The 112,294-nt window shown below is 71.8% G+C and carries 110 protein-coding genes (2 of these 110 only partly in view); 58 read left to right on the forward strand and 52 right to left on the reverse strand.

The window, feature by feature from the left end; genetic code table 11:
• Both AB0877_RS22245 and AB0877_RS22250 read left to right on the forward strand, forming a co-directional pair.
• Positions 1-150: the end of a TMEM175 family protein gene (locus AB0877_RS22245; RefSeq protein ID WP_366611136.1), read on the forward strand. It extends 501 nt beyond the left edge of the window; 150 of the gene's 651 nt are visible here — the last part of the coding sequence; the start codon falls outside the window, past its left edge; its stop codon occupies positions 148-150.
• A gap of 14 nt (positions 151-164) precedes the next feature.
• Positions 165-623, forward strand: a complete 459-nt coding sequence (locus AB0877_RS22250) for a DUF5990 family protein (protein ID WP_366611137.1) — start codon at positions 165-167, stop codon at positions 621-623.
• Here AB0877_RS22250 and AB0877_RS22255 read toward each other — a convergent pair.
• Both AB0877_RS22255 and AB0877_RS22260 read right to left on the reverse strand, forming a co-directional pair.
• Positions 620-1,711, reverse strand: coding sequence for a winged helix DNA-binding domain-containing protein (locus tag AB0877_RS22255; RefSeq protein ID WP_366611139.1), 1,092 nt, complete (start codon positions 1,709-1,711; stop codon positions 620-622). The genes AB0877_RS22250 and AB0877_RS22255 overlap by 4 nt on opposite strands.
• A 9-nt stretch (positions 1,712-1,720) precedes the next feature.
• The gene (locus AB0877_RS22260; RefSeq protein ID WP_366611140.1) at positions 1,721-2,908 is read right to left on the reverse strand and encodes a DUF418 domain-containing protein; all 1,188 of its coding nucleotides are present in this window, start codon (positions 2,906-2,908) and stop codon (positions 1,721-1,723) included.
• A 186-nt stretch (positions 2,909-3,094) separates the two neighbouring features.
• Between AB0877_RS22260 and AB0877_RS22265 the strand changes: the two genes are divergently transcribed.
• On the forward strand, positions 3,095-3,748 hold the full coding sequence (locus AB0877_RS22265; protein ID WP_366611141.1) for a hypothetical protein: 654 nt from the start codon (positions 3,095-3,097) through the stop codon (positions 3,746-3,748).
• 5 nt (positions 3,749-3,753) lie between these two features.
• Here AB0877_RS22265 and AB0877_RS22270 read toward each other — a convergent pair whose 3' ends face one another.
• Positions 3,754-4,464 (reverse strand): carbonic anhydrase, encoded by a 711-nt coding sequence (locus AB0877_RS22270; RefSeq protein WP_366611142.1) that lies wholly within the window; start codon positions 4,462-4,464, stop codon positions 3,754-3,756.
• 173 nt (positions 4,465-4,637) lie between these two features.
• On the opposite strand from AB0877_RS22270, the gene AB0877_RS22275 reads away from it, so the two are divergent.
• On the forward strand, positions 4,638-5,141 hold the full coding sequence (locus tag AB0877_RS22275; RefSeq protein WP_366611144.1) for a hypothetical protein: 504 nt from the start codon (positions 4,638-4,640) through the stop codon (positions 5,139-5,141).
• Positions 5,142-5,223: 82 nt separating this feature from the next.
• On the opposite strand, the gene AB0877_RS22280 is transcribed toward AB0877_RS22275, so the two are convergent.
• Positions 5,224-6,732: a DUF1996 domain-containing protein gene (locus AB0877_RS22280; RefSeq protein WP_366611146.1), complete on the reverse strand. Its 1,509-nt coding sequence runs from the start codon at positions 6,730-6,732 to the stop codon at positions 5,224-5,226.
• Between the two features lie 248 nt (positions 6,733-6,980).
• Positions 6,981-7,991, reverse strand: coding sequence for a saccharopine dehydrogenase NADP-binding domain-containing protein (locus tag AB0877_RS22285; protein WP_366611147.1), 1,011 nt, complete (start codon positions 7,989-7,991; stop codon positions 6,981-6,983).
• A 94-nt stretch (positions 7,992-8,085) separates the two neighbouring features.
• On the opposite strand from AB0877_RS22285, the gene AB0877_RS22290 reads away from it, so the two are divergent.
• The gene (locus tag AB0877_RS22290) at positions 8,086-9,039 is read left to right on the forward strand and encodes a helix-turn-helix domain-containing protein (RefSeq protein WP_366611148.1); all 954 of its coding nucleotides are present in this window, start codon (positions 8,086-8,088) and stop codon (positions 9,037-9,039) included.
• 37 nt (positions 9,040-9,076) lie between these two features.
• Here the strand turns inward: AB0877_RS22290 and AB0877_RS22295 are convergent, their stop codons facing one another.
• The 3 genes from AB0877_RS22295 to AB0877_RS22305 form a co-directional block, all read right to left on the reverse strand.
• The gene (locus AB0877_RS22295) at positions 9,077-11,134 is read right to left on the reverse strand and encodes a glycogen debranching N-terminal domain-containing protein (protein WP_366611324.1); all 2,058 of its coding nucleotides are present in this window, start codon (positions 11,132-11,134) and stop codon (positions 9,077-9,079) included.
• Between the two features lie 12 nt (positions 11,135-11,146).
• A complete protein-coding gene (locus tag AB0877_RS22300) occupies positions 11,147-11,509 on the reverse strand; it encodes an SCP2 sterol-binding domain-containing protein (RefSeq protein WP_366611149.1) in 363 nt (120 codons plus the stop codon).
• Between the two features lie 171 nt (positions 11,510-11,680).
• On the reverse strand, positions 11,681-12,691 hold the full coding sequence (locus AB0877_RS22305) for a carboxypeptidase regulatory-like domain-containing protein (RefSeq protein WP_366611150.1): 1,011 nt from the start codon (positions 12,689-12,691) through the stop codon (positions 11,681-11,683).
• Positions 12,692-12,930: 239 nt separating this feature from the next.
• Here AB0877_RS22305 and AB0877_RS22310 point away from each other — a divergent pair, with 239 nt between their 5' ends.
• The 3 genes from AB0877_RS22310 to AB0877_RS22320 all read left to right on the forward strand — a co-directional run bounded on the left by AB0877_RS22310 (position 12,931) and on the right by AB0877_RS22320 (position 16,018).
• Positions 12,931-13,881 carry an SRPBCC family protein gene (locus AB0877_RS22310; protein WP_366611152.1) on the forward strand — a complete coding sequence of 317 codons (951 nt, stop codon included), beginning with the start codon at positions 12,931-12,933 and terminating at the stop codon, positions 13,879-13,881.
• A 29-nt stretch (positions 13,882-13,910) separates the two neighbouring features.
• Positions 13,911-15,083, forward strand: coding sequence for a zinc-dependent alcohol dehydrogenase (locus tag AB0877_RS22315; RefSeq protein ID WP_366611153.1), 1,173 nt, complete (start codon positions 13,911-13,913; stop codon positions 15,081-15,083).
• A 347-nt stretch (positions 15,084-15,430) separates the two neighbouring features.
• Positions 15,431-16,018 carry a GNAT family protein gene (locus tag AB0877_RS22320; protein WP_366611154.1) on the forward strand — a complete coding sequence of 196 codons (588 nt, stop codon included), beginning with the start codon at positions 15,431-15,433 and terminating at the stop codon, positions 16,016-16,018.
• Between the two features lie 3 nt (positions 16,019-16,021).
• Here the strand turns inward: AB0877_RS22320 and AB0877_RS22325 are convergent, their stop codons facing one another.
• Entirely contained in the window at positions 16,022-17,131 is a 1,110-nt protein-coding gene (locus AB0877_RS22325; protein WP_366611156.1) for an LD-carboxypeptidase, read from the reverse strand.
• A 252-nt stretch (positions 17,132-17,383) separates the two neighbouring features.
• Here AB0877_RS22325 and AB0877_RS22330 point away from each other — a divergent pair, with 252 nt between their 5' ends.
• Positions 17,384-17,770: a DUF2267 domain-containing protein gene (locus AB0877_RS22330; protein WP_366611157.1), complete on the forward strand. Its 387-nt coding sequence runs from the start codon at positions 17,384-17,386 to the stop codon at positions 17,768-17,770.
• Between the two features lie 34 nt (positions 17,771-17,804).
• On the opposite strand, the gene AB0877_RS22335 is transcribed toward AB0877_RS22330, so the two are convergent.
• Complete coding sequence (locus tag AB0877_RS22335; RefSeq protein ID WP_366611158.1) at positions 17,805-19,283, reverse strand: glutamate--cysteine ligase; 1,479 nt, start codon at positions 19,281-19,283, stop codon at positions 17,805-17,807.
• Positions 19,284-19,436: 153 nt separating this feature from the next.
• Between AB0877_RS22335 and AB0877_RS22340 the strand changes: the two genes are divergently transcribed.
• Complete coding sequence (locus tag AB0877_RS22340) at positions 19,437-19,775, forward strand: DUF3817 domain-containing protein (RefSeq protein ID WP_355008027.1); 339 nt, start codon at positions 19,437-19,439, stop codon at positions 19,773-19,775.
• Positions 19,776-19,823: 48 nt separating this feature from the next.
• On the opposite strand, the gene AB0877_RS22345 is transcribed toward AB0877_RS22340, so the two are convergent.
• Positions 19,824-20,372: a hypothetical protein gene (locus AB0877_RS22345; RefSeq protein WP_357273836.1), complete on the reverse strand. Its 549-nt coding sequence runs from the start codon at positions 20,370-20,372 to the stop codon at positions 19,824-19,826.
• A 142-nt stretch (positions 20,373-20,514) separates the two neighbouring features.
• On the opposite strand from AB0877_RS22345, the gene AB0877_RS22350 reads away from it, so the two are divergent.
• Genes AB0877_RS22350 through AB0877_RS22360 form a run of 3 tightly spaced genes read left to right on the forward strand, consistent with a single transcriptional unit; the run spans position 20,515 to position 24,536 of the window.
• Positions 20,515-21,639 (forward strand): Vms1/Ankzf1 family peptidyl-tRNA hydrolase, encoded by a 1,125-nt coding sequence (locus tag AB0877_RS22350; RefSeq protein WP_366611160.1) that lies wholly within the window; start codon positions 20,515-20,517, stop codon positions 21,637-21,639.
• Complete coding sequence (locus AB0877_RS22355; protein WP_366611161.1) at positions 21,632-23,386, forward strand: thiamine pyrophosphate-binding protein; 1,755 nt, start codon at positions 21,632-21,634, stop codon at positions 23,384-23,386. The genes AB0877_RS22350 and AB0877_RS22355 overlap by 8 nt, the downstream gene beginning before the upstream one ends.
• Before the next feature lie 49 nt (positions 23,387-23,435).
• Entirely contained in the window at positions 23,436-24,536 is a 1,101-nt protein-coding gene (locus tag AB0877_RS22360; protein WP_366611162.1) for an iron-containing redox enzyme family protein, read from the forward strand.
• Between the two features lie 1,158 nt (positions 24,537-25,694).
• On the opposite strand, the gene AB0877_RS22365 is transcribed toward AB0877_RS22360, so the two are convergent.
• Positions 25,695-25,925 carry a CDGSH iron-sulfur domain-containing protein gene (locus AB0877_RS22365; protein ID WP_357351444.1) on the reverse strand — a complete coding sequence of 77 codons (231 nt, stop codon included), beginning with the start codon at positions 25,923-25,925 and terminating at the stop codon, positions 25,695-25,697.
• A gap of 145 nt (positions 25,926-26,070) precedes the next feature.
• Between AB0877_RS22365 and AB0877_RS22370 the strand changes: the two genes are divergently transcribed.
• Positions 26,071-27,513 (forward strand): hypothetical protein, encoded by a 1,443-nt coding sequence (locus tag AB0877_RS22370; protein WP_366611164.1) that lies wholly within the window; start codon positions 26,071-26,073, stop codon positions 27,511-27,513.
• A 222-nt stretch (positions 27,514-27,735) separates the two neighbouring features.
• Entirely contained in the window at positions 27,736-28,884 is a 1,149-nt protein-coding gene (locus tag AB0877_RS22375) for a SigB/SigF/SigG family RNA polymerase sigma factor (protein ID WP_366611166.1), read from the forward strand.
• Positions 28,885-28,953: 69 nt separating this feature from the next.
• Here AB0877_RS22375 and ctaD read toward each other — a convergent pair whose 3' ends face one another.
• The 5 genes from ctaD to AB0877_RS22400 all read right to left on the reverse strand — a co-directional run bounded on the left by ctaD (position 28,954) and on the right by AB0877_RS22400 (position 34,634).
• Positions 28,954-30,945 carry a cytochrome c oxidase subunit I gene (gene ctaD, locus AB0877_RS22380; protein WP_366611168.1) on the reverse strand — a complete coding sequence of 664 codons (1,992 nt, stop codon included), beginning with the start codon at positions 30,943-30,945 and terminating at the stop codon, positions 28,954-28,956.
• Positions 30,946-31,070: 125 nt separating this feature from the next.
• Positions 31,071-31,799, reverse strand: coding sequence for an ATP-binding protein (locus AB0877_RS22385; protein ID WP_366611169.1), 729 nt, complete (start codon positions 31,797-31,799; stop codon positions 31,071-31,073).
• A 112-nt stretch (positions 31,800-31,911) separates the two neighbouring features.
• The gene (locus tag AB0877_RS22390; RefSeq protein ID WP_366611170.1) at positions 31,912-32,370 is read right to left on the reverse strand and encodes a DUF4383 domain-containing protein; all 459 of its coding nucleotides are present in this window, start codon (positions 32,368-32,370) and stop codon (positions 31,912-31,914) included.
• Positions 32,371-32,454: 84 nt separating this feature from the next.
• The gene (locus tag AB0877_RS22395) at positions 32,455-33,594 is read right to left on the reverse strand and encodes a glycosyltransferase (protein WP_366611325.1); all 1,140 of its coding nucleotides are present in this window, start codon (positions 33,592-33,594) and stop codon (positions 32,455-32,457) included.
• 23 nt (positions 33,595-33,617) lie between these two features.
• On the reverse strand, positions 33,618-34,634 hold the full coding sequence (locus AB0877_RS22400) for a glucosyl-3-phosphoglycerate synthase (protein WP_366611171.1): 1,017 nt from the start codon (positions 34,632-34,634) through the stop codon (positions 33,618-33,620).
• A gap of 195 nt (positions 34,635-34,829) precedes the next feature.
• On the opposite strand from AB0877_RS22400, the gene AB0877_RS22405 reads away from it, so the two are divergent.
• From AB0877_RS22405 to AB0877_RS22435, 7 genes are all read left to right on the forward strand, one after another.
• On the forward strand, positions 34,830-35,840 hold the full coding sequence (locus AB0877_RS22405) for a Gfo/Idh/MocA family oxidoreductase (protein WP_366611173.1): 1,011 nt from the start codon (positions 34,830-34,832) through the stop codon (positions 35,838-35,840).
• The gene (locus AB0877_RS22410) at positions 35,833-36,921 is read left to right on the forward strand and encodes a zinc-binding alcohol dehydrogenase (protein ID WP_366611174.1); all 1,089 of its coding nucleotides are present in this window, start codon (positions 35,833-35,835) and stop codon (positions 36,919-36,921) included. Before AB0877_RS22405 ends, AB0877_RS22410 begins: the two co-directional genes overlap by 8 nt.
• 41 nt (positions 36,922-36,962) lie before the next feature.
• Positions 36,963-38,771: an ABC transporter ATP-binding protein gene (locus AB0877_RS22415; RefSeq protein ID WP_366611175.1), complete on the forward strand. Its 1,809-nt coding sequence runs from the start codon at positions 36,963-36,965 to the stop codon at positions 38,769-38,771.
• 76 nt (positions 38,772-38,847) lie between these two features.
• Positions 38,848-41,139 (forward strand): accessory Sec system translocase SecA2, encoded by a 2,292-nt coding sequence (gene secA2, locus AB0877_RS22420; protein WP_366611177.1) that lies wholly within the window; start codon positions 38,848-38,850, stop codon positions 41,137-41,139.
• A 180-nt stretch (positions 41,140-41,319) separates the two neighbouring features.
• Positions 41,320-42,060, forward strand: a complete 741-nt coding sequence (locus AB0877_RS22425) for a GAF and ANTAR domain-containing protein (protein WP_366611178.1) — start codon at positions 41,320-41,322, stop codon at positions 42,058-42,060.
• A gap of 239 nt (positions 42,061-42,299) precedes the next feature.
• The gene (locus AB0877_RS22430; protein ID WP_366611179.1) at positions 42,300-42,791 is read left to right on the forward strand and encodes a DUF2231 domain-containing protein; all 492 of its coding nucleotides are present in this window, start codon (positions 42,300-42,302) and stop codon (positions 42,789-42,791) included.
• A 92-nt stretch (positions 42,792-42,883) separates the two neighbouring features.
• Positions 42,884-43,642: a class I SAM-dependent methyltransferase gene (locus tag AB0877_RS22435; protein ID WP_366611181.1), complete on the forward strand. Its 759-nt coding sequence runs from the start codon at positions 42,884-42,886 to the stop codon at positions 43,640-43,642.
• Positions 43,643-43,979: 337 nt separating this feature from the next.
• Here the strand turns inward: AB0877_RS22435 and AB0877_RS22440 are convergent, their stop codons facing one another.
• Both AB0877_RS22440 and AB0877_RS22445 read right to left on the reverse strand, forming a co-directional pair.
• Positions 43,980-44,930, reverse strand: coding sequence for a DUF3500 domain-containing protein (locus AB0877_RS22440; protein WP_366611182.1), 951 nt, complete (start codon positions 44,928-44,930; stop codon positions 43,980-43,982).
• A gap of 31 nt (positions 44,931-44,961) precedes the next feature.
• Entirely contained in the window at positions 44,962-45,354 is a 393-nt protein-coding gene (locus AB0877_RS22445) for an ankyrin repeat domain-containing protein (RefSeq protein WP_366611183.1), read from the reverse strand.
• A gap of 64 nt (positions 45,355-45,418) precedes the next feature.
• Here AB0877_RS22445 and AB0877_RS22450 point away from each other — a divergent pair, with 64 nt between their 5' ends.
• The 10 genes from AB0877_RS22450 (at position 45,419) to AB0877_RS22495 (ending at position 51,241) form a co-directional block, all read left to right on the forward strand.
• Positions 45,419-45,796, forward strand: coding sequence for a signal peptidase I (locus AB0877_RS22450; RefSeq protein WP_366611184.1), 378 nt, complete (start codon positions 45,419-45,421; stop codon positions 45,794-45,796).
• A gap of 112 nt (positions 45,797-45,908) precedes the next feature.
• Positions 45,909-46,364 (forward strand): cysteine dioxygenase family protein, encoded by a 456-nt coding sequence (locus AB0877_RS22455; RefSeq protein WP_366611186.1) that lies wholly within the window; start codon positions 45,909-45,911, stop codon positions 46,362-46,364.
• Positions 46,365-46,405: 41 nt separating this feature from the next.
• Entirely contained in the window at positions 46,406-46,894 is a 489-nt protein-coding gene (locus tag AB0877_RS22460) for a rhodanese-like domain-containing protein (protein WP_366611188.1), read from the forward strand.
• 50 nt (positions 46,895-46,944) lie between these two features.
• Positions 46,945-47,478: a winged helix-turn-helix domain-containing protein gene (locus AB0877_RS22465; protein ID WP_366611189.1), complete on the forward strand. Its 534-nt coding sequence runs from the start codon at positions 46,945-46,947 to the stop codon at positions 47,476-47,478.
• A gap of 247 nt (positions 47,479-47,725) precedes the next feature.
• Complete coding sequence (locus tag AB0877_RS22470; RefSeq protein WP_355007887.1) at positions 47,726-48,331, forward strand: winged helix-turn-helix domain-containing protein; 606 nt, start codon at positions 47,726-47,728, stop codon at positions 48,329-48,331.
• 41 nt (positions 48,332-48,372) lie between these two features.
• Positions 48,373-49,035: a uridine kinase gene (locus AB0877_RS22475; protein ID WP_366611190.1), complete on the forward strand. Its 663-nt coding sequence runs from the start codon at positions 48,373-48,375 to the stop codon at positions 49,033-49,035.
• Positions 49,036-49,199: 164 nt separating this feature from the next.
• Positions 49,200-49,598: a TraR/DksA C4-type zinc finger protein gene (locus AB0877_RS22480; RefSeq protein ID WP_124823205.1), complete on the forward strand. Its 399-nt coding sequence runs from the start codon at positions 49,200-49,202 to the stop codon at positions 49,596-49,598.
• A gap of 48 nt (positions 49,599-49,646) precedes the next feature.
• Positions 49,647-50,519, forward strand: coding sequence for a DUF72 domain-containing protein (locus tag AB0877_RS22485; RefSeq protein ID WP_366611192.1), 873 nt, complete (start codon positions 49,647-49,649; stop codon positions 50,517-50,519).
• Positions 50,520-50,631: 112 nt separating this feature from the next.
• A complete protein-coding gene (locus AB0877_RS22490; RefSeq protein ID WP_366611194.1) occupies positions 50,632-50,820 on the forward strand; it encodes a hypothetical protein in 189 nt (62 codons plus the stop codon).
• Complete coding sequence (locus AB0877_RS22495; RefSeq protein ID WP_366611195.1) at positions 50,813-51,241, forward strand: DUF2267 domain-containing protein; 429 nt, start codon at positions 50,813-50,815, stop codon at positions 51,239-51,241. The genes AB0877_RS22490 and AB0877_RS22495 overlap by 8 nt, the downstream gene beginning before the upstream one ends.
• 44 nt (positions 51,242-51,285) lie before the next feature.
• Here the strand turns inward: AB0877_RS22495 and AB0877_RS22500 are convergent, their stop codons facing one another.
• Entirely contained in the window at positions 51,286-52,047 is a 762-nt protein-coding gene (locus AB0877_RS22500) for a DUF72 domain-containing protein (protein WP_366611197.1), read from the reverse strand.
• Between the two features lie 157 nt (positions 52,048-52,204).
• Between AB0877_RS22500 and AB0877_RS22505 the strand changes: the two genes are divergently transcribed.
• The 3 genes from AB0877_RS22505 (at position 52,205) to fxsT (ending at position 56,127) form a co-directional block, all read left to right on the forward strand.
• Entirely contained in the window at positions 52,205-52,510 is a 306-nt protein-coding gene (locus tag AB0877_RS22505; protein ID WP_091408405.1) for a hypothetical protein, read from the forward strand.
• Positions 52,511-52,519: 9 nt separating this feature from the next.
• Positions 52,520-53,797 (forward strand): cupin domain-containing protein, encoded by a 1,278-nt coding sequence (locus tag AB0877_RS22510; protein ID WP_366611199.1) that lies wholly within the window; start codon positions 52,520-52,522, stop codon positions 53,795-53,797.
• Between the two features lie 143 nt (positions 53,798-53,940).
• Entirely contained in the window at positions 53,941-56,127 is a 2,187-nt protein-coding gene (gene fxsT, locus AB0877_RS22515) for an FxSxx-COOH system tetratricopeptide repeat protein (protein WP_366611201.1), read from the forward strand.
• A 92-nt stretch (positions 56,128-56,219) separates the two neighbouring features.
• On the opposite strand, the gene AB0877_RS22520 is transcribed toward fxsT, so the two are convergent.
• The 5 genes from AB0877_RS22520 to AB0877_RS22540 all read right to left on the reverse strand — a co-directional run bounded on the left by AB0877_RS22520 (position 56,220) and on the right by AB0877_RS22540 (position 61,453).
• On the reverse strand, positions 56,220-56,882 hold the full coding sequence (locus tag AB0877_RS22520; RefSeq protein ID WP_366611202.1) for a hypothetical protein: 663 nt from the start codon (positions 56,880-56,882) through the stop codon (positions 56,220-56,222).
• A complete protein-coding gene (locus AB0877_RS22525; RefSeq protein WP_366611203.1) occupies positions 56,879-59,554 on the reverse strand; it encodes an FtsK/SpoIIIE domain-containing protein in 2,676 nt (891 codons plus the stop codon). Before AB0877_RS22525 ends, AB0877_RS22520 begins: the two co-directional genes overlap by 4 nt.
• Entirely contained in the window at positions 59,547-60,641 is a 1,095-nt protein-coding gene (locus AB0877_RS22530; RefSeq protein ID WP_366611205.1) for a hypothetical protein, read from the reverse strand. Before AB0877_RS22530 ends, AB0877_RS22525 begins: the two co-directional genes overlap by 8 nt.
• Positions 60,642-60,647: 6 nt before the next feature.
• Positions 60,648-60,908 carry a hypothetical protein gene (locus AB0877_RS22535; protein WP_030332749.1) on the reverse strand — a complete coding sequence of 87 codons (261 nt, stop codon included), beginning with the start codon at positions 60,906-60,908 and terminating at the stop codon, positions 60,648-60,650.
• A gap of 152 nt (positions 60,909-61,060) precedes the next feature.
• Positions 61,061-61,453 carry a hypothetical protein gene (locus tag AB0877_RS22540; protein ID WP_366611207.1) on the reverse strand — a complete coding sequence of 131 codons (393 nt, stop codon included), beginning with the start codon at positions 61,451-61,453 and terminating at the stop codon, positions 61,061-61,063.
• A gap of 140 nt (positions 61,454-61,593) precedes the next feature.
• Between AB0877_RS22540 and AB0877_RS22545 the strand changes: the two genes are divergently transcribed.
• From AB0877_RS22545 to AB0877_RS22555, 3 genes are read left to right on the forward strand one after another with little or no spacing between them, the layout of a single operon-like run.
• Complete coding sequence (locus AB0877_RS22545; RefSeq protein WP_366611209.1) at positions 61,594-64,152, forward strand: ATP-dependent Clp protease ATP-binding subunit; 2,559 nt, start codon at positions 61,594-61,596, stop codon at positions 64,150-64,152.
• A complete protein-coding gene (locus AB0877_RS22550) occupies positions 64,149-64,364 on the forward strand; it encodes a hypothetical protein (protein WP_366611211.1) in 216 nt (71 codons plus the stop codon). Before AB0877_RS22545 ends, AB0877_RS22550 begins: the two co-directional genes overlap by 4 nt.
• Entirely contained in the window at positions 64,364-64,714 is a 351-nt protein-coding gene (locus tag AB0877_RS22555; RefSeq protein ID WP_088948043.1) for a DUF3140 domain-containing protein, read from the forward strand. The genes AB0877_RS22550 and AB0877_RS22555 overlap by 1 nt, the downstream gene beginning before the upstream one ends.
• Before the next feature lie 57 nt (positions 64,715-64,771).
• Here the strand turns inward: AB0877_RS22555 and AB0877_RS22560 are convergent, their stop codons facing one another.
• The 3 genes from AB0877_RS22560 to AB0877_RS22570 form a co-directional block, all read right to left on the reverse strand.
• Positions 64,772-65,017 (reverse strand): hypothetical protein, encoded by a 246-nt coding sequence (locus AB0877_RS22560; RefSeq protein WP_366611213.1) that lies wholly within the window; start codon positions 65,015-65,017, stop codon positions 64,772-64,774.
• Positions 65,018-65,077: 60 nt separating this feature from the next.
• The gene (locus AB0877_RS22565; RefSeq protein WP_366611215.1) at positions 65,078-66,058 is read right to left on the reverse strand and encodes a LysR family transcriptional regulator; all 981 of its coding nucleotides are present in this window, start codon (positions 66,056-66,058) and stop codon (positions 65,078-65,080) included.
• A gap of 84 nt (positions 66,059-66,142) precedes the next feature.
• Positions 66,143-66,754, reverse strand: coding sequence for a hemerythrin domain-containing protein (locus tag AB0877_RS22570; protein ID WP_366611217.1), 612 nt, complete (start codon positions 66,752-66,754; stop codon positions 66,143-66,145).
• Between the two features lie 148 nt (positions 66,755-66,902).
• Between AB0877_RS22570 and AB0877_RS22575 the strand changes: the two genes are divergently transcribed.
• Together AB0877_RS22575 and AB0877_RS22580 are read left to right on the forward strand one after the other, a co-directional pair.
• Positions 66,903-68,231, forward strand: coding sequence for a M20/M25/M40 family metallo-hydrolase (locus AB0877_RS22575; protein ID WP_366611219.1), 1,329 nt, complete (start codon positions 66,903-66,905; stop codon positions 68,229-68,231).
• Positions 68,232-68,289: 58 nt separating this feature from the next.
• Positions 68,290-68,952: a hypothetical protein gene (locus AB0877_RS22580; protein ID WP_091408864.1), complete on the forward strand. Its 663-nt coding sequence runs from the start codon at positions 68,290-68,292 to the stop codon at positions 68,950-68,952.
• A gap of 51 nt (positions 68,953-69,003) precedes the next feature.
• Here the strand turns inward: AB0877_RS22580 and AB0877_RS22585 are convergent, their stop codons facing one another.
• On the reverse strand, positions 69,004-69,195 hold the full coding sequence (locus AB0877_RS22585; protein WP_013734349.1) for a DUF5703 family protein: 192 nt from the start codon (positions 69,193-69,195) through the stop codon (positions 69,004-69,006).
• A gap of 727 nt (positions 69,196-69,922) precedes the next feature.
• Here AB0877_RS22585 and AB0877_RS22590 point away from each other — a divergent pair.
• Positions 69,923-70,828 carry a hypothetical protein gene (locus AB0877_RS22590; RefSeq protein ID WP_366611221.1) on the forward strand — a complete coding sequence of 302 codons (906 nt, stop codon included), beginning with the start codon at positions 69,923-69,925 and terminating at the stop codon, positions 70,826-70,828.
• Between the two features lie 110 nt (positions 70,829-70,938).
• Here the strand turns inward: AB0877_RS22590 and AB0877_RS22595 are convergent, their stop codons facing one another.
• Positions 70,939-71,910, reverse strand: coding sequence for an aldo/keto reductase (locus AB0877_RS22595; RefSeq protein ID WP_112587412.1), 972 nt, complete (start codon positions 71,908-71,910; stop codon positions 70,939-70,941).
• Between the two features lie 186 nt (positions 71,911-72,096).
• On the opposite strand from AB0877_RS22595, the gene AB0877_RS22600 reads away from it, so the two are divergent.
• The 6 genes from AB0877_RS22600 (at position 72,097) to mshC (ending at position 77,796) form a co-directional block, all read left to right on the forward strand.
• Positions 72,097-73,149 carry an LLM class F420-dependent oxidoreductase gene (locus AB0877_RS22600; RefSeq protein WP_030332780.1) on the forward strand — a complete coding sequence of 351 codons (1,053 nt, stop codon included), beginning with the start codon at positions 72,097-72,099 and terminating at the stop codon, positions 73,147-73,149.
• Positions 73,146-73,982 (forward strand): undecaprenyl-diphosphate phosphatase, encoded by an 837-nt coding sequence (locus AB0877_RS22605; RefSeq protein WP_366611222.1) that lies wholly within the window; start codon positions 73,146-73,148, stop codon positions 73,980-73,982. The genes AB0877_RS22600 and AB0877_RS22605 overlap by 4 nt, the downstream gene beginning before the upstream one ends.
• Before the next feature lie 238 nt (positions 73,983-74,220).
• A complete protein-coding gene (locus tag AB0877_RS22610) occupies positions 74,221-74,934 on the forward strand; it encodes an MSMEG_4193 family putative phosphomutase (RefSeq protein ID WP_366611223.1) in 714 nt (237 codons plus the stop codon).
• Positions 74,935-75,091: 157 nt separating this feature from the next.
• The gene (locus AB0877_RS22615; RefSeq protein ID WP_366611225.1) at positions 75,092-75,676 is read left to right on the forward strand and encodes a DUF3090 domain-containing protein; all 585 of its coding nucleotides are present in this window, start codon (positions 75,092-75,094) and stop codon (positions 75,674-75,676) included.
• Positions 75,673-76,491, forward strand: a complete 819-nt coding sequence (locus AB0877_RS22620) for an SCO1664 family protein (protein ID WP_366611227.1) — start codon at positions 75,673-75,675, stop codon at positions 76,489-76,491. The genes AB0877_RS22615 and AB0877_RS22620 overlap by 4 nt, the downstream gene beginning before the upstream one ends.
• 66 nt (positions 76,492-76,557) lie before the next feature.
• Positions 76,558-77,796: a cysteine--1-D-myo-inosityl 2-amino-2-deoxy-alpha-D-glucopyranoside ligase gene (mshC, locus tag AB0877_RS22625; protein WP_366611228.1), complete on the forward strand. Its 1,239-nt coding sequence runs from the start codon at positions 76,558-76,560 to the stop codon at positions 77,794-77,796.
• A gap of 177 nt (positions 77,797-77,973) precedes the next feature.
• Here the strand turns inward: mshC and AB0877_RS22630 are convergent, their stop codons facing one another.
• The 3 genes from AB0877_RS22630 to AB0877_RS22640 all read right to left on the reverse strand — a co-directional run bounded on the left by AB0877_RS22630 (position 77,974) and on the right by AB0877_RS22640 (position 81,311).
• The gene (locus AB0877_RS22630) at positions 77,974-79,179 is read right to left on the reverse strand and encodes an acetylhydrolase (protein ID WP_366611229.1); all 1,206 of its coding nucleotides are present in this window, start codon (positions 79,177-79,179) and stop codon (positions 77,974-77,976) included.
• 327 nt (positions 79,180-79,506) lie between these two features.
• Positions 79,507-80,298 carry a GntR family transcriptional regulator gene (locus AB0877_RS22635; protein ID WP_366611327.1) on the reverse strand — a complete coding sequence of 264 codons (792 nt, stop codon included), beginning with the start codon at positions 80,296-80,298 and terminating at the stop codon, positions 79,507-79,509.
• A gap of 143 nt (positions 80,299-80,441) precedes the next feature.
• On the reverse strand, positions 80,442-81,311 hold the full coding sequence (locus tag AB0877_RS22640) for a PAC2 family protein (RefSeq protein ID WP_030332815.1): 870 nt from the start codon (positions 81,309-81,311) through the stop codon (positions 80,442-80,444).
• A gap of 261 nt (positions 81,312-81,572) precedes the next feature.
• Between AB0877_RS22640 and metH the strand changes: the two genes are divergently transcribed.
• On the forward strand, positions 81,573-85,088 hold the full coding sequence (metH, locus tag AB0877_RS22645) for a methionine synthase (protein ID WP_366611230.1): 3,516 nt from the start codon (positions 81,573-81,575) through the stop codon (positions 85,086-85,088).
• Positions 85,089-85,358: 270 nt separating this feature from the next.
• On the opposite strand, the gene AB0877_RS22650 is transcribed toward metH, so the two are convergent.
• The 4 genes from AB0877_RS22650 to AB0877_RS22665 form a co-directional block, all read right to left on the reverse strand.
• Complete coding sequence (locus AB0877_RS22650; RefSeq protein ID WP_366611232.1) at positions 85,359-85,658, reverse strand: hypothetical protein; 300 nt, start codon at positions 85,656-85,658, stop codon at positions 85,359-85,361.
• Between the two features lie 203 nt (positions 85,659-85,861).
• Positions 85,862-87,037 (reverse strand): helix-turn-helix transcriptional regulator, encoded by a 1,176-nt coding sequence (locus tag AB0877_RS22655; protein ID WP_366611233.1) that lies wholly within the window; start codon positions 87,035-87,037, stop codon positions 85,862-85,864.
• Positions 87,038-87,158: 121 nt separating this feature from the next.
• Positions 87,159-87,692 (reverse strand): SUKH-4 family immunity protein, encoded by a 534-nt coding sequence (locus AB0877_RS22660; protein ID WP_366611235.1) that lies wholly within the window; start codon positions 87,690-87,692, stop codon positions 87,159-87,161.
• A gap of 387 nt (positions 87,693-88,079) precedes the next feature.
• Entirely contained in the window at positions 88,080-88,472 is a 393-nt protein-coding gene (locus tag AB0877_RS22665) for a VOC family protein (protein WP_366611236.1), read from the reverse strand.
• A gap of 615 nt (positions 88,473-89,087) precedes the next feature.
• Here AB0877_RS22665 and AB0877_RS22670 point away from each other — a divergent pair.
• On the forward strand, positions 89,088-89,840 hold the full coding sequence (locus tag AB0877_RS22670; RefSeq protein WP_366611237.1) for an MBL fold metallo-hydrolase: 753 nt from the start codon (positions 89,088-89,090) through the stop codon (positions 89,838-89,840).
• A 5-nt stretch (positions 89,841-89,845) separates the two neighbouring features.
• On the opposite strand, the gene AB0877_RS22675 is transcribed toward AB0877_RS22670, so the two are convergent.
• Positions 89,846-90,742 carry an aminoglycoside phosphotransferase family protein gene (locus AB0877_RS22675; RefSeq protein WP_366611238.1) on the reverse strand — a complete coding sequence of 299 codons (897 nt, stop codon included), beginning with the start codon at positions 90,740-90,742 and terminating at the stop codon, positions 89,846-89,848.
• 138 nt (positions 90,743-90,880) lie between these two features.
• On the opposite strand from AB0877_RS22675, the gene AB0877_RS22680 reads away from it, so the two are divergent.
• Positions 90,881-91,321 (forward strand): VOC family protein, encoded by a 441-nt coding sequence (locus AB0877_RS22680; protein ID WP_366611239.1) that lies wholly within the window; start codon positions 90,881-90,883, stop codon positions 91,319-91,321.
• Positions 91,322-91,335: 14 nt separating this feature from the next.
• Here the strand turns inward: AB0877_RS22680 and AB0877_RS22685 are convergent, their stop codons facing one another.
• Positions 91,336-92,055, reverse strand: a complete 720-nt coding sequence (locus tag AB0877_RS22685) for an SDR family oxidoreductase (protein ID WP_366611241.1) — start codon at positions 92,053-92,055, stop codon at positions 91,336-91,338.
• Positions 92,056-92,171: 116 nt separating this feature from the next.
• Between AB0877_RS22685 and AB0877_RS22690 the strand changes: the two genes are divergently transcribed.
• On the forward strand, positions 92,172-93,140 hold the full coding sequence (locus tag AB0877_RS22690) for a LysR substrate-binding domain-containing protein (protein ID WP_366611243.1): 969 nt from the start codon (positions 92,172-92,174) through the stop codon (positions 93,138-93,140).
• Here AB0877_RS22690 and AB0877_RS22695 read toward each other — a convergent pair.
• Together AB0877_RS22695 and AB0877_RS22700 are read right to left on the reverse strand one after the other, a co-directional pair.
• Entirely contained in the window at positions 93,108-94,025 is a 918-nt protein-coding gene (locus AB0877_RS22695; RefSeq protein ID WP_366611245.1) for an NAD(P)-dependent oxidoreductase, read from the reverse strand. The two genes, AB0877_RS22690 and AB0877_RS22695, sit on opposite strands and share 33 nt — an antisense overlap.
• A gap of 58 nt (positions 94,026-94,083) precedes the next feature.
• The gene (locus AB0877_RS22700) at positions 94,084-95,112 is read right to left on the reverse strand and encodes a hypothetical protein (RefSeq protein WP_366611246.1); all 1,029 of its coding nucleotides are present in this window, start codon (positions 95,110-95,112) and stop codon (positions 94,084-94,086) included.
• A gap of 171 nt (positions 95,113-95,283) precedes the next feature.
• Here AB0877_RS22700 and AB0877_RS22705 point away from each other — a divergent pair, with 171 nt between their 5' ends.
• Both AB0877_RS22705 and AB0877_RS22710 read left to right on the forward strand, forming a co-directional pair.
• Entirely contained in the window at positions 95,284-95,868 is a 585-nt protein-coding gene (locus tag AB0877_RS22705) for a hypothetical protein (RefSeq protein ID WP_366611248.1), read from the forward strand.
• A gap of 29 nt (positions 95,869-95,897) precedes the next feature.
• The gene (locus AB0877_RS22710) at positions 95,898-96,842 is read left to right on the forward strand and encodes an acyltransferase domain-containing protein (RefSeq protein ID WP_366611249.1); all 945 of its coding nucleotides are present in this window, start codon (positions 95,898-95,900) and stop codon (positions 96,840-96,842) included.
• Here AB0877_RS22710 and AB0877_RS22715 read toward each other — a convergent pair.
• Entirely contained in the window at positions 96,839-97,225 is a 387-nt protein-coding gene (locus tag AB0877_RS22715) for a nuclear transport factor 2 family protein (protein WP_366611250.1), read from the reverse strand. The two genes, AB0877_RS22710 and AB0877_RS22715, sit on opposite strands and share 4 nt — an antisense overlap.
• A 68-nt stretch (positions 97,226-97,293) precedes the next feature.
• Between AB0877_RS22715 and AB0877_RS22720 the strand changes: the two genes are divergently transcribed.
• Positions 97,294-98,073 (forward strand): helix-turn-helix transcriptional regulator, encoded by a 780-nt coding sequence (locus AB0877_RS22720; RefSeq protein ID WP_366611252.1) that lies wholly within the window; start codon positions 97,294-97,296, stop codon positions 98,071-98,073.
• Positions 98,074-98,125: 52 nt separating this feature from the next.
• On the opposite strand, the gene AB0877_RS22725 is transcribed toward AB0877_RS22720, so the two are convergent.
• From AB0877_RS22725 to AB0877_RS22740, 4 genes are all read right to left on the reverse strand, one after another.
• Positions 98,126-100,963, reverse strand: a complete 2,838-nt coding sequence (locus AB0877_RS22725; RefSeq protein ID WP_366611254.1) for a PQQ-dependent sugar dehydrogenase — start codon at positions 100,961-100,963, stop codon at positions 98,126-98,128.
• A gap of 87 nt (positions 100,964-101,050) precedes the next feature.
• Positions 101,051-102,238 (reverse strand): ThuA domain-containing protein, encoded by a 1,188-nt coding sequence (locus AB0877_RS22730; protein WP_366611256.1) that lies wholly within the window; start codon positions 102,236-102,238, stop codon positions 101,051-101,053.
• Between the two features lie 462 nt (positions 102,239-102,700).
• Positions 102,701-103,519 carry a type II CAAX endopeptidase family protein gene (locus tag AB0877_RS22735; RefSeq protein WP_366611257.1) on the reverse strand — a complete coding sequence of 273 codons (819 nt, stop codon included), beginning with the start codon at positions 103,517-103,519 and terminating at the stop codon, positions 102,701-102,703.
• Positions 103,520-103,556: 37 nt separating this feature from the next.
• Entirely contained in the window at positions 103,557-104,300 is a 744-nt protein-coding gene (locus tag AB0877_RS22740; RefSeq protein WP_366611259.1) for a class I SAM-dependent methyltransferase, read from the reverse strand.
• A gap of 62 nt (positions 104,301-104,362) precedes the next feature.
• On the opposite strand from AB0877_RS22740, the gene mug reads away from it, so the two are divergent.
• Positions 104,363-104,932, forward strand: a complete 570-nt coding sequence (mug, locus tag AB0877_RS22745) for a G/U mismatch-specific DNA glycosylase (RefSeq protein ID WP_366611260.1) — start codon at positions 104,363-104,365, stop codon at positions 104,930-104,932.
• Here the strand turns inward: mug and AB0877_RS22750 are convergent.
• Positions 104,929-105,432: an SRPBCC family protein gene (locus AB0877_RS22750; protein ID WP_366611261.1), complete on the reverse strand. Its 504-nt coding sequence runs from the start codon at positions 105,430-105,432 to the stop codon at positions 104,929-104,931. The two genes, mug and AB0877_RS22750, sit on opposite strands and share 4 nt — an antisense overlap.
• Positions 105,429-105,791, reverse strand: a complete 363-nt coding sequence (locus AB0877_RS22755; RefSeq protein ID WP_357186605.1) for a metalloregulator ArsR/SmtB family transcription factor — start codon at positions 105,789-105,791, stop codon at positions 105,429-105,431. Before AB0877_RS22755 ends, AB0877_RS22750 begins: the two co-directional genes overlap by 4 nt.
• A gap of 112 nt (positions 105,792-105,903) precedes the next feature.
• Between AB0877_RS22755 and AB0877_RS22760 the strand changes: the two genes are divergently transcribed.
• Positions 105,904-107,004, forward strand: coding sequence for a calcium:proton antiporter (locus AB0877_RS22760; protein ID WP_112673580.1), 1,101 nt, complete (start codon positions 105,904-105,906; stop codon positions 107,002-107,004).
• 78 nt (positions 107,005-107,082) lie between these two features.
• Here the strand turns inward: AB0877_RS22760 and AB0877_RS22765 are convergent, their stop codons facing one another.
• The 3 genes from AB0877_RS22765 to AB0877_RS22775 form a co-directional block, all read right to left on the reverse strand.
• The gene (locus AB0877_RS22765; RefSeq protein ID WP_366611263.1) at positions 107,083-108,339 is read right to left on the reverse strand and encodes a DUF6596 domain-containing protein; all 1,257 of its coding nucleotides are present in this window, start codon (positions 108,337-108,339) and stop codon (positions 107,083-107,085) included.
• Between the two features lie 4 nt (positions 108,340-108,343).
• On the reverse strand, positions 108,344-108,736 hold the full coding sequence (locus AB0877_RS22770; RefSeq protein WP_366611328.1) for a YciI family protein: 393 nt from the start codon (positions 108,734-108,736) through the stop codon (positions 108,344-108,346).
• Positions 108,737-108,914: 178 nt separating this feature from the next.
• Positions 108,915-109,124, reverse strand: coding sequence for a hypothetical protein (locus tag AB0877_RS22775; protein WP_366611264.1), 210 nt, complete (start codon positions 109,122-109,124; stop codon positions 108,915-108,917).
• 246 nt (positions 109,125-109,370) lie between these two features.
• On the opposite strand from AB0877_RS22775, the gene AB0877_RS22780 reads away from it, so the two are divergent.
• Positions 109,371-110,114 (forward strand): neutral zinc metallopeptidase, encoded by a 744-nt coding sequence (locus AB0877_RS22780; protein ID WP_366611265.1) that lies wholly within the window; start codon positions 109,371-109,373, stop codon positions 110,112-110,114.
• 121 nt (positions 110,115-110,235) lie between these two features.
• Entirely contained in the window at positions 110,236-110,886 is a 651-nt protein-coding gene (locus AB0877_RS22785) for an HAD family phosphatase (RefSeq protein ID WP_366611329.1), read from the forward strand.
• Positions 110,887-110,938: 52 nt separating this feature from the next.
• On the opposite strand, the gene AB0877_RS22790 is transcribed toward AB0877_RS22785, so the two are convergent.
• Positions 110,939-112,294, reverse strand: partial view of an FtsX-like permease family protein gene (locus AB0877_RS22790; protein WP_366611267.1) — the 3' portion only. It continues 1,200 nt past the right edge of the window; the window shows 1,356 of its 2,556 coding nt (coding positions 1,201-2,556); the start codon falls outside the window, past its right edge — the gene reads right to left on this strand; its stop codon occupies positions 110,939-110,941.

Below are 112,294 nucleotides of genomic sequence, written 5' to 3' on the forward strand. Positions count from 1 at the left end.
GCCCTGGTCTGGATCGGCTCCGGCATCCTCGTCGGCGCGTTCGTGCCGATCGCCGGCGTCGCCATCATCGCCGGGTTCCTGCCCGCCTACTACCTGCCCATCCGGGGCGAGTACGGCGAGAACGACACCGCCGGGCAGCCGGCCGGCTAACTAGAGTCGGTGCCATGCGGATCCGGATCGACGGCAGCGATCTGCCAGGTCGGCGTCCCGGTGCGGAGGCCGACGCGCTGCGGCGGGGCAACGTACACGTCGGGGTGCAGCGCAAGGCCGAGGTGGTCGACCAGGTGCCGGCCGACGCGGCCAGCGCCACCTGGTCCTTCGAGGTGTCCAGCCGCGAGGTCGACGGTGCGCTCGACGTCGGTGGCCCCTGGGTGCACGGCCGCCCCGGGGCGCGGTTTCTCTATCTGAGCTGGGGCGCGGTGACCCCGGACGGCTTCGCCATGTTCCGCCGAGCGAAGCTGATGTTCACCGACGTGCCGACCGAGCTGCTGCGCGCCGCCCACGAGGGCGACGTAACGCTGGTCGCGCGGGTCGGGTTGACCGACGCCGCCGGTGAACCTGTCTGCGCTCGGGTGCACCCGCCCGCCATCTCGTGGACGGTGCAACGAGTAGCCGGCGCCTAACTGCCGAAGTCGACGCCACTGAGGGAGACGGAGCGGTACGCGGCGAGGCGTTCGGCCTGCACGGTGATGGCCTGACGCGTGGCCTCCGACAACCGCTGCCACGGCTGGACGGCGACGGTGAACGTCCTGCCGGACTTGCGGGGCCGCCAGGTGCCCACCAGTTCGCCGTCGACCAGGACGGCGCCGGGGCGACCCAACACCGGCCACAGCTCCTTGGCGTGGGCGGCGTCCGGCACCAGCGTTGCCCGGTCCTTGGCCTGAAGGAACAGGTCGTACGGGCCGAGCAGTCGGGTGACAGTGCCGTCGGCGGACTCCAGCGCCTCCTGATCGGCAGCCAGTAATGAGCGCACCTCGCGGTCGACCGTCACCTCGATCACATCGGCGGGCCAGTGCGCCTTCACGTCCTTGACGGGGGAGTCGAGGTAGTCGGCGACCTGTTTCGGAGTGGCCGGACCGAGCAGGCGAAGGTAGGCGCGGATGAGGTCGAAACGGTCACCCGCGGCGGCTGCCTTCCGGAACCCGGTGATGCGCCGCAGGACCGGGGGTGAGGTGTCGAGCTGCAACTCCACTCCGGCCCGCACCGCGGCGAGCCGGAACGGCATCTCGTAGAGGTGCGTGGCGTCGCACGCCCGGCAGAACCGCAGATAGGGCTCGGGCAGCAGGGCGGCCAGGCGACCGGAGACGTCCCCCTTGACCGTCGGCGTGCTGACGATGGCACGCATCCGGTCGGCGACCTCGTCCAGGGCCGCGAGGGTGTCGATGCCGGCGGCCCTCAACGGTTTCGCGGCGTCGTAGACGCGCTTGCCCGCGTCGGCCGAGGAGAAGGGTTCGACCGCCGCGGCCACCTTCGCAACGTCGGCCCGGCGGTACAGGTGGGGAGCGCCCCGCACCGTCCACAGCAGGACCAGGTCGGTGTCGGACACCGCGGTCACGTCGACCCCGCGTACCGCCAGCGCCCACCTCGCGCCGTCCGGACCGGTGTTCTGCACCCCGAGGTCCAGGACCGCGGTGTCGGCGAGCGTGCCCTCGTCGCGGTCGAGTTGCTGGGCCCGGACCCGGAAGTTCAACACCTGGTGGCGATCGACCATGTCAGGACCCTAGTTGGGTCGGCGCGCCCGGTGGGTCCAGGCGCGCAGCGCCCATTCGACGGGGCCGTACCGGAACCGTCGCAGCCACCACGAGCTGACCACCAGCTGTCCCGCGAAGATCACCAGTGCGATCAGCAGTGTCTGGGCCGGCGAGGTGCGGCCGACCAGGCCCCACCCGACGCCGGTGAAGACGAGCACGCACACCAGCGACTGGGCCAGGTAGTTGGTCAGTGCCATCCGCCCGGCCGGCGCGAACGCGTCCGCGAGGCGGGGCCGCCGCGTGAACAGGCGCAGCAGGGTCGCGGCGTAGGCGGCGGCCAGGAACGGCGCGGTGACGATGCTGACCATCAGTCCGGTGAGGTTCGCCGTAGACCCACCGACCGCGAACACGACGGCGCCGGCCAGACCGACCGGGTACCCCACTTTCTCGCACCGGCGCAGCAGGTCCTGGTGGGCGGGCACGGTGGCGAGGAACCGGTGCTTGCCGGCGGCGAGGCCGACGAGGAACGCCGCGAACGCCAGCGGGCCCTGAACGGCGAGGCCGCCGAGCATCGCCGGCATCGACCGAAGGTGCTCCAGGACGACGTCGTCGAAGCCGCCGCCCAGAGCCAGCGTGGACCGCGCCCCGGCGGTGAGCGCGGCGGCCTCGTCCGGAACCAGGGTCGCGCCGAGGACCGCGGCGACCCCGACCACCACGGCGATGCCGCCGATGATGGTCGCCGCCACGATCAGCGCGGTACGGGGCTCGATCCGCCGGACCGCGAGCAGCACGAGACCGAGCAGCGCGTACGTGGTGAGGATGTCGCCGTGGAACAGCAGCACCGCGTGCAGCACGCCGAGAACGAACAACCCGGAGAGCCGGCGCAGGAACGCCGGGCGGAACGCCGTTCCGCGTCGAGCCGCGGAGTCCAGTTGCAGGGTGAAGCTGTAACCGAACAGGAAGGCGAACAGCAGGTAGGCCTTCATCGCGAAGAACAGCTCCACCGCCCCGGCGACCAGCACGTCCACCGCGCCGTGCGTCGGGTCGTCGACCAGGTGGAAGTCGTAGCCGGAGCTGAAGAACGCGATGTTCACCAGCAGGATGAGCAGCAGCGCGCATCCGCGCAGCGCGTCCACGACGGTGATGCGGGCGCGGGTGTCCCCGGGCGAGGGCTGTGGGTTGCCGTCGCCCGGTCGGTCGAGCCGGGTCACATTCATGGTGTCCAGCCTCCGGAGCGCGACCTGCTGCCGGACAGTGCTTTCGTCACACGCGCCGTCGTGACGGAAAGACGCCGTCCCTACGGCGGGGGAGACGTGTCCCTCCGCGCGGCGATCCGCTCGCCGCCCCATTCGGCGACGGTGATCTCGGATGTGCCGACGCCCGCCAGCGAAGGAGACGACGCCGTGACCCGAACACCACAGACGAGCGCCCTGCCCGCCCCGCCACCGCCCTGGGCCCGCCGAGCCGGGCACGTGGCGTGGATGGCCCCCGTACTGGGGTTCATCCCGCTGCACGTGCCATGGATCCTCGGAATTCCGCTGTTCGCCCACCCCGGTCCGTTCCGCGAGTGGTACCACGGTCGCGGACCCGGGGTGGGCGACCACCCGGTCGACGGATTCCTGGGCCTGCCGGCCGGCGCGTTCTACCTGGGCCTGCTGTGCGTCCTCGCCGGGCTCGGCGGCGTACTGGCGCTGGGACTCATCAAGGACTGGGGTGTGGTCTTCCCCCGGTGGGTGCCGTGGCTGCGCGGACGTCGGGTGCCACAGTGGTTGCCGCTGACGCCGACGGTGCTGGGATCCGCCCTGATGATCGGCTACTCGGCGACCCTGCCCTGGCAGTTCACGGCGGACCTGAGAGAGCCCAGCGCGCAGGACATCTTCACCCCGACCGGCGTCCTGATCGGTCTCCCGCTCCTGTTGGCCTGGACGATCGCGTTGCCGCTGGCCGGATGGTCCTACTACCGCCGTACCCGTCGGCCGCGACGCGACCGGCGGCGCTGGTCGGCGGCAGTTGATGACCGACCAGCGTCGCCGTCCGGGTTGCCCCGGATCAGGTGACGGCCTCACGCCACCAGGGAAACCCGCCCGTTGTCCAGGTCGTAGCGGGCGCCCACCACCCGCAGCGCGCCCTCGTGCACCTTCTCGGCGATGATCGTGCTGCGTGCGCTGAGCGCCCGCACCTGGGCGGCGATGTTGGCGCGCACCCCGTTCTCCACGGGGTCGCCGGGCTGGTCCAGCACCGGCTCGACGACCGGGCGCAGGGCGTCCACGATGGTGCCGATGTGCCCGGGCGCCGTGCCTCCGGTGTGGATGGCGTCGATGGTGGCGGTGATCGCGCCGCAGCGTTCGTGACCGAGGACGACGATCAGCAGGCTGCCGAACTCCTCCACGGCGAACTCGACGCTGCCGAGCAGCAGGTCGTCGACGATGTTGCCGGCCACCCGGTTGTCGAACAGGTCACCCAGCCCCTGGTCGAAGAGCACCTCGGGGGCCACCCGGGAGTCCGCGCAGCCGACGGTGATGGCGAACGGGTGCTGGCCGGCGGCGAGCCGGTGCAGGTCGGACAGGCTCTGGTGTGGGTGCCGGCCGTGGCCGGAGGTGAAGCGCCGGTTGCCGGCCTGGAGCCGACGCAGCGCCTCCGCCGGCGTGTCGATCGGGCTGTCGGCCGGGGCGGCGGAGGCGGTGGACGGGCTGGCTACGGCCGCGCCGAGCGCCACGGCGGCGGCGCCACCGGCGGTCAGCAGCGAACGGCGGGACAGGTGCGAACGTGCCACGGTCATCTCCCTGAGGTGAGGCAAACTCGCCTCTTCCTACCAGCTCTCGTCCACATTGGTGGTTACCGACCGGTGGCCGGCGGGCGATGGTGACATCGCCTCTGACAGCACGCGGAGTGGCGGAACGCCGAGCGAATTGATCATCGTCTGGACTTCAGCTATCGTCCGCGTCCGTGAAATCTTCGCGTCTTGCCTCCGCCATGTTGATCCTTGCCGTTTCGACGACCCTCGCCGCCTGCGGCGACGCCGACAAGGCGACGACCGCCGGATCCACCACGCCCGCTCCCACCTCCGCAGCCCCGTCCGCGGTCGCCACCTCCGCTGCCGCCACGGCCTCGTCACCCGCGGCGGGCGCCGCGAGCGACAAGGAACTCTGCGAGTCGGCCAAGAAGGTCAGCGAGGAGATGAAGGCCGAGCTGGTGAAGGTCGCCATGACCGGCGAGGCGTCGGCGGCGGATTACCAGAAGATCCTGAACGACCTGGACAAGAAGATCGCCGCGGTCGCCGCGACCGGCGACGGCAAGGTGGCCACGGCCCTGCGGGCGTTCGGCGCGGAGGCGGCCAAGGCCGCGGCCGCGGCGGACCCGGCGACCGCCGCCGAGAACCCGGCCTTCGAGAAGGCCGGCAAGGACATCTCCGCCGCGTGCAAGGCGGCGGGTTTCACGCTGGTTATCTGACCGTCGTGACCCGGTCGCACCGGGTGCGGTGAACGACGGCCCCCACGCCTGAGCGTGGGGGCCGTCGCGGCGCAGGCGACGGTCAGCCGCCGGCGAATGTCGTGTCGATGCCGCACTTGGCGTTCTGGTTGAGGCAGGACTTCACCAGGTCGCCGAGACGCTCCGGCTCCCAGGCGTTCATGAAGTCGCCGTGCATGGACGACGGCTTGCCGGAGGAGAGGCTGAGACCGTCACCACCCAGCGACTCGTAGTTGACCATGAAGGAGAGGTCCGGCACGGCCACCGGGTACTTCCCGGTGCAGACGCCGTTCACCGGGTCGCCCATGTGCGACTTGTGATCGGGTGAGTCGATGTTCTTGCCGTCCCAGCAGTCCTTGAACACGAGCTGGAAGATCAGGTTGCCACCGGGGGCGCACTTCGGCCAGTTGCCGTCCGCGCTGCGGCCGACCTCGGCGCTGCCCGCGCACCAGAACTGGTTGCTACCGGCGTTCTTCGGAGTGTCCACCTGCCGCTTGGCGTCGCCCTCGACCACCACCAGACCCGGCGGGAAGGGCTTGACGGTCGACGGGTCCTTGACCCGCGAGCCGTAGTAGATGCGCATGCTCTTGATCGGCACGGCCTTGCCGTCCTTGCGCAGCTCCGGGACCCAGTAGGCGCTCTTGTCCCCGGGGGCGTTGCAGGTGTTCGCCGCGTCGAACAGTTTGTCCGTCGTGGTGAAGGCGTCGATCTTCGGGCCGAAGAAGGTGTGCATGTGCGAGGCGCCGGCGAGACCAGGCAGGACGATCGGATCGTCCGGGGCCGAGTTCGCGACGCCGCAGTCGGTGTGGAATTCCGGCACCCGGGTGGTGCCCGGCGGCACCGTCTTCGGCTTGATGGCGTTGAAGGCGGCCAGTTCCCGGCTCCACTTCGCCTGGTCGACGGGCACCCAGCCACCGGCCGGCGGGCTCGGCGGGACGGACGTCGACGGGGACGCGGACGCGGTGGCACTTGGCGTGGCCGAAGGGGCGGCCGAGGTGCTCGCCGTGGCCGACGCGCTGGGCGACGTGCCCTTCGCGGGGCCGAACGTGAACCAGTTCAGGTTGACGAAGTCCGACGTCGAGGCGCTCTTCATGACCGCGAAGACGGTCTGCGCGCCGGACGGCACGGCTGACGCCTTCGCGGTGACGGTCGTCCACTTCTGCCAACCGCCGGTCTGGGCGATCGGGAAGCCGGCCAGCAGCGGGCCGTCCTGCGCGCCGAGGCGCAACTCGACGGTGCCGCCGGCGGTGTTGTGCGAGGCGACCCGGGCCGTCAGGTCGACGCCGGTCACCGACACACCGTCGTAGCGCAGCCAGTCGCCGCTGGCCAGCCAGCCGACGTTGCGGCCGCCGTCGGCGTCGCCGGTGCCCTCGGTCTGCGCACCGGACTGTGCCGCGTAGGACTCTGCCTGCACCCGGCCGGGCACGGCGACCTCTTCGGCCTGGGCGCCGGCGATGTAGATGCCGCTGCCGGCAAGCGCGGCGACGACAGCGGAGGCGAGCGTGACGCGGGCGAGGCGGCGGCGCTTTCGCGCCCGGTCCGGCGGTGCGACGTGCGCGGGGGGAGTCCGCATTACCAGTGGTTTCCTTCGATTCGACGGTGAAGCTCTGTCGGAAGGAGTATGTGCACGTCAGAGGCCTGCTTCAACTCGCGGGGAAAGAATTAAGGAGGCCGGTAGACAAGAGCCCTGGCCGCCGGCGCGAAGGCTGCGGATGACAATTTTTCGCTTGTCCAGCCTTAAGTTTCCTTTAAGTCCTGCCGCCTGGTTACGGTGCGATGATTACGAATTTCGAGTAACGAATTGTGGGCGAATTCTCGATCTCAGCCGCTGACCGCTTCGACACGGATGGCCGACGACAGCGCGCGCAGGAAGTCGGGCGCGTCGAACATCTCGCCGGCGGGGGCGACGCCGCTGGTCCGCGTCCGACCATCGAGGACGCGGCCAACCGCTTCCACGGCCAGGGGCGCGCTGACGGCGTAGATGTCCCGGCCACTGGCCACGACCCGGCGGCGCTCGTCGCCGCGACGCACGATGACGTCAACCGTGAACGTCTGCGCGGACCGGCCCTGCCCGTCGACCGAGACCGGTGCCGCCGCGGCGGTCAGGTCGCTGGCGGCGTCGACGGTCATGTAGGTGCGGACCTCGGGAACGACCAGGTGACGGGGGATGGTGACGACGTCGGCCATGCTGAACTCCCCGAGGACGCTGCGGCGACCCAACGGCGCGGGGAAGTCCCAGTCCATCCTCGGCAGGTCCCCGCCGGATTGGTACTCCAACCGGCTGCCGGTGTAGCGGACCCGGCGGCCGGCGCGGCGCTCGCGGGAGACGACGCCCGCGGCGACCGTCCCGGCCGTCGGGTGCCAGCTACTCAGTCCGTACGCGACGTGCGCCTCGTCGGCCGACGTCCAGTCGCCCATCGCCGTCGTCGCGAGCAGGTCACCGAGCCCGCCGAAGAAGGCCATCGCCGGGACCACCGCGACGCCGGCGGCCCGGGCGGGTTCGGTGAAGTGGGTGAACGTGTCGAGGTTGGCCTCGATCTCGGCCGCCACGTCCACGTACGGGATCCCGCCGCGCAGCGCGGCCTCGATCACAGCGGCGGCGGTCGAGGCGAACGGGCCCGCGCAGTTGATGACCGCGTCCACGCCGGCCAGCGCCGCGTCGAGCGAGGCCGGATCGTCGACCGACGCCACCCGGTAGTCGAGCCCGAACACCGCCAGCCGGCGCGGGTCACGGCCCACCGGCAGTGCACCGAACCCGCGCACACGCAGCTCCGTCATCACGAACCGTCCGGTGTGCCCGTACGCCCCGAACACCGCCACGCGGTAACCCATCGCTGCCCCCTTGAAAGATCGACTGGGCCCAGCCTCCCGCAGCGTCCAGCGACCGACCAGTGTCGGGAACGCCAACCCTCGTACACTTTCGGACATGGCCCTTGTCGCGATCGCCGCCACCGACGGGATGCTCCACTTCGAGCTGGCCCTTGCCTGCGAGGTCTTCGCCCACGACCCCTCCGGCCGGGCCGATCCCTGGTACGACGTGGCTATCTGCGGTCCCGGCCCCGTCCGGGTCGGCCGCTTCCTGCTGGCGCCCGACGACGGGTTGGAACGCCTCGCCCGCGCCGACACCGTGATCATCCCGTCGGTCGAGGACATCGACGCGGACGTGCCCACCGACCTGCTCGACGCGGTCCGCGCGGCCCACCTGGCGGGCGCCCGGATGGTCTCGCTGTGCACCGGCGCGTTCGTGCTGGCCGCCGCCGGGGTGCTCGACGGGCAGCGGGCCACCACCCACTGGGCCCACACCCAGGCCCTGGCCGCCCGCTATCCCCGGGTCCGCGTCGACCCGGACGTGCTCTACGTCGACAACGGCACCGTGCTCGCCTCCGCCGGGAAGGCCGCCGCGATCGACCTGTGCCTACACCTGATCCGCCGCGACCACGGGTCGATCGTCGCCAACGCCGTCGCCCGCCGCCTCGTCGTGCCACCGCACCGCGCCGGTGGTCAGGCCCAGTACGTCACCACCCCGGTACCCGCCCGTGACGACCACCCCTTGGCCGCCCTGCTGCCCTGGGCCCTGGCCCGCCTGAACCGGCCGCTGACCGTCGAGGACCTGGCCCGGCAGGCGAACATGAGCTCACGCAACCTGGCCCGCCACTTCCGGTCGGCCACCGGCACCACCCCACTGCTGTGGCTGTCGACGCAGCGGATCCGCCGTGCCCAGGAGTTGCTGGAGAACACCGACGACAGCATCGAGGCCGTCGCCGAGGCGGCCGGTGTGGGCACCGCCGCGACGCTGCGTCGACACTTCCACCGCACCGTCGGCGTGCCCCCGGACGCGTACCGGCGCACCTTCCGGGCCACCAGGTCCGCCGACGGCTGAGTCCTGACCGGCGACGCGCGCACGGCGTCGCTCCTCGTCAGCTGACCGGGCCGCCGCCGCTGTCCGGGCGTTGGCGGGCGAACGCGTCGCGCCTGCCCCAACGCCCGGGGATGTCCAGCAGCGCGATCCGCCCGAACGCGGACGGCAGCGCCGGGTCCACGGCCAGGTGGTCGTCGTGCGGGTTGATGCCGAGCATCGTCCGGACCAGCAGCATGGTGGCACCGCTGGACCAGGCCTGCGGACTGCCGGCGGTCGGGTACCGGATCGGGAACCGGGTGGTGTCCCGGTCGAACCCGCCGAACGCCTCGGGCAGACGGCCCTCGAAGTAGGTGGCGGCGGAGAGAATGCCCTCGGCGATGCGGGCCGCCTCGTTGCCGAACCCGTAGCGACGCAGACCCCAGGCAATGAACGAGTTGTCGAACGGCCAGACCGTGCCGTTGTGGTAGCCGAGCGGGTTGTAGCGGCGCTGCCCCTCGGCGAACGTTCGCACCCCCCAACCGGAGAAGAGCGCCGGCCCCATCAGGTGCTCGACCACCCGCTCGGCCCGCTCCGGCGGCACGATGCCGCTCCACAACAGGTGCCCGATGTTGGACGACAGGCCATCCACAGGAGTGCCGTCGTGGTCGAGCGCGAGAGCATAGAAGCCGCGGTCCTCAATCCAGAAGTCCCGGTTGAACCGGTCGAAGAGAGCCGCCGCCTCGCTCTCCAGCCGCTCGGCGTACGCGGGGTCGCCCCAGAAGGTACGGGCCAGTCGGGCCCCCCGGATCTTCGCGTCGTAGGCGTACCCCTGGATTTCGCAGGTGGCCCTCGGAAAGCCCGGCAGCCGACCGTCAGCGTAGGAGATGCTGTCCCAGGAGTCCTTCCAACACTGGTTGTCCAGGCCGGTGGCGCGGTTGCGTCGCTGGTACCAGACGTAGCCGGTGGAGGTGAGGTCCGCGTACAGGTCGATCCAGGCCAGCGCCGCGCGGGCCTCCTGCTCCAGCTCCATCACCAGCGCGGTGTCGCCGCTCCACCGCTCGTACTCGTCGAGCAGCACCACGAACAGCGGCGTGGCGTCCACGGTGCCGTAGTAGGGCGAGTGCGGCTGTTCCTCGAACGCGGCCGACTCCCCGTACCGCAACTCGTGCAGGATCCGGCCCGGGTCCTCCTCCAGCACGTCGTCGGTCCGGACACCCTGCAGCGACGCGAGGATACGCAGCGTCGGTGGGGTCAGCGACGGGGTGACGGGCAGGGTCTGCAGGCAGGTCAACAGGCTGTCGCGGCCGAACAGGGTCATGAACCAGGGCAACCCGGCCGCGGGTACGCTCGCGCCGCTGAGCGAGAGCGGGGCGAAGCGCACCGCCGCCAGGTCCACCAGGCTGCGGTGGTACACCTGCTGCAGGCCGACGCTCTCGGTGTCCAGGGTCGGGGCCGCCGCGACCCAGGCCCGTACGCTGGCAGGCAGGGTGGATTCGTCCGGCCGTTGGGCGCGCAGGGCGGCGCGCAGGTCGACGCCGTCCGGACGCAACGCCAGCATGACGGCCTGCAACCGGGTCGACCACTGCTGCCCGGGGCGCAGCCGGACCGTGAACCGGAGGCCGCCCGGGTCGAACTGCGCGGGCTCGCTCGCCGACACCACGACCTCACGTCGGTAGGTGCCGCGCCGGTAGCCCAGGCGCAACTCGTTCGGGCCGACGTGCGTGTAGTGCGCGCCGCTCTTGGTCCCGGAGTCGAACTTGATCTCGAAGATGTCGGCGAAGTCGGCGGCCACCTCCAGACGTACGTCGAGCGTCATGTCCCGCTCGCCGTAATTGAAGATCGTCAGCGACTCGGTGAGGTCCGGGCCGATGCGCCGGCGCCGAATGGCCGACACGTCGGCCTCCACGTAGTCCACCGCCGCGCCCGGAACCGCGAAGAACGTGACCTCGAAGTACTGGCTGTCGTCCACCGACAACGCTGTCATGCACTCGCCGTTGACGGTGAGCCTCCACCGGGACAGGAAGCGTGTGTCAGCGGCGAAGAGGCCGACCGGGGTGCTCGGGGACGACTCCACGTCGCCGCTGGCGTCGGACACCATGAAGGTGTTCCCGTCGATGCACGCCACGGTGCCAGCGATGTCCCTCATCGGTCACGTCCCACTGTCGGGATCCTCGCGCTGAAGCCGCGCGGGCTCTCGCGGAAACAGCCGCCCGAGGCGCAACGCCAGGGCGAGATCGCCGTCGACCATGATCTCGCCCCGGGTGAGCGCCGCGAGCCCGTTCACCTCGCCCCGTGCCATCGCCTCCGCGAGCTGCGCGGACACCCGGATCACGGTGGTGGCGGGGGCGCCGCTTCGGGTCACCCGCATCCGGCCATGATCGATGTCCAGCAGCCACTGCTCCAGGTTGTCGTCGTCGCCGATGTCGAATCGCACGCTGCCAGAGACCTTGCTGAACCGTGGATCCTGGCCAGCGACCGTCAACCGCTGGAAGAAGGCGCTGGTCTCCGACATCCCACCTCCTCGGACGCTGGTCAGAGCGGATGGCGGCTACCCGCTCCCGCGCACTCCTAACGCCAGGTGGCGCCGCCCTTTTCAGGAGGCGAGCGAGACGTGGGTCCAGCTGGTCGCGTCGGCGGTGAGCTCGGAGATCGGATCGGTTCCGGCGGCCGGCCAGAATCCGGGTCAGTCGAGGTTGAAGTCCACCACGACCGGCGCCCGGCGGACCCGCACGGCGGTCGCGGCGCCGAAGCCGGCCGCGTCGCGGTGCCAGACCGGCGGGGCGTACGCGCAGTCGCAGCGCAGCTTCACCCGCTGACCGGGGAGCAGCCGCAGGGCGTACCCGTAGCCGACATCGGCCACCCCCGCGAGGTCCCCGGTGGCCGCGTCGAACGCGAGCACCTGCGCGTAGGTGAGCAGCTCGTCGACCAGCACCGCCCCGGTCAGCGGTGTCCCGGCGGGCAGCGTCTGGTTCAGGGTTGCGGTCTGCCCGGCGCGGACCCGCACCGTCCGCGCCTGCGCCCGGGTGCCCGCCCCACCGGACCACACGGTGGCCAGCCCGTTCGCGGCGAACTGCACCGGCCAGTGGTACGGGCCGAGGCCGGTGATCGTGTAACGGCCCTCCTCGTCGGTCATGGGCCCGTGGTCGTCGTTCTTCGGGTCCGTCACGTAGGGCACGACCATCACCCGCGCGCGCGGCACCGGCGCGCCGGTCGCCGCGTCCGTCACCACCCCGACGACGGTGCCCGCCGGGTCGAGTCGGACGGTCGGCGCGTTGGCCACCGCACCGGGGCGGACCTGGACCACGTACGCCCGCTCGCGCTCGCCGGTGCCGCCGTGCCGGCCGACCCACTGCCAGCCGTACCCCGGTGGGTAGATGGCGTGCACCAGCAGCCGGTACCCGCCGGGGGCGACCTCGCTGGTCACCAGGACGCCCTGGTCGTCGGAGCAACCCCCGCCCCGGCCGAGCTGGTCCTCACCGAGGGCGACCGCTGCCAGGGCCGCGGCGTCCACCGGGACGAGCGCGGCGCAGACCCGGGGGACCGGCGCGCCGGTCGCCGCGTCCCGCACCACGGTGCGGACGGCGCCGGAGGACACCGACCCGGGGGTACGCGCGTAGGCCGGCGCGGCGGCCTCCACGACGAGCAGCGCGACGGCGACGGTGGCGGTCAGGTGGCGCAGGAGTGTGCGGCTCACGGGCGTGGTCCCTCCGGTGTCGTGGCGGTGGTGAGCAGACGCTAACGGTCGGTATCTGATCCATTTCGGTCAATGTCGCGATCCTGACTGAGGTGGCCAGACAACTCGCTCGGGCCGGGTGAATGCCGCGTTATGCCCGAACATGGCGCAGACGGGACGGGTACCGCATAGCGTCACGGGGGCGGAACCACCGCCGTCAGGCCGCACCAGCGGCGAGGCCCACCGGAAAGGGACCGGACATGAGTCGTGTCGACACTGTGCTCCTGCCGGAGCTGGACGGGCCGGTGCCGGCGACGCTGCCGAGCGCGCTCGGCCTGCTGAGCCTGGCCCTGGGAGTCGGCGCGCTCGTCGCCCCCGGACCCGTCGCGCGACTGACCGGTGTGGACGACTCCCCGGCCGCGCGGCCCGTGCTGGCCGCCATCGGCCTGCGGGAGTTGGGCAGCGCCGCGGGCCTGCTCAGCGGCCGCCGTCCGGCCGGCTGGGCCTGGAGCCGGGTGGTCGGCGACGCCATGGACCTCACACTGCTCGGGCGAGCCCTCACCGACCGCAGCGGTGAACGCCGCCGCCGCGTCGCGCTGACCACTCTCGCCATCGCCGGTATCACCGCCGTCGACGGGCTCGCCGCCATCCGCGTCGGCCAGGCGCGACGGGCCCGCGCGCGGGTGATCCGGATGGAGATCGCCGTGACGGTGAACCGGTCGCCCGCCGAGGCGTACCGGTTCTGGCGGGACATGGAGAACCTGCCCCGGTTCATGGCACACCTGGAGTCCGTCCGCGCCGACGACCTGCGCCGTTCGCACTGGATCGCCCGTGGTCCGGCCGGGCACCGCGTCGAGTGGGACGCCGAGATCATCGACGACCAGCCGAACAAGTCGATCACCTGGCGGTCGCTGCCGGGGACCCGGGTGCCCAACGCCGGCCGGGTCCGGTTCGTGCCCGCGCCCGGCGACCGGGGGACCGAGGTACGGGTGGAGCTGCGCTACGCGCCACCGGCCGGCGCGCTCGGCCGAGCGGTGGCGAAACTCTTCGGCGAGGAACCCGAGCAGCAGGTTCGCGACGACCTGCGCCGGTTCAAGCAGGTGCTGGAGACCGGCGAGGTGGTCCGCTCCGAGGGCAGCCCCAACGGCATCTCCGTACGCCAACAGGCCATGCAGCGACCCGCCCAGCCGCTGCCCGCGTCCCGCCGCTGACCGCCCGAGCTCACCGAAAGGGACCGCTGATGAAGGCCACCGCCTGGATGGGCACCGACAGCGTCAAGGTCATCGACGTACCCGACCCGAAGATCATGAACGCGCGGGACGCGATCGTCCGAATCAGCACCACCGCGATCTGCGGCTCCGACCTGCACCTGTACCACGGCTACATCCCCGCCATGCGCAAGGGCGACATCCTCGGCCACGAGTTCATGGGCGAGGTGGTCGAGGTGGGCCCGCAGGTCCGCAACCTCGCCCCCGGCGACCGGGTGGTGGTGCCCTTCCCGATCGCCTGCGGGCACTGCTCGTCCTGCCAGCGCGGCCTCTACTCGGTCTGCGAGAACTCCAACCCGAACGCCGGCATCGCCGAGAAGATCATGGGGCACTCGCCGGCCGGCATCTTCGGCTACTCGCACCTGCTCGGCGGCTACGCCGGTGGCCAGGCCGAGTACGCCCGGGTGCCGTTCGCCGACGTCGGCCCGGTCAAGGTGCCCGACGAGATCAGCGACGACCAGGCGGTCATGCTGGCCGACGTGTTCCCGACCGGCTACATGGGCGCCGAGATGTGCGACATCAAACCCGGGCAGGTCATCGCCGTCTGGGGCGCCGGGCCGGTCGGGTTGCTCGCCGCGGCCAGCGCCCGGCTGCTCGGCGCGGAGCGGGTGATCGTCATCGACCGGTTCCCGTACCGGCTGCGCCTGGCCGAGGAGCACATCGACGCCGAGACGATCAACTACGAGGACGTCGACGTCCTGGACACCCTCAACGAGATGACCGCCGGCCGGGGCCCCGACGCGTGTATCGACGCGGTGGGCCTGGAGGGCCACCACGGCAACGCCGCCATGTACGCCTACGACCGGGCCAAGCAGGCCGCGCGCGTCGAGACGGAACGACCGTTCGCACTCCGGCAGGCGATCCTCTCCTGCCGCTCCGGCGGGGTGGTCTCGGTCGTCGGCGCGTACGGCGGTTTCGTCGACAAGTTCCCGATGGGCGCGTTCATGAACCGCTCGCTGATCATGCGCACCGGGCAGTGTCACGTCCAGCGCTACACCGGGCCGCTTCTGGAGCGTATCCAGCGTGGCGAGATCGACCCGAGCTTCATCGTCAGCCACCGGATGTCGCTGCGTGACGCACCGAAGGGCTACAAGATCTTCCAGAAGAAGCAGGACGACTGCACGAAGGTGCTGCTCAAGGTCTGACCGGCGGCCAGGTCCGCCGGCGGGGGAGTTTTTCGCGCGCTGTCCTTTGGAGCTGATGTCGCAAGCGATTCAGCCCGGCTGGCTCGGCTGCCTCTGCCGGAGAGTCCGGCGGCTGGGCCGAGGTGGGGTGGGGCTGGGCCGAGATGCGGCCGGGGGGCTGGGCTAGGGGTGATGTCGTCAACGATTCAGCTCCAAAGGAGCCGACCAAGCCTCGGCTACCAACGCCTCGGCTACCAACGCCTCGGCTACCAACGCCTCGGCTACCAACGCCTCGGCTACCAACGCCGGTCGCTCTGCGCGCCCGGCGCAGCACCCGCACTCGGCTCTGCGCAAGCTAGCGTGTCGCCATGGAACGTGGCGATATGTCGATGTCTGTCTCGGCCGGTCTCACTGTCCGGCTGCGGCCGGTTGCCGAGCCGGACCTGGCGATGTTCCGGCGGTTCCGCACCGAGCCCGGCCTGATCGGCCTTGACTGGGCCGGCTTCCTCGACGCCGGGGCGCCGGCACGGCGGTTCGCCGTCGACGGCTACCTCGGCGAGGACGATGGACGGCTCGTCGTGGAGGTCGAGCAGGAGCAGGAGCAGGAGCAGGCCGCCGCCGGCATCGTCAGCTACACCGCCGGGCGTTACGCCGGACGGGCGTCGTACTGGGAGATCGGCATCGTCCTGCTGCCGCAGTGGCGGGGGAGAGGCATCGGCTGGCGCGCCCAGGCGTTGCTCTGCGACTACCTCTTTCACCACAGCCCGGCCCAGCGCATCCAGGCCGGCACGCACCCGGAGAACGCCGCCGAGCAACGAGCGTTGGAGAAGGCCGGCTTCCAGCTCGAGGGCGTCGTGCGGGCCAGCGAGTTTCGGGCCGGTCAGTGGCGCGACGGCTACCTGTACAGCCGGTTGCGCGACGACCCGTCCCCCTGGGACCCGACCCCGCAGGTCTGAGCGTTAGGCCTGGCGTGGGCGGACCCCAGGCTCCACCGTCAGGGTCCCCGCGGCGGCGTCGATCGTCGCGCGCGAGCCCAGCGGAACGGTGAGCTGCCCGTTGCCGTGCCCCAGCCGTAGCCCGCCCAGGACCGGCACGCCGAGGTCGTACAGGCGGTCCTTGAGCACCGCTGCCGCGTCCCACTCGCCGGGTTCGCCGACACTGTTGGTGATCTGGCCGATGACCACACCGGCTACCCTGCGCAGCACGCCCACCCGACGCAGCTCGGTCAGCATGCTGTCGATGCTGTACGGAGCCTCGTCCACGTCCTCGAAGAAGAGGATCGCGCCGTCGAACCTCGGAGAGTCCTCCGCGCCGAGCGAGGTGGAGATCAGTGTCAGGCAACCGCCGAGCAGCGGCCCCGATGCCCGCCCCGGCACCACAACGGAGGCGGCTGTCTCGGCCGGGTCCCGGGAGATGGTGACCGGTGCGGTGGTCATCACCGCTTTGCGGAGCGCCTCGGCCGACTCGGGGCCGGTGCGGGCGTCACTCCAGTTGACCATGGGGCCGTAGAAGGTGACCAGGCCCGTCTCGCGCCAGAGCTTGCCGTGGATGCTGGTGATGTCGCTGAAACCGACGACCACCCGGGGGTCGCGGCGCAGAACGGACACGTCGATCTGGTCGACGATCCGCTGCGTGCCGTAACCACCGCGCGCGGCGAAGACGGCTCGGATGCCCGGGTCGGTGAGCGCGGCGTTCAGGTCGGCCAGCCGCTGCGCGTCGGTGCCGGCCAGATAGCCGTACTTGGTGAAGACGTGCGCGCCCAGCTCGACCTCCAGGCCCCAGCTGCGCAGGATCTCGATGCCGCGAGCCATGTTCGTGGGATCGGGCGTGCTGCCGGGCGAGACCACCCGGACCCGGTCACCGGGTGCCAGCGCCGGTGCCCGCACGACGCGCTTCGCGCCGACCGGCGCGGCCTGTGCGGGCGCGGCCTGTGCGGGCGCGGCCTCCGCCGAGCCGACGAGCACCGCGCCACCGGCCGCCGCCGCTCCCATCCGCAGCATGTGCCGACGGGACAGGGGCATCCGCGCCGGGCCCTCGATCGTGGCGGGGTCTGTTTCAGAAGTGGCCACCGGCGTCCCCTCATCGTGATCAGACGATGTGTGTGAGCTGCCACAGCCTACGACAGTCATCGATTCGCGTGGGGGTCCACAAGGGATGATGCGCGCTCAGGCGGCGTGACAGGCATGTTTGTGGGGCTTCGCCCGTCGATGGTGGGGAGTCCGGTTCGCCCGTGCCCGTTTGTCACCGGGGAGCCGGGGAACTCGCCCCGTTCGTCACCAGGCAGTCGTGACGGCATACCGACGAGACCGAAGGAGCGGGGCATGGAGTACGAGCAGATGATCGCCACGGTACGACAGCGCGCGGGCCTCGGTGAGAACGAGGCTGTGCGGTCCATCCAGGCCGTCCTGTCGGTGCTCGGTGAACGGCTCGCCGGACAGGAGGCGGACAACCTGGCGGCACAACTACCGGAACGGCTCAACGGGTCCGTCACCCGCAACCCGCAGGGCCGCCGGTGGGACGTCGGCGAGTTCCTGAAGAACGTCGCCGACCGCGAACAGGTCGCGAACGCGGACCAGGTGCGTCAACACGCCCAGGCGGTGCTGCGTACCGTCGCCGAGGCGCTGAACGACGACGAGCGACACGACCTGCTCGCTCAGCTTCCCGGCGGCATCATCGACCTCTTCGGTGTGCCCACCCCGCGAGGCTGAGCTTCGCGTCGATCGGGCCACCTGTCCGGTGTGCTCACGGAATCGGCCACTCGTGCACCGGCCGGTTGCTGTGCATCAGGTCGACGTAGTGTCTGACCACCTCGCGCAGCGCCTCCGGCCGGTCCAGGTGGTCGGCCGACTCCAACCGGTGCAGCGTCTCCACCTGCCAGGTCGCGCCGTTGCGGCCGGTCAGGCAGCGTTGCTCGATGATGCCGAGCAACCGGTCACGCTCGGCCGGGTCGAGGCCCCACCGGTCCAGACCGTGATGCGCCATCGGCAGCAACCGGCGCAGCACCAACTCGCTGACCGGCAGGTAACCGAGACCGGGCCAGAAGACCTGCGCGTCGATGCCGTGCCGGGCGCAGCTGGTGAAGTTCTCCTCGGCGGCGCTGAACGACATCTGCGACCACAGTGGCCGGTCCGACTCGGCGAGGGCGCGCACCAACCCGAAGTAGAAGGCGCCGTTGGCGATGGTGTCCAGCACGGTCGGACCGGCGGGCAGCACCCGATTTTCCACCCGCAGGTGCGGCCGGCCCCGCGACACGTCGTACACCGGGCGGTTCCACCGGTAGACGGTGCCGTTGTGCAGGCGCAGCTCGGCCAGATTGGGCACCTCACCGGCCGCGAGGGCCTGCGCCGGGTCCTCCGGGTCGCAGACCGGCAGGAGCGCCGGGAAGTAGCGTACGTTCTCCTCGAACAGGTCGAACACGCTGGTGATCCAGCGTTCGCCGAACCAGACCCGGGGGCGTACCCCCTGGGCTTTGATCTCCTCCGACCGGGTGTCGGTGGCCTGCTGGAACAGCGGAATGCGGGTCTCGCGCCACAGCTCCCGGCCGAAGAACAGCGGCGAGTTCGCGCCGACCGCGACCTGGATGCCGGCCACCGCCTGGGCGGCGTTCCAGTAGTCGGCGAACTGGGCCGGGCTGACCTGGAGATGGAACTGGGTGCTGGTGCAGGCCGCCTCCGGGGTGATCGTGTCGGCGGTGACCGCCAACCGTTCCACCCCGCTGATGGCGATCGGTAGATCCTCGCCGCGGGCCGCGAAGATCTGCTCGTTGAGCAACTTGTAGCGGGGGTTGGCCGACAGCGTCTCGGCGGTCAGGTGCTCAGGGCGCAACGTCGGCAGGATGCCGATCATGACCATGTGCGCGCCGATCGCCCGGGCCTTCAGCTCGGCGGCGTTGAGGCTGGCCCGCACGTACTCCTCGAAGTCGGCGGTGCCGGTGCCGGTCAGCCGGCGCGGCGGCACGTTGATCTCGACGTTGAACTGGCCCAGCTCGGTCTGGAAGCTCTCGTCGGCGACGGCCGCCAGCACGTCGGCGTTGCGCATCGTCGGGTTCGACGCCTCGTCGACCAGGTTCAGCTCGATCTCCACGCCGGTCATTGGCCGGTCGAGGTCGAAGCGCGACTCGCGCAGCATCTCGGCGAACACATCCAGGCAGCGGCGGACCTTATCGCGGTATCGGGCTCGATCCTCTCGACTGAAGGTTCGTACGCCGACGTCCTCGCCCATGGTCACCACCCTGTCACCGCTGGTCCCCCTAACCTCGCACGTTGTCGGCGGGCGGGGAAAGACCCGAGGACCCTTTTCTACCCAACTGCCAGCCCGGTTAGCCCAGCCCGAACGGACCGATAGCATTGCGCCCCGAGAGGTGGTGGCGTGCGGATGCGCGAGAAGGTGACCAGGCTGTTCGTCGCGGCGGCAATCGCCGAGGCCTGCTCCTGGCTGGCCCTGCTGGTCGGCATGCTGGTGAAGTACGGGCCGCCGGACAACGAGCTGGGCGTCAAGATCTTCGGGCCGATCCACGGCGGCCTGTTCGTCGCGTACGTCCTGTTGGTGCTGGCAGTCGCCCGGCTGCACCGCTGGAGCCTGCTGGCGACCGCGGTGGCCCTGGCCAGCGCGGTGCCGCCATTCGCCACCCTGGTCTTCGAGCGCTGGGCCCGCCGCCGGGGCATGCTCGGCGTCGACCGGCAACCGGCCCGCGAGCCCGCCCCGGTCGGCTGAGCCGCCGAACCGCCAGCGAGCCCGACTGAGCCGTGCCGTCGGGGCCGGTCAGGTCAGCGCGGAGCAGGCCGCGATGCCGGCCAGCAGCAGCGTGCCGAGGAACGCCTGCAACAGCAGTGGCGGCCCGAGATGCGACCAGAGCGTCGCCGTACGCGGGGTCAGCAACTGCCCGGTGGTGAGGTTGACGATCCGCTCGATCCGGGGCGGCAACTCCGGGTCGCGTTGCGGGCGCAGGGTGAGCTGCACCTGATCCGCCGGGTGCAGGGCGCTCTGCGGAAGGTGGCCGTGCAGCTCCACCTCGCAGAGCTGACCGGCGGTGTTGCGGAGCCGCACCGGCGTGACCAGGTATTCCGGGCCCTGCTTCAGCTCTTTCCACCGACGGCGGGTGCCGCCACCGCCGAACGAGAAGAGTGAGCGCAGTAGCAGCGCGGGTAGCCGGGCGAAGGCCGCCGCGGCGAGCACCGCCACCAGCACCGGCTGACCGATGCGTACCTCACGGGTGTAGCCGTCGAGCAGGCGGATCAGCCGCCCGGTGACGATTCGTTCCGTCGGGTGCACGATCCGCCGCGTGTCGAGTCCGCTGTCCATTTCCACCACCGAGAGTCCGCATGTGTTCACAGATCGTATCGACGTCCTCGGTTGAACGACGTGAATGAAACCTGGTCACGGGCTCACGGCCGCGAGGTGACATCCCCCGCGACCCGGGTAAGCGGGGGGCCGAGCTGGAAAGGGGTCGAGCATGCAGCTGTCCTTCCTGCGCCCGCTCTACGACCGTCCCGGGCCGTGGTGCTCGGTGTATCTGGACGCCTCCGCCGACACGGAGGACGCCAAACCCGCACTGGATCTGCGCTGGCGTGCCCTGGAACGCAGCCTCGCCGAACAGGGGGCGGACGAGGCGAACATCGCCGCGCTGGACCGGGTGGTCCGAGGTCACGACCCGATGGTCGGGGACTACGGACTGGCGGTCTTCGCCAGCCACGGCCAGGTGGTGCTCTCCGAGTACCTGTCCGCGCCGCCACTGCGGGACCTGGCCCACGTCGGCCCGTTGCCGCACGTGATGCCGCTGCTCGCCCAACGCGGCGAGCAGGTGGCCTGGGTACGTGTGGTCGCCGACCGGCTCGGCGCCGACGCCATGGCGGTCAGCGCCGGCGGGGTACCCCGCCGGGCGCACGTCGCCGGCCGGGACGAGTATCCGCTGCGACGGGCGAAGCCCGGCGGCTGGTCCCAGTCCCGCTACCAGCGGGCGGCCATGGAGGCGTGGCACCAGAACGCCGGCGACGTCACCGCGGCGACCGTGCAGCTGGCCGACCGGGTCGGCGCGGACGTGGTGGTGGTCGCCGGTGACGTCCGGGCCACCGGAATGATCGCCGCCCAGATGCCGGAACGCTGGCAGGACCTGGTGGTCCGCACCGATGCCGGGTCGCGGGCCGGCGGCGCCGACCAGACGATGTTGGACGACCTGACCGTGCAGACCATCGCGGAGATCGCCGACCAGCGGATCAGCGCCGCGCTGGACAAGTTCGGCGTGCAGGAGGACGTGGGCGGCGGGCTCGACGCGGTCGTCTCGGCCCTGCAACGCAACCAGGTCGACATGATGATCATCGTGGACGACCCGTCGGCCAACGGTGAGTTGTGGATCGGCGCGGAACCCACCGAGATCGCCGTCGACCCGGGGGAGCTGGCCGCCATGTCGGTGGCCGACCCGCAGCGGGTACGCGCCGACGCGGCGCTGGTCCGGGCGCTCGTCGGCACCGACGCGGCGCTGACCGTGCTCGGCGCCGACGAGGCGCCCGACCTCACCGACGGCGTCGGCGCGGTACTGCGCTACGTCGACCCCAGCACACCGGGGCGCGGCAATGGTTGACCGTACGGTTGCGGACGTCGTGGTGGAGCGGTTGCTGGCCTGGCGGGTACCCCGCGCCTTCGGGTACCCGGGCGAGGCGATCGCTCCACTGGTCGACGCGCTGGACCGCACCGGCGGCGAGCCGGCGTTCATCCCGGCCCGGCACGAGGAGACCGCCTCGTTCATGGCCACCGGGCACGCCAAGTTCACCGGTGGCATCGGAGTCTGCCTCGCCACCCAGGGCCCCAGCGCCGTCCAGCTGCTCAACGGCCTCTACGACGCCAAGCTGGACAGCAAACCGGTGGTCGCCATCGTCGGGGAGGACATCTCCGGGCCGCTCGGCGGCGCGCACCAGGAGATCGGGCTGGGCCGGCTCTTCGGTGACGTGTGCAACCAGTTCGTCCGCTACGGTCGCAGCCCCGACGAGGTGGGGGCGCTGCTGGACCAGGCGTTCCGGACGGCGGCGGCGACCCGAAGCCCGACGTGCGTGGTGCTGCCGCGCCGGTTGCAGGAGGCGCTGGTACCCGACCTCCAGTCGTACGGTGCCGGGGTGATCACGGCCACCCCCGGCGAACCGCTGGCCCGGGTCCTGCCGCACGAGGCGGACCTGGACGCCGCCGCGCAGCTGCTCGACGGTGGCCAGCGGACCGCCATCCTGGTGGGCCAGGGTGGTCGGGACGCCGCCGCGGAGATCATCGAGATCGCCGACCGGTTGGGCGCCGGGGTGGCCACCTCGCTGCTCGGCAAGCCGGTGCTCGACGAGCGGTTGCCGTTCCACACCGGGGTGCTCGGCGAGGTCGGCACCCCGGCGGCGGCCGAGCTGATGGGTGGTTGCGACACGCTGCTGATGGTCGGCACCAACGACCCGTGGACCGACTACTTCCCGATGCCCGAGCAGGCGCGCACGGTGCAGATCGACATCGACGGCCGCCGGATCGGCACCCGGTACCCGGCCGACGTTCCGCTGGTCGGCGATGCCGCCGAGACGCTGCGAGCGTTGCTGAGCCGGTTGCGCGGTCGGTCCGAACAGCAGTGGCGCGCCACCGTGGAAAGTTCGGTGGACCGCTGGCGCGAGGTCGCGGCCGAGCGGGCCGCCGCCGCCGCGGACCCGGTCAACCCGCAGCTCGTCCTGCAGGAGCTGTCCGCCCGGATGCCCGGCACCGGAGCGGTCGCCGTCGACGTCGGCTCGGTCCTCTACTGGTACGCCCGGCACCTCACCCTGCCACCGGGGGTCAACGCGCAGCTGTGCGGAACCCTCGGCTCGATGGGCTGCGCGCTGCCGTACGCGGTGGCGGCCAAGCTCGCCGCGCCCGACCGACCGGTGGTCGCCCTGGTGGGTGACGGGGCGATGCAGCTCAACGGCCTCGCCGAACTGATCACCGTCTCGCACCTCTGGCAGCAGTGGCGCGATCCGCGGCTGGTCGTGCTGGTGCTCAACAACCGGGACCAGAACGGCATGGGTGGCGGGCGACAACCGTCGCCCGACCCGACCCACCGCCGACCCGACGTGCCGTACGCAGGGTGGGCCCGGCTGCTGGGGCTGCACGGAGTGCGGGTGGACCGCCCGGAGTTGGTCGGCGCGGCCTGGGACGAGGCCCTCGCCGCCGACCGACCCTGCGTACTGGAGGCGGTCGTCGACCCGGCGGTCTCGCTGGCGCCGCCGGAGCCCGCCTTCGCCGACCTGCGCGGCCTGTACGCCGAGGGCGCTCCGGCCCGGAAGGTCCGCGAGCAGGTCGAAGTCACCGCGAGCGCTGACGATCTCGTTTAGCCACCCCGGACCAGGGCATGAGTAGCGGCCCGATGACGCTGGAGGTCCCATGTCCGAGCCCGCCGACCGCCGCTACGGTCCCGCGACAGTGCCGAGGGCCCGCGGTCCGCTCTCCGCAGCGGTCGTGGATGCTCTGCGGCACCCGCCGCACGACCTGCCGGCCGATCTCGGCGTCGACCTCCACCCGGCGGACCCGATCACCGACGAGGACCTGCAGCTGACGCTGTTCCTCTGCTACGAGCTGCACTATCGGGGCTGGCTCGGGGTGGACGAGTCGTGGGAGTGGCAGCCGACGCTGCTGGCGCTGCGTGCCCGCTGCGAAGGGGTCTTCGAGGCGGCGCTGCGTCGGCTGGTCGGCACGCCGTCGGTGCCCGCCGCCGGGGTGGCGGCCGGCCTGGCCGAGGTGGTCGCCGCCGACGACGGGCCGGCGCTGGCCGCGACGCTGCAACGCCGCGCTGACCTCACCCAGTTCCGTGAGTTCGTCGCCCACCGCTCCGTCTACCACCTGCGGGAGGCGGACCCGCACAGTTGGGCGCTGCCCCGCCTCGGTGGCCCGGCCAAGGCCGCGCTCGTGGAGATCCAGACCGACGAGTACGGGAACGGGCGGCTGGACCGGATGCACGCCGAGCTGTTCCGCAACACCCTCGACCGGCTGGGCCTGGAAACGGCCTACGGCGCGTACATCGACGTGGCGCCAGCGGTGACGTTGGCGACCAACAACCTGATGTCGCTGCTCGGGCTGCACCGGCGGTTGCGCGGCGCGCTGCTCGGGCACCTGGCCGCGTTCGAGATGACCTCCTCGCTGCCCAACCGCCGCTACGGCAACGGGTTGCGCCGGCTCGGCTTCGACGAGGTGGCCACCCGCTTCTACGACGAGCACGTCGAGGCCGACGCGGTGCACGAGCAGATCGCCGCGCACGACATGTGCGGCGGACTGGTCCGCGTCGAGCCGGCCCTCGCCCGCGACGTGCTGTTCGGCGCGTCGGCCGGGCTCGCTGTGGACCGGCTGTTCGCCGGGCACCTGCTGGACAGCTGGGCCGCCGGCCTCAGCTCACTGCGCGCACCCGCCCCGCCGGCCCTGCCGCCCACCGTCCCGCTCGTCGCATCGGCCACGGTGGTGGCCCCGCCGGCTCCACCCGCCCTCGTCTGACCCTCGGCCCACCCGGTCGCACTCGCTGCGCGAACGGGCACCCACGTACAGTTCCACCCGCGGTCAGGCGGGGTGTCGCCGGCGGGCTGTCTGCCAGTGCTGGGGTGTGGAGAGTCGGCCGCTGAGCTGCGGTGTCGGGCCTTGAGCGGGTGTCGGGCCTTGAGCGGGTGTCGGGCCTTAAGTTGTGCGGCCGGGGTGCCCGGCCCTTGGTTTCGCGCTTGGGTGCCCGGGCCCTGAAGTATGCGGCTGGGGTGCCCGGGCCTTAAGTGTGCGGCTGGGGTGCCCGGCCCTTGGGTTGTGCGGCCGGGAGTCTCCCGCGTCGGGGCCGCCCTTTGCTCTGCACCCGCCGAAGCGCCACGCACACGCGCACCCCCACGTGCAACCCCCCCACGTGCAACCCCCCCACGCGCAAGCCCCGCGCGGGCCTCGGCCTTCACGAAGCGCCGGTAAACGAGGCTGTCCGCCTCCCGGCGCGCTGCCTGGTCGACACCTGCCGCGTCGATCACGAACCTGTGGTGGGTGATAAAAGGTACGCAAAATGATGAAACGGGCACCATAACTCCGTGATCGCCGAGAAGGGTTGCCCCTGGTTCGCGATCTTGCACTTTCTGTCGTGACACAAGGGGCATATCGCCTCAGGTCGACAGCCGAAACTGCAAGATCGGCGCGATGCTCGCGTTCGGCGCGGTGCTCACGGGGCACGGTCTTGGGGGCAAGGGCCTCGGGGTGCGGCTTCGGGGGCGCGTCTTCCGGGGCACGGTCTGGGCGCACGCGGCTTTGGGGGCGCGGGCTGGGCGGGACGGGCGCGGGCTGGGCGGGACGGGCGCGGGCTGGGCGGGACGGGCGCGGGCCGGGCGGGACGGGCGCCGGCGCGGCCTGGGCGGCACGGTCTGGGCGGCTCGGGCTGAGCGGCGTGGCCTCGGGCACAGTCTGGGCGGAACGGGCTGGGCGGCGCGGGCTCGGGCGCGGCCTGGCGGCATGGTCTGGGCGGCTCGGGCTGAGCGGCTTGGCCTCGGGCACGGTCTGGGCGGCACGGTCTGGGCGGAACGGGCTGGGCGGCGCGGGCTCGGGCGCGGGCTGGGCGTTGCGCGAGGGCTTGGTTCGACCCTTGCGCTCACCGCGAGCGGGTGACGGGGCGTGACGGGGCGAGGGGTGGGCTCACCCCTCGCGGGTGGTGCCCGCCCGAAAAGCGATCGCCTTGTGGGTGCCGTCGCAGAACGGCTTGAGCGCCGACTTGCCGCACCGGCACAACGCCACGGTGCCCCGCCGCGCGTCGATGCGCTCGCCGTCCGGGGTGACCAACGCGAAGTCGCCGCGGACCAGCAGCGGTCCGTCCTCGTACGGGGTGATCGTGGCGGCGGCTGGCTCGCTGGTGTCGTCGGTGCGCATGGCCCCGGAAGTGCCCGTCCTGGCCCTGACGAAACCCGCGCCGCCGAACGGCGGTCATGACCGGCCCACCCCACTGACCAGCGGAATGTGCCGCCGGGTGGGTGATGCCCCGTTTGAACCCCATCGGGACGGGAAGCCGGGCCGCGTGGTGAGCGAACGAGGCAAGGTGGGGCCGGTGCACAAGGTGCACAAGGGGCTCACGGCCGATGGCGCCGGTCTCGCCGGTGACCGGGTCGTGGCCGCGGGCAGCTCCGCCCGGGTGCTGGTCGCCGCCACCGCGCGGGCACTGCGCGGGGTCGACTGCGCCGACCTCGGGCACACCGGGCCGACGTCGCGGTTCCCCGGCGCCCCCGAACCGGTACGCCGTGCCGCGGTCACCCGCGCCGCCGGCCGGGTCGCGCTCACCGTGGCCCAGATCGACGAGGTGGACGCCGCGAGGGTGGCCCGCTGGTTCGTCGACCAGTACCCCCGCCGACGTTATCCCGGGGTGCTCATCGGCTCTCCGCACGGCGCTGCCGCGCACCTCGCGGTGGCCCTCGGCGTGCCGTGGCTGCCGGCGGGCTTCGAGATGACCGTGCACTGGTCCGACGGCGCGGTGGACCGCCCCGCGGATGCCGCGGAGCATGGCGCGGCACTCTCCACCCGATTGCTCGTCGGCAACGCCGACCTGCACCTGCGCCAGGTGCACTGCCCGGCCAGCCGGGGCGCGCTGACCGGGGCGACCGTGTCGCTGACGGCCACGTGGAGGGCCCTACCGGCCGCGTACGCGCGGTTCCTGGCCGACCGGCTGGTGCCGGGCGCCCCCGTGCTGCTGGTCCGCGACGCGCGCACGTGGCCGGTGCTGGAGCGCGGACCGGGGCACAGCTTCCAGGTCGGCTGCCCGGGCAGCGGGCTGGACCCGGTGGACTTCCACCCGGACAGCCACGCGTTGCGGCAGGTGCTGCGCTCCGTCGGCGGGGACGCGACCCGGTGGGAGCCGCCGGAGGTGTCCGTGCCGTCGGCGTACGCCGAGCACGGCGTCGACTCGGGCTTCGAGCTGGCGGCGCGGGACTGGTCCGCCCGGCACCAGCATCCGCTGCACCGGGTGCTGGTGCCCCGGCCGGCGGCGCTGAGCGCGGGCGTGGCCGACCTGTACCGGCGGTGGTTGCGGCGCGCCGGCAAGACCGGTGACCGGCTGGTGGTGGAGTGCGGTCGACTGCTCGACCCGTGGCAGGTGGTGCGGGCGGGGCTGGTGCCGTACTGGTGTGAGAACGCCACCCGCCGCAGCGTCGACGAGGCTGAGTGGTGGCTGGCCGGCAGCGAGGCCTTCAGCTCGGTGGACGTGTTGCCCGAGCCACCCGGGGTGCGCTCACCCGCGTTGGCCGGGCTGCCGCAGTGGCTGGCCGTCGCCGGGTTCGGCCGACGGCGTCGGGCGCTGGACCGCACCACCGCCCGTGGGTACCCGGTCACCTCGGTGCCCACCCGCCGGGCCACCGAGGTGCTGCGCGCCCAGCCGTACGACCTGCCCGCGCCGCCCCCGCTGGGGGTCGCCGAGGCCCTCGCGGTGCTCCGCGACAGCGGTGGCCACCAGGGGTTGTTGGTCTCCTGAGACGGAGGACGCCGAAACTTCCTCGCGAACCCGGGGTCCCGTGATTGAGTACCTACGGAGCGGGAACATCGCTGGCTGCGACGGCCTGATTTCGCTGCGTAGAGGCGTTGTCGCCCGCTGGCATCCCAGTCACTGACCCACTTTCCGGCCCGGTGCGTGGCTCGACCACGCGCACGACCGGTTTCCCGATCCGGGCGGGGGACCTTCCTGAGGGAGGCGCGGATGTTCGGACAGACGAGCACGAGCACGACCACGACCCCACCACCACCCAACGATCGGGGTCTGGAGGATCTCGACGCGGCGGCGATGGCGTACGCGGCCCGGATCGCCGGGCTGCCGCCGGAGCGCCGGGGGGAGGCCCGGGACGACCTGGTGCGCTTCGCGCTGCCGTTCGCCGGCCGGCTGGCCCGCCGGTACCGGGGGCGGGGGGAGCCGCTGGAGGACCTGGAGCAGGTGGCCCGCCTGGGGCTGGTGAACGCCGTCGACCGATATGACCCGGAACGGGGCTCCTTCACCGCGTATGCCGCGATCACCATCGTGGGCGAGATCAAACGGCACTTCCGGGACCGCACCTGGGGCGTGCACGTGCCCCGCCGGCTGCGCGACCTGATCCTCGAGGTGGGGCAGGCCACCGCCGCGCTCACCAGCGAGCTGTCCCGGGCCCCGTCGGTGGCCGAGCTGTCGGCCCGGCTGGAGACCCCGGAGGAGGAGATCCTCGCCGCCCTGGAGTCGGCGGCCGGCTACAGCCCGGCCTCGCTGAACGCGCCGGTGGGCGGGGAGAGCTCCGCCGAGTTCGGCGACCTGGTGGGCGAGTCCGACAACGCGCTGGAGTCGGTCGACGACCGGGTGACGGTGAGCGGTCTGCTGCACCGACTGCCCTGGCGGGAGCGACGGATCCTCGCGATGCGTTTCTACGGCAACCAGACCCAGGCCGAGATCGCCGCCCGGTTCGGCATCTCGCAGATGCACGTGTCCCGGTTGCTGTCGCGGGCGCTCACCTGGCTGCGTCAGGCGATGCTCGCCGACGCGCCACCGCCGTGGCAGAACGGCGCCGCCGAACCCGACCCGGGCAAGACCCGGATCTCGGTGAAGCAGAACGGCGACTCGGTGGTGGTCGAGGTCGGCGGCGAGATCGACCGCGACGGCGCGGACCAGTTGCGCCGGGCCATGCTGGAGGCGGTCACCGGCCAGCCCAGCGAGGTGGTCGTCGACCTCGTCGGCGCGGGTGGCTTCGACGCCGGTGGGATCGCCGCGCTGATGGCCGGTCGGGATGCGGCGGAGCGCACCGGGGTGCCGCTGCGGCTGACCCGGGTCCAGCCCGCGGTACGCCGCTCGCTCACCGCCGCCGGCCTGGCGCCGGCCCGGGACTGACCCGTACGGACAGGCGAAGGGCCGACACCCCGTCGGGTGTCGGCCCTTGCGCGCGTACCCCCTGCCTGGTCAGCGCTCTTCGGTGTTGCCGTCGCTGTGCGGGTGGCGCCAGCGTTCGTGCGGCTTAGGCGCGTCCTCGGCGTCCTGCGGCGGGTCGGACTGTTCGAAGCTGGGCCGGCGGACCCCCTCGGGCTCCGGCACGTCCACCGGCCGGGCCCCGGAGCGCGGCGCGGGTTGGTAGTCGACCGCGTCGCGGGCCCCGTGCGCGCCCTCGGCGGCCGGTGACTCCGGGGCGTGGTGCTCCAGGTGGAACTCCTCGGCGAACTGCTGCGGCGGTTTGGTGGTGCGCTGCGGCAGGTCGCGTCCCAGATCGGCGACGAGCGGGCCGTACTTCAGGTCGAAGGCGGGGCGCTCGGAACGGATCCGGGGCATCCGGTCGAAGTTGCGCAGCGGCGGCGGGCAACTGGTGGCCCACTCGAGGGAGTTGCCGAAGCCCCACGGGTCGTCCACCGTCACGATCGCCCCGTACCGCCAGGACTTCCAGGCGTTGTAGATGAAGAAGAGGGTGGACAGACCGAGGATGAACGCGAAGATGCTGGAGATCGTGTTCAGGGCCGTGAAGCCGTCGGTGGGCAGGTAGTCGGCATACCGGCGGGGCATGCCCTCGGCGCCCAGCCAGTGGTGCACCAGGAAGGTGCCGTGGAAGCCGATGAACATGGTCCAGAAGTGCGCCTTGCCGAGCCGCTCGTCGAGCAGTCGTCCGGTCATCTTCGGCCACCAGAAGTAGTAGCCGCCGAACAGGGCGAAGACCACGGTGCCGAACACCACGTAGTGGAAGTGCGCCACCACGAAGTAGCTGTCGTGGGTGTGCCAGTCGACCGGCGGGCTGGCCAGCAGGACGCCGGTGAGGCCGCCGAGCAGGAAGGTGACCAGGAAGCCGATGGCGAAGAGCATCGGCGTCTCGAAGGTGAGCTGACCCTTCCACATGGTGCCGATCCAGTTGAAGAACTTCACGCCGGTGGGCACCGCGATCAGGTAGCTCAGGATGCTGAAGAACGGCAGCAGCACCTGACCGGTGGCGAACATGTGGTGCGCCCAGACCGTCATCGACAGCACGGTGATGGCGACGGTGGCCAGCACAATTCCCGTGTAGCCGAAGAGCGGCTTGCGGGAGAACACCGGAATGATCTCGGTGATGATGCCGAAGAACGGCAACGCGATGATGTAGACCTCGGGATGGCCGAAGAACCAGAACAGGTGCTGCCAGAGCATCGGGCCGCCGGTGGCGGGGTCGTACACGTGCGCGTTGAGCAACCGGTCGGCCGAGAGCGCGAGCAGCGCGGCGGCCAGCAGCGGGAAGACGAGGATCACCAGCACGCTGGTGAACAGCATGTTCCAGGTGAAGATCGGCATCCGGAACATGGTCATGCCGGGCGCGCGCAGGGTGAGGATCGTGGTGATCAGGTTGACCGCGCCGAGGATGGTGCCGAGCCCGGACACGACGAGGCCGAGCACCCACATGTTCGCCCCCACGCCGGGGCTGTGGTCCACGTCGCTGAGCGGGCTGTACGCGGTCCAGCCGAAGTCCGCCGAACCGCCCGGGGTGACGAACCCTCCGATGACCATGAGGCCGCCGAAGAGGTACAGCCAGTAGGCGAGCGCGTTGAGGCGGGGGAACGACACGTCCGGCGCGCCGATCTGGATCGGCACGATGTAGTTCGCGAACCCGAACGCGGCGGGCGTGGCGAACAGCAGCAGCATCACCGCGCCGTGCGAGGTGAAGAGCTGGTTGTACTGCTCCGAGGAGAGGAACTGCATTCCCGGGCGGGCCAACTCGGCCCGCATCACCATCGCCTGGAGCCCCGCCACCAGGAAGAAGCCGAAGGAGGTCAGCAGATACAGCAGACCGATCTGCTTGTGGTCGGTCGTGGCGAGGAACTTGATCAGGGAGTTGCCGGGGACCGGTGCCCGCATCGCTCCGGGAAACCCCCCGAAACGGGCCGGTGCCAGGATCGCCGGGCCCCGATCGCGACCGGGTTCCGTGGTTACCCGCTTGGGCATGGCTGCTCACCCCGTCGTGACGGCAGAAAGGACGGGCGTGGCTACCCGACCCTCGAACCATGTAACCAGGCCACAGCGGGAAATTCGGTCAGAACGCTGGTACCGGGCGCAAGCGCCTCGAACGCTCAGGTTGCCGGCAGCATCGCCCAGACGGCCTTGCCCTGCCCCGCCGGCACGCTGCCCCACCGCTGGGTCAGCTCCCGGACCAGCATCAACCCGCGCCCACCCTCCGCGTGCAGGTCCATCCCGCCGGCACGGGCCTCAGCGCTGCTGCCGTCCACCACGGCCAGGTGCAGGTACGGCCGGCGCAGGGTCACCGTCACCTGCATCGGCGTGCCGGCGTGGCGCACCACGTTGCCGACCAGCTCGCTGAGCACCAACGCGGCCGGGCCGGACGCGTCCGGCAGGTTCCACCGCGCGCACGCCTCGGTGACCAGATCCCGGGCCCGCCGACAGGCCCCGGCCACCGGCTCCAGCCTGGTCCGCATCCGCAACGGGGACGTCGTGCCGGCCAACCGGGTCGCCTCGGCGCAGTCCGCCGAGACCGGAAGCACCCGGCACGTGGTCGACTCGGCCAGCCATCGTGCGGCGATCGGCGACGGGGAGCAGAGCAGCACCGGCACCGCCGGCCACTCCTCGGCCCGGCGGGCCGTCGCGGCGAACACCGACAGCGCCAACCGGTCCTCCACGCGTACCCCGGCCATGTCGACCACCAGCGCCTCCGGCTGGTCGACCAACGCGTCGCTGAGCGCCTGGTGCACCGAACGCATCGTGCCCAGGTGCAGGGGGCCGGTGAGCCGGACGACCGCCACCGGTGCCGTGGTGCGCACCTCGCAGGTGATCCCGCTCGACATCGGCGCCTCGATTCGCTGCTCGCTGGGTCGGGATCTGCCAACTACCCGAGGCCGTTGCCGATGAAACCGGACCGACGGCGGGGCGAGGCAGGTCACTCGCCGCAACCCCAGGTCAGCGACGAGGCCGAGCGGTCAGGACGCCCAGGGCGATCATGCCGACGCCGAGCCCCAGGTGCAGCCAGCCGTCGGCGTCGTTGACCGGCAGCACGTTCGCCCCGGTGTCGTGGTCCACCGCCAGCCCGTAGAGCCAGAGCACCAGATAGACCGCGCCGCCGCCGATCAGGAACGCCCGAGCACCGGTGACCGTCCGGGCCAACAGCAGACCCGCCACCCCGTACCCCAGGTGCACCAGGTTGTGCAGCACCGACACCTGGAAGACGCCGAACAGGTACGCGTCCGAGTCGTGGCCGGCGAAGCGCAGCGCGTCGAAGCCGGTGGTGATCCCCGGCACGAAGCCGAGCACGCCGACCAGCAGGAACAGCACCCCCACCGTGGCCGCCGCGCGACGGACCGGCGGTTTGCCGTCGGCCGGGTTGGGTCGGGCCCGGGAGTGCGCCATCGGTCCGACCATTCCCGGCTCCTCGTCGCGCGGCGGGCATGAGCGCTGCCGGCTACCCGCCGGCGCGGCCGGCAAACCGGCCGGCACCGCCACCGGTCACGCCGGCAGCAACCTCGGGGCGCTCGCCGACTGCCGGACCCGCTCGTACAGCTCGACGTAACGCTGGGCCATCACCGCGGGCGTGAAGCGCTGCGCGGCCACCCGCCGGCACTCGTCGGGGTCGAGCAACTCGGCGGCGAGGACGAGATCACCCAACTCCTCCTCGTCGGTGGTGAGCAGCCCGGTACGACCGTGCTCGATCAGCTCCGGCAGGCAACCCCGGGCGGTGGCCACCACCGGCGTACCCAGGGCGAGCGACTCGACGACGGCCGTGCCGCCCGGCTCCTCCCACCGCAGCGGGAACAGTGACGCGCGGGCGCTGGCCAGCAGGTCGTCGCGCTCCTGACCGGCCACGGTGCCGACCCAGCGGACCAGGGCACCGTCGACGTGCGGTGCCACCTCGTCGAGGAAGAACCGCACGTCCGGGTTCTGCCGGGCCTCGTCGCCGGCGGCGGCCAGGTCGGCCGGCCGGTGGTACGGGCCGACGGGGCCGGCCAGCACCAGCGGAATACCGACCCGGTGCGCGAGACGGGCACCCACGTCCTGCCCCTTGCCCGGGTTGATCCGGCCCAGGATGAGCAGGTGCTCGCCCTTGTCCGCTCGGGGCCGCCGGTCGGCGTCGACGGCCAGCGGCGTGGACAGGTGCACGTGCCCCACCGAGTGCTCCCGCAGCGCCAACGGGGCGCGGGCCAGCTGCGACGCGGAGACGCCGTTGACCCGGACCCGGTCGCCGCCGTCCAGGCTGCCGTAGAGCGCCGGGTGCTTGGCCAGGTCCCAGTGCAGGGTGTGCAGGGTCGGCGGCCCGGACGGGCCCATCGCGGCGAGGGTGGCCAGCCCGACCGCCTCGACGTGATCGTGCACCAGGTCGATGTCGTCGCGGGAGTGCAGCTCCCGGACCACCCCGGCCAGGTGCGCCTGGGCGATTCCGCAGACCTGGTTGTACGGCCGCTGCAACGCGGCGAACTGCCCGTCGGCGAAGACCGAGACCTGCTCGTCCACCGGCAGGGTGCTGCTGCCCACCGAGGCGAGCACCACCCGTACGCCCAGTCGCCGCAGCTCCGGCACCAGCGTGGCGATGACGTTCTCGATGCCGCCGTAACCGGGCGGTGGCACCGACAGCCACGGTCCGGCGTTCATCAGCACGGTGAGGCTCCCGGCGCTCACGCGGCGGCCACCCGGCGGCGGGGCACCCGGTGGCGCAGTTCGGCCAACGGCGGGCGTTCCTCGATGGACACGTCGCTGACCACGATCTCGCGGTCCAGGTTCGGCAGGGTGTCCGAACCACCGCGACGGAACTGGGTCAGCAACGACTCCGGCGTGAACCCGGGGGTCGCCCAGCCGCGCCGTTGCAGGCGGGACCAAGCGGTCAGCATGATCTGTGCGGACATCCGGCCCAGGGCGGCGGTGTCCTGGTGGCGGTGCTTGCGCTCACCGAGGTCGACCTGCGCCAGCGCGTCCAGGCCGACCAGGTCGAGCAGATCGATCATCATGGCCGTCTCCACGCCGTACCCGGAGACGAACGGCACCTGGGCCAGCACGTCCCGGCGGCCCGCGTACTCGCCGGCGAGCGGTTGCACGAAGCCGGCCAGCTCGGGCCAGAAGAGATTGAGCAGCGGTCGGGCCATCAACTCGGTCACCCGGCCCCCGCCGTCCTGCTCCACGCTGGCGGCGCCCACCAGGGGACGGTGGTAGAAGCCCTTCACGAAGTCGACAGACGGGTCGGTCAACAGCGGGCCGAGCAGCCCGCTCACGAAGTGCGGCCGGAACTCCCGCAGGTCGGCGTCGATGAACGCCACCACGTCCCCCTCGGCGGCGGCCAGCCCCGCCCAGAGCGCGTCGCCCTTGCCGGTGAGCCGCGGCAACCCGCGGGTCATCGCGTCCTGGCTGACCACCTCCGCGCCGGCGGCACGGGCCACCTGCGCGGTCCGGTCGGTCGAGCGGGAATCCACCACGATCAGCTCGTCGACCAGTGCGACCCGGTCCATCAGGTGCTCCCGGATGGTCGACACGATCGCGCCGACGGTGGCCTCCTCGTTGCGCGCCGGCAGCACCACGCTGACCCGGGTCTCACCCTTGGCACGCATCAGCCGACGGGTCGGCCAGTCGGCCGCCGACGTCGTCCGGTACGTAGCCCACGCCTCGACCACCGGCGACACACTCGATGTCATATCCCGCACGGGCACCCCTCCGTTCGTGCGTGGAAAAACCGAATTTGGTTGTTCCCATTCCTCATCACGCGCTAACCGCATTCTCGGCAACAGCTTGATCACAGAGGTGACGACAATTCGTTCCCGGGGGATGAACGTTTGATTGCGCGCAGCCCAGGGGACTGCTCCCATCGCAGGTGAAATGTCTTCGAAGGGGTGTGGGGGATGCGGAACTGTCGGGTGGGGCTCATCGGTGCCGGTGGCGTGGCCCAGCGTCACGCGCGGGTGCTGACCGGGTTCGACGACGTCGAGCTGGTCGGGGTCACCGACGTGGCGCCGGAGGCGGCGTCCGCGCTGGCAGCACAGCACGGCGGGCGGGCCTTCGCCGACGTCGCCGCGCTGCTGGCCGCGGATCTGGACGCCGTGTACGTCTGCGTGCCACCGTTCGCACACGGCCCCGCCGAGGAGGCGGTGATCGAGGCCGGGGTGCCGATGTTCGTGGAGAAGCCCGTCGCGGTCGACCTGGGCACCGCCGAGCGGATCGCCGACCTGGTCGCGCGGCGCGGGCTGCGCACCGCCGTCGGCCACCACTGGCGCTACCTCAGCGTGCTCGACCAGGCCCGCGACCTGCTCGCCGACCGTCCGGCGCGGATGGTCAGCGGCGCCTGGCTGGACAAGGTGCCCCCGGTGGCGTGGTGGTCGCGGCGGGACCGCTCCGGCGGCCCGGTGGTCGAGCAGGCCGCGCACGTGCTCGACCTGATCCGCGTACTGGCCGGCGAGGTCACCGAGGTCACCGCGTACGGCAACGGCACCCCACCGCCGGTCGACGGCGCCGACATCGACTCGGTGACCACCGCCGCGCTGCGCTTCGCCGACGGCGCGGTCGGCACGCTCAGCGCCGCCTGCGTCCTCGGCTGGAAGCACCGCGCCGGCCTGGAGATCCTCGCCGACGGGCTGGCCCTCGCGATCACCGAGGAGGGGCTGTCGATCCGCGACGCCGACGGCGAACGACACGTCCCGGCCGACCCGGAAGCCGCCCGGGTGGCGGTGGACCGCGCCTTCGTCGACGCCGTCCGTGGCATCGGCGACGACGTGCGCGTGCCGTACGCCGAGGCCCTCGCCACCCAGCGCCTGGCCCTCGCGGTGGCCGACTCGGCCCGTACCGGCGCCACGGTGCGGCTCGCCACCGCGACCGCGCCGGCGGTGCTCACCAGCGGGGTGGCAGTCGATGCGTGACAAGGTCGTGGTGGTCACCGGCCCCGGCCGGGTCGACCTGGTCGAGCAGGACGCCGCCCCGCTGCGCCCCGGCACGTTCCGGGTCGAGACGCTCTTCAGCGGTGTCTCCGCCGGCACCGAGCTGAGCTACGTCAAGGGCACGAACCCCTACCTGAACGTCACCTGGAACCCCGACCTGGGGCTGTTCCAGCCCGGCGCGGCCAGCACGCCCTATCCGGTGACCCGACTCGGCTACATGCAGGTCGGCCGGGTGGTGGAGAGCGAGACCCCGGCCGTCGCGGTGGGCACCGTCGGCGCGATGACGTACGGGCACCGCACCGGCTGGCTGGCCGACCCGGTCGCCGAACGGTTCGTGGCGCTGCCCGACGACCTGGACCCGCTGCTCGGCGTCTACGTCGCGCACATGGGCCCGATCTGCGCCAACGGTCTGCTGCACGCCGCCGCCGACCTGCACGGCACCGACGTGCGCGCGCTCGGCGACGGGGTCCGCGGCCGACGCGTCGCCGTCGTCGGCGCCGGTGTCGTGGCGCTGCTGACGGCGTTGTTCGCCCGACGCAACGGCGCCGCCTCGGTGGTGGTGCTCGACCCCACCCCGCAGCGCCGCCAGGTCGCCGAGGCGCTCGGTCTGGACACCCTCGACCCCGACGCGGACGACCCGGCGGTGGTGCTCAAGACCCGGTGGGCGCACACCGCCGGCGACCGGGGTGCCGATGTGGTGTTCCAGTGCCGGGGGCAGGCGTGGGCGCTGCACCTCGCCCTGCGGCTGCTGCGGCCCCAGGGCACCGTCATCGACCTCGCCTTCTACCAGGGCGGCGCGGACGCGGTCCGCCTCGGTGAGGAGTTCCACCACAACGGGCTGTCGCTGCGCTGCGCCCAGATCGGCCGGGTGCCCCGCGGGCTCGCGTCGACCTGGGACCGCGAACGGCTCTCCGCCGAGACCGTCGACCTGCTCCGGACGTACGGCGACGCGATCGGTAAACATCTCGTCTCGGCGGTGGTGCCGTTCGACGAGGCCCCCGCCCTCCTCACCGACCTGGCCGAGCGTCGTCGCCAGGAGCTTCAGGTGGTGCTCGCCGGCTGAGCCGCCGTCGCCGCGTGCCTGGGGCGGCTACCGTTCGCGACATGAGCACCGTGCAGGAACGACCGGTTCCCGGCGACACCCCGACCGACCGGCCGGCCGGCGGCAACCCCGCAGGCCGGTCGGTCGGCCTGGCCGCGTTGCTGCCGTACCTGCGGGAGCACCGGGGCACCCTGGTGGTGGTGGGCGCGCTGTCGCTGATCGGCTCGGCGGCGTCGCTGGCGCAGCCGCTGCTCACCCGGTCGGTGCTCGAACGCATCGGCGCCGAGCAGGGCGTGTCCCGGCTGGTGGCGGTGCTGGTGGCCCTCGTGGTGTTCGGCGCGGTGATCGGTGGGCTGCGGGACTACCTGCTGCAACGCACCGCCGAAGGAGTGGTGCTGGGCACCCGGCGTCGGCTCGCCGCCCACCTGCTGCGGCTGCCCATCGCCGAGTACGACCGCCGCCGCACCGGCGACCTGCTCTCCCGGGTCGGCTCGGACACCACGCTGCTGCGCGCCGTCGTCACCTCCGGGCTGTTCGAGACGGTCACCGGGGCGGTGACGGTGGTCGGCGCCGGCACGGCCATGGTGCTGCTCGACCCGCTGCTGTTCGGGGTCACCCTGCTCGGGGTGGCGCTGGGGCTCATCTTCGCCGCCACCTTCGCCCGCCGGGTCCGGACGCTGGCCCGGGTCGCCCAGGAGCGGATCGGCGAGATGACCTCGGCGGTGGAGCGGGCCATCTCGGCGGCCCGGACCATCCGGGCCAGCCGCGCCGAGACCCGGGAGACGCAGACCGTCACCGGCAGCGCGCGCGAGGCGTACGCGGCGGGGCTGCGGGTGGCCCGGGTGCAGGCGGTGGTCGGGCCGATCGGCTCGGTCACCGTGCAGGGCGCGTTCCTGCTGGTGCTCGGCATCGGCGGGGCGCGGGTCGCCGCCGGGGCGATCTCGGTCGGTGACCTGGTCGCGTTCGTCATGTACCTGTTCCTGCTGGCGCTGCCGTTGGGTCAGGTGCTGCGGGCGTACACCCAGTTGCAGTCCGGCCTGGGCGCCCTCCAGCGGATCGAGGAGATCCTGGCCGTCCCCGCGGAGGGCGCGGACGACCGGGCGGCGCCCGGCAGCGCGACGGCGACCCCCCGCCGCCCGACACCGATGATCGAGTTCGACCGGGTCGGCTTCGGCTACCCGGGCGGCGAGCCGGTGCTGCGCGAGGTCAGCTTCGCGGTCGCCGCCGGCACCCGGACCGCCCTGGTCGGTCCGTCCGGTGCCGGCAAGTCCACGCTGCTGGCCCTGGTCGAACGCTTCTACGAGGTGAGCGCCGGCGCGGTCCGCCTCGACGGCACCGACGTGCGGGACCTGCCGCGCGACGCGCTGCGGGCCCGGCTCGGCTACGTCGAGCAGGAGGCGCCCGTGCTGGCCGGCACGCTGCGGGAGAACCTGCTGATCACCACCCCGGACGCCAGCGACGACCGGTTGCGCGACGTCCTGGACGAGGTCAACCTGGGCCACCTGGCGCAGCGCACCCCGCTCGGCCTCGACGTGCAGGTGGGAGAGGGCGGCGTGCTCCTCTCCGGAGGTGAGCGGCAGCGGCTCGCCATCGCCCGCGCGCTGCTCGCCGGCCCGCCGGTGCTGCTGCTCGACGAGCCGACCAGCAACCTCGACTCCCGCAACGAGGCCGCGCTGCGCCGCGCCATCGACGCCGTGGCCGTCCGCCGGACCCTGTTGATCGTGGCGCACCGGCTCGCCACCGTGGTCGACGCCGACCAGATCGTCGTCCTCGACGGCGGCCGGGTGGTGGCCGTGGGTACCCATGCCGAACTCACCGCCACCGACCCGTTGTACCGGGAACTCGCCAGTCACCAACTGCTGGTCGGGTGACCGACGCGCGGTCGCGGCGAACTTGCCGGGCGACCGGGCCGCGCACGCCGGCCAGAATCGCGTACCGTTGCCGCTCATGGGTGTGTCGCAACGGTTCAAGAGCAAGTTCCGGCGGTTCCTCCAGCGCCCCGGCTCGACCGTGGATCTTGCTCCGCTGGAGAAGCTGCTCCCCGCCATCGAGGCGCGCGAGGCTGACCTCAGCGCGCTCGACGACGCCGAGCTGACCGCGGCCGCGGGCGCCGCCGTCGGTTACGAGGAGATCTGCGCCGTCGGCCGTGAGGCCGCCCGCCGCGGCCTCGACCAGCGGCCGTACGACGTGCAGCTGCTCGGCGCGATGTCGCTGCTCTCCGGCAAGGTCGCCGAGATGGCCACCGGTGAGGGCAAGACACTGACCGCGACGATCGCCGCGTACGGGCACGTCCGGCTCGGCAACGGCCCGGTGCACGTGCTCACCATCAACGACTATCTGGCCCGCCGCGACGCCCAGTGGATGGAGCCGGTCTACACCCTGCTCGGCCTCACCGTCGGCTGGGTCAACGAGGCCTCCACCCCGCAGGAGCGGCGCGACGCGTACGCCTGCGACGTCACCTACGTCTCGGTCAGCGAGGCGGGCTTCGACTACCTGCGCGACCAGCTGGTCACCGACGTGGAAGACCGGGTGCAGCCCGCGCTGACCACCGCCATCGTCGACGAGGCCGACTCGATCATGATCGACGAGGCCCGGGTGCCTATGGTCCTGGCCGGCGCGGTGCCGGGCGAGCAGGACCCGGTGCACGCCGCCGCCGCGCTCGTTCGTGGCCTGCGCAAGGGCAAGCACTACACGGTCGCCGAGGACGGGCGCAGCGTGGCGTTCACCTCCGCCGGCCTGGCCGCCATGGAGGCCAAGCTCGGCATCGACCTGTACGACGAGGAGCACGTTGAGCAGCTCTCCGCGGTCAACGTGGCGCTGCACGCGCACGCCCTGCTGCACCGCGACGTGGACTACATCGTCCGGGACGGCTCCGTCGAGCTGGTCGACGAGATGCGTGGCCGGGTGGCCCAGCGCCGCCGCTGGCCGGACGGTCTCCAGGCCGCCGTCGAGGCCAAGGAGGGGTTGGACGCCACCGCCGAGGGTGAGGTGCTCGGCACCATCGCCATGCAGGCGTACATCGCGCTCTACCCGAAGGTGTGCGGGATGACCGCCACCGCGGTGCTCGTCGGCGACCAGCTGCGGGAGTTCTTCAGCCTCGAGGTCGCGGTGATCCCGCCGAACACCCCGTGCATCCGCGAGGACGAGCCGGACCGCATCTACGCCACCCGGGCGGAGAAGGACGAGGCGCTCGTCGACGAGATCCAGCGCGCGCACGCCAAGGGGCGGCCGGTGCTGATCGGCACCCTGGACGTCAAGGAGTCCGAGGGGCTCGCCGCCGGGCTGAACGCCGCCGGGGTGCCGTGCGTCGTGCTGAACGCCAAGAACGACGACGAAGAGGCCGCGATCATCGCCGAGGCCGGCGCGTACGGCGCGGTCACCGTCTCCACCCAGATGGCCGGCCGTGGCGTCGACATCCGCCTCGGCGGCAGCGACCAGACCGACCAGGAGCGGGTCGCCGAGCTGGGCGGGCTCTACGTGATCGGCAGCGGCCGGCACGACAGCCGCCGGGTGGACGACCAGTTGCGTGGTCGGGCCGGCCGGCAGGGCGACCCGGGCGGCTCGGTCTTCTTCGTCAGCCTGGAGGACGACCTCGTCGTCCGGCACGCCGCCGACTCGGTGCCGGCGTCGCCGCGGATGAACGCCGACGGTCTGGTGACCGACGAGCAGGTCGACTACGCGGTGGAGCACGCCCAGCGGGTCGCCGAGGGCGTCAACCACGAGATCCACCGCAACACCTGGCGCTACAGCGTGGTGATCGAGCAGCAGCGCAAGGCCCTTGCCGCGCGCCGGGAGCGGCTGCTGACCAGCGACGTGGCCGCGGTGATGCTGCTGGAGAAGGAGCCCGAGAAGGCCGGCGAGATGGACGAGGACCTGCTCGCCCGTGCCGCCCGGTCGATCGCGCTCTACCACCTGGACCGGCTCTGGGCCGAGCACCTGGCCGAGCTGTCCGAGGTGCGCGAGGGCGTGCACCTGCGCGCGCTGGGCCGGCTCGACCCGCTGGACGAGTTCCACCGGGCCGCGGTGCCGGCGTTCAACGACCTGATCCCGGAGATCGAGGCCCGTACCATCGCCACCTTCACCGAGACCGAATTCGATGAGGACTGGCAGCCCGACGACGGCACCCTGGTCCGGCCCACCGCCACCTGGACGTACCTGGTGCACGACAACCCGTTCGGGTCCGAGCTCGATCGTCTGATCGCGTCGATCGGGCGGCGGCTCGGCGGCGGCTCGCGCTGACGTTCGACCATCGGGGCCCCGACCGCGCCTGCGGGCGCGACCGGGGCCCCGATTTACGCCGTTTCGACCCAGGTTTCCCAGGGTAGTAGGGCTGGTCGGTCGAGTCGGGAGAGAGCAGACGATGACACAGGTGACGATGCGTACCGGGCAGGCGCGAAACCGCACGGAGGCTGCGTACCGGTGAATCTCGACACGCGGGAACCGGTGGTGCACACCCTTGGTGTGCTGGAAGCAGCCGCACTGTTGCGGGAGCTGACCGCCGGGCTGATCGCCCTGACCGACTTTGATGAGGCGCTGCTGGCCCTGGTCCGCGTCACCCGGGACGCCGTGGCCGGGGTGCGCTGGTGCGGGTTCACCGCCCTGCGGGCCGGCGAGCCGGCCGGGGTGGCCGCCTCCGACGACGGGCTGGCCGGGCTGGACGACCTGCGACACGGGCCGGACACGCCGGCGATGAGCGCGATCCACCTGCGCGAGATGATCCTCGCGGCCGACCTGACCGGTGAGCCCCGCTGGCCGGCCTGGACGGCGCACGCCCACGACCTCGGCGTACGCGGGGTGATCTCCGCGCCGGTAGACATCGACGACCAGGTCATCGGGGCGATCAACCTGTACGCCGACGCGCCGGACCTGCTCACCCCGCAACACCAGTTGACCGCCATGCTGCTGGCCGAACATGCCGGCCTGCTGCTGGCAGCCGTCCGGGACCGCAACCGACAACTCGCCCTCGCCGCCGAACGGGACGCCTCACTCCTGCACGACGGGGTGGTGGGCCAGGCCGTCGGCGTCATCATGACGCAGCGGGGGTGCCCTCCGGCCGAGGCCCTCGACGTGCTGCGGACCGCCGCCTCGTCGCTGGACATCCCGCTGCGCGAGGTGGCCGAGCGCCTGGTCCGGACGGTCTCCCGCCAACGCGACAACTGACCCCGGCCGGCATCTCGACGGTGGTGCCGCCCGTGATCCACGCGAATCCCTTGAACCCGCGGTGTCACAGTCGCCCGGACGCCCCGACTTTCGGGAAACCGAGTTGATCAGCGCTGGTCCGGCGGCGGCCCCCGTGCCCGTTCTCCCTACTGCCGGCGAGTCGGGCGGCATCGTTTCGTCGCGACCGGCCTCGGGTAGCACTCTGGTCAGGTGAGCTGCGCCGACCCGGGGGAGGACCGATGCAGAGCCGGCTGCGGGTGCAGGGGCACCCGATCCAACCAATGCTCGTGACGTTCCCGCTCGGGCTCTTCGTCAGCGCCACCGTCTTCGACCTCACCGACGTCGTCGGCGGGCCCGCGTTCCTCGGCGAGGTCGGCTACTGGACGGGCGTCGCCGCGCTCGTCGCCGCCGCCCTGACCGCCGTGGCCGGCATGGTCGACCTGTGGGACGTGCCGGGCGACCGTACCCGCCGCACCGCCGTCGCCTTCAACCTGGTGAACGCGGTGATGGCCGCCATGTTCCTGCTCACCTGCCTGGTCCGGTCACACTCCCCGCAGCGCGGCGCGTCGGTCACGATCCTCGCCACCGAGCTGGTCGCCCTGGCGGTCGGCGCGGTGGGCGTGCACCTGGGCGCACGGCTGATGCGCCAGTTCGACAGCGGACGTACCGAGGCCGGCGGCCTGGACGCGCTCGCCGGCATCCGAGCGGCTGCTCGATCCACGAGCCGCTGACACCTTCGCTCCCGAAGATCGCGCTTGCCACCCCCGGCCGGGCGGCGGCAATTGGGTTGCCGGCCGGGTGGCCGATCGCGAGGCTGACCGCCATGACCGATGAGCGTGACGCCGAGGACCTGATCGCGGAGGCCGCCGCCGCGCCCGTCGACGGTTGGGGCTTCGGCTGGCTGGCCGGCCGGGCCACCGAGGAGCGTCCACCCTGGGGGTACGCCCGGCTCGTCGCCGACCGGATGGCGCGGGCCGACGCGGCGCTGGACGTGGACACCGGGGGCGGGGAGGTGCTCGCCGAAGTGCCGCGTCCACCGACAGTGTTGACGGCGACCGAGGCGTGGCCGCCGAACGTGGCGGTCGCCCGCCGGACCCTGCGCCGGGTCGGCGCGTCGGTGGTCGCGGTCGCCCCGGACGGGCCGCTGCCGTTTCGCGACGCCTCGTTCGACCTGGTGGTCAGCCGGCATCCGGTGCGTACCGACTGGGTTCAGACGGCGCGGGTGCTACGGCCCGGCGGGACGTTCCTGTCGCAGCAGATCGGTGCCGGCACGATGCGGGAGCTGAGTGAGGCGATCCTCGGTCCGTTGCCACCGCCGACCCAGCGGCACCCCGAGCACGCGGCCGCCGCCGCCGAGGCCGCCGGCCTGCGGGTGGTCGACCTGCGCCGGGCCACGCTGCGGGCAACCTTCGCCGACATCGGCGCGGTGGTCTGGTTCCTGCGCAAGGTGATCTGGACGGTGCCCGGGTTCACTGTCGACCGCTACCGCACACCTCTGCGGAACCTCCACCACCGCATCGCTGAAGAGGGCCCCTTCGTCGCCCACGCCCAACGCTTCCTCATCGAAGCCACCCGCCCCTGAACCACCCCCACCCGTCCCGTCCCGCACCCTGTCCCCGCCGGACCCCGCACGCGTCGCCCCCGTCCCCCCGTCCCCCCGTCCGACCCCCGCACGCGTCGCCCCCGTCCCCCCCGCCCGACCCCCGCACGCGTCGATCTTGCACTTTCTGTCCCGGCAAAAGACCCTGATAAGGGCAATCCGACCACCGAAACTGCAAGATCGGCGGGCCGGGCCGGGCCGGGCCGGGGCGGGGCGGGGCGGGGCGGGGCGCGGGTCGGGTCGGGGGTCGGGTCGGGGCGTGAGTCGGGAAGGGCCGGGCCGGGCTGGGGTCGGGGTGGGGCGGGGCGGGGTGGGTGGGTTAGTGGGGGTGGGTTTGGTGGTGGGTTGCCAGGACGTCGGCACCGAAGTCGCTGGCGGGGCGGCGTAGCACGGTGTGCGCGTGGTTGCCGTCCGCTGTGGTGTTGTCGTACTCGATCAGCAGGTCGTCGCCCTGCACCCGGTAGTAGTGCCGCCGCCCGGGGTGGGTCGGGCCGGCCCAGGCGAAGTGCAACGGGCCGGCGTCCAGTCGGGTCGCCTCCCGGATGGCCAGCTCGGGCGGCAACCGGTCGAGGTAGAGGGCGACCACCTGGTCGAGCAGGGCGCGGCCGGTTGGTCCGAGCCGCTGTGCCGGTACGCCGAGGGGTTCCAGCGGCGCGTCGACCCGTCCACGAGTGGCGCTGATGATGTCCGCCGGCGCCTCGTCGGCGATGATCGCGGCGGCTCGCTCGGCGGGGCCCAGCGCGTCGAGCAGGGCGCGGGCCAGGTCCTCTTCGACACCGAGTGGGCGGGAGACGGGCCGGCCGGCGTAGCGGACCGCGGCCGGGTTGGCGCCGAAGAAGATCGGCGCGGGGGAGACCTGACCGTCCACCACTGTCATGTTCACCGACAGGTGGTGACCTTCGAGTCGCCACGCCCACCGGTCGTCGCGTGCGGGGTCACCGAACACGGCCACCCAGTAGTCGGCGCTGTGCCGCCCGCGCTGCCAGCCCTCGGCCCGGTCCAGCACCTCCTCCAGCGAGATGATCGCCATCGCCTGTGCGTACGCCGAGGGGCTGAGCGCGGTGGCCAGCAACCGGTGCGCGGCCTTGCGGGCGGTGACGTCGAGCTCGGCGAGGCAGACGCCCGGTCGGGGTCGGGGCCGGTATTCCAGCCAGCGTCGGGCCGCCTCGTCGTCGAACGAGTGCACGGCGCTCTCGCGGGCGGCGGGGTCGAGCGCGGTCAGCAGCGCGGTCGCGGCCGCCCGCATCTGCTCCGGCAGGGGATCTTCCACCGACCCTGTATACCGGCCGGCCGTGCCGGTGTCAGCCGACGCGCAGCAGCTCTGTCATCTCCGGCAGGTCGAAGAAGCGTGCCGTCTCGACGGCCGACGGGTTGCCGTGTGCCGGATCCGCGCCGGCGGCGAGCAGCGCGCGGACCCCTTCGGCGCTGCTGCGGAAGACCGCCGCCGCCAACGCGGTCTGACCTCGGTCGTTGGCTCGGGTGTGGTCGGCGCCGCGGCTGAGCAGGGCGGCCACCGTGTCCGGGTGGGCGTGGTACGCGGCCAGGATGAGCAGCGTGTCGCCCTTGTCGTTGGTGAGGTTGACCGGCAGGCCGGCGTCGATCTGCGCCGCCAGTTCGTCGGTGGCGCCGGCGCGGGCCAGGTCGAACATCCGGTGCGCGAACGCCAGCGTCTCGGCGTCGAGGTTGTCGGTCACCGGTCCAGGTTAACGACATCGTTCCTGATAGGTTGCTCGGCCGGCGCGCAGGGTGGGGGGTCCGATGGGTGAGACGGTGTACGTGGGCAACGCGGGCGTCGACGGCGCCACCAACGCTGGTTGGTTGCTCGGGCACTTCGTGCCGCCGGGGGAGATCCGGCACAGCACCGACGTCGAGGTGAAGTGGGGCGTGCATCCGCCTGGGCAGGCCCGGTCGCGGTGGGCGACCGGCGAGGTGCGCACCACTCTGCTCGTACTCGTCGAGGGGTGTTTCCGGGTGGAGTTGCCGGACCGGACGGTACGGCTGGCCGCTCCGGGCGACTACGTGGTGTGGGCCCGTGGGGTGGACCATTCGTGGTTCGCCGAGCGCGCGTCGGTGGTGTTGACAGTGCGCTGGCCCTCGTTGCCGGGCTACCGCACGGACCCGCCGGTGCTGCGCTGATTCACCCGAGTGGATGACCCGTGTCCCACCAGACGGAATTACCTACTAAACCTATAGGCTTTGCCGTCTAGAGTACGGGGGCACCCCGCCGAACGACCCGCGAGGAACTGCCATGACGCACCACCGCCCGGAGCCCGACCTGCTCACCGTTGCCGCCGGGTGGGCCGACCCGGCCGGCTGGCCGGTCGCGCTGCGCTTCGATCCAGCCGAGCGCTGGTACGCCCGCCTCGCCGTCGGCGACGACCACGAGGTGTGGGCGCTGAGCTGGCTGCCCGGGCAGGGCACCGACCTGCACGACCACGGCGGCTCCTCCGGAGCGTTCCGGGTGGTCAGCGGCGTGCTCACCGAGGAGACGGTCAGCGCCGGCCGACTACGTCCCCGACTGTTGCCGGCCGGTGCGGGCCGCCGCTTCGGCCCCCGGCACGTGCACCAGGTGACCAACCGAGGCGTGGATCCGGCGGTCAGCGTGCACGTCTACCGGCCGGCGCTGCTGCGAATGACCCGCTATCACCTCCTGGACGGGCGGCTGCGGGTCGCCGAGGTCGCCGAGGCCGGCCGGTCCTGGTAGTCGCGCGCCCCGAGAACCCTGTCACCGGAAGGAATCCGAGAATGCAGATAACCGCCGAACACTGTCCCGCTCCCGTGCCGCCACCGGGCTCCCGGGGCATCGACGAGATCCTGACCGCCGCGCGGGCCCGGCTGTGTCGGCTGGACCCGGAGCGGGCGCACCTTGCGTACCGCAGCGGAGCGCTGCTCGTCGACATCCGCCCGGCCGCACAGCGGGCCGCGCACGGCGTGGTGCCGGGCTCGCTCATCGTCGAACGCAACGTGCTGGAGTGGCGCTTCGACCCGCGCTGCGCGGCCCGGCTGCCGCAGGCCGTCGACTACGACGTGCCGGTGGTGATCCTCTGCCAGGAGGGCTACACCTCGTCGCTGGCCGCTGCCGCGTTGCAGGACGTCGGCCTGCACCGGGCCACCGATGTGGTCGGTGGGTTCGCGGCCTGGCGCATCGCCGGCCTGCCGGCCCTCGGCCCGACCCCACTGCACCACCCTTCACCCCTCGCGTCCCCGGTCAACGCCGGGTGGGCGCGCCGCTGACCGTCACGCCACACCCGGCGTGGCGCGCGTACCGCCACTCAGGAGGCACCATGTCCGTCGTCGCCATCCCCACGCGCCGTCACCCCGGCGGGCGCCCGTCGGCCCGTCCGCGCACCAGCCCGACCCTGACCATCACCCTCGATCTCGTCCCCGGGCCGCTGAGCCCCCGGCTGGCCCGGCTCGTGCAGCTGCTCGGCGAGCTGGCCGAGTCGGGGGAGGGTCAACTGCATCCCGTGGAGGAGCTCGCGGCAGGGCCGCGACCGGCCGCGCGGCCCGCCGCACCGGACCACGTCCGCATCCTGGCCGGCTCGCGGCTGGTCCGCCAGGGTGACCGGGTCGTCGCCCTGACCCGCATCGAGTACGAGCTGCTGCTGTTCCTGGCCGAGCGGCCCCGCCGGGTCTTCACCCGCCTGCAACTGCTCTCCAGTGTCTGGGGCTACGAGCACGCGGTGGCCCGGACGGTGGACGTGCACGTCCGCCGGCTGCGCGCCAAGCTGGCCGGCTCGGAGGTGGTCACCACCGTCTACGGCGTCGGCTACCGGCTTGCCGACGAGGCCCTGATCAGCGTGGACCACGGCAGCTGAGCCCTGGTCCGGAGGCGATGTGACCGCCTGGTGAACCGGTCGGGGACCCCCGTAACGGGGCAACTCGACGACTCTGCTGTAATCATCAGGACTCGTACGCAGAGCGAGCATCCGGCTCCGATGTGTTCGTCAATTGTCACATTCATGCAACGCAGCCGCCTCTTGACCCTCGCCCAGGCGCCGGGAAGCATCGATGAAGCGGCGTCCCGGGCCGTGGGGAGATACCCGGACCAGCCCAAGGAGGACCATGTCGGTCAGCCCCGCCTCGTCGCGTGCCGGATGGCATACGTCCCAACCCGCGGTGCCCGGTCGACCTCCCGGCGGCCAGCGTCGCCCGGCGAACACCGCCGCGCCCGTGCTCACTGTGACGCTGTCCATCCCGCTGGCCTGTGAGGAGTCGCTGACCCCGGCGGCACGCCGGCTGTTGGAGGCCGCCCGCGAGATGCTGGAGCGGGGCGAGGGCGTGATCATCGGCTCGGTCCCGACCGAACGCCGCCCCGACCAGGCACCCGCCAACCGGTCGCCGGCCCGCCCGATCAGCCCGACCATCCCCGCCCTGCACATCCTCGCCTCGTCGCGCTCGGTGCTGCGCGACGAGGAACCGCTGCCGCTGACCCGGCTGGAGTTCGACCTGCTGCTGCACCTGGTCGCCCACCCGCGCCGGGTGTTCACCCGCCTGCAACTGCTCAACGCCGTGTGGGGCTACGAGCACGCCGGCGTGCGCACCGTCGACGTGCACGTGCGTCGGCTTCGCGGCAAGGTCGGCGTCGACGTTCCACTGGTCACCACCGTCTACGGGGTGGGCTACCGGCTGGCCGACGACGCCCGGGTCACCATCGACCGCAGCGGCTGACCGGCCACCCCCGCGTACCCGGCACGGGGCAGGATGGTCCGGTGCGCATCCGCCCCATCTCGCCCGACCTGCTCGTCACCGAGCTGACCGGCCGGCTGGCCGAGGAGGCGACCCGCGCCGCGAGCGCCGCGGCCGGGCCCGCCCGGCTGCGGGTGGCAGTGGACGGCGCTCCGGCCTCCGGCGCCGACGACCTGGCCGCGGCGCTGGTCGACCCGCTGCGCGCCCAGGGTCATCCGGTGCTGCACGTGCGCGCCACCGACTTCCTTCGCCCCGCGTCGCTGCGCTTCGAGCTGGGGCGCACCAACCCGGACTCCTTCTACGAGGCCTGGGTCGACGAGGCCGGGCTGCGCCGGGAGGTGCTCGACCCGGCCGCCGCCGGCGGCAGCGGCCGACTGCTCCCGTCGCTCTGGGACGCCGACGCCGACCGGGCCAGCCGCGCCCGCTACGTCGACCTGGCACCCGGCGGCGTCGTCCTGGTCAGCGGCTCACTGCTGCTCGGCGGCGGTCTGCCCTTCGACGTGACCGTCCACCTGGAGTTGTCCCCGGCGGCGCTTCGCCGACGCACCGAAGCGGCCCAGCGGTGGGCGCTGCCGGCCTTCGACCGGTACGCCGAGGAGGTCGTCCCGGCGAGCTTCGCCGACGTCGTGGTACGCGCCGACGACCCCCGCCGACCGGCGCTCGTGGAGCCCGGCGAAAACGACTGACAACAACCGAGAATTAGTCGGTTTGCCCGGCTGTTTCGGCGGGTACTCGCCCGGCTCACAGAGCACGGGTGATCGCCCGCGCACCGAACGCTACCGTGACCGGGGCCCCGCGCCGCCGGCACCCGGTTCACCTTGAGCCACAGGCCCAGGAAAGGCAGGCAGCGATGCTCGTCCACGACACGGTCGGTACGGCCCGGTCCCAGACGGAGATCGACCAGATCCGACAGTCGCTCCAGGCGCGCTACGACGAGCTGACCGCGGAGTACGACCAGGCGGTGCTCCAGAGCCAGGTGCTGCGGCTGGTGGAGGTCGGCGACACCGCCGGCGACGACCAGGCCGACAGCGGCACCAAGACGGCCGAGCGGGACACCGCCCAGTCCCTGTTGCGCACCATCCTCGACCGCCGCGCCCAGTACGAGCACGCCCTCGGCCGGCTCGAGGAGGGCACCTACGGCTGGTGCGAGGGCTGCTCGGCGGCGATTCCGGTGGAGCGGCTGGAAATCTTCCCGTCCGCCACCACCTGCGTGACGTGCAAGCAGACTCGCGAGCGGCGGGCGGCCTGAGTCACCTCAGCGGTTGCCGGTCGGTCCGGGACGCGATGGACTTCAGCCATGGGTGACATCCTCGTGGGCACCGCGTCCTGGACCGACCGCACGCTGCTGGACTCGGGGTGGTATCCGCAGACCGCCGACACCCCGGAGAAGCGGCTGGCCTACTACGCCAAGCAGTTCCCGCTGGTCGAAGTGGACGCCACCTACTACTCGCCGCCCGCCGAGGCGACCGCGCGGCTGTGGGCCGAACGCACCCCGGCCGGCTTCACCTTCAACATCAAGGCGTTCAGCCTGCTGACCGGGCATCCCACCCGGGTCAGCGCGCTCTACAAGGACCTGCGCCCGGAGACCGACAAGAAGAACGTCTACCCCGACGACCTGCCCGCGCAGTCGTACGAGGAGGTGTGGACGCGTTTCCTGTCCGCGCTGGACCCGCTGGTCGAGGCCGACAAGCTGGGCGCGCTGCTGTTCCAGTTCCCACCCTGGTTCACCATCAAGCGGGCCAACAAGCAGTACCTGCTGGAGGTGGCGAAGCGCTGCGCCCCGCTGCGCCCGGCGTACGAGTTCCGGCACGCCTCCTGGTTCGACGGCGACAACGCCGACGAGACCCTGGCCTTTCTGCGCGAGCACGAACTGCCGTACGTCTGCGTGGACATGCCCCAGGGCCACCGTTCGTCGCTGCCCCCGGTGCTGGCCGCCACCGCGGACCTCGCGGTCATGCGCTTCCACGGGCACAGCGACAAGTGGACCAGCAAGGACATTCACGAGAAGTTCGGCTACCACTACTCCAAGCGCGAGTTGGCCGACTGGGCGCCGAAGCTGCGCGAGCTGGCCGACGGGGCCGGCCAGACCCACGTGCTCATGAACAACTGTTACCGCGACTACGCGCAGACCAATGCCACCACCCTCGCGGGTCTCCTCGACGCCGACTGACCTCACCCGATCAGGGTGGTGCCCCCTCACCCCACCCACCGGCAGATTGGACGCGGTGGGTACGGCCGTCCCCGGGACGGCCGACGCCGGAGACGACACGGAGGTGACGGGGATGACGGTTCGAGTGGTGACGGATCGACGGCGCGGTGCCGTCCTGCACGTGGTCGGAACAGCGGCCGACAACGCCCGGCGCGCCCCGCAGGGCAGCCCGGTGCGGGCCCGCCGTGGCCCGGTGGGGCCGCCGCGCCGCGCCGACGACCGACGGTGGGACACCACGGAACGGGGGTCGACCGATGGCTGACTCGATGATCTCGGCGTTCGAGTCCTCGCTGGACAAGACGAACCTCATCCTCAAGGACATCGAGAACGCCTACGGCTGGCCGAAGGAACGGCGCAACCAGTCGTACGCGGCCCTGCGCACGGTGCTGCACCTGCTGCGCGACCGGCTGCCGGTGGACGAGAGCGTGGAGTTCGCCCAGCAGTTGCCGGTGCTGGTACGGGGCATCTACTTCGATGGCTGGGTGCCGTCCGACGTGCCGATCAAGCTCAACCGTGACGACTTCCTCTACGAGGTTCGGCAGGGCTTCCCGTACGACGCGGAGGGTGGCCCGGAGCGGGTGACGCAGGTGGTGCTGGACACGCTGCGCCGCCACGTCACCCAGGGTGAGTGGCAGGACGTGAAGGACACCATGCCCAAGGACCTCGCCACGCTGGTGCCGTGACGGCCCGACACACCGCGAGCCCGCCCGACCGCTGTCGGGCGGGCTCAGTCGTCCTCGGCGGGCACCCGCGACACCGGGTGCCCGGCCCGGCGGGCCAGCGCGGCGAACGCGACGGCGTCCACGATCGCGGCCCCGCCCGGATCGTTGTTGAAGTAGACGTACGCCGGCTCGTCGGCGTCGAAGGCGTCGGTCAGCCGGCTGACCCAGGACCGCAGCGCGGCCTGACCGTAACGCGGCCACGGCCGTGCCCGCCCCTCGTGCAGCCGCAGGTAGCCGAAGTCGGTGGTGCGCCAGCGGGGGGCGACCGGGCGGCCCAGCCGGTCCGCCCAGACCAGCGCTGCCCGACGCCGTTCGAGGACCACCCGGGTGGCGTCGGTCCACCACGAGGGGTGCCGCGGTTCGACCGCTACCCGCACCTGCGTCGGGAACAGTCGTAACGTCGCGTCCAGCGCCTCGACGTCCGCCCGCAGATTCGGTGGCAGTTGCAGCAGCACCGGGCCGAGCCGGTCACCGAGCGCGGTGGCGCGGCCGAGGAACCGGGCCACCGGCTCCTCCGGGTCACGCAGTCGCTTGATGTGGGTGAGGTAGCGGCTCATCTTCACCGCCACGCAGAAATCAGCCGGGGTGCGCGCCCGCCAGGCGGCGAAGGTGTCCCGCTCGGGCAACCGGTAGAAGGCGTTGTTGACCTCGACCGTGGCGAACCCGGCCGCGAAGTGCTCCAGCCAGAGCCGCTGCGGCAGCCCCTGCGGATAGAAGCGGCCGCGCCAGTCCCGGTACTGCCAGCCGGACGTGCCCACCAGGATCACCAACCCATCCTGGCACTCTCCGCCGCCGCTCGCGAACTGCCCGTGTCGCCCCGGTTCGGCGTCTACGGTGAGGGTTAGAGAAGATCGCGCGTGGGGTACCACCCGCAGCACGACGGACCCCGGCGTACGGCGGGGCGGCACACCCGAGGGAGTACCGATGGCACTCAACGATGACGACATGCAGACCACCGGCGGCGGCGGCGCGGAGGGCCCGGCCGACGGCGGCGCGACCCCCGGTCAGCACGACGGTGGCGCCGACGGTGGCGCGGAGGGTCCCGCCGACGGTGGTGCCACCCCGGGTCAGCACGACGGTGGCGCCGATGGCAGCGCGGAGGGTCCCGCCGACGGTGGTGCCACCCCGGGTCAGCACGACGGTGGCGCCGACGGTGGCGCGGAGGGTCCCGCCGATGGTGGTGCCACCCCGGGTCAGCAGGACGGTGGCGCTGACGGCAGCGCCCGGTAGCGGCTCGCCATGACCTACCTCGACCCGCCGGGCGGCCACCACGGTCGCCCGGCGGTTCCGTCCGCCGAGGCCACCGCGGCGCTGGCCCGCTGCGTCTCGGTCGAACCGGCCAAGTTCGCCGCCGCGCACTGGGGGCACACCCCGCTGCTGTCCCGAGCCGCCGAACTGCCCGACCCGGCCGGCTTCACCGACCTGCTCAGCCCCGCCGACGCCGACGACCTGCTGAGCCGGCGCGGTCTGCGTACCCCGTTCCTGCGCGTTGCCAAGGACGGCCAGTTGGTCGCGGCTTCGCGCTGGACCGGCGGTGGCGGCGCGGGCGCGGAGATCGGCGACCAGGTGCTCGACGAGCGGGTCCTGGAGCAGTACGCGTCCGGGGCCACCCTGGTCTTGCAGGGGCTGCACCGGATCTGGCCGCCGCTCATCGACTTCGCCCGCGACCTGGGCCTCGCGCTCAACCAGCCGTTGCAGATCAACGCCTACCTGACTCCGGCCGGCAGTCAGGGCTTCGCCACCCACTACGACACCCACGACGTGTTCGTGCTCCAGGTCGACGGCCGCAAGCACTGGCGGATCCACCCGCCGGTCCTGCCCGACCCGTTGGAGAAGCAGCCGTGGGGTGGACGCGCCGACGAGGTCGGCGCCACCGCGCAGGGTCCGGCCGCGTTGGACGTGGTGCTCGCCCCGGGTGACGCCCTCTACCTGCCCCGGGGGTGGCTGCACAGCGCGCAGGCACAGGACGCCAGCTCGCTGCACCTGACCGTGGGCATCCGCGCGCTCACCCGCTACGCCCTGGTCGAGGAGCTGCTGGCGCTGTCCGCCGAGGACCAGCGACTGCGGGCCAGCCTGCCGTTCGGCACCGACGTCGCCGACCCGGACGCCATCGAGCCGGAGCTGACCGAGACCGTGGAGGCGTTGCGGGACTGGCTGCTGCGCGCCGACCCGAGCGCCGTCGCGGCGCGGTTGCGTCAGCGCGCCTGGCCGGCCGCCCGCCCGGCGCCGATCCGACCGCTCGCCCAGGCCGACGCGCTGGCCACACTGGACGCCGACTCCCGGCTCACCCTGCGGCCGGGCCTGCGGTGGCAGCTCGTGCCGCACGGGTCGGACAGCGTGGCGCTGCGGGTCTTCGACCGCACCATCACCCTGCCGGCGACCTGCGAACCGGCCGCCCGCGCCCTGCTCAGCAGCGTGGTCACCCGGGTCGGTGACCTGCCCGGCCTGCCCGACGACGCCGACCGGGTCACCCTGGCCCGCCGCCTGCTCCGCGAGGCCGTCCTGGTCCCGGCCTGACCGATCGGATCGAGGGCGGGCGCAGCGCCCTGGGTGCACCCTGCCCAGGGCGCTTCACATTCCGAGGAGCTGGTGAAAGGTCAGTGACACCAGACGCGGCGTCCTGTTGGATGTGGGGGACGGTGCCGCGAAGGGATTCGTCCATGGGTTCTGATGGTCGCCGCTCGGCCGGATGGGTCGTGGCCGGTGTGCCGATATTGGCTGCGCTGGGCGGCCTTGCCGCTAACACAGCTTCCGACCAGCAGCGGTGGCCCAGGGTCCTCGAGCTGGTGCGACAGAATCCCTGGTTGACCTTAGGCGTCATAACTCTCCTGTGTGTGGGGTCCGAGGTGGCGTTGCTGTGGCCGCGCCGGCAGTCCAAGAGCGTCGTCCCCGCCGAGACTGAGCAGCCGGGCCCGCATCGTATGCCGAATCGGAATCCGTTGTTCACTGGCCGAGAGCAGATACTGGACGAACTTCACCTGCGACTCGAATCATCTGTCGTCTGTGTGCACGGCATAGGTGGCTCCGGTAAGACAAGTCTGGCAATCGAATATTCGCACAGATTCAAAGAGCGCTTTTCCGTGATTTGGTGGATAGCTGCCGAACAGCCTCCACTGGTGACAGAACAATTGGCGGCGTTGGCTGTCGAAGTGGGTGAGGCAGCCGAAGGAACACCGGTCAAGGATGCTGCCGAGAAGGCTCGGGCCTGGCTGCGCGGCCACCGGGGCTGGTTGGTGGTGTTCGACAACATGCCGGGAGCCGAGCCTGTCTCGCCGGAAATTCCCGATGGTGCTGGCCACGTGCTGATCACCTCGCGAGCCAACTACTGGAAGCAGCTAGGAGCGTTGGTTCAAGTGGATGTATTTTCACGGACGGAGTCAGTGTCCTTATTGACAGCGCAGCTGAGCGGGATCAGCCCGTCGGATGCAGACAGGGTCGCGAACGCGGTGGGCGATCTGCCCCTGGCGGTAGCGCAAGCGGCGGGTTTCATGGTGGCAACGGGCATGCGGCCCAGCGAGTACGTCGATGCGATCGAAGCACATGCAATCGAGATTCTGGACCGGGGCAGGCCAGTCGGATATCAACTGTCGTTGGCCGCGGTGGTCGCGCTCTCCGTCGAACGGCTCGGTGTTGAGGACCCCGTGGGGGTCAGCATCCTGAATCTGTGTTCGTTTCTGGGACCAGAGCCGATTCCCTTCACCTGGCTCACTCGCATGCAGCAGGAGAGAGGTCGAAGCGACCTCGCCAAGACCTCACCCGTCGCGCTGAGGTCGTCGGTGGGGCGGCTGGTGGAATTCGGCCTTGCGCGGCTCGACTCGGACGGGGGGTCGCTCGTGGTGCACCGTACGACCGCGGCAGTCGTGCGCGATCTGCTCACCGTGCGGACGCGAAGCAGGCAGTGGCAGTTGGCCGGGGAATTGCTCGCCGCGAACCGAGCTGACGACCCCTCTGAGTTGACCCGCTGGCCGCTGTGGTCCACCCTGACGGCCCACGTTGGCCCGCATCTACGGCTGGCGCCCGGATCCGCCGACGCGGGCAGCCAGGATTATCGACGCGTCGTTCTCGATGCCGCCCGGTATCTGGAGTTGTCCGGACAGGCCGCTTCGGCGAATGAGCTCGCCCGGGCCGCTCGCGAGAGATGGACCCAATCGCTGGGCAGCGACGATCTGGATGTCCTGCGGGCAGCCCGGCGTCAGTCGGCGACGCTTCCCCCGGCGCATCCCGACGCGTTGGGCATCGAGACGGACACACTTGCCCGCCTGCGGCGCCTGCTGGGTCCGGACGATCCGGAGACCTTATCGTCGGCTGGCAACTGCGCCATGGCCATGGCCGACCTCGGGAGATACGAGGACGCACGGCAGTTGAACCGCGACACTCTCGATCGCCTGCGGCGGATCTTCGGTGCGGATGATCCCAGAACTCTGCTGTCCGCCAACAATCTGGCTAACCGAATGTCCGAGCTTGGTGAACACGAGGCTGCACGGGCTCTGCACCGCCAGATTCTCCACCGCCGGGAAGTGGTGCTCGGTCACGATCATCCGGACACCCTGATGACCACGGCTCAACTCGCGCTCGACCTCGCGAATCTCGGCGAACTGGACGAGGCGACGACGTCTGGTCGCCGGTCTTTTGCCGAGCTCAGTCGCCGGCTTGGTCCCGACCACCGCAGCACTCTGCAGGCGGCGGCCATCCTCGCTGAAATTCTGCGCCGGGAAGGGAGTCTCCAAGAGGCGCGCGCTCTTGACGAGGAGACTCTCCAACGTCGCGAACGGGTGTTGGGCACCGACCATCCCGAAACCGTGGCCCTGGCTCAGAGTCTCTTTCCGAACTCGTCCAAGCAGGGATGAGCCGGCAAAGCCGGTGTCTGGCTAGTGCTGTCCCGCACCCCGAACGCCACCTCCGGGTCGTTGACTGCGGCCACCCGGGGCCGTGCGTCGGATCAGCGGCCGAGGGCCAGCAGTAGCCCGGTGGCGACCACTCCCGCACCGAGGACCACGGTGATCGGCCGGGGGCCGAGCACCGCGTGCCGGCGGTCGGCCAGGACCCGCGCCGGCACCAGACCGACCAGCGGCCCGAGCAGCGTCACCACCAGCGCCAACACCGGTAGTCCGACCGCCAGGTCGCCGCCGTACCCGGTGCCGAGCGCACGGGCGCCGGCCCCCAGCGCGTACGTCAGCACGGCGCCGGCCACCCCGCACAGCGCCAGCAGCGGGTTGACCGAGCCCGGCAGCTCGCCCGGCTGACCGGCCCGGTCGAGCAGGTCACGGGCCTTGGCGAGCAGCACCACCGGGTCGGTGGCCCCGACGCCGTTCGCCGGGGCGGGCGGGCCACCGAGCCGGCGGGCGCCGAGGCGTGAACGGACCTGCTGCCACAGGTGGGCCACCTCGGCGTCGACCCGTTCCTGCTGCTCACGGGCGGCGACCAGTTCCTCCTCGGCGCGCTGGAGCTGGTCGGTCGCCTCGGCGACGGCCCGCTCGGCGGCACCACACTGCCGTTCGTGCCAGGTGTGCGCCTCGGCGCGCTGCTCGCGCACCCGCGCGCTGAGGTCGGCCAGCCGCCGTAGCTGCGCCGCGTACGTCTCGCTGGTCACCGGTTCGTTCATCGCGTCGGTCCATACGGGATGATCACCTGTCCGGTGCGGTGCACCGCCCGGTCGAAGAAGAGCCCCCGCCAGGGGCGGGGATACCAGTCCGGGCCGCCGGTGCCCGGATAGAGCGACGAGCCCAGCTCGCCGCCGTGCGCGTCCAGGGCCACCCAGGCGCCGATCTGGTCGGTGCGGGCAGCCGGCCCACCGAGATCGGCGCGCATCCGGGCCACACCCCGCCACCAGGCCAGCACGTGCGTGCGTCGTTCCGGACCGTCGTGCATGATCCGGCGTAGCTGCTCCAGGCCGGTCCGCCGACCCGTGCGGGCGGCCAACGCGCCCGCCGCCGCGTCGACGGCGAACAGCAGCAGATAGTGCGGACTTCCCGGGCCGCCGAGACCGTCGGCCGTCTCGGCCATCAGCTCCCCGACGGTCTCCTCGTCGTACCAGGCGGCGTCGTCGGCCAGGTCGTCGTAGAGGGCGCGGGCGATCGGGTCGGCGTCCGGGTCGAGGCAGGCGATGGAGAACCGGGCGGTTCCCGGCGGGTGCTGACGGGCCAGCGACCGGGCCGCCGCGTCGAGCACCGCGCACGCCTCGTCGACGCGGGTGCCGAGCACCGCTAGGTTGCGGCCCGGTGCGCGCGGCAGCCGCAGCGACGCCGAGCGGGACTGCACGTCGATGATCTCGCCGAGCAGGGCCACCGGGTTGCGCGGCGCGGTCCCGTCCGGAGGTGCGGCGAGCGCCCGGAAGTCCGGGGCGTCCGCCAGCCGGGGGATCGCGTCGCCGTCGAAGAGCCGGGCCGGCGCCGCGTCGGGGGCGCGCATCCGCCACAGCCGGTGCTGCAAGCCGCTCCAGGTCTCCCAGTCGCTGGCCGCCGGGATGCGGGCCACCTCGTTGCCCTCCACCATGCCCGACTCGGCGTTGACCACCGCGTGCCAGCGCGGCAGCGACTGCGCCGCGTCGTTGCGCTCGGCGAGGATGCGCAGCGCCTTGGGCAACGCGATGCGCAGGGCGAACTGGGCGACCAGCGCGGGACGGCCCCACAGCGCCTCGATGCCCCGCACGTCCTGCGACGCCAGGACCAGGTGGATGCCCTGGGACCGGCCGCGGCGGGCCAGGTCCTCCAACAGGTCGGCCGCCTCCCGGGCGACCACGTCCCGGCCGGCCAGCAACATCTGGAACTCGTCCACCACGGCGACGATGCGCGGCCAGTGCCCGGTCGGGTCGACCGCCCGCAGCTCGGCCAGCTTGGTCACCTCGTGCTTCTTGGCCGCGTCGGCGCGTCGGCGCAACTCCTCGGCGAGGAAGCGCAACAGCGCCAGCCCGAACTCCCGGTCGGTGTTGACGTTGATGCCGACCAGCCGCATGTGCGGCAGCCAACTCGGGTCGCGCCGGCCCTGCGCGAACCGCGCGAAGGAGACCCCCTCCTTGAAGTCCAGCAGGTAGAACTCCAGCTCGGCAGGGGAGTAGCGGGCCGCCAGCGCGCCGATCCACGCGAAGATCAAGTTGGTCTTGCCGGTGCCGGACGGCCCGCCGATCAGCGCGTGCGGTGGGTAGTCGCCGAGCGTCAACCGCACCGGCCGGCCCTGGAGGCCCTCACCGATCGGCGCGGTCAGCCCGTCGGCGGAGTCCTCCCGCCACATCGACTCGGGCGCGGGCAGCAGGTCGGTGAAGGGAGTCGGCGGCGGGCCCGCGTTCACCCGGGCGGCGACGTCCCGGCAGGTCTCGGTGACCAGCGCCGCCGGTGGTGGTGGGTCCAGCCGGACCGCCAGCCCGGCCGAGCCGCCGATCCGCGCGCCGGACACGCCGGCCACCACCCGGGTCACCGTCGGATCCTCCGGCAACGGCACACCGTGCACCACCAGGTGTACGCCGCAGGCGGCGCCGGCGCGCACCACCCGGTCCAGTTGCCCGCGCTCGTGCCGGTTCAGCTCCTCCCCGCCGAGCAGCACCGCCACCCGCCACGGCTCGGGTCGTCGGCCGGTCGCCGCCGCCAGTTCGCGCAGCGACGCGTACTCGCCGGCGAGGACCGTCTCGTTGATCCGGCGGATCTGCTCCACCAGGTCATCCAGCAGCGGGCCCAGCCCGCCCGGCCCGACGAAGGTGAGCAGCCCCGCCGTGCCCAACGGGGCGAACCCGGCCAGGCCGCCGCCGAGCTGGTCCGGGTCGTACCCGACCAGTCGTACCGCCCCGGGGTCGGCACGGCCGACGGCCCGCAGCAGCAACGCGGACACCACCGCGTCGCAGCCGGCGCGGTCGTCCCCGGAGAGGTGCACGTGCCCCGCGTCGAGCAGCGGCACCAGCGCGGGCACCGGGTCGACGTCGTCGATCCGGACCGTGCCGACCCGCAACGCGCCGGGCGGCTCGGCCCGGCGGGCGGGCGTCGGCGCCCACCCGGCCCAGTCGGCCCCCGCACAGCCGGGCGCCTCCTGCCGGGCCGCGTCGGCGGCCCGGCGGGCCAGCTCCGCGAGCCGGGTGGAGTAGCGGGCGTCGATCTCGGCGATGCGGCGGTCGCGCTGGGCGCCCACCCGCTCCGGTACGGCGGCCGCGGCCCGCTGGACCCGGGCCAGTCGTTCCCGCCCGGCGCTCAGGTCGGCCTGGGCGGCGGAGAGCCGGGTGCGGGTGGCGCCCAACGCCTCGGCGAGGGTGTCCCGGACCCGGCTGGCCAGCTGGCCGCGCCGGTCAGCCATCGGAGCCCCGACGCGTCGGCGCGTCCCGCCAGGGGCTGCCCGAGCGTGGTGGCGGCCCGGCGGGGCGGGGCGGCGGCGCATCCGAGCGCGGCGGCAGGCCGCCGGAGCGCTGCACCGGGCCGCCGGCGCGGGGAACCGCGCCCGTCGGCCGCCCGGCCCCGCCCGGCTGCTGCGTGCCCGCCGGTTGCCCGCCCCGCGCCGGTTGCCCGACATCGCCCCGCTGTTCCGCACCCGACGGCTCCTTCCCGCCGGCCGGCAGGTCCCGGCCGAGGCGGGCGAGCAGCAGCCCGGTCGCCACCCCGGCGGTCACCGCGGAGTCGGCGGCGTGCGGTGGTTCCCCCGAGGCGCGCGGCGGCGGCATCCGGCACACCCGGGTCAGCAACGTTTCCAGCACCGGCGGCGGCAGGCCGGGCAGCAGGTCGCGCACGCGCCCGTCCAGCTCGCCGCGCAGCCGCCCGAGATCGGTGGCGCGTGGCGGGTGTCCGAGCAATTCGCCGGCCAGTTCACGCAGCAGCGGCGGCGCCAACGCCGCCATGCCCAGCCCCACGTCGGCCGGGGCTCGACGCAGCTCCTTGCGGAGCCGGTCCCGGTCGCCGGAGCGGACACCACCTACCACTCGGCGCAGCAGCTCCTGGGAGTCGTTCACCCGCTCGTCGGGTTCCTCGTCGGCGCCCTCACGCCCGCCGGTCAGCTCGGCCACCCGCACCGACCACCAGCGGCGCATCCGCACCTGCTCGGCCGGCTCCGGCGCGACCGTGGCGGGCCCGGACACCGGGGGTGTGTCGTGTCGGGGAGCGCGTTGCTGCTCAGGGCGGGGCGCCGGGGCGCCGTCCGCGCCGAGCCCGATCGCCGTCAGGTACGCCGACAGCTGTTCCTGGGCCACCCGCAGCGCGTAGCCGGCGCTCTCAGCGTGCTCGGTGGCGGCGGACAGCTCGGGCACCCCCATCGGGTTGGCCGACTCCTGTCGTACCCAGCGCAGCCGCTCCGCGGCCAGGCCGAACTTCTCCAGCGCCTGCCCGAGCAGCGCCACCGGGAACTCCTCGGTGGCGGCACGGACCTGCCCGCCGACATCCTCGATGATGGACACGGCGGCCTACAGGGTGGAGACGTAGAGCTGCGCCTGCTCCACCGCGACAAGTGTCGCGGCGAGACACTCCTCCAGCTCCTGGCTGGCCTGGGTCAGCGACGCCTGGGCCGCCTCCACCGTCTCGTGCCCGCTGCCCTCCAGCGCACCGGCCAGGGTCTGCTGTGCCTCGGAGAGTTTCTCGCCGGCCGCCTGCACGGCTGTCTGCCCGTCTCCGATCTGTTGGAGGGCGACATCGATGGCAGCCTTCAGCTCGGCGACGCTCGCCACGGCGGAACCTCCTGGGGGCGGGGAGATCTCCATTAGAGCCTATCGCCGGTTCCGAAAGAACATCCGCCCTGTCGGTGTTCCTGCCCGCCTGTCCGGAAGGCCCTCGGAAGTGCCGGGAGTCCGATCTGTGGGAGTCCCAGTGCGAGAACTTCTCAATTGTTGGTCGGGTCCTCGCGGAGCCAGCGCGGGCCGTACACCTCGGCGCCCAGCGCCGTCACCCGGCCGCGCAACTCCCGGTCGGCGGTGACCACCAGCCGCCGACGCCGCGGCGCGCCCTCCACCAGCTCGACCACCGTGTCGTCGCCGGAGCCGGCGGCGGAGACCACCCGCACACCCTCGGTGCCCGGCACGCCCCGCGCGGCCCCCTCGACCACCAGGACCACCTCCACCGGGGCGGTCAGCCGGGCCGGCAACCCGACGGTCGCCACCGGGGCGAGCGAGTCGCGCAACCGGGCAGCGGCCCCGGCACGGTCACGCCACCACCCGTTCGGGCGTGAGCCCACCACGTTGGCGCCATCCACGATCAGCAGCGGGGTCTCATCCATCCGGTCAGCCTGCCACCACCGCCCGGCCCAGACCCGACGCCACTCCCGCAGAGCCGGTCCTCCGCCACCTGCGGCGTTTGTCGGGGCGCGCGCCGGGTAGCCCCTGCCGACCGTGCCGAGCCCTACTGCGGAGGACAGACATGATGGGACCCGGTGACATCGGCTCCGACCCGTGGGACGAATTCCTGGCCAGGTACTTCGGCCGGGGCGAGGGAGGGCGCCGACCGCCGCACCGGGTCGACATCACCCGACTGATGACGGCCGACGCCCGCGAGATGCTGGCCGACGCGGCCCGCCGGGCCGCGCAACGGCAGAGCAGCGACCTGGACACCGACCACCTGCTCTGGGCGGCGCTGCAACGCGAACCGCTGCGTGACCTGGTGAGTCGGGCCGGGGCCGACCCGGACACCCTGCTCAACGCCCTCGGCGGAAAGGGCGACGGCGCGCCCCGCGGAGAGGTGCCGCCCAACCTGTCGTTGACCCCCGCCGCCAAGCGGGCGCTGCTCGACGCCCACCAGCTGTCCCGCGCGATGGGCGCCAACTACATCGGCCCCGAGCACATCCTGATGGCGCTCCCGCTCAACCCGGAGTCGCCGGCCGGGCGCATGCTGGCCGCCGGCCGGATCCAACCCGAGTCGCTGCAGGCCGCCAACGCCGAGCGCGGGCCGATGACCGGGCCGAAGCCGGACCGCGGCACCCCCACCCTGGACCAGTACGGGCAGGACCTCACGGACCTGGCCCGCAACGACCAGATCGACCCGGTGATCGGGCGGGCCGACGAGATCGAGCAGGCCGTGGAGATCCTGTCCCGGCGGACCAAGAACAACCCGGTGCTGATCGGCGAGGCCGGCGTCGGCAAGACCGCCATCGTCGAAGGGCTGGCCGAACGGATCTGCGACGGCGACGTACCGCAGACCCTGCTCGGCAAGCGGGTCGTCCAGCTCGACCTGGCCGGTCTGGTCGCCGGCACCCGGTACCGGGGTGACTTCGAGGAACGGCTGAAGAAGGTGATCGACGAGATCCGGGCGCACCGGGACGAGCTGATCATCTTCATGGACGAGATCCACACCCTGGTCGGAGCCGGTGGCGCCGGCAGCGAGGGCGGGATGGACGCGTCGAACATGCTCAAACCCGCCCTCGCCCGCGGTGAGCTGCGGGTGATCGGCGCGACGACGCTGGACGAGTACCGCAAGAGCATCGAGAAGGACGCCGCCCTGGCCCGGCGCTTCCAACCGGTGCTGGTGCCCGAGCCCAGCGTCGACGACACCATCGCCATCCTGCGCGGGCTGCGCGACCGCTACGAGGCCCACCACCAGGTGCGCTTCACCGACGAGGCGCTGGTCTCGGCCGCCGAGCTGTCCGACCGGTACGTCACCGACCGGTTCCTGCCGGACAAGGCGATCGACCTCATCGACCAGGCCGGCGCCCGGGTGCGGCTGCGGACCCGCACCCCCGCGTCCGACGTGCGCGAGCTGGAGCAGGAACTCGACGAGGTACGCCGGGACAAGGAACAGGCCGTCACCGACGAGCAGTACGAGCGGGCCTCCGCGCTGCGTGACCGGATCTCCGAGCTGGAGGAGGACATCCGGCGCGCCAACGGCGAGGACGGCTCGTCCGGATCACAGGTGCCCGAGGTGGGGCCCAAGGAGATCGCCGAGGTGGTCTCCCGGGCCACCGGTATCCCGGTCAGCCAGCTCACCGAGGAGGAACGCGACCGGCTGCTGCGCCTGGAGGGGCACCTGCACCAGAAGGTGGTCGGTCAGGACGACGCGGTCACCGCGGTCGCCGAGGCGGTGCGCCGCTCCCGGGCCGGGCTGGCCGACCCGGAGCGACCGATGGGCAGCTTTCTGTTCCTCGGCCCGACCGGTGTCGGCAAGACCGAGTTGGCGCGGGCCCTGGCCGAGGCGTTGTTCGGCGAGGCGGACCGGATGGTCCGGGTGGACATGAGCGAGTTCCAGGAGCGGCACACGGTCAGTCGACTGGTCGGCGCGCCGCCCGGATACGTCGGCTACGAGGAGGCCGGTCAGCTCACCGAGGCGGTGCGTCGCCGCCCGTACGCGGTGGTGCTACTCGACGAGATCGAGAAGGCCCACCCGGACGTCTTCAACATCCTGCTCCAGGTGCTCGACGACGGGCGGCTCACGGACAGTCAGGGTCGCACGGTGAACTTCAAGAACACCGTCCTGATCATGACGAGCAACCTCGGCTCCGAGCTGATCACCGGCGCCCAGCGCTCGGTCGGCTTCGGCACCGGGGACGTGGGCAGCGAGCAGGAGAGCAACGAGCTGCGCGAGCGCCTCATGCGCCGCCTGCAGGAGAACTTCCGCCCGGAGTTCCTCAACCGCATCGACGAGGTCATCATCTTCCGCCGGCTGGAGGCCGAGCAGCTGCGCGACATCACCGCGCTGCTGCTGGAGGAGACCCGCCGCCGGATGCACGCCCAGGACCTCCAGGTGGAGTTCACCACCGCCGGCATCGACTGGCTCGCCGAGCACGGCTACCAGCCGGAGTTCGGTGCCCGCCCGCTGCGCCGGGTGATCCAGCGGGAGGTGGACAACCACCTGTCCCGGATGCTGCTGGAGTCGGCGATCTCGCCGGGGCAGAAGGTCACGGTGGACGTCCGCGACGGGGCGCTCACCTTCGACGTAACAGCGGGCGAGCGGGGGTACACCGCCGCCACGACCACGCACCCGCGATGAGCGGGCCGGCGCGAAGCGACGAGCGCGAGGACCCGCACCAGCGCGCGGAGGCCGCGAAACCCCGGGACGAGGACGACGAGCATCCCGACCCGATCCTGGCGTCGCCCACCGCCAACCCCCGCCGGACACGGGTGCCCGCGGAGGGCCTGCATCCGAAGACCGACCAGGACGACCCGGAGACGTCCGGGCCGCCGCTGCGAGAGGAGACCTGATGGTACGCGAAGCGCGGCTCGACCCCGAGGTGGAAGTGCTCTGGGAGGACTTCCACGCCGAGGTCAACGTCCCGTCGGAGCAGTTGCGGACCTGGCTGTTGACCCGGGGCTCGGGGGAGGAGTCGTTCAGCCCGAACCCGAACCTCGACCTGCCCCAGCCCGGCCGGGAGATCCTCAAGGTGCTCAACAAGCGCAAGGTGGACCTCACCCCGGAGGACATCGAGGTGATGCGGGAGGCGGTCGAGCGGATCCGCGAGCTGATGGACGCCAAACCGTCGCGCGGCAACGCCGACGACAGCTGGCGGCACTCCCTGCTGGACCTGGGTCACGACCCGCTCATCGAACGCTGAGCGAGGTGCACCCACGGCGGTGCCGTCCCGAACCCGGGGCGGCACCGCCGTGGCGCGCTACTGGCCCTGGTCGGGCTCCAGGCTCGCGATGGTCAGACCCGCCGCGTCGGCGGCGGCGTCCCGGTCACCCCGGGTCTGGTCCTCCCGGGTGAGCAGATTCGCGTACTCGGTCACGTCGGCCGGGTCGGGCACCGTCGGCAGGCGGCGCAGGAACGCCTCCACCGCACGGGTGGCGGCGGTGTGCGCGGCAGCCGCCTCGCGCAGCAGTTCGCGGTCGTCGGCGGGCGGGTAGAGGTCGGTCATGTTCGCCAGATACCCGGCCCACGCCGGTTCGCACCGCCCGCGGCCCGGAATAGCGGCAGCTCAGCCCGGCCGTACCCCGGTGGGGTGCCGGACGCCGAACCCCGGGTTGCGGGGCAGCCAGGCCAGGTACGCCGGGTGCGGCGCCAACGAGTCGACGTACGCCGCCTTGGCGCTCTCCAGCACGAGCTGCGCGCCCTGGGCGGCGGGGGAGTCCGGATGCCAGCCGAGCAGCAGCCGCCAGCGCAGCGGCGTCCCGGCGAGTTGACGGGTGACCAGACCACTGACCGGACGGAACGTCGCCTGGCACAGGGCCACCGCCACGCCGGCCTCCACCAGGTCGACGCAGCCGCGGATGTCGGTCTCGTACACCTTGCGGGGGGTGAAGCCGGCGCGGGCGCAGGCGGCGGCGAAGCAGTCGGCGAAGCAGCCGTCACCCGGCGCGGCGACCCACTGCTCATGACGCAGGTCGGCCAGTCGGACCTCATCCTGCCCCGCGAGAGGATGGGTCTCCGGCAGCAGCACCAGCACCGGGTCGACGGCCACCTCCTGCCAGCTCAACCCGAACCCGGCCGACGGACTGGCGTCCCCGCACACCCCGGCCAGCGCGAAGTCCAGCCGACCGCCGGCCACCAACTGCGCCAACTCGTCCACCGACCACGACGCGTACGTGGTGATCTGGGCGGGCGGCTGCTCGGCCGCCAAACGGTGCACCAGCCGACCCAGGATCGGGCTGTTCACCCCGCCGAACCGGTAGCACGGCGGCGCGTCGCCCGCCCCGGCCAGCCGGGCGGCCTCGTCCTGCAGCCCCTTCATCGCCGGCAGCAGCACCCGGGCGCGGGCCAGCACCAGCTCACCGAGCGCGGTGGGTCGAGCCCCGCGCCGGTCCCGGTCGAACAGCGGGCCGCCCAGCGTCCGTTCGATGCGTTGGAGCTGGGCGGTGAGCGCCGGCTGGGCCAGGCCGAGCGCCGAGGCCGCCTTCGTCACACTTCCCGTCTCCGCGATCGCGCAGACCACCCGCAGGTGACGCAGCTCCAGGTTCATAGGGTGACGGTAGGACTACGCGTCTGCTGGCGGAATAGCCCGAGCGGATCGGTGATAATGAATGCAGTGCCGGCGGTCGCCGGGTCACCGCTCGCGCGGCGGCTCCGGCAGGTCCGCCAGGTACGTCGGCCGCCGGGTCACCGCGTCGAGGACCTTGTCCACGACCCCGACCGCCGGCTCCACGATCCGGTTCCACGGAGGGGTGGCCGGCGTGCCCGGGTGCGGTCGGGTCGGCGCGGCCTCCTCGGCGATCTCCAACCGGTTGCCCAGCCGGATCAGCTCCTCCTCGGTCGCGACCGCCCGCAGCTCGGTGACCAGCGCGCCAACCCCCTCGACATGCCGGCGGACCCGCTCGGCGACCTCGGTCAGCGCCTCGTCCGTCAGCCCCTTGAGGGCGCTCAGCAGAGCCGCGTCGGCGCTGATCTCCGCATCGACCCGCTCGGTGGCCGCCGGCAGCGCCGCGCGGACCGCCGGCAGCAGGTACTGCTCCTCGGCGGACAGGTGTCGCGACAGCGCGGCGGTGAGCACCGCCAACCCCTCCTGCGGCGTGGTGTCCGGGCCGGAGAGCTGATCCAGCAGCGCCAGCAGTTGCCGGTGCTCCCGGTCGACGATGTCGGCGATGCTACGACCGGCGGGTCGGTAACCCTCCTCGGGTGCGGGCGCGGGCGGCAGCGGCGGCAGGGGAACGGCGGACATGGTGCCCTCCTCGACTGGCGGGCGGAAGCCCCGGCAGGGACGTTCGGTCGTGGGCGGCGGTACCCGAACGCGGCCGACGCGAAACCGGCCCGTCGATGCGGCCACCCGCGCCGGCCGGTCGAGCGGCCTGGGCTGGTATGAAGAGGCGATGACGAGCGATGCCGCCTCCGCCCTGCCCGACCCCACCGCAGAGGTCGTGGACCTCTGCCGCGACCTGCTGCGCATCGACACCACGAACACCGGTGACAACGACACCAGCGCCGGCGAGCGCCGCGCGGCCGAGTACGTGGCGGAGAAGCTCGCCGAGGTGGGGGTCGAGTCCGTCCTGCACGAGTCCGCGCCGGGCCGGGCGAACGTGATGGCCCGCATTCCGGGCGCCGACCCGAGCCGGGGCGCGCTGCTGGTGCACGGCCACCTGGACGTGGTGCCCGCCGACGCCGACGAGTGGTCGGTGGGCCCGTTCTCCGGCGAGCTGCGCGACGGCTACCTCTGGGGCCGGGGCGCCATCGACATGAAGGACTTCGACGCGATGGTGCTCGCCGTGGTGCGGCACTGGCAGCGCACCGGCGTACGCCCGCCGCGCGACATCGTGCTGGCCTACACCGCCGACGAGGAGGCCGGCGGCGAGTACGGCGCGCACTTTCTGGTCGACAACCACCGGGACCTCTTCGACGGCTGCACCGAGGCGATCGGCGAGGTCGGCGGCTTCTCCTACTCGGTCAACGACAGCCAGCGGCTCTACCTCATCGAGACCGCCGAGAAGGGCATCGACTGGCTGCGGCTGCACGCCAAGGGCCGCCCCGGGCACGGCTCGATGATGCACGACGACAACGCCGTCACCGCGCTCGCCGAGGCGGTCGCCCGGATCGGCCGGCACCGCTTCCCGGTGGTGGTCACCGACACCGTGCGGGCCTTCCTCACCGAGGTCTCCGACCTGCTCGGCATCGAGCTGGACCCGGACGACCCGGAGGCGGCGATCGCCAAGCTCGGCCCCATCGCCAACATCATCGGCGCGACCATCCGCAACACCGCCAACCCGACCCGGTTGAGCGCCGGCTACAAGGACAACGTCATTCCCGGCCGGGCCACCGCCACCATCGACTGCCGCAGCCTCCCCGGCCAGTCCGAGCTGCTGGAGCAGCAACTGCGCGAGCTGGTCGGCCCGGACATCGCGATCGAGTACATCCAGCGGCAGCCGGCCCTGGAGACCACCTTCGACGGTGACCTGGTCGAGGCCATGTCGGCGGCCCTGCGCGCGGAGGACCCGGGGGCGCGGCCCGTCCCGTACATGCTCTCCGGAGGCACCGACGCCAAGGCGTTCTCGCAGCTCGGCATCCGCTGCTTCGGGTTCGCCCCGCTCCAACTGCCCGCCGACCTGAACTTCTCCGCGTTGTTCCACGGCATCGACGAGCGCGTTCCGGTCGACGGACTACAGTTCGGCGTGCGGGTTCTCGACCGGTTCCTCCGCACCTGCTAGTCGCGTCCGGCGGTCGCCGCCGGCGCGCAACCTCCCCATCGTGAAGGGACTGCCCCACATGACCGACCAGCATGGTGAGCTGGACGCCGCTCTCGAGCGGGTGATCGAAGCGGCCCGCCACCACCTGGCCGCCGTACGCGCCGCGCAGGGCCGCGTCGACGACGACGACGTCTGGCAGGCGTACGTGGCGTTGAACAACGCCTCCTTCGCGTACGACGAGCGGCTGCTCGACGCCTTCGGCGAGGTGACGCCGTGGGATGTCGACTCGATCGACCCGGACGAGGCCGACGAGCGGTTCGGCGGCGGCGAGGGTGCCGAGGCCAGCGACCCGCACCCCCGGGTGATCTCGGTGCGTCAGCGTCGCGACTACCGGGTGCCGAGCGTCGCCGCGCTGCTGCGGGTGGCCGAGGCGGCCCGCCGCGAGGGCACCCCGGAGGACGACGAGCCGGCGCCGGTGGAGGGCGTCGGCGAGGCGGTGCTGGAGCTGCTGCAAAGTGGTGACGGCTCGCTCGGCGCGTTGGACGTCCCCGAGTTGGAGCCGCTCGACGGGGTGGTCATGGTCAGCGAGGTGGGCACCCCGGTCGACCTGGAGTCGTTCGACGACGACGACGCGGTCGGCCCGTTCCAGCCGGCTGCCGACGACCGGCTGGTCGGTCGACTCGACGAGCACCCGTTCCTGGAGCTCGACGACGACCACGACCACGCCGGGCACCAGCACTAGGCCGGGTGCCGCCCGGGGCCGACTCCGGCCTCGGGCGGCACCACCCGGCCGTCAGTACGACAGACCTGGCTGCGGCTGGTTGACCCGCCGACGACGCAGCACCACCTGCCGTGTGCCGTCCCGGTACAGCCGCACCCGGGCCAACTCCCATCCGGAGAACTCCGCCTGGATCGCCAACTGCGCCGCTGCGGTCAACCGGTCGACGTTCGGCGGCAGCCGCAGTGGCGCGTACTCGTAGTCCATGCCCTCCATGCTGCCCAGCCCAGCGACCGTTTGCCACCCCCTGCAGGGTGACCAACAACGCCACCCCGCGCGGCCCCGCCCCGCGCCCCGCGCCCACCCCCCTAGCCGCGCTGCTCGGTCGCGCGCCGCCCCCGGCACCCTGCCCACCCTCCGACGCCCTGCCCACCTCCGAGCCACCCGCGCCTTGCCCACCCCCTCGCCGCGCTGCTCGGTTCCGCGCCGCCCCGCGCCCCGCCCCAGCCCCCAGCCGCCAGCCGCGCCGATCTTGCACTTCCTGTTGCGACAAAACGGTCATGCCACACTGAAACGGCAACAGAAACTGCAAGATCGACGCGGACGCCCCCGAACCCCACCCCGCCGCGCACGTCTCCCGCCGACCCCCGTCGATCATGGAGTTGTGGTGGGTGACAAAAGGCCTGTTATCTGGCTCGATCGGGCACCACAACTCCATGATCGACGGCGCGCTGGTGGGGCACGGGCAGAGAGTCGGGGCCGGGGGCTTCGCGGGTGGATGGGACTGGGCGACCCGCGTGCCGTGGACTGTGCCGGACTCCGTGGTCCAGGGTGTCGGGTGGCGGACGGTCGCGTTGACCGGCCGGCTTTCTGTTCCCGGTAGCGGACAGGTCGACCAGACGGTGTGGGCGGGGCGGGGCGGACTGGATCGAGCAGAATGTCTCCGGGGCGCCGCCGGCGGGTCAGCCGGCGGTCCGCTAGGGAGGTAGGCGTGATGCCAGGGGAGCGTGGCCGGCTCGGTCGGTTCACCGACGCAGTGCTCGGCGGCGCGCGGGCAGCCCGGGACAAGGCCCGTGAACTGCGCGACGAGTTCCGCACCAGCGACGAACCCGAACGTGCTTTCGTCGCGCCCCTGCTACCGGGGCAGGAGCTGCGCTATGTGGGGCTCGGCCCGGTCCGCGCCCCGCAGACCCACAAGGCCGGTCGGCAGCTCGCCGATGTGATGGCCGACGAGTTCGTCGACTCGCTCGATCCGAAGGTGCTGTTCGGGTTGCTCAACATCGTCAACCCGGTGGTCTGGGTGGATGCGGTGCTGACGCCGGTCCGGCTGGCCGCGGGCGTGCTGCTGCTGCCCGGCAAGGCCGGTGCCGTCGCCGCCGGTGTGCCCGAGCCGGCCGGGCCTGAGCCGGCCGCACCACACCAGCGGGCGCAGCGGGATCCGGTTCCGCTGACCGAGGAGCAGGAGGCGTTCCGCGCCCTGTTCCGTCTCAGCCTGTACCGCCCGCTGGCCGAGCAGCTCGCCGAGATCGCCTACCGTCGCCGGTTCGTGTTCAGCGGCGACCTCGCCACCCTCGCCGGCAGCCTGTTGCTCTTCCTGGAGCGCTACAGCGGCACCCCGCTGGCGGTGACCGACACCCACCTGCACCTGCTGCGGATGGGGCCCCGTCCGGACGCCGACCGGCCCGACCGACGGCAACCTCGGGTGCTGTGGAGTGTGCGACGCGAGCGGGTGGCCCGGGTCGACTCGGAGCGCGGCGCGACCGGGCTCGTGCAGCTGACGTCCACGATCGTCTTCGACGACGGCTCGTGGATCCGGCTCACCCAGCCGGCGCTCCGCGACGACCAGTCGCGCTTTCTGACCGCGATCCACGACCTCCCCGGGCGGCGCCCTCAACCCTGAGCCGGCCAGGCGGAACCAGCCAGGCCGCCGACTCAGCAGTCCAGCCCTGGTCCGGCGCGCGTGCCCGGCCCTGACCTGGCGCGCGGGGCCACCCTGACCCGGCCGGACGGTCAGCCGTCGCGTTCGGGGTAGCCGACCGGCACCGCGGAGACGTCGTCCAGCGCGGTGGTGATCTCCTCGGGCAGGGTGATCCGCTCTACTGCGAGCGCACCGAGCAACTGCCCGACCGTGCGCGCGCCGAGGATCGGCGCGGTCACGCCCGGCCGGTCCCGGATCCAGGCCAACGCCACCTCCAGCGGAGACACCCCCAGCCCACCGGCCGCGGTCGCCACCGCCTCCACGATGCTGGAGCAGCGCGGCTCCAGGTAGGTCGAGACGAACCGCTCGAAGTGCGGCGACGCGGCCCGGGAGTCGGCCGGACGGCCGTGCCGGTACTTGCCGGTGAGTACGCCCCGCCCCAGCGGCGACCAGGGCAGCACGCCGAGGCCGAGCGCGTCGCACGCGGGCAGTACCTCCCGCTCCACGCCGCGCTCCAGCAGCGAATATTCCACCTGGGACGCGACCACCGGCGCCCGCCCCGGCCAGGCGGTCTGCCAGGCGGCGGCCCGTGCGGTCTGCCAGCCGGAGAAGTTCGACACCCCGACGTAGCGAACCTTGCCGCTGGCCACCGCGTGGTCCAGGGCGGCCAGGGTCTCCTCGAGGGGGGTGTCCGGGTCGTACCCGTGCACCTGGAACAGGTCGACGTGGTCGGTGCCGAGCCGGCGCAGCGACGCGTCCAACGTACGCAGCAGGTGCCCACGGGAACCGTCCCGGCGTCGCCCGCTGCCGGGGCGCAATCCCGCCTTGGTGGCGATCAGCAGCTCCTCGCGGGGGACGAGGGAGCCCAGCAGCGAGCCGATCACCGACTCGGCATCGCCGTCGCCGTACACGTCGGCGGTGTCGATCAGGTTGCCACCCGCGTCGAGGTAACTCTTGAGCTGAGCGGCCGCATCGTCGGCGTCGGTGTCCCGGCCCCAGGTCATGGTGCCGAGCGCGAGCCGCGAAACCGCCAGCCCGCTTCGGCCGAGCGGTCGCTGTTGCATGGGTGAACCTTATTTCGAACCTGCCGCCACCGATATCCTCGCTCCCGTATCTCTGCCGGTTCTGCCGGTTCCGCCGCCCCGAGCTGCCCCGATGGAGGGGGGATCAAAGGTGTCGAGCCGGTGATCGAGTCCGTTATCGGCATTGCGTAACCTGGGGCGACCTGTGCCACGGATGGGGGAGGACCAGTGCGACTCGGGCTCAGTCTCGGATACCAGACGGCGTGGAGCACACCGGCCGACCACCTGGCGCTGGCCCAGGAGGCGGACCGGCTGGGCTACTCGGTGGTGTGGGCGGCGGAGGCGTACGGCTCCGACTCGCCCAGCATGCTCGCCTGGATGGCCGGCCAGACCGAACGGATCGACGTCGGCGCGGCGGTGATGCAGATCCCCGCCCGTACGCCGGCGGCCACCGCCATGACCGCCGCCACCATCGACGCGCTCTCCGGCGGCCGGTTCCGCCTCGGCCTGGGTGTCTCCGGCCCGCAGGTCTCCGAGGGCTGGCACGGTGTGCGCTTCGCCAAGCCGCTGGCCCGGACCCGCGAGTTCGTCGACATCGTCAAGCTGGCCATCGCCCGCAAGGAGGTGGCGTACGACGGCGAGCACTACACGCTGCCGCTGCCGGACGGCCCGGGCAAGGCCCTGCGACTGGGCTTCCACCCACCGCGCGAGCACATACCGATCTACCTGGCCGCGGTCGGCCCGAAGAACCTGGAGCTGGCCGGCGAGATCGCCGACGGCTGGCTGGCGGTGTTCTACGCTCCGGAGTTCGCCGAGGAGCAGCTCGCCTCGGTGCGCGCCGGGCGGGCCAAGGTCGGCAAGGAGCTGGCCGGGTTCGACGTGGTGCCGTCGGTGCCCGTGGTGATCGGCGACGACGTGGCCTCCTGCGCCGAACTCGTCCGCTGGTACGCCGCGCTCTACGTGGGCGGCATGGGCAGCCGGCAGCAGAACTTCTACAACCAGCTCGCCACCCGGATGGGCTACGGCGACGCCGCCCGCGAGGTGCAGGACCTGTACCTGGCCAAGCGGCAGCGTGACGCCGCCGCGGCCGTGCCCATGGAGTTCATCGACCGCACCTCGCTGCTCGGCCCGAAGGAGCGCATCGCCGAACGGATGCGGGAGTACGCGGCGGCCGGGGTGACCACGCTGTCGGTGACCCTCTTCGTGGCCGACCGGGACAGCGGTGTGCAGACCCTGCGTACCGTCGCCGAGGCTCTCGACCTTTCGGGAGTCGGCGAGTGACCTGGGTCGAGGCCATCGTCCTGGGCATCGTCCAGGGACTGACCGAGTTCCTTCCGGTCAGCTCGTCGGGGCATCTGCGGATCACCTCGGCGATTTTCTTCGACCGTGACGCCGGCGCGTCGTTCACCGCGGTCACCCAGCTCGGCACCGAAGCGGCAGTGCTGATCTACTTCGCCAAGGACATCTGGCGGATCACCCGGACCTGGTTGGTGGGCATCCGGGACAAGTCGGTCCGCTCCAGCCTCGACTACCGGATGGGCTGGTACGTCATCGTCGGCTCGATCCCGATCGGGCTGTTCGGTTTCGTGTTCAAGGACCAGATCAAGACCGCCGGGCGCAACCTGTGGGTGGTGGCGACCACGCTGATCGTGTTCGCGTTCGTGCTGGCGTTCGCCGAGTACTGGGGGCGGCAGACCCGCACCCTGGAGAACTTCCGGATGAAGGACGGCATCGTGATGGGCTTCGCCCAGGCGATGGCGCTGGTCCCCGGTGTGTCCCGCTCCGGCGGCACGCTCACCGCCGGCCTCCTGCTCAACCTGACCCGGGAGGCGGCGGCCCGGTACTCGTTCCTGCTGGCCATCCCGGCGGTGGTGATGTCCGGGGTGTTCAGCCTCGGGGACGTCTTCGAACCGTCCGCCCCGGGCACGTCCGTGCCGACCGTGGCCCAGACGATCGTGGCCACCCTGATCGCGTTCGGCGTCGGCTACGCGGCCATCGCCTGGCTGCTGCGCTACGTCGCCCACCACACCCTGTACGTCTTCGTGCTGTACCGGGTCGCGCTGGGCACCCTGGTCCTGGCCCTGCTAATGACCGGCACGATCGACGCCACCTGACCGGCCCTGCCGACGGCCCCCGGCCCCGCCCGCGAGCGGAACCGGGGGCCGTCTGCTGCCCGCAGCGCTGGCTGGCCCGCAGCCTGCTGGCCGCTCGCCTGCCGGCCCGGCATGACCCGCTCGGGTTTCCGGAAGTCGCGGCATCCGCAGCGGCCCGACACCCCGACTTCCGGGAACTCGAGTTGATCACGGCGTACGCCTAGCCCGCGACGGCCCGCCGTCGGGCCCAGGTCATAGGGTGGTCACCGTGGCGACCCTTCTGCTTCTGCGACACGGCCGTACCACGGCGAACGCCGATGGCGGCCTGGCCGGTCGGCAACCGGTCGAGCTGGACGACACCGGGCGCGCGCAGGCCACCGCGGTCGGCGAGCGCCTGCGGGCGGTGCCGCTGGCCGCCGTGGTGACCAGTCCGCTCATCCGCTGCCGGCAGACCCTGGAGTTGGCGCTTCCGCAGGCCGCCCCGATCGTCGAGGACGGGCTGATCGAGTGCGACTACGGCAGTTGGGAGGGGCAGCCGCTGAAGAAACTCGCCAAGGAGCCGCTCTGGCCGGTGGTCCAGCAGCACCCCAGCGCGGCGGTCTTTCCGGGTGGCGAGGCTATGGCGGCGATGGCGGCCCGTGCCGTGGCGGCGGTGCGTTCCTGGGACGCCCGGGTGAACGCCGAGCACGGGCCCGAGGCGGTCTGGTTGGCCTGCAGCCACGGCGATGTGATCAAGGCCATCGTGGCGGACGCGCTCGGCGTACACCTGGATGCCTTTCAGCGGATCGTGGCCGACCCGGCGTCGGTGACGGCGATCCGGTTCACGCCGCTGCGTCCGTTTCTGGTGCGGCTCAACGACACCGGTGGCGACCTGGCGGCGCTGGTGCCGCCGCCGGCCAAACGGCGTCGGCGCGCGAGCCGTGTGGCCGACTCGGACGCGGCCGTCGGCGGCGGAGCGGGTGCGTCGCGGTGAGGCCCGTCACGACAGCGTCCCCGGCCCGGGCGTCGACGCAGGCCACAAGGCCCGCCACGCCCGGGTGTAACCCCTGGTACACCGGGCGCGCCGCCGACGCGGCGATTCGCGTCGGTGGGGTGCGCGACGCCAGGGCGGGCCGGATAGGGTCGTGGGTATGACCCACCAGGTGCACGCCTTCGAACCGCCGGAGCGGTTCGTCGCCGGGACTGTCGGACCGCCGGGGGAGCGCACGTTCTTCCTGCAGGCCCGCGGCGGCGGCAGGCTGGTCAGCGTCGCGCTGGAGAAGGTCCAGGTGTCCCTGCTCGCCGAGAAGCTCGAGGAGTTGCTCACCGAGGCGCAGCGTCGCTTCGGGGTGGACCTGCCCGAGCTGGCGCCGGTGATCGGCGACAACGAGCCACTGGACACTCCGGTCGACGAGGAGTTCCGGGTCGGGACGCTCGGGCTGGCCTTCGACGTGGACACCGCGACCGTGGTGATCGAGGCGATCGCGGCGGGCGAGGTGGAGCCCGAGGTCGAGCTCGGCGACGAGGACGAGGACGACGACGACGAAGAGGACGACGACGAGCCGGACGAGGACCTGGATCGGCTCCGGGTCCGGCTCACTCCCCAGGCGACCCGCCAGTTCATCGAGCGGGCCCGGCGAGTGGTCAACGCGGGCCGGCCACCGTGCCCGCTCTGCGGCCAACCGTTGGACCCCGCCGGGCACCTCTGCCCGCGGCACAACGGCTATCACCGGTGACCTCGTCCGGCCTCCAGCCTCGCCAGGACGGCGACGCCGCGCTGCGGCTGCTGCGTGACGGCGTCCTCGACCTGGAAGGTCGGCTGGTCGACGCGTCGAACACGACGCTGCGAGGCATCCTGACCCTGGACGGGTTGACCGCCCGCTGCGTCTACAAGCCGGTCCGTGGCGAGCGCCCCCTCTGGGACTTCCCCGACGGCACCCTGGCCGGCCGGGAGGTCTCGGCGTACCTGGTCTCCCGAGCCACCGGATGGGATCTGGTGCCCCCCACGGTGTTGCGGGACGGCCCGTTCGGCCCCGGCTCCTGCCAGCTGTGGATCGACGAGCCGGAGGACGCCGAACCACTTGTCGGTTTCCTGCCCGCCGGGGAACTGCCGCCACACTGGATCCCGATCGCCGCGGCCCGGGACGACGACGGCGCCGCGTACGCCCTCGCCCACGCTGACGACCCACGGCTGGCCCGGCTCGCGGTGCTCGACGCGGTGCTCAACAACGCCGACCGTAAGGGCGGTCACGTGCTCGTCGGGGCCGACGACCGGATCTACGGCGTGGACCACGGGGTGAGCTTCCACGTGGAGGACAAGCTGCGCACGGTGCTCTGGGGTTGGGCCGGTAAGCGGCTGCCCACGGACGCCGTGGAGATGCTCGACGCGCTGGCCGATCAGGTCGCCGGCGCGCTCGGGGCGGAGTTGGCCGACCATCTGACGATCAGCGAGGTGACCGAGGTGGCCGCCCGGGTCGACCGGTTGCGCGAGACCGGCTGCTTCCCGCAGCCTCCGGAGGACTGGCCGGCGATGCCCTGGCCACCCATGTGACCCGCTGTCATCTTGATCACCCGTGGGGCGCTCCGGCGTTGCCGCCGGCCTGGCTAGGCTGATCCCATGGAGTCTTGGGCGGGACACGAGGTGCCACGGCTGCCGGGCAGGGGCGAGCCACTGGCGTTGTACGACTCGGCGCGGCAGGGTGTCCACCCGAGTGAGCCGGCCGACGCGGGCAGCATGTACGTCTGCGGCATCACCCCGTACGACGCCACCCACCTCGGCCACGCCGCTACCATGATCACGTTCGATCTGGTGCAGCGGATGTGGCGCGACGCCGGCCGCCCGGTGCGCTACGTGCAGAACGTCACCGACATCGACGACCCGCTGCTGGAGCGGGCCGCCCGCGACGGCGAGGACTGGGTGGTCCTGGCGATGCGCGAGACGGCGCTGTTCCGGGAGGACATGGAGGCGCTCCGGATCATCCCGCCGGCGCACTACGTGGGTGCCGTCGAGTCGATTCCGGACATCGCCGACAAGGTCGAGGTGCTGCTCAAGGACGGTGCCGCGTACCGGCTCGACGACGGCACCGGCGACGTCTACTTCGACATCTCCGCGACGCCCCGCTTCGGCTACGAGTCGAACCTGAGCCGCGAGCAGATGCTGGAGATCTTCCCCGAGCGCGGTGGCGACCCCGACCGGGCCGGCAAGCGGGACCCACTGGACCCGCTGCTGTGGCGCGGCGCCCGCGAGGGCGAGCCGTCCTGGCCGGGCGGCGAGCTGGGCCCGGGCCGCCCCGGCTGGCACATCGAGTGCGCGGTGATCGCGCTCAACCTGCTCGGTGACCGGATCGACGTGCAGGGCGGCGGCAACGACCTGCTGTTCCCGCACCACGAGGCCTCCGCCGCGCACGCCGAGCGGCTCACCGGCCAGGCGCCGTTCGCCGAGCACTACGTCCACGCCGGCATGATCGGTCTGGACGGCGAGAAGATGTCCAAGTCCCGCGGCAACCTGGTCTTCGTGTCCCGGCTGCGCGCCGACAAGGTCGACCCGATGGCGATCCGGCTGGCGTTGATCTCCGGGCACTACCGCAGCGACCGCACCTGGACCGACGACCTGCTCACCGCCGCGCACGAGCGCCTGGACCGTTGGCGGCGGGCCGCCGCCGCGCCCGCCGGGCCGTCCGGGGCCGAGCTGCTGGCCGAGGTACGCGCACGTCTGGCCGACGACCTGGACACCCCCGGAGCCCTGGCCGCGGCCGATCGCTGGTCCGAGGCGACCCTCGCCGGTGTCACCGACGACCCCGAAGCGCCTGCTCTCTTCGCGACCACGGTCGACGCCCTCCTGGGCATCCGCCTCTAGCCCGTGCGCGTCGGTTCGCGCGCCCGTTGATCGACTCGGTTCCGGGGAAGTGGCGGTGTCCAGGGCGGTAGGACGCCCCGACTTCCAGGAAGCCGAGTCGATCAAACGGCTCGGCTCAGGACCAGGTCGGGGTCGGGGTCGGGGTCGGGGCACCCCCGCACGGCGTGGACGATCGGGTCACGGAATGAACGCCACCTCGGGGAAGGACCGGCTCGGGCCGTCCAGTAGGTGGCCGCCCCGGTGCCGCAGGTGCAGGTCGAAGAATGCCAGCGGGTACGCCTGCCCGATGCGGACCGCGCGGGCGGGGTCGAGCGTTCCGACCCAGGTCACGAGGTCTTCGTCGCTCATGCCGATGAGCTTCGCCAGTTGCGGCACGAGCCACTGGTTGTCGGTGTGGGACGAGTGGATCGCTTCGGCGGTCTGGATGTTGAGTCGCCATCCCCGTAGGTGCGTGAAGAACTCGGCGACGGCGGGCTCCGCGGCCCGGGTTTCGTCCACAGTCATCAGCATGAACGGCCGGTACAGGTCAGTGGTGGGCATCGGCTGCGACACCATCGGGGCGTCCAGGCTCAGCCCGGCCCGGACCCGTCGGTCGGTGCCCATGGTCAGGGCCGTCGCGGTGCCGCCCTTCGACCAGCCGAACATGCCGATCCGACTCAGGTCGAGGGCGGCGCCCAGCCCGGTCGGCAGTGGCGCGTGGTTGACGTCGGGGTTGCCCCCGGCGGCGAGGTCGCAGATCTGATCGAGGACGAATCGGACGTCCCTGGTGTAGGTCCACGGGGTGGAGTCGACGTCTTCCTCCTGGACGGTGACCCGGCCGTCGGGGAATTCGCTGAATCCGTCGTACGTGTGGTCCACGGTGACCACCGCGTACCCGTGGCTGGCGAGTTCCTGCACCACGATGGTGGTGTCCGAACGGTGGCTGCCGGCGCCGTGCGAGTACAGCACCACCGGCAACCGCCGGCCCGAGTGCCGCACCGGGGCACCCTCGTGCCCCGCCGTCAACGGCGCCAGGGCGGCGTGGGGGTCGAAGCCTGCGGATTCCAGCAGCACGCGCATCGAGGCGGCCGTCATCCACGGGGAGCGCGGGTGGTGCCGCTCGTTCCGGGCGGGGTACCAGACGCTGATCATCAGTTCCCGATACCGCCCCGGCCCCGCCAGCGGTTCCGGCCGCGACCGGTCGAGCAGATGCAACGGCACCACACCCACGCGGTACGGCCCGGTCGGCCGGGGGAGAGTGAGCGGGGCCGGGCCCGCATCGGCGGTCGCCGCCGTGACGCGGCCAGCGACGCCCAACGGTACGCCGGCCCCGACCGCCAGCGCGGCTCCGACAAGGCCACGGCGCGTGATCCCCCGTGCACCAACAGGTTTCGCGGTTGGCATTGATCCTCCCCTGGGTCGCCCGACGCCGGAACCGGCCCGCCCGGCCGTCTATATAACCGCAGTATATATACCGAGTGTATAGATGCAACGACGGCGACGCGTCTCGACAAGGGTGAGCTCTCAGGGGCACCCACGCGCGCGCCCATCGCGCCGATCTTGCAGTTTCTGTCCCAGCGAAAGGTGCAGAACAGGCAAAAAGGCGACCGAAAGCGCAAGATCGCGGGGCGGCGCGGGGCGGCGCGGGGCGGGGCGGGGCGGGGGCGGGGCGGGCGGGCCCGGGGTGGGGTGGGGTGGGGTGGGGCAGGCCGGGGGTGGCGGCGGGGCTGGCTAGCCAAGGACCAGGCCGGGGTCGGGTTCCGGGTCGGGGGTCGGGCCGGGGATCTTGTACTCCTCGGTGAGGGTGGTCATCGGGCCGGGCCAGGTCGCCTGGGAGACCTCGATCGGCTTGCGCTGCGCGTCGTACGCGATGTGCAGCAGGTGCAGCACCGGGGTGTCCGGCCGGATCTGGAGGGTTTCGGCCTCCTCCCGGCTCGGCTGGCGGGCGCTGATCGTGTCGGTGGCTGAGACGTACCGTCGTCCGGTGGCTTCTTCGGCCTCCTGGTAGAGCGGCCGGCCGAACGCCTCGGTGCGCTCCAGTGAGGTCCCGGCGGTGTCGCGGGGCAGGAACCAGGAGGCGCCCACCTCGACGGGGGAGTCGTCGGTGCGGACGAGGTGCCGGCGGCAGAGCAGGTTGGTGCCGTCGGAGACGCCGAACGCGTCGGCCACCTCGGCGGGGGCGGGGGCGTGCCCCACGGAGACGAGTTGCTGACGGTATCGGGCGGCCAGGTCGGTGTGGTAGCCGCGGAAGCCGCCGTACCGGCCTCGGGAGAGGCGGTTGAGGCGGCGGCGGGTGCCCCGGACGTACGTACCGGAGCCGGGTTTGGTGATCAGGATGCCCTCGACCCGCAGCTGGTCGACGGCGCGTTGCACGGTCTGCTTGGCGACGCCGAACATCTCGGCGATGGCCGGGATGGACGGCAGCCGCTCGCCCGGCCCCCAGTCGCCGCGCCGGACCTGGGCCTTGAGCTGCGCGGCGATCTGTCGGTGCGGGAACTCGGCTGCCCCGGGATTGATCTGCACACTCGCCTCCGTGATCACATCTAGGTTCCTAGGATGCCCTAGCGAGTGTGACGGCGCTACCCCGGACACGCGAAAACGGGCCTCCGGACCACAGAGGGTCCGAAGGCCCGCAGAGGGTCCGAAGGCCCGCAGCGAGAACAGTGCTACCAGGAGCCGGCGGTGGGGCCGGCCGAACCACCCCGACGGCGCAGGTACTTCTCGAACTCCTGGGCGATCTCGTCACCGGTCAACGGGGTGATCCCCTCGTCGCCGACCCGCTCCTCCAGCTCACGGACATACTCGCCCAGCTCGGCGTCCTGCTCGGCCGCGCTGCGCACCCGCTGCTCCCACTCGGCCGACTCCTCGGCCAGGTCGGCCATCGGCACCGGCAGGTCGACGACCTCCTCGACCCGGTGCAGCAGGGCAAGGGTGGCCTTCGGGCAGGGCGGGTTGTTGGCGTAGTGCGGCACGTGCACCCAGAACGAGACGGCGTCCACCTCGGCGCGGGTGCAGGCGTCGTGCAGCACGCCGACGATGCCCGTCGGCCCGTCGTAACGGGTGGGGGTGAGCTGGTAACGCTCGGCGGCCTGCGCGTCGGAGGCGCTGCCGCTGATCGGCAGCGGCCGGGTGTACGGCACGTCGGCCAGCAACGCGCCGAGAAGCACCACCCGTTCCACCTCCAGGCTGTGGCAGATCTCCAGCACCTGCTCGCAGAACGTCCGCCAGCGCATGCTCGGCTCGATGCCGCGGATCAGCACCACGTCCCGGTCGGTGCCCTCCGGGCTGGCCACCATGAACCGGGTCGTCGGCCACTCCACCCGCCGGGTCTCCCCGTCGGCCATGGTGATGGTGGGCCGGCTGACCTGGAAGTCGTAGAAGTCCTCCGGATCCAGCTCGGCGATCTGCCGGGCGTTCCAGACCTGCTCCAGGTGCTCGACAGCGGCGGTGGACGCGTCGGCGGCGTCATTCCAGCCCTCGAACGCGGCGATCGCCACCGGGGACCGCAGCACCGGCAGTCCGTCGAACTCGGTCACGCCGTCACCTCACCCTGCTCGTCGCGGCTGGCGCCGGGACCGCGCCCGGTCGTCATACCGTGTGGCACGGTGGCGTCCCTGTTGTCCTTCACGTCCGTCAGCCTACGTGCAGGGCGAGGGCGCGGCCCGTCGGCCGCGCCGGTCGGCCGCTCCGGCAGCAGGTCATACCCGAACGAACCAGACAGCGTGATCCCGGTGACACAATAGGGGATCGCACGAGGACGGGCGTGGAGTCGGGCCGAATCGCACTAACCTGAACGGGTGCGGACTTCATTGATGGATGTGCTGGCTGATCGTATTCTCATCGCCGACGGCGCGATGGGCACGATGCTTCAGGCCGCGGACCTCACGCTCGACGACTTCGACGGGCTCGAGGGGTGCAACGAGATCCTCAACGTCACCCGCCCGGACGTGGTGCGCGGGGTCCACGACGCCTACCTGGCCGTCGGCGCCGACTGCGTGGAGACCAACACCTTCGGAGCCAACCTCGCCAACCTCGCCGAGTACGACATCCCGCACCGTATCCGCGAGCTGTCCGAGGCGGGCGCCCGGATCGCCCGGGAGGCCGCCGACGCGGCCAGCACCCCGCAGCGGCCCCGGTTCGTGCTCGGCTCGATCGGGCCGGGCACCAAGCTGCCCACCCTCGGGCACGCCGCCTACTCGACCCTGCGCGACGCCTACCAGGAGAACGCCGCGGGTCTGATCGTCGGTGGCGCGGACGCGTTGATCATCGAGACCTGTCAGGACCTGCTCCAGGTCAAGGCGGCAGTCGTCGGGTCGAAGCGGGCGATGGCCGAGCTGGGTCAGACCGTGCCGATCATCTGTCACGTGGCGGTGGAGACCACCGGCACCATGCTGGTCGGCAGCGAGATCGGGGCTGCCCTCGCCGCGATCGAGCCGCTCGGCGTGGACCTTATCGGGCTCAACTGCTCGACCGGCCCGGCCGAGATGAGCGAGCACCTGCGCTACCTGTCGCAGCACTCCCGCATCCCGCTGTCGGTGATGCCGAACGCCGGCCTGCCGGTGCTGACCGCCGACGGGGCGTACTTCCCGCTGACTCCCGTGGAGCTGGCCGAGGCCCTGGAGCGGTTCATCACCGAGTACGGCGTGGGGCTCATCGGTGGCTGCTGCGGCACCACCCCGGAGCACATCCGGGTGCTGGCCGAGCGGCTGCACGGCGTCACCGCCCCGGCCCGTGAGCCCCGGCACGAGGCGGGCGTCTCCTCGGTCTACCACCCGGTGCCGTTCGCCCAGGACGCGTCGGTGCTGATGGTGGGGGAGCGGACCAACGCCAACGGCTCGAAGGCGTTCCGGGAGGCGATGCTCGCCGGCGACTGGCGGGCCTGCGTGGAGATCGCCCGCAGCCAGGCACGGGACGGCTCGCACCTGCTCGACCTGTGCGTGGACTACGTCGGCCGCGACGGCACGCAGGACATGCGGGAGCTGGCCGGTCGGTTCGCCACCGCGTCCACCCTGCCGATCATGTTGGACTCCACCGAGCCGGCGGTCATCGAGGCCGGGTTGGAGATGCTCGGTGGCCGCTGCGTGGTCAACTCGGTGAACTTCGAGGACGGGGACGGCCCGGAGTCCCGCTACGGGCGGGTGATGCCGGTGATCCGGGAGCACGGTGCCGCCGTGGTGGTGATGTGCATCGACGAGGAAGGGCAGGCGCGCACCGCGGCGGACAAGGTCCGCATCGCCTCGCGCACCATCGACGACCTGACCGGCCGATGGGGCATGGACCTGTCCGACATCCTGATCGACACACTGACCTTCCCGATCGCCACCGGGCAGGAGGAGACCCGCCGCGACGGCATCGAGACGATCGACGCGATCCGGGAGATCGCCCGCCGTTACCCGGGAATCAACTTCACCCTGGGCATCTCGAACATCTCGTTCGGGCTCAACCCGGCGGCCCGGCAGGTGCTCAACTCGGTGTTCCTGCACGAGTGCGTGCAGGCCGGCCTGACCTCCGCGATCGTGCACGCCAGCAAGATCCTGCCGATGTCGAAGATCCCCGACGAGCAGCGCGAGGTCGCGCTGGACATGGTCTACGACCGACGCCGCGAGGGGTACGACCCGTTGCAGCGCTTCCTCGAACTCTTCGAGGGTGTCGACGTGACGAGTGCCCGGGCCAGCCGGGCTCAGGAGTTGGCGGCGTTGCCGCTCGACGAGCGGCTGAAGCGGCGAATCATCGACGGTGAGCGCAACGGCCTGGAGGCCGACCTGGACGAGGCGATGGCCGGCGGTCGGTCCCCGCTGTCGATCATCAACGACATCCTGCTGGACGGCATGAAGGTGGTCGGCGAACTGTTCGGCTCCGGCCAGATGCAGCTGCCGTTCGTGCTCCAGTCCGCCGAGGTGATGAAGACCGCGGTGGCCTACCTCGAACCGCACATGGAGACCATCGAGGACGGCGGCAAGGGCCGCATCGTGCTCGCCACCGTGCGCGGCGACGTGCACGACATCGGCAAGAACCTGGTCGACATCATCCTGTCCAACAACGGCTACGAGGTGGTGAACATCGGCATCAAGCAGCCGATCAGCGCCATCCTGGACGCCGCCGAGGAGCACCGCGCCGACGCGATCGGCATGTCCGGGCTGCTGGTCAAGAGCACCGTCATCATGAAGGAGAACCTGGCCGAGATGGCCACCCGCGGGGTCGCGGAACGCTGGCCGGTCCTGCTGGGTGGGGCGGCGCTGACCCGCGCGTACGTCGAGGACGACCTCCGGTCGACGTTCCCCGGGCAGGTGCACTACGCGCGGGACGCGTTCGAGGGTCTGTCCCTGATGGACCGGGTGATGACGGCCAAGCGCGGCGGCGCCCCGGTGATCGACCCGGAGCGCGAGGCGGCTCTCGCGGCCCGGCGGGCCCGCCGGGAACGGCAGCGCTCGATGGTCACCACGTCGCTGCCCGAGCTGCACGACTCATCGGTCCGCTCCGACGTGGCCGTCGACGTGTCGGTGCCCACCCCGCCGTTCTTCGGCACCCGCGTCGTCAAGGGCGTGCCGATGGCCGACTACGCGGCGCTGCTCGACGAACGGGCCACCTTCTCCGGGCAGTGGGGGCTGCGCGGCGCCCGGGGCGGCAGCGGACCCTCCTACGACGAGTTGGTCGAGACCGAAGGCCGGCCGCGGCTGCGGTACTGGCTGGACCGGCTGATCGCCGACCAGGTCCTTGAGGCAGCCGTGGTGTACGGCTACTTCCCCGCGTACTCCGAAGGCAATGACCTGGTGGTGCTCGACGAGAACGGGCACGCGGAGCGCGCCCGGTTCTCCTTCCCGCGGCAGCGGCAGGAGCGGCGGCTCTGCCTGGCCGACTTCTTCCGACCCCAGGGCGACCAGCTCGATGTGGTCGCGTTGCAACTGGTCACCGTCGGCCAGCCGGTCAGCGAGTACGCGGCGAAGCTGTTCGCCCGCAACGAGTACCGCGACTACCTGGAGGTGCACGGCCTCTCCGTGCAGCTCACCGAGGCCCTCGCCGAGTACTGGCACCAGCGCATCCGTGCCGAGATGACCCTGCCCGACGGGCGTCCGCTGGGGCACGACGACCCGGCGGACCTGGCCGGCATCCTGCACAACGACTACCGGGGCTGCCGGTACGCGTTCGGCTACCCGGCCTGCCCCGACCTGGAAGACCGGGCGAAGATCATGGATCTGCTCGGCGCGGACCGGATCGGGGTCGAGCTGTCCGAGGAGTTCCAGCTCATGCCCGAGCAGGCCACCGACGCGATCGTGGTCCACCACCCGGAGGCCAACTACTTCAACGCCAAGTAAGGGCGGCCGTCGCTCGGCGTGGTGGCCGTGTATGCGGTCCCCGTGGGCAGTCGCAGCCCGGTCGTGCGACGAGCGTCGGTCGGCGCTCGGCGTGTGGCCGGGTTGCGCGCGTGTCCCGTCGCATCGTGCTCGACGTCTCGGTCGCTTGGCGGAGGCAGTGGTCAACCAGGCTGTGACGGGACAGGCCAGCCGAGGCGGCCTGCCCTTCCTTAGCAGCAGGCCGCAACGAGACGCCCCGCCAGCCCTTCACCGGGCTGGCGGGGCTTCAGGTCAGCGGGTCCAGGCCACGAACCTGTCGTACAGGTCGGCGGTGGCGACGGTCGGCAACTCTTCCAAGGCCACATCGAGCAGGCCACTGACATACATGGACAGGTTGACCCGGTTGGCGTCGAACTCCTCTGCCAGGCGTACCCGCGCCGGGTCGCACGGCCAAGGCTGCTCGCATGCCTGACAGTCCCACTGCGGCCGGCGGGGCATGTGCTCGCCACCCAGTCGACTGTCCAGCGCTGCCACCGACCGTTCCGCGTAAAGGGCGTTGCCCGCCCGCACGGTTGTTGGTACCTCCGACATCAACGCTGCCCCCTCTGTCACTGGCTGGAGGGCGCCCGGTCATTCCCGGCACGGACGCCCCCCGCCTCTCTGCGGAACGGCGGCGACGGTCGCACACATCGCGTCGGGTTGATGTTCGTCACCGCCGTCCGTGAACGGGACGTTACGGGCGGTCAATGACGACTTGAAGGCGGCGGCTGTCCGCTGATCGCCGAACCTGTCCGCTACCTGCCAGCGGTGGGCTTGAACTGCTGCAACACGTCCCGCAAGTCGGCAGCCTCCGGTGCGCCCGACTGCTCCACCCGGCGCCACACCTCCCGCGCCCGCCACCAGTTCGACGGCACAACACGCCCCGACGCCACCGCCTCCGCGGCGAACGCGGCCGCCTCATCAGGGCGACCGGAGGAGGCGAGCGCCAACCCCAAATCGAGGCGAGCCGACGCCGACCGTCGCGGCCGTTCTCCACCGTCACCGCGCGGATCCAGATGCGCCAGAACCTGCCGAGCCACCCGCTCCGCGCCCGGGTCACCCGCCCACGCCAACGTGGTGGCCATATACGCCTGAGCCTTGGACGGGTCGTACCGGTAGTGGTGCTCCGCCCTCTCCGGTGCCGGCAGGTTCGAGGTCAACCGTTCAACCCGGTCCAACGTCTGCCGTGTCTTACGGACGTCGCCCATCCGTGCCCACGCCCGCGCCTCCTGCGCTGTCGCCTGGATATGGGCGGAACTACCGATGGGGGCTACCTCCTGTGCCTGCTGGGCCAGGCGCAGGGCACCTCGGTAGTCGCCGGTGGTCAGCACCTCCCACGCCCTGGTTTCCAGGCACCAGCCCAGGATCTCGGGGTGGTCGGCGTGGTCGGCGAGCCCGGAAGCGGCGGTGAGGTGGGCGCTGGCGGCGCCGGGCTGTTGCAGGTCGATGTGCACGGTGGCCCGCAGTACGGCCAACCACCCACCGGCGACGACGAGGCGCCGCTGTTGGGCGACGGTGGCCCGTCCGGCGAGCAGCCTGCCGACGTGAGCGAGGTGTTGGCGCACCATGGGCAGCAGGTCGGTCGGGGCGGTGGTGGGGTACAGGCTGGCGAGGTCGTCGACGCCTTGTTCGATGCGGGTAAGGGTGTGGTTGCTGACGTCGCTGGCAGCAATGCGTTGCAGCAGGTCGTCGGCTTCAGCTTCGTGATCGATCGGCGCGGTGACCAGCCGAGCGAGCGCACCACCGGCGTTGAGCACCTGGTCGAGATGTTGGGCGGTGTCGGCGGTAGGCGCTTTGCTGCCGATCTCGAGTTCGTGAAGGTGACTCTTACCCCGGTGAGTGAGTTGCGCGAGTGCCCACAGGGACAGGCCGGTTTCCTCACGGAGCTGCCGGAGCATGGCACCGAAGCGCCGGTCGACGTGGGACGTCATTGCTGTGCTCCCAGGTAGCGGTCTGGGTGGTGGATCCCCGACCGCTACAACCGGCGGCACCACCGTGGACCACGCTACCCGCAGTGTAGTGACTGGCTGTGGAAGACGATGGCGACATCAATCAGTAGAGCCACCGGTCGAGCACGCCGGGCCAGAAGTGGGTTGTGTGGTCGCCGTCCCCGAACGCGGGCGGGTCGAGGTCCCTGATCCGTTCCAACAGGTCGGCGAGCTCCGCGAGCGCCTTCTCTTCGGCCTGTTCGTCCTCGTAGCAGCGGTCCATGACGGTCGAGCTGGTCAGCCAGGTACCAACCATGTGCAGCGAACACAGCCAGTGGACGATGGTGGAGTTGACGAATCCGGCGCTACCGTCCGGCGACCAGATTGACACCTCGCCGGTCCCCGGCGCGGCACCGTACACCGACAGCGGGTCGTCAGAGTTCGCCAGCCGGTACATTGTCGGCTCCGCGGCGAATGACACCGCACCGACAAGGTCATCGATCAGTGGTACACCACAGAAGACCAGCGCGGCCTTCTGCTGCTCGGGAAGCCACCACCTCGCCACATCCAGTTCGGTGGCACGCACCACCCGCCCGGTACCAGCCCAGGCCGCCACCGCTTTGAACGCGGGAGGCAGCGGAAGGTCATCAATCGGCACGCCGACGAGGGTAGTCCGAGCAGGACGGTTCGTCGTCCGGCTAGACGAGCTTGTGATGATCAGTCCCACCACAGGGCAACCGCGACCGGTGCCGGGCGGCGCGCCAGTAGAGGTTGCGGATCGCCGTCAGGTGGTGATGCAGGTATGCCCGCGGATGTCCGTCGAACGCGGGTATGCCGAGGGCCGCCGATGCGGCCGCAGGATCCAGCGGTACGGCGGCCAGTGCCGCCTCCGGGTCCACGTAGCTGAGTCCTTCGTGGCCGGTGGTGCGTCGCTCGCGGGCGAGGGCGGCGGCGGTGTTGGCGAGGAGTGCTCCCGCCCGTATCGCGAGCGGATCTCCGCTAGCCGGTCCAACACCTCGAAATCCTGGCCATCCGGTCTGGTCGGTCAGCCGAGCTGAGTTGGTGTAGCCGTGGCCTCCCAGGTGGTCAGGCAGAACGGGTGGCCCGCCGGATCGGCGTAGACGTAACACTGTTCGCTGTTGGGCTGAAAGTCGTACTTTGTTGCTCCAGCAGCGAGCACGCGGGCCTCGGCGGCGTCTCGGTCCACGACCATGAAGTCGAGATGCATCATGATCGACGAGGCGGGGTCGGGCCAGGTGGGTGGCGTGTATCCGGGCACAGTCTGGAAGTTGATCCGTCCGGCCGGGCTCAGCACGCAGGCCCAGCCGTCCCCGGCGTGTGTCAGGGTTCCGCCGGTGATGCTGGCGTAGAACTGCGCCAAGGCGACGGCGTCCGGGCAGTCCAGGGTGACCGCGCTGAGCCTGATCTCGTCGGACATGTCTCCTCCTGTGGCCCGTGCCGGCCGGTTGCTAGGCGCGCCCGCACCGATACGACGACCAGCACGCCGGCCCGCTCGACAAACTGGACGACGCAACCTAACGCACACGTGCAGCAGCCAGGGTTGCCGCCACCGCTTGGGCCGGACGCGACGTCTCCGGACCAAGCGCGAGCGTCAGAAGGAATGCCTGAGCTGCGGTGGCCAGGGCGGGCACCTGCCAAGTCATTGTGTCGAAGGATGTCCGGCGAGCTGCGACGACCGCATAGGTTGCCGTGAGCACCTGTTCGGAGATCTGGGTCTCGTCCGGCCTGGCGTCTGGGCTTGGCACCATGACGTCATCGTGTCAGCGCGTTGCAACGCGGACGAGAGGCACGTCGGCCCCAGGCTGCGGGCAGCCACCGAAGCCGTCCTGCCTTGTGTCATTCTCCGTACCAGAGGCAGGATCGAATACGGGGGAGCGCTCGGTAGCCCGTGGTGGCAGACAGCCAAGACGCCCAGGCAGGGGTTCATCCTCGGGGGCGTCTGGTTTAGCCGGTGCGTCTCCCGGAGGCTCATGGCGGGCGGCATCCCTACCAGCGGTGCCCATCCCAGCTGAGGCGATGACAAGCTGTGCGGATGCGACAGGTCACAGTGCTCGGCAGTTCCGGTGCCTTTCCCGAGCCGGGCCGTGCCTGTAGCGGCTTTGCTGTGGACTGGGACGGCTACCGCCTGGTGCTCGACCTGGGCTACGCCACACTGCCGCGGTTGCTCAGGCACTGGCCCGATGGTGTGGTGGACGCCATGGTCATCACCCATGAGCACCCGGATCACTGCGTCGACCTGCACGGTCTGTTCAGGATGCGGTTCTACGGTCAGCCCGGAGGGCCACGGCTGCCGCTGTACTGCCCGCCCGGCGTGCTCGACCGGCTCAGCGGCCTGGAGCCCGATGTCGACCTGCACACGGTGTTCGACCTGCACCCACTACCCGGCAGCTACCGGGTCGGGCCGTTCGACCTGACCGGGGTGTCTCTGCCGCACTTCGTGCCCAACGCCGGCATCCGGATCGAGGCCGACGGAATCGTGGTGGCCTACTCGGGGGATACGGGGCCGACTCCGGCGCTTGCCGAACTGGGCCGCGACGCCGACCTGTTCATCGTCGAGGCGACGGATTACGACGGCGAGGCCAGCCGTCCCACCCGAAACCTGATGACCTCCACCGAGGCCGGACTGTGGGCACGCCGGGCGGGTGCCCGCGGCCTGCTGCTCACCCACTTCTGGCCAGGCAATGACCGGGCAGCCGCAGTGGCAGCCGCTGAGTTGGAGTTCGGGGGTGCGGTGTTGGCGGCTGAGGAGGGGCTCACAGTGATGCTGGGGACTCCAGCCAACTGACCGCCTCAGACCTTTGTGTTCGCCACGACCCGGTCAAGGACGAGGCGGCCCATCTGGTACATGACGGGGTTGGTCTCGACGTAGTACCAGATGGCACCGAGAGCCTGTTGGAAGCTCCATGCCTTGGTGCGCTCCCACTCCAGGTCGTCGCAACCCAGCTTGTCACGGAACACCGCTCGGGACGCATCGTCGAAGAAGTACCAGCCACACATGGGGTCCAGGGCGGGATCGGCTGGAGCGAAGTCGCCGGTGTCGAGCACGCCCACCAGCCGGCCGTCGGCCACCAGGACGTTCAGCGGCTGCAGGTCGCCATGGGACATGACGTCGGCCGACGTGTGTGGCAGTTCCCGGAAGTGACTCCACAGACGCCGAAGCGTCGGGACCTCGAGCAGACCCTCGCTCTTTCCGAAACATTCCTCGACCCACTCGTCGTGGTCGGGTAGGTCGCCGCCACGGTTGTTGCCCTGGAACCGGCGGCCCTGGGTGTCGGTGGCCCGAAGCGCGCCGATCAGGTGGGCCAGGTCAATGGCGAGTTCCACGGACCCGTCGATGTCGACGGGGGCGATGCTTCCCGGTACCCACGACTGCAGCGACCACGGCAGGGGATAGTCCTTTCCGGGGTTGCCGATCGCGATCGGCCAGGGCGCCGGGAATGGGCTGTGGTCGGCGAAGCGTCGGGAGGCCTCAGCCTCCCGTTGCAGGAGCTCGGCGGCCACGGTGACATCACGTGGCCGCAGCAGGAACCGGGCCGCCACGTCGTCGCCGATGCGGAAGATGGCGTTCACGGTGCCGTTCGACGTGACGCGCCGGACCGGTGCCGTCTCCCACCGAGGGAACTGATCCGCTATCAGCTCGCGGACGACGTCATCGGTGATCGCCAACTCATCGTCGTGCATGGCCATCCGGAAGATCTCCGATTCTGGTCGGCGGGACGGGCACACATCGCGCAGGTGGCCAGCCCGGATGTCGAGAACGCTGACGTGGCTCCGTCTCAGGGAGGATGCGGCAACGGTGACCGCACCAGACCAGGGAGATCCAGCATGGCAATCCAGCGGATGGACAACGTCCTCATCGTTGTCGAGGACCTTGACGCCGTCATCGGGTTTTTCGTCGAGCTCGGCATGGAGATGGAGGGTCGGGGGCCGGTCGAGGGGCGCTGGGTGGAGCGGGTGATCGGGATCGACGACGTCCAGCAGGAGGTGGCGATGCTGCGGACCCCGGACGGCCACGGCAAGGTCGAGCTGGCGATGTTCCACCGACCGTCGGCGATCAGCGCGGAGCCGAGGAACGCGCCGGCGAACACGCTCGGCATCCGACGCATCATGTTCGCCGTCGACGACATCGACGACGTGATCACCCGGCTGCGGGGCCACGGCGCGGAACTCGTCGGGGAGGTGGAGCGATACGAGGACATCTTCCGGCTCTGCTACGTCCGGGGGCCCGAAGGCATCATCGTCGGCCTGGCCGAACAGCTCCGCTGACAGGTGCGGCGGGCTCAGGAGACCAGGGTGCCGCCGTCCACGGTCACCACCGTGCCGGTGGCGTAGGTCGCCCGCAGGAGGTAGACGAACGCCTCCGCTACCTCCTCGGGTTCGCCCACCCGGCCGAGCGGAAGCGCCTCGCTGAGCTGCGCGTACATCTGCTCCCGGGTTTCGGTGGGCAGGGAGTCCCACAGCGGTGAGCGGATCACGCCGGCGGAGACGGCGTTGACCCGGATCGGGGCGAGTTCGACGGCGAGCGCGCGGACCAGCGCGTCGATCGCCCCGGTGATGCTGGCCGCGACGGACCAGCCTGCGCTGGGCCGGTGGTTGGCGGTGCCGGTGGTGAGGGTGATCGACCCGCCGGGGCGCAGGTACGGCAGTGCCGCGTTGACTGCCGACAGGGAGCCGAAGTAGCGCAGGTCGAAGGCGGCCCGGGCGGCGGCGAGGTCGAGGGCGTCGACGGACATCAGCGCGAGGGGTTCGCCGGCGGTGTAGACGAGGTGGTCGAACGAGCCGAGACCGTGGAACAACTGGGACACGGCATCCGGGTCGGTGAGGTTGGCGACGTACCCCTGGGTGGTGGTTGGCAGGGTTGTCAGGGCGCGGTCCACGCTGCGCTGGTTGCTGGAGGCGACCACGACCTGGGCGCCTTCGCGGGCGGCACGGGCGGCGGTGGCGAGGCCGATTCCCGAGGTTCCGCCAAGTACGACGACGCGCTGGTCGATGAGGGTCATGATCGTGTCCTTCCGCAATGGGGTGGTGGAGACGGTTACCACCGTGCGTCGCCGGGAACGCCCGCGTCCAAGACCTCTTTGACCTCCTGTAATGCCCGTTGGGTATCACTCCATTCATGCCCGGCGGGTATCATGGAGCCGCCCGGGAGCGGCAACCGGACGGGGGCGGGGTGGACGTCGATCTGCGCAAGCTCCGCTACTTCGTGGTGGTCGCGGAGGAACTGCACTTCGGCCGGGCCGCCGCCCGGCTGCACATCGCCCAGCCGGTCCTGTCGCGTCAGATCCGGGCCTTCGAGTACGAACTGCGCGCCACGCTCTTCGTTCGGGACCGCCGCTCCACGGTGCTGACCGAGGCCGGCCGACAGTTGCTGACCGACGCCCGTCCGCTGCTGGCCTCGGCTGACGCCCTGCGGCGCCGGGTGCAGCGGGCCGCGCACGGCCGGCCGACGTTCACCATCGCGTTCATGCCCGGCCTTCTCGTCACCGCCGAGGCCCGCACCATCGGCCAGCGGCACCCCGACCTGGCCGTCAACGTCGTTCGTACGTCCTGGGACGACCAGGCCGACATCGTCCGGGAGGGGCGCGCGGACGTCAGTTACGTCCGGCTTCCGGTCGACCAGCGCGGGCTGTGCCTGCGGCCACTGTTCACCGAACCCCGGGTTGTCGTCCTACCCACCGATCACCGGCTGGCCGGCAGGGAGTCGGTCGACCTCGCCGAGCTGCTCGAGGAACGGTTGTTGCAGGACCCGGACGCAGTGCCGGAGTGGCGGGACCTGCCGAACCGTCCCACCGACCCCGATCCCCGACCTCGGCCCGCGCTGAACTCCGTCGAGGAGAAGCTGGAACATGTCGCCGCGTACGCCGGGATGGTGATCCTGCCGCTGTCGACGGCGACGTTCTACACGAGACCGGACGTCAGCCACGTGCCCGTCGCCGACCTCGGCACCAACCAGGTGTGTCTGGCCTGGGCCGAGGGCAACCGGTCTCCGCTGGTGCACGAGTTCGTCGAGATCGCGGCCCAGCAGGCCGGTCACGGCCGACCCCGCGAGGGGTCAGGTGGCGCGGATCGGGAAGGTCTCCCGTAGGGCCGGGTCCAGCGGCCGGCCGGTGGTCGGCTCGATGAACAGGTCGGCGAGCAACAGGTCGGGGAGGTGGCTGGGGTTGATGCCCGACTCCTTTCGGCCGAGGGCCTGCGCCGCGCCGCCGAGTCGCAGCGCGGCCCGCGCCGCGCCGGCCGGCAGGCGGCCGACCCGGCGGGGCCGGCCCACCGCCGCGGCGATGCGCCCGATCATGTCCGCCCAGGTGAGGTTCTCGTCGGCGACCGGGAGGTCCGCGCCGCTGGCCTGCTCCAGGGCGTCGACCGCGACGTCGGCCACGCTGCGCGCGGAGGCTGCGGCGCTGCCACCGGTCGGGGCGACCAATGGGGTACGCGAGCGGGCCCACCGGTCCAGCGGACCGGCCCAGTTGGGCAGCCGCTCGCCGGCCCGACCGAAGACGAAGGGCAGTTCGAGTACGGCCACCGGCAGTCCCTCGCCGGCCGCCGCCCGCCCCTCCCGGGCCTGCTCCAGGCGGCACCGGATGTACGTGTGCCGTTCGGCGAGGCGCCACTGGGGGTGCAGCCGGTCGAAGTACGTGTAGTAGGAGCCCATCACGACGCCCCGGGTGAGACCTTCGAGGCGGGCGGCGGTGAACAGGCGTACCACCGGGTCGACGTTGTCGCGGCGGAACTCGGGATAGATCGGCTTGGGCAGCGGCCGTTGCTCGTCGGTGCGGGTGGCGTAGACGACGCCGTCGTGACCGGCGAGCAACCGCCGCAGCTCGTCGACCGGGGCGGACCCGACATCGAGCAGGTGGTCGATGCCCGGCTGGGCGGTACGCGCCACGGTGGTAGCGGTGTGACCACGCTCCCGCAGGACGTCCACGACGTGTGCGCCGATCAGGCCGCTGCCACCCACCACAAGAATTCGCACGGTGCATCGTCCACTCTGGAACCGGTGTCTTGTCAACCCACGAGCGCCACCGGGCGGGTCACTGCTTGTTCTTCGCGACGTTGTAGATGTCCAGGACGTCGTCGTCGAAGTAGGGCCCGTACATGTTTCCGGAGTACTTGTACGACATCACCGAGTTGACCCACCCGAACCGGAGGTCGTTGTCCCAGGCGCGCAGGAAGGGGCCGCCGCTGGCGCCCTTGTTGAGCGGGCAGTTCTTCAGCTTGATCCGTTGCGCCCCGGCGACCTTGGTGGTGCCGGAGGAGAAGAATTGCGACTGCCCGTCGAACGGCGGCTCGCCCGGGTAGCCGAGCAGCATCGCCGAGAACGACTTCGACTTGTTGACGCTGAGCCCCTGCCCACCGGTGACGTGCACGAGCCGGTTGCCGCCGAGGGGGTGCATGGTGACGAACGCGAAGTCCCACCAGAGGTAGCCCCAGTCGACCCAGCCCTCCACCGAGGTGAACTCCTTGGCCGACCAGAGGCCGTGCAGTGGCTCGCCCTCGGTGAACTCCGGCGCGTACACCCAGTTGTCGAACCAGACCGACCCGCCGTCTCCGGGGTGTACGCAGTGACCGGCGGTGGAGACCAGGTTCGCCTGAGGATTGTTGATGGTGGCACCGGAGCAGAAGAAGTCCTCGTTGTGGTGGGTGAAGAAGACCCGGCCGACACCGGGCGAGGCGTTCACCGCTTGGGCTCCCTGCCCGCTGCCCGCCGGGGCCGCGCTCACCCTCGAGGTCGAGGACCGCGGTGCCGCCGGTGCTGCCACGTCGCGGGCCGCGCCGACGCGGCCGGGTCGGTCGGCGGCCTCCCCGTCGGGTGCGTCGGCTCCGTCCGGCATGGGAGCGGGTCGCGCCGCTCGGATGCGCTCCGGGGTCCAGTAGGCGGTGACCAGCCTCGCCGCGGTGTCGGCGTCGGTGGGCACCTGCCCGTGAATGGTCGCGCGCGCTTCGGCCACTGTCGCGGACCCCGCGGCGGTTGTCGCGTCGGCCTGGGCCTGCGGCTGCGCGACGGTGACGGCGGCGAGCAGCATGACACCGGCCGAGATGAATCCGAGCTTGCTTCGCACGGGACCTCCTGGGATGGGGTGGTGGGGCCGATGCGTTCCGGCGTCCTGACACAGACGCTAGGCTCGGAGAAAGGGTCCACAGTAGGCATGTCGTATACGGTCAGTGACGGTTGCCTGACTGCGGGATGCGTCACCGTGTGTCCGAGAACTTCTCACAAACGGGGGTTGGGGATGCCGGAACCGCGCGCCTTCTGGCTGGACGAGCAGTTCGACCGTGAGCACGGCACCGACGGGCGTGGCCGGTACGAGGCCGAGGTGTTTCGCCGGATCGACGAGTTCGCCGACACCTGGGGTGACTTCGCACCCGTGGCGTTCGCGGTGACCGCCTGGCGGCTGGCCACCGAGCTGTCGCCGGGCTTCGTCCGCTGGCACCGGCGGATCATCTCGGCGACCTGCGAGCGCAGCCCGTGGGACGGCAGCCTGGTCTGCACGGTGGCCGTGGCCTCCCGCTGGCCGGCCGAGCTGACCTGGACCAAGCAGTGGCAACGCGACCGTGGCTGGCAGGACTGGCCCCGGCTGTTCGGCCAGTTCACCACACCCACCGAGCAGGACCAGACACGCCGCCCGCACCTGCGCGCGCTGCTCCAGGTGGAGGCGCCGGTCCCGCTCGACGACCTGCCGCCCACGCCCGACGGCCCGGACGACGAGGTCGTCGCGGCGGCGCGCCGGGCCGTGGCGGTGCTGGCCCGGGAACTCAACGACCTCCTCGCACCGATGATCGGGCAGCTCGACGCCGGAGTTCCGGCGGACTCCTGAAACGCCCGCCCGCCGGTAGGGTCGTCGGCGTGGATTCCGCCGACATCGCCGGCCGGCTCGGAGTGCCCGTCGAGGACGTTGACCGCGTGCACCGGCTCGCCGGTGATGGGCCGTCAGCTCCGGTACCGGCCAAGGCCGACGCGCCCGCTCTCCTCGATCGGCTCACCGTGCCGCCGGACGACGCCGCCGAGATCCTGGCGGGCTGGCCCGACCCCGGCTCCGCCCTGTGGACGCCGGAGCTGCGCTGGCTGCTCGACCGCTCGATCGCCCTGGTCCGCGCCGACCTCGCGGGCCACGACTGGCTCCCGCCCGGCCCGGAGCTGCCCCGGGAACGCGGGCCAGCCTGGCGGCACCTCTACGTGTACGCGTACCTGGCCCTTGTCGAAGTGGTGCGCGGGTACCACAGCGACCACGGCATTCCCGACGCCGTGACCTGGGTGACCCTGGCTGACCTGGGCCGCAACCTCGCCATCGACCGTCGGATGCGCGGCGAGGGCTGGCCGATCATGCAGAGCTGGCTGACGCTGCACTCGCGCGGCAGCGTCTACGAGCTGGGCCGGCTCCAGCACCAGCGCGGTGACGGCGCGATCGGGCTGCACGTCCCCGATTCGGGGCCGTTGACCCCGGAGGCGGTGGCGTCGTCCCTCGACGAGGCCCGCGCGTTCTTTCCCCGGCACTTCCCCGACGAGCGCTACACCGCGTTCTCCTGCGCGTCGTGGCTGCTCGACCCACAGCTGCGGGAGTACCTCCCCGAGGACTCCAACATCGTGCGGTTCCAGCGCCGGTTCGAGTTGGAGCCCTACGACGAGTCCGCAGGGCCGGACGCCGACATCGAGGTCCTGCGGTTCGGGTTCCGGACCCTGACCACGCCGCTCGACGAACTGCCACGCCGTACGCTGCTCCAGCGGGCGATCATCGACCACCTGCGGGCCGGCGGCCACTGGCACTGGCGCCACGGCCGGTTTCCGATCTAGGCAGCCGCGTCCCACCACGCGTCGTTGGCGGCGGCCTGGGCCGCCGGTTCGATCACCTCCCAACCCTCCGCGATCAATCCGTCGGCGATCCGCAGGACGTCGACCACCACGATCTCCGGCCCTCCGTCGGGGAGTCGGCGTCGCGAGTGCACCACGACGTGGTCACCGTCGGCCAGCAGGTGCAGGATGTCGACCCGCATGCCGGTGGTCGGACCGAGCGCGGCGCGGACCGCGGCGAGCCACTGCGCCCTGGTCGAGGTCGTCGAATCCGACCGGTGATGGGTGAAGTCCTCGCTCAGGTACGAGGCGAGCGTGTCGACGTCGCCGGTGTCGACAAGCCCCGCCAACGCACGCCCGACGATGCTCTTGTTCTCGGTGGTCATGGCCGCAAGTGTTTCCCCGGCCCGGATGGTTGTCGATGACATCGCACTTCATGGCGTCCCGGGCGAGGATGAGTAGGGTCAAGATCGTGTATGCGGTCGGGGAACTCCTGCGGCAGTGGCGCAAGCGCCGAGGGCTCAGCCAACTCGACCTGGCGATCGCCGCCGACGTCTCGGCCCGGCACGTCAGCCTGGTCGAGACCGGCAGGTCCACGCCGAGCGCCGACATGATCCTCCGGCTGGCCGAGCAGCTCCACGTGCCGCTGCGTGACCGCAACCACCTGTTGCTGGCCGCCGGCTTCGCGCCCCGGTACGCGCAGCGCCCGCTCGACGACGCCGCCCTGTCGGGTGCTCTCGGCGCGGTCCGCAGGGTGCTGCGGGCACACGAGCCGTACCCGGCGCTCGTCTTCGACCGCCGGTGGAACATCGTGATGACCAACCGCGCGGTCGACCCGTTCTTCGCGTACGTGGCCCCCGACCTGTTGCGACCGCCGGTGAACCTGGTCCGGCTCGGCCTGGACCCGCGCGGGCTCGCCTCGCTGGTCGTCAACCTGGCGGACGTGCGGGCGGTGTTCCGCAGCCGGATCTCACGCCAGCTCGCCGCAGCTCCGGACGCGGCGCTCGCCGCGCTCTACGAGGAGCTGCTCGGCCCGCAGACCGAGGAGCCGACGAGCGATCGCGTCCACGCCGACGTGGTGCTCCCGATGATCCTTCGGGTGGGCGATCGGGAGCTGCGGCTCTTCTCGACCATCACCACGTTCGGCACCCCGACGGACATCACCATCGAGGAGATCGCGGTCGAGTCCTACTATCCCGCGGACGCGGAGAGCGCCGCCTACTTCACGCGGTAGGGCCCGACCTGGTTGGTCACCAGGCCGGGCCCTACCGTGCGCTGACCCGCGGTCAGCCGGTGGTCAGGATGAACTTCTCCCAGGCCCCGACCGAGCTGCGGTTGGCGATCAGGGATCCGGCCCCGGCGTTCTCGGCGCACACGATCTGGTTGTTGACAGTGGCCCGCAGGCCCACCGTTCCATCCGAGTTGGTGATGAGCTGGAACGTCTCCCACGATCCGATCGAGCTGGCGTTGGCGACCAACGCCCCGGCACCCGCGTTCGTGGCCGAGACGTAGAGCCCGTTGGCGCGCGATCGCAGGGCGATGGCACCGTTGCCGGCGTCCACCCGGTCGAACTGTTCGGTCGTGCCACCGACGCTGGCCTTGTTGGCGATCAACGCGGTGGTGCCGACCGCCGACACGTACTGGTTGTTGACCTGCGCCCGCAGCGTGCTCACCGGCGTGGTGCTACCGGTGCCGGTGGCGAAGGTGAACGCGTCGACGTCGAACAGGTAGCCGGACCCGCCCTTGAACACCAGGTACAGCGTCGTGGACGCGCTCGGCGGGTTGCTGATCGTGGCGGACGCCTCGACGAACGTCTCCCAGTTGCCGGTCACCGGCACCGTGACGGTGCCCAGCAGGGAGCCGGTGGCCGACCCGGCCCGGACCTCGATGGTGCCGCCCGCGCCGGCCGACGACGCCCGCACGGTGATGCGGTTGGCGTTGGCCAGGTTGTACGGCTGGTACGAGATCCAGTCGTTGTTCTCGATGAAGCCGGCGGTGCGGCCACCCTCGGCGTTGGTGTGGTCGGTGGCCTGGACGCCGGACTGAGCGCCGAAGTGCTCACCCTGACGGTGCTTGGGTTGCAGCGTCTTGATGCTGTGCGTGGTCAGCCCGCCGTTGTCGGTGTAGGCGGCGTCGAAGACCCCGTAGATGTTCGCCGCCGAGTCGTGCTCGCCGTCGGTCGGCACGGTGATCGAGCCACTGCACCCGTTCTTCGAGGTGATCTGGTGGGCGTGGCTGTCGTGGCCCAGCGCGTACGTCAGGCTCACCTTGGAACAGTCGATCGTGCCGTCCTGCGGGTCGCTCACACTGATCTGGTACGACACCGTGTCTCCGAAGCTGAACAGCTGCCCGTCGGCGGGCGAGGTCAGCGTCACCGTCGGGGCCGTGTTGCCCACGGTGATCACCAGGCTCGCCGTGCCGGTCAAGCCATTCGGATCGGTGACCCTCAACGTGGGGGAGTAGGTGCCGTTCGTGGTGTACGTCTTCGTCGGGTTCGCCGCCGTCGACGTGGTGCCGTCACCGAACGTCCACAGGTAGCTCAGCGCCCCACCCTCGGGGTCCGAGCTGCCGGCCGACGAGAAGTTGACGGTCAGTGGGTTGGCCCCCGAGGTCGGGTTCGCCGAGGCGACCGCGATCGGGTTGCGGTTGCCGCCGCCGATGTACTCGATCCGGAACAACGCCTGGTTGTTGGAGCCGGTGCCGTAGTCCAGCACGTACAGTGCGCCGTCCGGTCCGAAGGCCATGTCCATGACCTGGGTGCCGGACCACGGGAAGTTGGAGATCTCCCCGCGGGAGCCGTCGGAGTTGACCGCGATGGCCTTGATCCAGCGGCGGCCGTACTCACCGGCGAAGAACTGGCCGTTGAGCGACTGCGGGAACTTGATGCTGGAGTTCAGCGACGCGTCGTACCGGTAGACCGGCCCGCCCATCGGCGACTCCGAGCCGCTGCCGAACTCCGACGGTGAACCGGAGTCGCCGGCGTACTTGATCCATGCCGGCCTCGCCGCGGGCAGCGTGCCGAGCCCGGTGTTGCGGAACGAGTTGTTGGTCGGCCCGCCCGAGCAGTTGTACTTGGACTGCGACGGCCCGGAGGGGAAGGTGTATTCGTTGTACGTCTCGGTGCTGGTGTTGCTGCCGGTGCAGTACGGCCAACCGTAGTTGCCGGGCGAGGCGATGCGGTTGAACTCGACCTGACCGGATGGGCCACGACTGGAGTTCGTGGAGCCGGCGTCGGGGCCGTAGTCGCCGAGGTAGACGACGCCGGTGGCCTTGTCGACGCTCATCCGGAACGGGTTGCGCAGACCCATCGCGTAGATCTCCGGCCGGGTGTTGGCCGTGCCGGGTGCGAACAGGTTGCCCGACGGGATGGTGTACGTACCGTCGGCCTGCGGTTTGATTCGCAGCAGCTTGCCCCGCAGGTCGTTGGTGTTGCCCGCCGTGCGCTGGGCGTCGAACTGCGGGTTGCGGTTGGTCCGCTCGTCGATCGGCGCGTAGCCGGACGACTCGAACGGGTTGGTGTCGTCGCCGGTGGTCAGGTACAGGTTGCCGGCGGCGTCGAAGTCCAGGTCGCCGCCGACGTGGCAGCACTGGCCACGGTCGTTGGCGACCTGGAGAACGATCTTCTCGCTGCCCAGGTTGAGCGTGTCGTCGCTGTTGAGGGTGAACCGCGACAGCCGCAGGTGCCCCTTCCACCGGTCCCAGTCCGACTGCGAGCCGGTGGTCGGCGCGTCCCCGGACGGGGTGCTCAACGAGGGGGAGTAGTACAGGTAGATCCACCGGTTGGTGGCGAAGCCGGGGTCGACGGCGACGCCCTGCAACCCCTCCTCGTCGTGGGTGTAGACCGACAGGGTGCCGGAGGTCTTGGTGTTGCCGGCCACGTCGGTCACCCGCAGCACGCCGTTGCGGGCGGTGTGCAGCACCGAGCGGTTGGGCAGGACGGCCAGGGACATGGCCTCACCCAGCTCGGCCGAGCCGGTGGCGAGTTTGACCTGTTGATAGTCGCTGGCGGGAATCACCACGGCCTGGGCGGCGGTGGGGGCTGCGGCCACGGCCAGGGCCACGCTCGCGACGGTGGTGACCGCCGCGACCAGGGCCCGGGACCAGCGCCGGGGGTAGGAGAGCATGATCGTCCTTTCTCGACGACCGGGGGTGCGGGCGCGCGGGGGCGCACCACGACCAGGTGGGGGTGGTGAAGAACGGTGGGGAGCAGGTCAGCTGGTGGTGACCAGGTCGAACTTCTCCCACTGGCCGATGGAGGTCCGGTTGGCGATCAACGGGGAGGCGCCCCCGTTGTCGGCGGAGACGTACCGGTTGTTCACCGTGGCCCGCAGGCTCACCGTGCCGTCGGAGTTGCGGACCAGCTGGAACGTCTCCCAGGAGCCGGCGCTGCCCCGGTTGGCGATCAGCGCGGACGACCCGGAGTTCTCCGCCGCGACGTACTGCGAGTTGCTCTTGGCCCGCAGTGCCACGTTGCCGTTGGCGAGGTTGACCAGGTCGAACCGCTCGCTCGTGTTCACCGAGGTCTTGTTGGCGATCAACGCCGTGGTGGAGTTGGGCGCGCTGACGTACTGGTTGTTGGCACGGGCCCGCAGGGTGGAGCCGCTGACGGTGGGCGGCGGGGTGGTCGTGCGCGGCGAGCAGTCGGCGGTCACCGAACCCGCGGCGACCTGGAGGCCGCCGAGCAGCATCCGGGTGAAGTTCGGGTCGGTGTACGACGCCTCGGTGTGCCCGAGACCGGTGTACCAGGCCCGCCCGCCGCCGTACGCCTTGCACCAGGTGATCGGGTGGTCGCCGCTCATGTTGCCGCCGCTGTAGGACGACTCGTCGAGGTTGGCCAGGACCCGCGCGGTGGACCGGGGGTTGGTGCGGTAGTTGTACCACTCGTCGGAGCGGACCCAGGTGGCCCCGAGGTGCGCCGTCGACGGGTTGGTGTTGTCCTCGATCCGCACGGTCGCGTTCTGGATCGCCGGGTGCGAGTCGAAGTACGCGCCGACCAACTGGCCGTACCACGGCCAGCTGTACTCGGTGTCGGCGGCGGCGTGCACGCCGACGTAGCCGCCACCAGCGGCGATGTACGACTCGAAGGCCGTCTGCTGGCTGGCGTTGAGGACGTCGCCGGTCGTCGACATGAACACCACCGCCTGGTACTGGGCCAGGTTGGAGGTGGTGAACTGGCCGGCGTCCTCGGTCGAGGTCACGGTGAAGCCGTTGGCCGAGCCGAGCTGCTGGATCGCGGCGATGCCGTTGGGGATCGACGAGTGCCGGAAGCCGGCGGTCTTGCTGAACACCAGGACCTTGGTCAGTGGTGCCGCCGAGGCGGGTGTCGGCAGGGCGACCAGACTGGCCAGCATGACTGCCAGGCCGGTGACGAGTGCCAACAGGCGGGGACGGGAACGCATGGTGTTGCTCCTCTGCTGAGCGTCGACCTCGGGCCGGTGCGCATGGGCAGGCCAGGGGCCATGGTGGCGGTGGTGCGGGAGCCGGGCCGCCGATGCTCGGCTGAGGTGCTGCGGGGTGGTGGGGTGATGGAGGAGTGGTGGGGTGAAACAGTCGATGACCTCGCCGAACCACAGTGGACGGTCAAAATTCATCGATTGGTATCGCTGACGCAGTAAACCTCCGATGTATGCGCCCCGTCAACCCCACCGGGTGCGCCCGCGCCGGGCCCACGTCACGTCGAACTGGTCGCCTGGACTGATCGCGACGGCGCACGAGCCGCCACGGACACCAGGGCGGTAACCGTCGGATGATTGCCGGCCTCCTGATGATCGTGCCGGCCCAGGAGTGGCCCACCAGCACCGTCGGCCCGTCCTGCCGGTCGAGGGCGCGGTTGCCGACCGCGGTGGCCGAATGCCCAGGCTTCAGCCGCTCCGGCGCTCCGGCTCCGGTGCGAGGGCGTTCCCGAACAGGTGGCCGCGGTAGCGGTGTCGCAGGACGATCCAGCTGACCGAGAACGGAATGGCCCCCATTGCCACCACGCCCAGGACGTTCGCGCCGACCACGTCGAAGACCGCCCCGACGTCGCCGAACAGCTGAGCGACCGTCTGGAACGCGACGTGCAGGCCGATGCCGGCCCAGATGTCGCCGGTGGCGGCACGGAAGGCGCCCAAGAGCAACGCGAAGACGAAGAACAGCGCCAGCCGGTCGACGGATCTGGCCGCCCCGATGAGGAACCCGAAGACGGTGAACAGCACCGCCTGCCCGGCGACCGCCTGCCAGGCGGGCAGCCGGGTGGCGAGGTGGTGTTGCAGGTACCCACGGAAGACCAGTTCCTCCGGCAACGCTTCCTTGAGGAAAACCAGAACGACCAGCAGCGCCGCCACCCGCAGCGCGTCCCCGACGGACGTCCGGACACTGATCTCGACCCAGCCGAGGCCGAGGCAGAGCGCGAACCCCGCCGCGGCGGGGACGAGCCAGCAGGCCATCCCGAACACCAGACGCCGCCAGCCTGCGCGCAGCGACGGCAGCCCGAGGCCGGCCCACGGCCGACGGTCCAGGACACGACGGGCGACGACCACCAGGGGTACGACGACAGCGGTGGTGAGCACCGCCCCGATCGCATGGGTCAGTCGGTCGTAGTCCCGGCCGAGCAGAGCGCCCAGGACCAGCCACACCAGCACGGCGGCGCCGGCCACGACGAGGATCCGCCACGGCAGGGCGAGACGAGATCCGGCGCTCACCCCGCGCAGCGTAGCCAGCGGGCTCAACCGCGGACGGTCAGCGGCCGAGGACGAGGTAGCCGAGGCCGAGGACACCCCGGTAACCACCGACGTACTGGCTCAACCGGTCGTCGAGCTCCGCGCGGACCTCGGCCGCACGGGGATCCTCCGGGTACGCCAGCAGCCACTCCTGCCGCCCGGCGAGCCAGGTGGACTCGAAGTCGTCCCACTCCCGCTGATCGGCGGTGCTCAGGTGCAGCAACCGCCAGCCCCGCTGGCGGGCGGCCTCGACCAGAGCGGGCAGGGTCGGGACCTCCGGGCCGAAGACCTCGGCGATCTCCGCCGTGGGGGACCGCTCCCAGTACGCGTCGCCGAACAGCAGCCGCCCACCGGGCCGGACCACGGCGTCGAGGGCGTCGAGGGCGGCCCCGGTGCCACCGAAGGCGTGTGCCGAGCCGATGCAGAGAACCCGGTCGGCCGGCTCCTGCCAGGCCGCCGCTTCCCCCATCACGAAGGCGACGTGCCGGTTCAGCGAGCGTCCCGCGGCCAGCCGCCGCCCTCGGGCGAGCCCGGCCTCGTCGGTGTCGACGCCGACGCCGCGCGTCGCGACCGGGCCGGAGACACCACCGGCGGCGACCGCCCGCAGCAACAGCTCACCCCAACCACAGCCGAGGTCGAGCACGCGCGCTCCGGGCCGGACGTCGAGCCGTTCCAGCAGCAACGCGGCGTGCTCCGGCGAGAGCGGGGTGTTCCAGCGCATTCGCGCGTAACGGCTGGCGGCGAGGTGGTCGGTCGACTGCATCCGTTGAGGGTGTCAAAGCGTGCGCCGGGTCCGGCGCCGGGGCGTACGGCAGGATCGGTGGGGTGGACGCGCAGAGACCGGGGCCGGCGCGGCGGCCGACCCCGCAGGAGGTGGCGGCGGCGGCCGGCCGGGGTCTGCCGGACATCATCGGCCCCGGGCTGCGTGTGCTGTTCTGCGGCTTCAATCCGGGCCTCTACTCGGCCGCCGTGGGGGAGCCGTTCGCCCGCCGGGGCAGCCGATTCTGGCCGGCCCTGCACGGGGCCGGCTTCACCGACCGCCAGCTGCGCTCCTGGGAACGCGACGAGCTGCTGCGGCAGGGCCTGGGCATCACCAGCCTGAGCAACCGGGCCACCGCCCGCGCCGCCGAACTGACTCCGGAGGAGCTGGTGGCCGGGGTGACCGGACTGGCGGTGAAGGCCGAGCGCTACCGGCCGCGCTGGGTGGCGATCCTCGGGGTGAGCGCGTACCGCATCGCCTTCGCCCGACCGAAGGCCGGGCTGGGCCCACGACCGGACCGGCTGGGGCCGGCCCAGGTCTGGGTGCTGCCGAACCCCAGCGGTCTGAACGCGCACTTCCCGCTGCCGGCGTTGACCGCCGAGTTCGCCAGGCTGCGGCGGGCTCTCGACCGCTAGCCGGCCGCGGCGACCAGCCCCTGGTAGTAGGGCTGCATCGCCGGGTGGTAGTCGTCGAACTCGGGGCGGGGCGAACCGTCCCGGGAGGCGACCAGCATGTCCAGGTAGTACTCCCAACCGGCGCCCACCTCGGCGATGCCCTCCACGCTGGTCAGGTGCTGCACGAACCGCAGCTCGGTGGTGCCGTCGGTCTCGGTCAGTGACAGCTCCAGCAGCCAGCTGCCGTAGTCGTCGACCATCGACACGGCGAGGCGCTGCCGCGGTTCGCACGCGTCGATGCGCATCTCGCACCAGGGCTGCTGCTCCTCGTACGCCATCTGGACCCGGATGGTCCGGCCGGGGCCGGCGTCGCCCTCCCACGGGCCGAACCAGCGGGCCGTACGCTCGGGCTCGGTCAGGCTGGCCCAGACGTCCGCTGCCGGAGCGCGGAAGGTTCGGGTGAGGACGAGATCGTGGCCGGCGTCGGTGTGAAACAGGCGTCCGGCGGGTGTGCGGGTCATGCCGTGTGCTCCCTTCGGTGCTCCGCCGGGCCGCGGCTGCGGCGCTCTCGGCGGGTGCGATAGACCTCGGTCTCCAACGCGTCGAGGTGCCGCTCCCACCGGTCGGTGGCGGCGAGCGCGGCGAGCCAGTCGACCAGCGGGGCGAGCGGGCGCGGATCGAGGCGGTAGATCCTCTGTCGGCCGACCATCTCGTCGTGCACCAGACCGCTCTCGCGCAGCAGCCGCAGGTGGCGGCTGATCGCGGGTCGGCTGATCACGAATCGCTGCGCGATGTCACCAGCGGACAGCGGCTCGTCGCGCAGCAGGGTCAGGATGTGCCGCCGTACCGGGTCCGCGATCGCGGTGGCCACCTCGTTCACCTGAGAAGCGTAACCTATGAGTTACGCGTGGGCGTGGCGAAGGCCACGGACGGCCGCATGTCGCCGCGTCGATGGTGGGCACATGATCACTTGACCTGGCACTCTGTATGGCATGGCCGCCCTCCTTCGCTCCCGCCTGACCGACTGGACGTTCGTCGTACCTGTGCTCGCCGTCCTGATATTGATGGTCACCTGGGGGAGGAGCCTGCCTGGGCCCGTCATCGTGGTTGTCGCGGTGCTGCTGGGCGGCGCGGTGCTCGCGGCGGTGCACCACGCCGAGGTGGTCGCCCACCGGGTGGGAGAGCCGTACGGGTCCCTCGTGCTCGCCGTCGCGGTCACCGTGATCGAGGTGGCCCTGATCGTCACGCTCATGATCAGCGGGCCGGAGAAGACGCAGTCACTCGCCCGGGACACCGTCTTCGCCGCCGTCATGATCACCTGTAACGGGATACTGGGTCTGTCCCTGCTGCTCGGGGCGCTGCGCCGCCGCGTCGCGGTGTTCAACCCGGAGGGCACCGGCGGGGCCCTGGCCACCGTGATCACCCTGGCCACCCTGAGTCTGGTCATCCCCAGCTTCACCACGGCCCGCCCCGGCCCGGAGTTCAGCCCGGCCCAACTCGTCTTCGCCGCCGTCGCTTCGCTGGCCCTGTACGGGCTGTTCGTGCTCGTGCAGACCGGCCGGCACCGCGACTACTTCCTGCCGGTCGACAGCCGGGGCAAGGTCATCGAGACGGAGGAGCACGCCAAGCCGCCCACCACCCGCGCGGCGATGGTCAGCCTGGGCCTGCTGCTGGTGGCGCTGGTCGCGGTGGTCGGCGACGCCAAGACGGTTTCGCCGACCATCGAGGCCGGGGTCGCGGCGGCGAATCTGCCGCACGCGTTCGTCGGCGTGATCATCGCTCTGCTGGTGCTGCTGCCGGAGACCCTGGCCGCCGCCCGCGCCGCCCGGCGAGACCGCGTGCAGACCAGCCTGAACCTCGCGCTCGGCTCCGCGATGGCCAGCATCGGCCTGACCATCCCGGCCATCGCGATCGCCTCGATCTGGCTGGACGGCCCGCTGCTGCTCGGCCTCGGCGGCACTCAGCTCACGCTGCTCGCGCTCACCGCCGTGACCGCCGTCCTCACTGTGGTGCCCGGCCGGGCCAACGTGTTGCAGGGCGGCGTACACCTGGTGCTGATGGCCGCCTTCGTCTTCCTGGCCGCCAGCCCGTGACCCGCACGGTAGGCCGGCTCAGCCCGTGACCCGCACGGCCGCGCCGGCCCGTTCCGTGACCCGCACGGCCCGTGCGGCTCAGCCGGCGGGCGGTGGGTCGCCCGCGAGACGCTCCGCGCGGGCGTTCAGGTAGCGCTGCTGCGCCAGGTTCGTCGAGCGCGCCGCCGCCATCCGGTACGCCTCCCGCGCGGCGACCCGCTCACCCTCCAGCTCCCACAGGTGGGCGCGAGCGGCCGGCAGTCGAGGGTCGTCGGCGAGACGGGGGTCGTCGGCCAGGTCGGCGAGCAGCGCCAAGCCGGCCGGCGCGCCCCGGCTCATGGCCACCGCCACCGCGTGGTTGAGCGCCACCACCGGGTTGTCGGACATTCCGAGGAGCACCTCGTACAGCGCGGTGATCTGTGCCCAGTCGGTGGCCGCCGCGCTGGGCGCCTCGTCGTGCACGGCCGCGATGGCCGCCTGGAGCTGGTACGCCCCGACCACCCCGCGCGGCAACGTCCCGGTGATCAGCTCGACCCCCTCGGCGATCTGGTCCGCCCGCCACCGGGAGCGGTCCTGCTCGGCCATCGGCACCAGCTCACCGTGCGGGCCGATCCGCGCCGGCGCGCGGGCATCGGTGAGCAGCATCAACGCGAGCAGCCCGGTGACCTCGGGGTCCTCGGGCACCAGCCGGCGCACCAGCCGGGTCAGCCGGATGGCCTCGGCGGTCAGGTCGGCGCGCAACAACCCGGGCCCGGCGGTGCGGGCGTACCCCTCCGTGAAGATCAGGTAGAGCACGTGCAGCACGGCGGCGAGCCGGTCAGCGCGTTCCGGGCCGGTGGGCGGCGCGAACCGCAGCCCGCTGTCCCGGATCCGCTGCTTACCCCGACTGATCCGCCGGGTCATCGTCGCCTCCGGCACCAGGAAGGCGCGCGCCACCTCGGCGGTGCTGAGCCCGCCGACCGCCCGCAGGGTGAGCGCGATCTGCGACGCCGCCGACAGCGCCGGGTGGCAGCACAGGAACAGCAGGATGAGCGTGTCGTCGGCGTCCGCCCGCGGACGGTCGGCGGCCGGGGCGCTCCACTGCTCCGGCAGCACCCACCGGGCCACCGTGTCCTCCCGTCGCATCCGGGCCTGTTCGCGACGCAGCAGGTCGGTCAGCCGACGGGACGCCACGGTGATCAGCCAGCCACGCGGGTTCTCCGGTACGCCGTCGCGCGGCCACCCGTGCGCGGCGGCGATCAACGCCTCCTGCACCGCGTCCTCGGCCGTGTCGAAGTGCCCGTAGCGACGGACCAGCGCGCCGAGGACCTGCGGCGCCAGCTCGCGCAGCAGGTCCTCGGCGGGAGTCTCCGGCACCGGGTCAGCCGGCCAGGTCCTCGACACCGTCGAGCACCGGCCGCACGTCCACGTACCCACCGGGGGCGTCCGGGTCGACCAGCCCGGCAGCGATCTCGGTGGCCCGGTCGAAGCTGGCGCACTCCACGATGGTGTAACCGGCGAGGACCTCCTGCGTCTCCGGGTACGGGCCATCGGTGACCACGGGCGCCCCCTCGCGCACCTGCACCCGGCGGGCGTGCACCGGCTCGCTGAGGCCCCGGGCGTCGACCAACTCCCCGGACTCGGCCAGCGCCTGGTGGAAGGTCTCCATGTGCTGGTGCATCGCCGCGATCTGTTCGGCCGACATCGCCGGCCGGTCCGTAGCCCGTCCCGACAGCACGTCGTAGTCCTGCTGCGACCCGTAGAGCAAAATCATGTACTTCACGGTCTCTTCCCCTCCTCCGCAAGGCACCACCCCGGCACCCGACGAAACGTCGAAACCAACCCCCGCCTCCGGACACACCACCCCAACCCGAATCAATGATCGTGAAGTTGGCGTCACGACACGCCGAGCGGGATGACGCCAACCTCATGATCACCGGGGCGGGCGGGCCCTACTGGCCGTAGGAGCGGCGGAGCCGATCGTTGATCAGGTAGTTGAGGCGGTGGCGTAGGTGACCGAGGGTGCTCTCGCTTGGTAGGTCGCCGTCGGTGGTGAGCGTCCAGCGCAGCGTGCAGTCCCCGCCGGGCTGCCCGGCCGTCAGGTCGAAGCGGATCCGGTCCAACGGTCGGTGCGGCCACAGCGACGACCACACCAGCAGCACGGGCGCGTAGCTCCCTCCCCGGACGGAGACGCCCGCCCGCTGGCATTGTGCCGGCCCGGCACCGCCCTCTGAGCAGGACCCGCTGCCCCTGCGCCGCGCGGACCCGCCGCCGCTGCCAGGCGCGAACAGCACCGGGCTGATCGGCGTGAACCGTCCGTCCCCACCCTGCGTAGAACCGGTGATGGGCGTGGCGGTCGTATCGTCGGGGTACATCGCAGCGCGAGCACCGATGTCTGGGGAGGCACAGTGGCGGCACGGTTCGGACGCGACGCGCGGGGCCCGGTGGCGGGTCTGTTGATCGCCGCCCTGCTCTCCGTCGCCTGCGCCGGCGGTGGGCTGGCCGAGCCGGAGGCCGAACGCCCCGGGGCGAACCCGCCCGCGACGTCACCGGAACCGGGCACCACCCGGGCCGACAGCACCACCAGCGTGGCCGAGTTCGAGCAGGACGTCGCCGACGCGCAGGCGATCGCCGAGCGGTATTGGGCGGCCCAGTTCAAGGAGTCCGGGCAGGGTTTCCGGCCGGTCCGGCGGATCATCCCGTACCAACGCGACGGCGAGGTGTCCTGCGGCGGCCAGGCGTTGCCCCGCAACAACGCCGTCTACTGCTCGCAGGGCGACTTCATCGCGTACGACGTCGCCTGGTCGGTGGCGGCGTTCCGCCAGGTCGGCGACGCGTTCGTGTTCTACCTGCTCGGGCACGAGTACGCGCACGCCATCCAGGTGCGCCTCGGCATCAACTACAGCTTTACCATCCAGCAGGAGTTGCAGGCCGACTGCATGGCCGGGGCGTACCTCGGCGACTCGGTGCGCTCGGGGGTCCTGACCCTCGCCGAGGGCGACCTGGACGAGTTCCGGGAGGGGGTGGCGGCGGTCGGCGACGACCCGGACCAGCCGTGGTTCGCGGAAGGGGCGCACGGCACCGCCGAGCAGCGCACCGACAACTTCTTCCGGGGTTACGAGGGTTCCCTGAAGGAGTGCGACCTGGGCTGAACGGGGTTGCCCGGATCACCCTGACGCCCGTTGCCGCCACCGTGCCCTGCGGCTGCTGGCAGGATCGCCGGTGTCGGTCACGACCCTGGAGGTTCCGCTGAGCAGCCATCACCCCGCCGCTGTGCTCTTCGACATGGACGGCACGTTGGTCGACAGCGAGAAGCTGTGGGACGTCGCGTTGCAGGAACTCGCGAAGGAGTACGGCGGGGAACTCTCCGTCGACGCCCGCCAGTCGATCATCGGTACCGCCATGGCCGAGTCGATGCGCATCCTGCACGACGACCTGGGGCAGCCCGAACGGGATCCGGAGATCAGCGCTGCGTGGATCAACGCCCGGATCCTGGAGCTGTTCCGCGGTGGTCTGCCCTGGCGGCCCGGCGCGTTCGAGCTGCTACGCGCGGTCCGCGCGGCGGGCATCCCCACCGCGCTGGTCACCTCCAGCCCCCGGGCGCTCGTCGAGATCGCCCTGGACACCCTCGGTCGGGACAACTTCGACACGGTCGTCGCCGGCGACGAGGTGGTGGCGGCCAAGCCGCACCCCGAGCCGTACCTGACCGCAGCCCGGCTGCTGAGTGTGCCGATCGAGCGGTGCGTGGCGATCGAGGACTCGCCGACCGGGGTGGCCAGTGCACTCGCCTCGGGCGCGGCCGTGCTGGCCGTACCGGCGGAGGTGGCGTTGCCGAGCACCGTCGGCGTACGCCAGGTGGAGAGCCTGACCGGCGTGGACCTGGCGCTGCTCGCGGCGCTGCTGACCGACCGGGCCGCGGCCTGACGGACGCGACAGGGGCCCCCGTCGACGGGGGCCCCTGTCGCGCGTCGCGGCGTCAGTCGTGGGCGATGGCGCCCAGGACGTTGATCCGGGCCGCCCGGATGGCCGGGAGCACCGCCGCCACCACACCGATGATCGCGGCGAGACCGAGGAAGACACCCATCTGGCCCCACGGCAGGATCAGGTCGGTGATGCCCTCGTCCTTGAGGGCCTCGACCACCGCGGCACCGAGGCCGGTACCGACCGCCACGCCCAGCAACGCGCCGAAGACGGAGATCACCACCGCCTCCACGGTGATCATGGCCATGGTCTGCGACCGGCGCAGCCCGATCGCCCGTAGCAGCCCCAGCTCGCGGGTCCGTTCCAGGATCGACAGCGCCAGGGTGTTGATGATGCCCAGCACAGCGATGACGATGGCCAGCGCCAACAGGATCTGGATCATCGTGAGCAGCCCGTCGAGCTGACCGGTCTGCTGCTTGATGAACGCGTCCCGGTCGGCCACCGACACCTCGGGGCTGTCCGCGAGCAGCGTCTCCACCTGCGGCAGCACGTCGTTCACCCGCGCACCCGGGGCCAACTGGATGAACCCCTGGAAGGGCTGCGGGATCGCGAAGTCCTTCGCCGCCGTCACCGGCAGCATCACCGGGTTCAACAGCTGCCCGGACTCGTAGATGCCACTGATCGTGTACGTCCGCGTCTCGCCGCGGGTCAACTGCACGTTCACCGTCGAGCCCACCGACCAGCCACGCGAGTTGGCGGTGTCCGAACTGGCCAGCATCTGGGTCGGCCCGAGCCGGTCGATGTCACCCGCGACGGGCTTGGCACTGAAGATCTGCCGCAGCGACGAGATGTCGCTGCTCGCCCCGACCCAGGTGACCTTGCCGTCGATCTGGCTCATGTCGCCGTACTCGCCGTCGACCATCCGCACGCCGGGCAGGGTCTTGGCCTGGTCCAGGACGGCCGGGTCGAAGCTCGGCGGGCGCGGCCCGCCCTGCGCCCCGGCAATCACCAGCTCGGCCTTGACGCTGTCCTGGGCCAGGGCGCTGATGCTGCCCTTGGCCGAGTCGAGGATCACCGTGACGCCGGTGACCAGCGCGATGCCGACCATCAGCGCGGCCGCGGTGATCGCGGTCCGGCGCGGGTTGCGCCCCGAGTTGAGCCGACCCAGCTTGCCCGGCAGCGACCAGGAGAAGATCCCACCGAGCAGAGCCACCACCGGCCGGCTGATCAGCGGGGTCAGCAGCGCCACGCCGATGAACGCGAACAGCACCCCACCGAGGATGGTGGACAGCGTCTGCCCACCGGCGTTGCCGCTGAGCCCGAGGAACAGCAGCACCGCGCCGATGCCGGTGACCAGCGACCCGGCCACCGTGACCTTGGTCAACGGCCGGTCCGGGGTGGCCACGTCCTG

The organism is Micromonospora sp. NPDC047644 (genome assembly GCF_040704315.1).
Lineage (GTDB): Bacteria > Actinomycetota > Actinomycetes > Mycobacteriales > Micromonosporaceae > Micromonospora.

Excerpts from the sequence above, each read along its gene's own strand:
- AB0877_RS22250 (WP_366611137.1), top strand. The coding sequence starts at position 165 with ATGCGGATCCGGATCGACGGCAGCGATCTGCCAGGTCGGCGTCCCGGT.
- AB0877_RS22255 (WP_366611139.1), bottom strand. The coding sequence starts at position 1,711 with ATGGTCGATCGCCACCAGGTGTTGAACTTCCGGGTCCGGGCCCAGCAA.
- AB0877_RS22260 (WP_366611140.1), bottom strand. The coding sequence starts at position 2,908 with ATGAATGTGACCCGGCTCGACCGACCGGGCGACGGCAACCCACAGCCC.
- AB0877_RS22280 (WP_366611146.1), bottom strand. The coding sequence starts at position 6,732 with ATGCGGACTCCCCCCGCGCACGTCGCACCGCCGGACCGGGCGCGAAAG.
- AB0877_RS22285 (WP_366611147.1), bottom strand. The coding sequence starts at position 7,991 with ATGGGTTACCGCGTGGCGGTGTTCGGGGCGTACGGGCACACCGGACGG.
- AB0877_RS22290 (WP_366611148.1), top strand. The coding sequence starts at position 8,086 with ATGGCCCTTGTCGCGATCGCCGCCACCGACGGGATGCTCCACTTCGAG.
- AB0877_RS22300 (WP_366611149.1), bottom strand. The coding sequence starts at position 11,509 with ATGTCGGAGACCAGCGCCTTCTTCCAGCGGTTGACGGTCGCTGGCCAG.
- AB0877_RS22310 (WP_366611152.1), top strand. The coding sequence starts at position 12,931 with ATGAGTCGTGTCGACACTGTGCTCCTGCCGGAGCTGGACGGGCCGGTG.
- AB0877_RS22315 (WP_366611153.1), top strand. The coding sequence starts at position 13,911 with ATGAAGGCCACCGCCTGGATGGGCACCGACAGCGTCAAGGTCATCGAC.
- AB0877_RS22320 (WP_366611154.1), top strand. The coding sequence starts at position 15,431 with ATGGAACGTGGCGATATGTCGATGTCTGTCTCGGCCGGTCTCACTGTC.
- AB0877_RS22330 (WP_366611157.1), top strand. The coding sequence starts at position 17,384 with ATGGAGTACGAGCAGATGATCGCCACGGTACGACAGCGCGCGGGCCTC.
- AB0877_RS22335 (WP_366611158.1), bottom strand. The coding sequence starts at position 19,283 with ATGGGCGAGGACGTCGGCGTACGAACCTTCAGTCGAGAGGATCGAGCC.
- AB0877_RS22340 (WP_355008027.1), top strand. The coding sequence starts at position 19,437 with ATGCGCGAGAAGGTGACCAGGCTGTTCGTCGCGGCGGCAATCGCCGAG.
- AB0877_RS22350 (WP_366611160.1), top strand. The coding sequence starts at position 20,515 with ATGCAGCTGTCCTTCCTGCGCCCGCTCTACGACCGTCCCGGGCCGTGG.
- AB0877_RS22355 (WP_366611161.1), top strand. The coding sequence starts at position 21,632 with ATGGTTGACCGTACGGTTGCGGACGTCGTGGTGGAGCGGTTGCTGGCC.
- AB0877_RS22360 (WP_366611162.1), top strand. The coding sequence starts at position 23,436 with ATGTCCGAGCCCGCCGACCGCCGCTACGGTCCCGCGACAGTGCCGAGG.
- AB0877_RS22365 (WP_357351444.1), bottom strand. The coding sequence starts at position 25,925 with ATGCGCACCGACGACACCAGCGAGCCAGCCGCCGCCACGATCACCCCG.
- AB0877_RS22375 (WP_366611166.1), top strand. The coding sequence starts at position 27,736 with ATGTTCGGACAGACGAGCACGAGCACGACCACGACCCCACCACCACCC.
- ctaD (WP_366611168.1), bottom strand. The coding sequence starts at position 30,945 with ATGCCCAAGCGGGTAACCACGGAACCCGGTCGCGATCGGGGCCCGGCG.
- AB0877_RS22385 (WP_366611169.1), bottom strand. The coding sequence starts at position 31,799 with ATGTCGAGCGGGATCACCTGCGAGGTGCGCACCACGGCACCGGTGGCG.
- AB0877_RS22390 (WP_366611170.1), bottom strand. The coding sequence starts at position 32,370 with ATGGTCGGACCGATGGCGCACTCCCGGGCCCGACCCAACCCGGCCGAC.
- AB0877_RS22395 (WP_366611325.1), bottom strand. The coding sequence starts at position 33,594 with ATGAACGCCGGACCGTGGCTGTCGGTGCCACCGCCCGGTTACGGCGGC.
- AB0877_RS22405 (WP_366611173.1), top strand. The coding sequence starts at position 34,830 with ATGCGGAACTGTCGGGTGGGGCTCATCGGTGCCGGTGGCGTGGCCCAG.
- AB0877_RS22410 (WP_366611174.1), top strand. The coding sequence starts at position 35,833 with ATGCGTGACAAGGTCGTGGTGGTCACCGGCCCCGGCCGGGTCGACCTG.
- AB0877_RS22415 (WP_366611175.1), top strand. The coding sequence starts at position 36,963 with ATGAGCACCGTGCAGGAACGACCGGTTCCCGGCGACACCCCGACCGAC.
- secA2 (WP_366611177.1), top strand. The coding sequence starts at position 38,848 with ATGGGTGTGTCGCAACGGTTCAAGAGCAAGTTCCGGCGGTTCCTCCAG.
- AB0877_RS22430 (WP_366611179.1), top strand. The coding sequence starts at position 42,300 with ATGCAGAGCCGGCTGCGGGTGCAGGGGCACCCGATCCAACCAATGCTC.
- AB0877_RS22435 (WP_366611181.1), top strand. The coding sequence starts at position 42,884 with ATGACCGATGAGCGTGACGCCGAGGACCTGATCGCGGAGGCCGCCGCC.
- AB0877_RS22450 (WP_366611184.1), top strand. The coding sequence starts at position 45,419 with ATGGGTGAGACGGTGTACGTGGGCAACGCGGGCGTCGACGGCGCCACC.
- AB0877_RS22455 (WP_366611186.1), top strand. The coding sequence starts at position 45,909 with ATGACGCACCACCGCCCGGAGCCCGACCTGCTCACCGTTGCCGCCGGG.
- AB0877_RS22460 (WP_366611188.1), top strand. The coding sequence starts at position 46,406 with ATGCAGATAACCGCCGAACACTGTCCCGCTCCCGTGCCGCCACCGGGC.
- AB0877_RS22465 (WP_366611189.1), top strand. The coding sequence starts at position 46,945 with ATGTCCGTCGTCGCCATCCCCACGCGCCGTCACCCCGGCGGGCGCCCG.
- AB0877_RS22470 (WP_355007887.1), top strand. The coding sequence starts at position 47,726 with ATGTCGGTCAGCCCCGCCTCGTCGCGTGCCGGATGGCATACGTCCCAA.
- AB0877_RS22480 (WP_124823205.1), top strand. The coding sequence starts at position 49,200 with ATGCTCGTCCACGACACGGTCGGTACGGCCCGGTCCCAGACGGAGATC.
- AB0877_RS22485 (WP_366611192.1), top strand. The coding sequence starts at position 49,647 with ATGGGTGACATCCTCGTGGGCACCGCGTCCTGGACCGACCGCACGCTG.
- AB0877_RS22490 (WP_366611194.1), top strand. The coding sequence starts at position 50,632 with ATGACGGTTCGAGTGGTGACGGATCGACGGCGCGGTGCCGTCCTGCAC.
- AB0877_RS22495 (WP_366611195.1), top strand. The coding sequence starts at position 50,813 with ATGGCTGACTCGATGATCTCGGCGTTCGAGTCCTCGCTGGACAAGACG.
- AB0877_RS22505 (WP_091408405.1), top strand. The coding sequence starts at position 52,205 with ATGGCACTCAACGATGACGACATGCAGACCACCGGCGGCGGCGGCGCG.
- AB0877_RS22510 (WP_366611199.1), top strand. The coding sequence starts at position 52,520 with ATGACCTACCTCGACCCGCCGGGCGGCCACCACGGTCGCCCGGCGGTT.
- fxsT (WP_366611201.1), top strand. The coding sequence starts at position 53,941 with ATGGGTTCTGATGGTCGCCGCTCGGCCGGATGGGTCGTGGCCGGTGTG.
- AB0877_RS22520 (WP_366611202.1), bottom strand. The coding sequence starts at position 56,882 with ATGAACGAACCGGTGACCAGCGAGACGTACGCGGCGCAGCTACGGCGG.
- AB0877_RS22525 (WP_366611203.1), bottom strand. The coding sequence starts at position 59,554 with ATGGCTGACCGGCGCGGCCAGCTGGCCAGCCGGGTCCGGGACACCCTC.
- AB0877_RS22540 (WP_366611207.1), bottom strand. The coding sequence starts at position 61,453 with ATGGATGAGACCCCGCTGCTGATCGTGGATGGCGCCAACGTGGTGGGC.
- AB0877_RS22545 (WP_366611209.1), top strand. The coding sequence starts at position 61,594 with ATGATGGGACCCGGTGACATCGGCTCCGACCCGTGGGACGAATTCCTG.
- AB0877_RS22550 (WP_366611211.1), top strand. The coding sequence starts at position 64,149 with ATGAGCGGGCCGGCGCGAAGCGACGAGCGCGAGGACCCGCACCAGCGC.
- AB0877_RS22555 (WP_088948043.1), top strand. The coding sequence starts at position 64,364 with ATGGTACGCGAAGCGCGGCTCGACCCCGAGGTGGAAGTGCTCTGGGAG.
- AB0877_RS22560 (WP_366611213.1), bottom strand. The coding sequence starts at position 65,017 with ATGACCGACCTCTACCCGCCCGCCGACGACCGCGAACTGCTGCGCGAG.
- AB0877_RS22565 (WP_366611215.1), bottom strand. The coding sequence starts at position 66,058 with ATGAACCTGGAGCTGCGTCACCTGCGGGTGGTCTGCGCGATCGCGGAG.
- AB0877_RS22570 (WP_366611217.1), bottom strand. The coding sequence starts at position 66,754 with ATGTCCGCCGTTCCCCTGCCGCCGCTGCCGCCCGCGCCCGCACCCGAG.
- AB0877_RS22575 (WP_366611219.1), top strand. The coding sequence starts at position 66,903 with ATGACGAGCGATGCCGCCTCCGCCCTGCCCGACCCCACCGCAGAGGTC.
- AB0877_RS22580 (WP_091408864.1), top strand. The coding sequence starts at position 68,290 with ATGACCGACCAGCATGGTGAGCTGGACGCCGCTCTCGAGCGGGTGATC.
- AB0877_RS22585 (WP_013734349.1), bottom strand. The coding sequence starts at position 69,195 with ATGGACTACGAGTACGCGCCACTGCGGCTGCCGCCGAACGTCGACCGG.
- AB0877_RS22590 (WP_366611221.1), top strand. The coding sequence starts at position 69,923 with ATGCCAGGGGAGCGTGGCCGGCTCGGTCGGTTCACCGACGCAGTGCTC.
- AB0877_RS22595 (WP_112587412.1), bottom strand. The coding sequence starts at position 71,910 with ATGCAACAGCGACCGCTCGGCCGAAGCGGGCTGGCGGTTTCGCGGCTC.
- AB0877_RS22615 (WP_366611225.1), top strand. The coding sequence starts at position 75,092 with ATGACCCACCAGGTGCACGCCTTCGAACCGCCGGAGCGGTTCGTCGCC.
- mshC (WP_366611228.1), top strand. The coding sequence starts at position 76,558 with ATGGAGTCTTGGGCGGGACACGAGGTGCCACGGCTGCCGGGCAGGGGC.
- AB0877_RS22630 (WP_366611229.1), bottom strand. The coding sequence starts at position 79,179 with ATGCCAACCGCGAAACCTGTTGGTGCACGGGGGATCACGCGCCGTGGC.
- AB0877_RS22650 (WP_366611232.1), bottom strand. The coding sequence starts at position 85,658 with ATGTCGGAGGTACCAACAACCGTGCGGGCGGGCAACGCCCTTTACGCG.
- AB0877_RS22655 (WP_366611233.1), bottom strand. The coding sequence starts at position 87,037 with ATGACGTCCCACGTCGACCGGCGCTTCGGTGCCATGCTCCGGCAGCTC.
- AB0877_RS22665 (WP_366611236.1), bottom strand. The coding sequence starts at position 88,472 with ATGTCCGACGAGATCAGGCTCAGCGCGGTCACCCTGGACTGCCCGGAC.
- AB0877_RS22670 (WP_366611237.1), top strand. The coding sequence starts at position 89,088 with ATGCGACAGGTCACAGTGCTCGGCAGTTCCGGTGCCTTTCCCGAGCCG.
- AB0877_RS22675 (WP_366611238.1), bottom strand. The coding sequence starts at position 90,742 with ATGGCCATGCACGACGATGAGTTGGCGATCACCGATGACGTCGTCCGC.
- AB0877_RS22680 (WP_366611239.1), top strand. The coding sequence starts at position 90,881 with ATGGCAATCCAGCGGATGGACAACGTCCTCATCGTTGTCGAGGACCTT.
- AB0877_RS22685 (WP_366611241.1), bottom strand. The coding sequence starts at position 92,055 with ATGACCCTCATCGACCAGCGCGTCGTCGTACTTGGCGGAACCTCGGGA.
- AB0877_RS22690 (WP_366611243.1), top strand. The coding sequence starts at position 92,172 with ATGCCCGGCGGGTATCATGGAGCCGCCCGGGAGCGGCAACCGGACGGG.
- AB0877_RS22705 (WP_366611248.1), top strand. The coding sequence starts at position 95,284 with ATGCCGGAACCGCGCGCCTTCTGGCTGGACGAGCAGTTCGACCGTGAG.
- AB0877_RS22715 (WP_366611250.1), bottom strand. The coding sequence starts at position 97,225 with ATGACCACCGAGAACAAGAGCATCGTCGGGCGTGCGTTGGCGGGGCTT.
- AB0877_RS22720 (WP_366611252.1), top strand. The coding sequence starts at position 97,294 with ATGAGTAGGGTCAAGATCGTGTATGCGGTCGGGGAACTCCTGCGGCAG.
- AB0877_RS22725 (WP_366611254.1), bottom strand. The coding sequence starts at position 100,963 with ATGCTCTCCTACCCCCGGCGCTGGTCCCGGGCCCTGGTCGCGGCGGTC.
- AB0877_RS22730 (WP_366611256.1), bottom strand. The coding sequence starts at position 102,238 with ATGCGTTCCCGTCCCCGCCTGTTGGCACTCGTCACCGGCCTGGCAGTC.
- AB0877_RS22740 (WP_366611259.1), bottom strand. The coding sequence starts at position 104,300 with ATGCAGTCGACCGACCACCTCGCCGCCAGCCGTTACGCGCGAATGCGC.
- AB0877_RS22750 (WP_366611261.1), bottom strand. The coding sequence starts at position 105,432 with ATGACCCGCACACCCGCCGGACGCCTGTTTCACACCGACGCCGGCCAC.
- AB0877_RS22760 (WP_112673580.1), top strand. The coding sequence starts at position 105,904 with ATGGCCGCCCTCCTTCGCTCCCGCCTGACCGACTGGACGTTCGTCGTA.
- AB0877_RS22770 (WP_366611328.1), bottom strand. The coding sequence starts at position 108,736 with ATGATTTTGCTCTACGGGTCGCAGCAGGACTACGACGTGCTGTCGGGA.